The sequence below is a fragment of the Shewanella sp. S1-49-MNA-CIBAN-0167 genome, assembly GCF_040310145.1.
Lineage (GTDB): Bacteria > Pseudomonadota > Gammaproteobacteria > Enterobacterales > Shewanellaceae > Shewanella > Shewanella psychromarinicola.
In genome coordinates, this window is record NZ_JBEOPO010000010.1 from 1 (window position 1) to 115,343 (window position 115,343).

Below are 115,343 nucleotides of genomic sequence, written 5' to 3' on the forward strand. Positions count from 1 at the left end.
TTTCATAGCAAATCTCACTTCTAGTCTTGATTTATACTATAAGAATAGGCCAAAACTGACTCAGATGCATAGGCATGAAACCTAATGATGAAAGTAATACCATAGAAACAGAGCCAGAATGGCCAAATCCTTTTTTTCTATAATATGCATAACCACCAACAATAAAATTCCGGACATAAAACATTTTTAATTATCTCCAAGGTTTATAGCTTGAACGCCGATCACCTTTTGACATAATCCTATCATAAATACATGGCCATATATGGACGCTCCCGGTGAGTCAAGATAATACTTTGCTCACCGAAGGCTTTTTGGCCTTAGTTTTCTATACAACATTCTCACTCTTATCGTTGCTTTTGATGTGCTCATTTACCGCTAGAAGCGGTTGTACTGCCATATATACGGGCTTAACAGCCAAGCTGCGCCCCTAATGAAATCCGTACCACTGCGCCTGTCAATTGAAACACCCATGCGGATTAGGCTTTTCCTATCCTTGGCCTATTCGGGCTAGCACTGGTTGGACTGAGCCATTTCTTCATCGTTCACAACAACCCCGGTGAGTATTTAATGTGCTATCTTGCGGCTCTTATCACCCAGTCGGACTCGGAGTCCTTGGCCAGACCGAGCTCTGCAAGATAGCGACAACAGTGTTAACAAGTACCATGGTTTACACCTTGATTTGCTGCATATTGCGGAGCATAAGGCACTTGTTTTTGTAATAAAATCCATATCAGTCTGGCGAGTCTATGAGCCGTGGCAACCACCGTACTGCAGATGCTTTTTCGGCTTCTTAGCTGCGTTATCCAGAGGTTTAAATCATCTTGTTTTTTACTCGCATGGCTGACGACGGTTCTGGCTCCATGAATAAGCTGTTTGCGTAAATAGCCGTTGCCACGTTTGGTAATACTGCCATTAACACTTCGATGGCCTGAGGCAAATTGCTTGGGGGTTAACCCCAGCCACACACCCAGTTCTTTAGCAGTATTAAACGCCTGACCTTTGCCAATTGATGCAACAAACGCTGACGCGATAATGGGCCCTACACCAGGAATGCTTAATAAAATTTTGCCATTAGGGTCACGCTCGACAAGTTTTTTTATCAAGGTATTAATTCTGTCTAAATGAGTATTAACACTTTGATATTCATCCCAGAAATCATTAGCCATCAACTTAATGATAGGGCGTTGTGACGCATCGTTAATGATGTCCCACATAGCAACTTCAAATGTTTTATAGCCTTGGGCAAAGCAAATCCCAAAATCGACTAATACACCCCGAATTTGATTAGTGCAGGCCGTTTTCTCCTTCACTAAACGTTCTCTGACTCGGTGTAACATCAATATTTCTTGCTGCTCTTCGGTTTTCACTGGCACGAAACGAATGTTTGGCCTAAAGCTGGCTTCAAAAATCGCCATTGTGTCATTGTTGTCATTTTTACTGCCTCGCACGAACGGGGTGACATGTTGGGCAGGAATGAGCTTAACGTTATGCCCCATAACGAGAAACTTACGTCCCCAGTAATGGGATGAATAACAAGCCTCAAAGACCACATCGCAATGGGGTTGTTGCAACATAAACTCAATCAGTTGAGTGCGATTTAAACGTTTATTGAAGACTTGCTTTGCATGGCTATCCATTCCTAAAACTTGGAAAACATTTTTTGCCAAATCAATCGCAATAGTGGTAACTTTCATGGTGGACGCTCCTTAAGTAACTGTATGGTTCAACATCAGTTTGGCGCATTGACGCCGTATTAGGGAGCGTCCATCTCATCACCCAAAATACTGACTTTAAAACGGCTGATTCAACTCTGAACTTGAGGACGTTGAAGAAAATAGTGTGAGTCCTGACATGGATGTCAGGCTAGCTTTCGAGGTACAGGATGTACCATCGGAAGCGTTAGCATTTTCGAATAAGTCCGAAGCAGCATACAAATGAAGTCCAAAGCTGGATTAATCCCCATGGCGACCTTTTCGCTGTTTGAAAATGTTGCGGGGCGGCTGGGAGTTCCAAGAGGGAACAGCCGTTGGTTTCCTCTTGGTCTGGTGTGGGTGAAGCGCCACGACGTTAGTGGCCGCAGGCCATAGCTTAAAAATACTTTGGGCCACTAACGAATTTAGCATTAACGCTTCACTGTCACGTCTTCACGGATACACAGCAATAATAGCTAACGATTTTCGACCTCGATAATCGACTACTGCGAGTTAATTTTCCACTCGCGGCAAACACTGTTATGCCTTCATATCGGCATTGAGTTGCCGGACTAAGGCCGCTGATAAGTTATTGGCAATACATACTGGAGAGTAGTTGTCACTGCAGTGAGTCATTTTATGATGCGGCAGGTAAAACAGCCGGTTACTTTTGTGTGTTTATGGGCGTTGTTTTATCTATGTAACAAAAATTGTTAACTGCTTCCTGTTTCCTTATGGTCGATTGTTGTAAACTCCGCGCCAACAAAGGCTATGTTGGTAAGAGTAAATTTTACCAGACATGTGGATAACAAATTTGTTTACCACAATACTCGCAGGTCACTAACGCCATAAGCGCCAAGTGGATCTCTCACCTAAGTCTATCTCGATTGGGGCTCTACCTGCCATAGCTGTGTCGCCAATGAATGATCATTGGTTAACTCATATTTAAGAGATCAAAAGGTATAATATCTATGAAGTCTGAACAGACTCTCTCTAACTCGACTGCTGCTTCTGATCCATTTTTGGATAGCTATTTCAATATTTCTGCCCGTGGAAGTACCTTAAAACGTGAAGTCATTGCGGGCTTAACGACGTTTTTGGCTATGGTTTATTCGGTAATTGTAGTGCCTAACATGCTTGGCACTGCAGGGTTTGACCCTGCTGCGGTATTTATCGCGACTTGCTTAATTGCCGCTTTTGGTTCGTTACTCATGGGGCTATGGGCTAATTTGCCGATGGCCATAGGGTGTGCAATATCACTCACGGCCTTTACGGCATTTAGTATGGTGCTGGGCCAAGGCATATCCATTCCTGTCACCCTTGGCGCTATTTTTCTTATGGGTGTCGTATTTACCTTTGTGAGTGTCACGGGTATTCGTCAGTGGGTACTGACGAACTTGCCAACCGGTATCGCTCATGGTACGGGTATTGGTATTGGTTTGTTTTTACTGCTTATTGCGACCAATAGCGTGAAATTAATTGTCTCCAACGATGCCGGTTTACCCGTACAGCTTGGTGATATTAATAGCTTACCGGTTATCGCAACAATAATTGGCCTTGCTATGACGATTGGGCTTGAGCGCCGAGGCATGCCAGGTGGCATATTGCTGGTGATTGTCGGACTCTCTGTCTTTGGGTTAATATTTGATCCGAACGTGACATATCAAGGCTTATTTGCATTGCCTGACTTGATGTCGGAAACATCACTGATTGGCCAGCTCGATATTATGGGCGCACTGAATCCAGTGGTACTGCCGATTGTGTTGGCGTTGGTGATGACCGCAATATTTGATGCCACTGGCACGATTCGAGCGGTGGCAGGCCAAGCGGAACTTCTTGATGAAAATGACAATATTGTGGGTGGTGGTAAAGCACTGACATCAGATTCTGTCAGCAGTATTGTTGCTGGCCTAGTCGGCGGTGCCCCTGCGGCCGTTTATATTGAATCCGCTGCAGGAACCGCTGCAGGTGGCAAAACTGGCCTGACCGCTACCATAGTTGGCTTGCTGTTTTTGATGATGATGTTTTTAGCGCCGTTAAGCTATTTAGTGCCGGCTTATGCGACCGCGCCAGCGCTTATGTATGTTGGATTACTGATGCTAAGCAACGTCACTAAGCTTGATTTTGACGATAAAGTGGATGCGATGGCAGGCCTAACCTGCGCAGTATTTATCATTTTAAGCTGTAATATCGTCACTGGGATCATGCTTGGCTTTGTGACCTTAGTGATTGGCCGCATATGCAGCGGCGAGTGGCGTAAACTGCGACTTGGCGTCATCGCCATTACACTCGGTTTAGTCGCGTTCTATCTAGGTGGTTGGGCAATTTAACCCGATAATAGACTCAATAGTGAGGCCAGCCATAGAGGCTGGCCTTTTTATTAGCGGCTTTTTGTTAGCGGCGTAATACGGCTAAGGCCTAGAAAGACGAGGCACTTGTTAGTGGCCTACCATAGCGACTTTCATCTTCAGCAGGTGCTGGTGGTAGCTGGCCGCTAGCAATATGGGCGTTTAACCATAATAGCTGCAGGGGTTACGGAATTCATCGCGGCGCAGTGATACATCTAAGTCCACATCTAGGCCCACATCTAAGTCCACCTCTAGGCCCACATTTAAGCCCGCTTCACTTATCCATGTCAGGGCAATCCCCTTGCTTTTAAAGCGCCAGCATCACCTTGAATACACTATAGTGTTAGTTAGACAGCAAAATAGCTAGGCCCAAAAGCCTTCGGTAAGCAAACCCTTGTCTTGACCCATAGGAGGCATTCACCCTTTTCTAGCAATCATAAAACCAAAGATATATCTCAATAGCGTAGCCAGTAAAAATAGCTATCCGCATCACTCTTCGCAAAAATCTTGTGTCTCTAACAGTAATTTGGCATAAGGTTCCATCGGAATGTTCATTTCCTGTTGCAACCATTGACCTTTAGCCAGTAGATCTTGTTCTTTTAGCGCGGGAATGTCATTTTTGAATGCAAGAACAATCGTGTTTCCACTATCGACTTCGAAACTGAGTAGTTGGTTGTCAAATACGCCCGCGAGTAATTCATCTAACTCTTCTCGTAAGTTAACTGTCGTATGCCAGATATTGAGCACGAGGACACCTTGTTGGTTGAGTGCCTGTTTACAATCACGCAAGTAGGATTGTTGTACTTGCTTCGGTTCCATGCCCTTAGCGTTGTAGAGATCTGAAAAGATAATATCGCTTTTTATGTCGGTGTGTTTCATGTAGTTAACCGCATCATCTATATGAATACACAGGCGATCCGTGTCGGGTAAGTAAAAATATTCTGTTGCAGTATTGGCCACGGCTGCACGATATTCGACCGCATGGACCTGCAATTCGGAGAAACTACTGAGTAGATTTTTTGCCATTGAGCCGGCGCCCAGCCCCATAATCGTGGCCGTTTTTACTGTGGGGATAAACAATAAACCCGCCATCATGGCCTGAGTGTAGCCCAGAGCTAATCCATTAATGTCTTTTAGTTTCATACTACTTTGATAGATTTTCCCATCAAAGCTGAGGATCCGGCTGGTCCTTGTTTGGTAAACATAAATTGGGCCGTGCTCATCGTTTATTGATGAGATGCAGTTTCCTTTGATATCCATGATCTTTTTAATACCTTTTAAATACGGGTATATAACGGGTAGAGCATTATAACGAAAAAGAGGGCTAGGTGTTTCTCGATGATTTTTTCTGCTTTAATCAATAAAATCCTTTAGCGGACAGCCACTTTTATGTCTTGCGCTATCACGCGACAAAGGACGATGCTTGGATCGGAGATATCTTGTTAACCAAGCCAAGAGGGTCTAGGCCGCGATGAACATCGACCATATCGTCAAGTATCATAATGAGTGTCGGCTAAATCATTGATAACGGATGGCCAGTATTTAAGCTGAATGTGAATTTAAATCTAAATATGAACCGAATATAAAGATAGAAAAACCACTAAGATGCCCAAAATTGTCAGTTGAAATAGGCAAAAATTGATACCTTGGTAAGCGCTTGGATCACTAGACACGGCACATTTGCTACGGGTACTGGCTGCAGTTCAATGTCAAAAAACATGTTCGCGGATTTTGCTAGAACACGACACCTCAATGTCGTTGCCATCGAGTCATTTCCGTTAGAACGATATCGCCTAAAAAATCTTAGCGCCAGACACAGATAAAGTTCAGGATTTATACAAAAGTTTGTTATACTCCGCGGCCGCTTATCTATGGCACAAAATTGGCGCTTAATTCAGGCTTAACGTTTTTCAACTATCCTAAGATGTTAATCACGCTAAATTAAGCATAGAATCGACCATTAGATAAGGCTCTAAACCATAAAATTCCAGATTAATTTGCGAACACTTTTTGTTAACTGATGTTGACTGAATCGCATATCAATCGCTTTGTTTTGATGTACATACAGGAACTGCACCATGAAATTTGAATCTTTTAGCTTCGCCCCAGAATTACTACGCGCGATCGCTGAGTGCGGTTATCAAGCTATGACACCCGTTCAACAACAAGCGATCCCTGCGATCCGTCGTGGTGAAGATGTGTTAGCCAGCGCCCAAACCGGTACCGGTAAAACGGCGGCGTTTGCATTGCCTATTTTACAAAAAATGTGTGACACCCCCAAAGAGACGCTACCGTCTAACACTCGCACCTTAATTCTAACGCCAACCCGTGAGCTTGCTGCGCAGGTTGCCGACAATATTAGCGCCTACAGTAAATACCTTAACGTAACGGTATTAACCATTTACGGTGGCGTTAAAATGGACTCTCAATCACAGAAACTTAAACGTGGTGCCGACGTGATTGTGGCTACCCCAGGGCGTTTGCTTGAACACATTGTAGCCTGTAACTTAAGTTTATCTAACGTTGAATTTTTAGTCCTAGATGAAGCCGATCGCATGCTCGATATGGGCTTTAGTGCTGATATTAAAAAAATTATCCAAGCGGTAAACAAAAAGCGTCAAAACATGTTGTTTTCTGCGACCTTCTCTACTGAAGTGAAAAAGTTAGCCAATGAGATGCTTAATAAGCCTAAAATTATTGCCGCTGATAAGCAAAACACCACGGCGGACACCGTTAGCCAAGTGGTGTATCCGGTTGAGCAACGTCGTAAACATGAATTATTATCTGAGTTAATTGGCACTAAAAATTGGCAACGTGTCTTAGTGTTCACCGCGACGCGTGATGCGGCAGATAAATTAGTGAAAGAGCTAAACTTAGACGGGATTGTTTCTGGTGTGGTTCATGGCGAGAAAGCCCAAGGTAGCCGTCGTCGTGCACTGCGTGAATTTGTTGAAGGTAAAATTCGCGTATTAGTCGCCACCGAAGTGGCTGCTCGCGGACTCGATATCCAAAATCTAGAATATGTTGTTAACTACGATTTACCGTTTTTAGCCGAAGATTATGTCCACCGTATTGGCCGTACTGGTCGTGCGGGTAAAACCGGTGTTGCCATTTCATTTGTGAGCCGCGAAGAAGAACGCACCTTAGCGGACATTGAAAAATTAATCGGCCAGAAAATCCGCCGGGTCACAGTGCCAGGTTACGAAGTCGGCAGCCGTGAGGTATTGCTCAAGCAAATTGAACAACGCCGTAGCTTTGCTAAAAAGCAACAACGTAGCGATAACGTGGGCGAGCAGATGATTGCCGAGAAAAACATGGATGGACGTCGGGTTAAAGTCGGTAAAGCCAGTAGCACGGTAAAATACAAAAAGATTAAATAGCATCACACTATTTAATCAACTAGGCGCTTAGGCGCCTTTTTTGTGTTTGGATGAAATTATTGTGTTTATGCTATGGTCTATTGTTGTTGGGACATCACTTCACAAGGACTTACTATGCTAAAAACGCTACTTATCGCTACCGCACTGACCCTAACCAGTTTAGCCAGTATGGCTAAACCCATTGCCAGTGACGAAAATCATGTAATACCCCTGCTTAATGGTCATCAAATTCCGGCGATTACACTGCAAGATGTTGATGGCAAAGCGGTTGATCTGAGTCAATTGGTAGCCCAAAAACCCACGGTCTTTTTCTTTTATCGTGGCGGCTGGTGTCCATTTTGTAATTCGCAAATGGGCCAGCTCAAAGCCATTGAACCTAAACTCATTGAGCTAGGTTTTCAGTTAGTGGGGATTTCACCCGACACCCCAGAAAAAATGCGCGCCTCGATAACGACTAAAAAACTGGATTATTTACTGCTGTCCGATGCATCAATGGCCGCTTCACAAGCTTTTGGTTTGGCGTATTACACCAGTGAAAAAACCACCCAGACTTACCAAGCTAAGCTGAATGTCGACAATACCCTGTTTACCACGCCACAAGGTGATAAACGCTTGGTGTTGCCTGTGCCTGCGGTATACGTGGCAGACAAAACCGGCTTAATCCATTTTCAATATGTTAATCCCAACTATAAAGTTCGCCCGGCTCCTGAATTGATTTTAACTGCAGCAGAGCTGTTGGTTAACTAATCGCGCCCTGTGCAATCGATTCCAATGGCACAGCCAACATCAGCGATGTAGTCAATGATGTTGGCTTATTCAACTATTTTTTATCACATGCAGAGCATTTATTCTAAGCATACAAACACCTACTTATCGCCATAAAACACAATCATCGCTCACATTTTATCGCCTTATCCCCCTTGGTTTAGCTAAACAATGCTTTTTCTGTTGGATTTATAACACCATATCTCGTTACACTGTTCTTCATATAAAAATATATCCTATTTAGTAAGGCCGCACATGACCATAGCAACCCCAACGACTTTTGGCACAGCAAACACCCCAGGCACAATCAAAGCGATGTTGTTAGGCTGTGGCGAACTCGGTAAAGAAGTCGCCATAGAATTACAACGTTACGGCATTGAGGTGATTGGGGTCGACCGCTACCCGAATGCACCAGCCATGCAAATTGCTCATCGTTTTCATGTGATCAACATGCTCGATGCCGATGCACTCAAAACGGTTATTGAACTCGAGCAGCCTGACTTGGTGATCCCTGAAATCGAAGCGATTGCGACTAAAACGTTATTGGAACTGGAGCAACAAGGCTTGCGGGTGGTGCCGACAGCAAAGGCGACCCAACTAACCATGGATCGCGAAGGCATTCGACGCTTGGCGGCAGAAACATTAGCCGTGCCCACATCGGCTTACTTTTTTTGCGACAACCAAGATGAATTTGAACAAGCTGTTGCCACCATTGGAATGCCTTGTGTGGTTAAACCTGTGATGAGTTCATCGGGTAAAGGCCAAAGTGTGATTAAAACGGCAAAGCAAGTTCAACCGGCGTGGGCTTATGCTCAAGAAGGTGGCCGAGCAGGTCAAGGGCGGGTGATTGTTGAAGCCTTTATTCCTTTTGACTATGAAATCACCCTACTGACCATCAGTGCGGTCAATGGCATCCACTTTTGTGACCCGATTGGTCATCGACAAGAAGACGGTGATTACCGTGAATCTTGGCAACCACAAGCGATGCCCGCGAAGGTATTGCACAAAGCCCAAGCCATGAGTCAGCGAGTTGTTGAAGCCTTAGGGGGTTATGGACTGTTTGGTGTAGAGCTATTTATTAAAGGTGATGAGGTGTATTTTTCTGAAGTGTCACCCAGACCACATGATACCGGTTTAGTCACCTTAATCAGTCAGGATTTGTCAGAGTTTGCCTTACATGTGCGCGCCATTTTAGGCTTACCCATCAGCAATATTGTGCAACACGGTCCCAGCGCCTCTGCGGTTATTCTGGCTGAAGGCACATCAACCAATATCCGTTACCAAGGCATGGCTGAAGCACTCGCGCCTGTTGATACTCAACTGCGTTTATTTGGTAAACCAGACATTGATGGACGCCGTCGTTTAGGGGTAGCGTTAGCCAGAGACAACACGGTTGAAGAAGCCATCGAAAAAGCCAAAACGGTTGCCAGTAAGATTAAGGTATTGTTTTAAGCAAAGCTGAAGTGAACTGGATCAAACTAAAGTTAATTAACAACAAACTAAGCCGCAGATTATCTGCGGTTTAGTTTTTTGCAACTTAGCGTTAAGAATTAGGCTTTTGGTTTTGGCAGTGGTTTTGGCAGTGGTTTATTGGCTAAATGAAAGTGGACTAACATCAGTAAACGAAACAGTGCTTTAAGCTTACGATCTTGATCAAGCTTACCTGCGTTAATCAGTTTTTGCAGCAGCGTTATTTTCAGGTACAGATTTTTAACCAGCACATCACTTGGCTCACCTAAATACTTATCAAACTCTTTATAACCCTCAATGGTGCGCGACGCTAACTTACCCTGGCGAATATGTAATCCCGACAGCATCGCATGTTCAAACGCTTTGGTTTCTAGGCCGTTAATAATGTCTGCGGTGCTAACAGCTTGCGCTACGCCATCAACAAAAAAATGAATGTTGGCTTCAATTTCAAATTGCAGCGCATGGGTATCATGACGCACGTTATCAAACCTGGTGCGCTCTTTATCGACAAAATCAAACAGGACTTTCCATAGTGACATGTGCAGAGCTCCGTTCTAAATGAGAGTTTAAGCGATGGTGATTAGTGCTCGTTGCTAAGAATGCGAGTGGCTAAGAATGCGAGTGGCTAAGAATGCGAGTGCCTAAGAGCACTCATTGTTAGCGACTGATTTAGCCGTTGATTCTATTCAATATTTTACCTTGCTGGAAATGGCGCACATTCTCAATGGCAATATTGAGTAGATTTTGTCTGGCTTGTAATGTCGCCCATGCAATATGCGGCGTGATGCTAATATTGGCGGCACTGAGTAGCGGATTATTCGCACTCGGTGGCTCAGTCGATAATACGTCGACTCCGGCAAAGCCATTATGGTCATTTAACCATTGGGCCAAATCTGCTTCATTAATTAAATCACCACGGGCAGTATTAATCAGTAAACAACCGGATGGAAGTAAAGCTAAACTGGATTTATTCATCATGTGTTTGGTTAATGGATTAAGTGGGCAATGCAGTGACACAATATTGGCTTGGGTTAATAACGTCTCCAGTTCACACCAGTGAACGCCCTTGGGTAAAGCGGTTTTAGGTTTGGCACTGGTGATCAACACCTTCATGCCAAACGCCACGCCTAATGTTGCCACTTGTTGGCCAATATCGCCATAACCGACAACACCTAAGGTTAGGCCTTTTAGCGAGGTTAATGGGCTTAAGGTAAAACAAAAATCTCTATTAGCAGCCCACTCTCCAGCTTTAACAGCTTGATTGTGTAACGCCACCTGTTGATGATGATGCAAAATATGCGCAAATACCATTTGTGCCACAGCATCTGGACCATAGGCAGGAATATTGGTAACGCTAATACCCTGCTCTGTCGCCGCCTCAACATCGACCACATTGGTGCCGGTCGCGAGCACACCGATGTAGGTTAACCTGGGCAGTTGTTTTAAGGTCTCTGCGCTTAACAGGGTTTTGTTAGTCAGTACTATATCTGCTTCGTGACAGCGATTAACCACCTGATCGAGTGTTGTATGATCGTAAATATCACACTGGCCTAGCGCTTCAAGCGCCTGCCAACTCAAATCACCTGAGTTAAGTGTATAACCATCTAATACCACTATTTTCATCACGTACTTCAGTCCTTTGCTTGGTCTACTCTCAGTGTAAAATTAACGCATACCACGCGAGGTTTTTATGCGTTCATAAGCGACTTGAATATCTTGAGCTTTGGTTTTAGCCAACTCCATCATTTCAGCTGGTAACCCTTTTGCCACAAGCTTGTCAGGATGATGTTCATTCATCAATTTTCGGTAGGTTCGTTTAATATCTTGATCGCTAGCAGATTCTTTTACCCCGAGTAACAAATAGGCATCAATCAGCGAAATTTTATTACCTTGCGGCGCCTGATGATGGCTAAACTCTGCTTGCCAACGAGCCAGTAAGGCATCAAGTTGTGCACCAAGACCAAGTTTAGCGGCAATCACTGACAATATTTGTTTTTCATTTGCATGTAATTCACCATCAGTCAAAGCAGTTTGAATTTGGATTTCCAAAAACATCTGCGCCAACTCAACCCGGCCTTGTGTGGCTTGTCGAAACAGTTCTAGCTGCTTGAGTAAATCAAAATCCGCTTGGCGACCTTGACGAAAAGCGGTTTGCGCATCGACACGTGATTGCCCAGACAGCTTCATTTGATCCATTAACAGGGTTGCAATGCGAACATCAGTTTCGGTCACCCTCCCAGAGGCTTTGGCTACATGACCCATAACCGCAAAGGTGGAATTAAAAAACATCGCCTGACGTTCACTACCTTTACGAATTAACGACTTGAATCCTTGGCGTTTATCAAAAGCATGACCTAACCATAACCCTAATATTGCCCCGAAAAAACGCCCAAACATAAACCCAATGATAAACCCAAAAATTTTACCCCAAATTCGCATTTTTTCTTCCACTATATTTAAAATAATTACGCCACTGTGCGCCCATCATTTGACCTAACTTAAGGCAACAACAAAGAGACTAAACGTGTTTGTAACTGTTCAAGTCGCTCGAGTGTTCCTACGTCACACCAATAAGCATTAAAATATTCACCATAGATCCGCTGTTGGGTAATCGACTGTTTCAATAACGGTCCCAAAGCATGCTTACCTTGAGGCAATGCGCTAAATAATTGAGGATGATAAATCCCCAGTCCAGCAAATGTTAACCTTTGTTCATCCTGCAAGGTTAATTGCCCTTGCGCAGCAATCGAAAAATCGCCTACCGGATGGTGGTCTGGATTGTCGACTAACCATAAATAGCCCAAGGCATCACCTTGGCTCACTCGCTGATAAGCCGCGGTCATATCGGGCAAGTGATCGATAAAAATATCACCATTGATCACTAAAAAAGGCTCGTCACCCAACAAAGGTAATGCTTGCTTTATGCCACCGGCGGTTTCTAAAGCCGTGGTTTCTTCACTGTAGCTAATCTGCAGTCCCCAACGACTCCCATCGCCTAACATTTCAGGTAACTTATACCCTAACCAAGCTTGATTAATTACCACGTCGGTCACACCGATTAACGCCAATTTTTCTAAGTGATATTCAATTAAGGGTTTACCCGCAACACTCACTAACGGCTTAGGTAACGAGTCGGTTAATGGTCGTAAACGCTCCCCACGTCCCGCAGCTAAAATCATCGCTTTCATGCTTCGCTTACCGCCTCATTGATGATCTTATGGTTTACTAACGGTAAAATCACCTTTTTAATCCATACGCCAAAATCAGCAATTTGTGGGTATTGCATCCCAATATCAGCTATATACTGTAAGGTTAATGGAATATCAGCTAGATAACCGTCTTTGCCATCACGATGGTATAAACGCGCAAAAATACCTGCCGCTTTAATGTGGCGCTGTAAGCCCATTAAATCAAACCATTGTTTATAGGTTGAAAACTTAACCTCTTTAGCCATCAATTTATGATCTATTGCAAGTTGATAGTGATACCTCATCAAGTGATCAATAATATCGTCTGGCCAACGCACGTAACAATCGCGCAGCAATGATACCGCATCATAAGTCACCGGCCCATGCACCGCATCTTGAAAGTCGATAACCGCTAATGCATGATCATTTATCAGTAAATTACGGCTATGGTAGTCACGGTGCATCCCCACTTTGGGTTGTGCAAGCACATTTTGGGTCAACGCACTAAACGTTGACGTCACCATTTTTTGCTCATTGTCCGTCAATACGTAATCTAAATGTTTGTTTAATAGCCAATCAACAAAAATAGCTAACTCTCTCGCCACAAATGCACCATCGTAATCTGCTAACGGTCCATTTTCGGTATCGGTCACAGTCGCAATCACCGGGAGTAAATTTAATGCCTGCTGATAATAGTCGGCTACATTGTCTTTATTGAGCACCGACAATAGTTGTAACTCACCCACATCAGTTTGCAAAACAAAACCATACTCATCGCAGGTTGCAAGCACTTCGGGTACCAGTAGCCCAACGCGTTGGTAGGCCTTTGCTATTGCAACAAAAGGGGCGATGGGCACTAAATCGATGGGCGAATCAGAGACAATATAATGGTTATCTTGATGATGAATACGAAAATAGCGTCGAAAACTGGCATCACCACAGATCAAGTTAATGGCAACTCCATCGCCGAAATATTGGTTTAACCAGTCACTTAACGCGATAAATCTTGGATCAGATAAAATCATCTCAATGGCTCTTAACGAAAAATTGCTTTATTATAGCCAGCATAACATTTGGAAACAGCTAAAGAATGGAATGTTTCATTTAGCTGAGTATCTTTTCTCTCCAAAACTTTTCCAGCATCAGAATTCATAAATTATTGACAACAATGCAGATCCGTTATTTTCTGGCATTATGCCTACTCCCAAATATCGTGTTGGCTGATGAGCCAACAACGACACCAGCGCCTGCGTTGCAATGCGTTGTAGTTCCTCCGGTTTCTCGTTCATTCGAAGACCGCGCAGCATTAACTGGCATCTCAGACGATCAGATTGTTATCATTAGCGATCAATCCACCGTCGCTTACAATAACCAGGCAGAGTTTTCGGGTGATGTGAGTTTCAGCCAAGGAGGTCGTCATATTGCCGCTGACAATGCCGTGCTGGATCAAAAGCAGCAACGTTTAAATGCAAACGGTAACCTTATATTTAAAGATGAGTTATTTACCGTCACCGCTAATTCATTAGAAGCACAAATGAGCGCCAATAATGCCACTCTGAAAGGCGCTCAATATTGGTTACATGGACAACAAGTGCATGGTGACGCAGAAAAGCTTCAGATCACTTCAGACAATAATCTATTGCTGACAAAAACTAACTTCACTACCTGCCCTCCCGGTGATGAATCATGGTTACTCGAAGCTGAAATGATCAAAATTGATAGCGAAGAAGAATGGGGCGAAATTTGGAATGCCAAACTGCGTATTGCCAACATCCCAGTGTTATACATTCCGTATATGACGATCCCAGTATCAGATAAACGTAAATCAGGCTTTCTATTCCCAAGCTTTAGTACCAGTACCACTAACGGTGTAGAAGTTAGTACCCCGTATTATTGGAATATCGCGCCAGAATTTGATTTAACGTTTACGCCAGACTATATGTCATCTCGTGGTTTATACAGCAAAACTGAATTCAGATATTTGGCGGGTGAACGTCAGAATGGCCAAGTTAATTTTGAATATTTAGGCAGTGATAATAAGCTCACTAATAACGCAAATCGTTACCTTTACCACTGGAGCCATCAAGGTGCGGTGAATGACAATTGGCGGGTAAGAGCAAATTATACAGATGTATCAGATAATAATTATTTCAACGATTTAAATTCCGACGTCAATCAGTCAACCGACAACCAGTTATCACGCATTGGTGAAGCCAGTTATTTTGAACGTGACTGGGACTTCAACATGCGAGTACAAGACATTAAAGTACTTGGCGAGGATGAAAAACCGTATCAAGTGATGCCACAGTTAAACTTTAACTATCGTTCTGCGGACATTATTAATTCTATTGATTTCAGGTTTAATTCTGAACTGACCAATTTTCGCCATCAAGATAACGAGTACAATACAGCAACCCGCTTACACTTAGTGCCCAGCTTAATTTGGCCAATTCAAGGACCTGCAGGCTCGTTTACCAGTGAAGTTAAATTACTGCAAACTCAGTATTGGCAACAAAATATCGACGACGACTCAACATTAGACGACAGTATAAGCCGCACGATTCCACAAGCGCGTTTACATGGTCAGGTCAATTTTGAGCGGGCTACACAACTGTTTGACGAGCAATACCGGCAAACGCTTGAACCCCAGATCCAATATCTTTATGTCGGCTATGAAGATCAATCCAATATTGGTATTTATGACACCGCACAATTGCAAGAAGACTATTATGGTTTATTCCGCGATCGCCAATATTCAGGTTTAGACCGCGTGGCAGATGCCAACCAATTTACCTTAGGTTTCACCACTCGTTTGTTTGATCAAACTAACCGCGAAAAACTTAAGTTTAGCGTGGGTCAAATCATCTATTTAGAAAACTCAAAAGTCAGCATTGAAAATACCTACGAAGAAGCAACTCAGTCAACGTCGGTCTTAGCCGCTGAATTAGATGCCCAGTTATACAACGATTGGTTTGTCAGTGGTTCGGTTCAGCACGATACTGAAACGGGTAAAAATAAAAAGAATGAAGTCACCTTAGATTACCGTCCAAGTAATGACAGATTATTGCAACTAAGTTATCGTTATGTACCCGACTTGCTCAATACCAACACCAATGACCAAGTAGATATTTCGCAGGCTGGTGTGCGCACATCGTGGCCCATTAGTGACAACTTATATTTTGTGGGTAACTTCTATTACGACCTCAATGAATCTCGTAGTATTGAAACTTACACTGGCGTGCAATACGAATCATGTTGCTGGGCATTGCGTCTGAGTTATCATTATCGTATCAAAACCAACTACGATGATGATTTATCAGAAACCATTGACGGACGTGAAGAGTTTGAAAGCGGTGTTTACCTGAACTTTGTCATTAAAGGCTTAGGGGGATCGGGTCCGTTAGGGGTCGACGACATGTTAAATGAAGGCTTATTTAACTACCGTAAACCACTTTACTTGAGGAATTAGCATTCTTTTGTGATAGATTGCTGAACCTAGCGATAAACTCATAGTCCAATAACAACAAACACGCTGTTGTGTATGAAGTAGTAACCTTATTTTGGCGATGTATCGCCAGTTTATATTGAATCGAATGTGCCAAGGATTTTGTGGATGAAACACAGTAAAAAAATAATTTTTGCATTACTAGCACTGGCTGTGAGCCATACCAGTGTTGCAGCACCAATGCCATTAGATCGCGTATCAGTACAAATTAATGATGGTATCATTCTTGAAAGTGAAATAACCAACATGGTTACGACTGTTAAAGCCAATGCTAAAGCAGCGAAACAAACATTACCCTCTGATGATGCTTTACGCACTCAAGTTATTGAACGCCTTATTTTAACCCATTTGCAAATGCAAATGGCTGAACGTATCGGCTTACAAATTGGTGATTTGCAATTAGACCAAACCATTGCCAATATTGCTAAAGAACAAAAAATGACCGTTGCACAAATGCAACAATCGATTGAAAGTGAAGGCACCAGCTTTAGCCAATATCGCGAACAGTTACGTCAAGAAGTCACCCTAGGTGAAATTCAGCGCATCCAAGTGCAACGCCGTATTCAAGTGTCGCCACAAGAAATTAGCGGCTTAGTTAAATTAATTCAAGAACAAGGCTTAAAAGATGTTGAGTTCCAAATTGGTCACATTCTGATTGAAGTGCCAAGTAGCCCAACCAGTGAACAACTCGAAAGTGCTAGCAGTCGTGCAGATATCGTGCTTAAACGTTTAAATGGTGGAGAGGATTTCCGTAGCACAGCTATCGCGTCTTCATCAGGTCCTAAAGCATTAGAAGGCGGCATATGGGACTTTATGAACATTAACGAAATGCCGACCTTGTTTGCAGAAGTGATTAATACCGCAAAAAAAGGCGACATTATTGGTCCGATTAAATCGGGTTCCGGCTTTCATATTATTAAAGTAGTAGACACTCGTGGTTTGCAAACCCAAGAAGTTGAGGAAGTAAAATCACGCCACATTCTACTCAAGCCATCGCCAATCCTATCGGAAGATCGTGCTAAAGCAATGTTGGCCAACTTTTTAACTCAAGTTCGTTCTGGTGACGCTGATTTTGCTAAATTAGCCAGTCAGTATTCAGAAGATCCTGGTTCTGCTGCTAAAGGTGGCGAATTAGGTTGGGCAGACCCAAGCATGTATGTGCAAGAGTTCTCTCAAACCCTTTCGAGTCTTCAAGAAGGTCAATTCAGTGAGCCATTCCGTTCAACGCACGGCTGGCATATTGTTCAACTTGAATCGCGTCGTACAACCGATGCAACAGAGCAATTTAACAGCAACCGTGCTCATCAATTAATCTTCCGTCGTAAGTTTAATGAAGAGTTACAAACCTGGTTAGACGAAATGCGTTCTGAAGCGTATATCGAAATCGTTGAGCCAGCAAGCAAACGAGGCTAAGCAAAATTAATGACTAAACGTATTGCCATCACCCCAGGTGAACCAGCAAGTATTGGTCCCGACTTAGTCATCAAACTCGCTCAACAGGCCTGGCCTGTTGAGTTAGTTGTCTGTGCCGATCCCAATTTACTCATCACACGAGCTAAAATGCTTGGACTGCCTTTACAACTCAGGCCTTATCAACCATCGCAGCCACCGAAACCACAAACGGCAGGAACATTAACCATTGCTCCTTTTACATTAGCCGAAGAGGCTAAGTGTGGCGTGTTGAATGAAGCAAACAGTGCCTATGTAGTAGAAACCTTGCGTTATGCCGGTGAAAAAAATATGTCGAATGAATTCGACGCCGTCGTAACCGGTCCCGTACATAAAGGGATTATTAACCAAGCGGGTATCCCGTTTAGTGGTCATACTGAGTATTTTGCACTGCAAGCCAACTGTGCTGATGTGGTGATGATGTTGGCCGCGCCTGGTCTACAAGTGGCGCTAATGACCACTCATATTCCACTGGCCTACGTTGCAAAAGCGATTACTCGCGACCGATTGCATCATATTATTACTATTTTGCACCGCGAATTAGTCAGCAAATTTGGTTTAGGCTCACCTAAAATTTATGTCTGTGGGCTCAATCCACATGCAGGAGAAGACGGTCACTTAGGTCGTGAAGAAATTGATACCATCATACCGGCGCTCAATGAGTTACGAGAACAAGGCATGGATATTGTTGGCCCGTTGCCAGCAGATACCTTATTTCAACCTAAGTATCTTGAACAAGCTGACGTCGTATTGGCCATGTATCATGACCAAGGATTACCTGTGCTTAAATCATTAGGATTTGGCAAGTCGGTCAATATCACCTTAGGTTTACCTTATGTTCGCACCTCAGTCGATCATGGCACCGCGCTCGAGTTGGCTGGAAGTGGTAAAGCAGATTGCGGCAGTTTTACCTGTGCATTAAACAAAGCCATCGAATTGGCCTCAAAAAGTAAGTAACCCATTTTAATGAGTAATAAAGTACATTTAGGCCACACGGCCAGAAAGCGTTTTGGACAGAACTTCTTAACCGACCAAGGCGTGATTAGCAGTATCGTAGGCGCTATTGCTCCAGATAATAATCATGTTATGGTTGAAATTGGACCAGGCCTAGGCGCCTTAACTGAGCCTGTTGCAGATATGATTGATAACCTAACCGTGGTTGAATTAGATCGCGACTTAGTTAAACGCTTACAATATCATCCAATACTTAAAGACAAGCTAACCATTCACCAAGGTGATGCGTTACAGTTTGATTTTGGTCAGTTGCAACAAGCTGGCAAAAAAATGAAAGTGTTTGGCAATCTGCCTTACAATATTTCAACACCACTTATGTTTCATTTGTTTGAGTTTGCTGAACAAATAGAAACCATGCATTTTATGTTGCAAAAAGAAGTGGTCCTGCGCTTATCGGCGAGCCCAGGCACTAAAGCTTACGGCCGTTTAACCGTAATGGCACAATATTATTGCCAAGTGGTACCCGTATTAGAAGTGCCACCGGAAAGCTTTACCCCGGCGCCCAAAGTTGACTCTGCAGTGATTAGATTATTGCCTTTTGAAGTCAAACCTTGGCCGTGTAAAGATGTCCACGTATTAAGGCACTTAGTCACGACAGCATTTAATATGCGTCGAAAGACGTTGCGTAATAATTTGAAAACATTACTGTCAGACGAAGACTTTGTAACACTGCAAGTTGATTCGAGTTTGCGTCCAGAGCAAATTAGTGTCCCGCAATATGTGGCAATGGCTAATATGCTGTGTGACAAAAAAGATTAATCATAAGGGTATGCATAAAGAGCATGCCCTTTCGCTTTAGGATGTAATATGAGCCAAGTTAAATCGCCTATTAAAATTAAAATCGACACCCAATATTTAGAGCAACAATCAGATGTCGCTGATAATAAATATCTTTTTAGCTATACCATTACCATCATCAATCTAGGTGATAACAAAGTGACCCTTAAAGACCGTCATTGGATTATCACCAATGCTGACGGCAAACAGAATGAAGTAAAAGGCCCTGGTGTAGTCGGAGAAACACCCACTATTGCGCCTAATACTGCTTACCAATATACCAGTGGTACAGTGATGGAGACGCCAGTGGGCTTTATGCAAGGATTTTATGGTATGGAAGATCATAAAGGAGAGCGTTTTTTAGCGACCATCCCACCTTTTCGCCTTGCTGTCCCGGGGATACTTCAATAACTGATGGCCCATTATTTTGTTGGCGATGTTCAGGGCTGTAATTCCGAATTACAACTATTACTCCAAAAAGTAGCGTTTAATCCATCCAAAGATCAACTTTGGGCAGTGGGCGATCTTATTGCCAGAGGGACTGAATCGTTAGACACTCTGCGTTTTTTCCAGTCATTACAAGATTCTGCTAAAGTGGTGCTCGGTAATCATGATCTACATTTATTGGCTCTGCACGGAAAATTAAAGCGAGCTAATCCACAAGATCATCTTGAAGCGTTACTCAATGCACCCGATATTGATGGTTTGGTTAATTGGATCCGCCAACAACCGTTAGTCAGAACCTTGCCCGAACATAATATCATCATGACCCATGCCGGCGTGCCTCCTCAGTGGGATATAGCAACCCTTAAACATGAAGCAAAGCAAGTTAGCTTAGCATTGCAGCAAGACGATTATTTAACCGCATTAATTGCCCAAATGTATACCAACGATGCAGAACAGTGGTCGCCCACATTAACCGGTATCGACAGACTACGTTACGGTATTAATGCATTAACTCGGATGAGATTTTTGCACCTCGATGGTCATCTTGATTTTAAGTGTAAATCACCGCCAAGCGAACAACACTCAGCCCAATTACGTCCATGGTTTGAATTTCCATCAAAAACAGTACCACAATACACCTTAGTCTTCGGTCATTGGGCTGCATTAATGGGCCAGACTAATAATGCGCGCATTCTCGCATTAGATACGGGCTGCTGCTGGGGAGAACACTTAACCTTATGGCATCTTGAAAAGAATGAAAAAATCACTCAAAAAAAGTTAATTTAACGTTAAACTAAAGTAGCATTTAGCCGATAGTTAACTGTAGCGTTTATTACCTTACCATCGATACAACCACCCTTTAATAAATTCGATATTCTAATATACGATCGCACTTACAAGATAAAAATCAGCATCAAATAATAATAATAATAGCCGGAGTACTGTATGAAAATAAATGTAGCGACTAGAGTCATTGGCGGTTTTACTGTGGTGACGCTGTTACTGATGGTCCTCGGTGGTGTTAACATGCTGAGTAATAATAGTATTAAAGATGGCACGACGATTCTTAAGACTATCAGTTTACCTGCACTTGAAACGACGAGTATTTTAAGTGAGAACCTAAGCACCCAGCAAATTGAAGCACTATTCGCTTATTACAGTACTCATTCATCGAAAATTCCAGCGATAGAAAAAAAGCTAACCGACTTAGATAACACATTTGAATCCGATCTGACTCGTCTAAACACATTAGTTAAATCCCAGTCACAACTGACAACACCTCTGATAGGTCTCACTAAAAGCTACCGTGCTTATGAAAAAAGTGCCGTAACCATGCTCGCAGAGCGTGAAAGTGCGCTGAGTCAACAAGAGCAATTACTTAGTCTACGCAGCAATTTCGAAAATTCCGCTGACGATGCATCATCGATATTACTGGATATCATTGACCTTGAAACCAGTGAAAACGATACAGAAAAAAGCCTCGCTGCCACAGCAAGCGCCATTGACAGTACTTTTATCAATATGATCAGCACTATTTATGACCTTGTGGCCGCTACTGAACAAAGCAAATATGACCTGATCATCAAAGAATTGGATTACTTGACCAGTGAAGCTAAGGCTAAACTTGACTACATTAATCGTCAAGGTAACGGTATTGTAAGTAATTCAACCTTAGAAGATCTCACCACTGAATCAGCGAAAGTGCTTATATTACTGAATGGAGCAGATTCGATTCAGGCATTGAAACAAAAGCAACTAAATCATGACTTTGCTGCCGCCAAAATGCTTGCTGACACTAAAAGTGCAGCAAAAACCGTCAATAAAAGAATGACAGTGCTCGCTAAATCAATCGATAACTTTGCCATAGAGATCAGTAACGCAGCCATTGAAATTATCGATTCAGCAACCATTAAAACCTTATTAGTGGTATTAATCGCCATCATTGTCGCCATTATTGTCAGTATTGCAGTGGTAAAACCATTAACCCGCTCGTTAGAAAAAGTCAATAAAGCCCTGAATGTATTGGCATCAGGTGATTTAACCCATAAATTGGATGACACAGGTCACGATGAATTTGCAGAATTAGCCAAAAACTGCAACAGGTTAGTCGACAGTCTCCGCAGTCTTATTGTTGGAATTGTTGATCGCTCAAACCAATTAGCGGCTGCGGCTGAAGAAACCTCTGCAATTACCTCGCAGACAACCATTGGTATTCAAGAGCAAAAAAGCCAAGTTGATCAAGTCGCGGCGGCAACCACAGAACTGAGTTCAAGTGCACAACAGGTGTCAATGAGTGCAGACCAAGCACTCAATGAAATAAAACAAGCCGACCAGGAAGCTCAGCACATGCGTGTGCTTGCAGAAGAAAGCAAAAACACCATCCTCGCGCTTGCTGAAGAAGTCGCTAAAGCTGGTATTGTCATCAACAAAGTGCATTCCGATAGTGCTTCTATTGGTTCGATTTTAGATGTCATTCGTGGTATTGCTGACCAAACGAACTTACTTGCCCTGAATGCCGCGATTGAGGCCGCTAGGGCCGGCGAACAAGGGCGAGGTTTTGCTGTTGTTGCTGATGAAGTGCGTAACTTGGCGTCGCGTACCCAGCATTCAACCAGTGAAATTCAACAAATGATTGAAGTGTTGCAAGTCGGCACTCAAGAAGCTGTGGTAGTAATGGAACAGAGTCGAGGCCAAGCCAACAGCTGTGTTGAAAAGAACGAGCAATCTAATATTGCCTTGGAAACTATCAGTAAGTCTGTTCACAAAGCCTTTGATTCAGGTAACCATATTGCTCAAGCGGCACAAGAGCAAAATATTGTTAGCCAACAAGTTTCAGAAAAACTCGAGCACATTGCTGCTATTTCCGAAGAGACATCGACGGGAGCAGACCAAACAGCACAATCGAGTCACCAAGTTGCTGTGCTTGCTGAAGAGCTACAAGCCTCTGTACGCGAGTTTAAAGTGTAAAAGCAATCATGGTATTGCACGACAACAAAAAAGGCCTACAAGGCCTTTTTTGTTTAGTAGAATAACGTCATGAAGCACACGATATAATCTACACATATAATATGCGCTAAACAGATAATGCGATCTAAAATGATAATATGATCTAAAATGATAATATGATCTAAAATGATAATATGATCTAAACAGATAATATGCTCTAAACAGATAATGCGATCTAAATACCTAATATGATCTAATACCTATTACGATGTACGTATATTGTGCTGATAAATGCTTGCCGTAGAATAAAAAATGCCGACAAATAATGTCGGCATTTTTTTATATTATCGTACTCATTCGATGACTGATGATACATCATCAGAATCCATCAACGGGGCGGCTTAACCGCCTATACGTTCCTTGATCGCAGCACTAATGGCACTTGCACTATGGCCATTTTCTGCAGCCCAATCTAAAATGGTTTTACCATCAGCTTCAGGTGCAGCAAGATCAGATGTTGGCATCCGCTTCGCAATATATTCACCGGTATCATCAGCATTCGATTTGTAGGCAGTACGCAATAAACTGCTGCCATCACAAGAAATGCTTGAGTAAACATTACGTAATTTAACACGGTTCTCTTTCATTTTTTTACGTAAACGGTTTTTATCGTCTGATTGTACATAATTACAAATATTTGCAACTAATTGATCTGTATCGGCGATAACAGGGGCTGACACAGAAGATGCTGCAATCAGGGCTGCAATAGCCACAGGCAATAGACGCATCTGACACTCCTTTCTAATTATAGTTATTTAGCAATGAACTTAGCTTATTGTGTAAATAGCCAGTTCATCTAATTTCAGGGTTAAACGCTGCTAATTTAACACTTTTTGTGTAAAGTGTTAAAACTATATTGCAATCCTTTGTCGTTTGTTGCACTTTCTGAGTTCTGTAAAACCCAAGAACCATCATCCCAATCAGGAAAGACGGTGTCACCATCTACATCTACATCAATAAAAGTAAGATAAAGAACGTCGGCTTTAGGCAATATTTGTTGGTAAAGCTGACCGCCGCCAATCACCACGATTTCATCACAATCACCAGCAAGGGTAATAGCCTCATCAAAACTTGTCACGCAGGACACACCCTCAAAACTCAGCTGACTATCACGGCTAATCACAATATTATGCCGTCCAGGCAATGGCCGCCCGATTGACTCAAATGTTTTGCGGCCCATCACCACGGGTTTAGATAGCGTCATGGCCTTAAAGTGGCGTAAATCTTCGGGTAAATGCCAGGGCATTTTATTGTCTTTACCAATGACTCGATTGTTAGCCATAGCAGCTATCATCGCGATACGCATTATATCAAAATCCTTGTCGTTAAATAATCGGTCTGTTGCGATAGTAAAGTAAGCTAGGTAACGCTAACCCAACAGCAAGCGCACCTAGAATAAACACCGTTTTTAACCCGTTTACGATGACCTGAGCGCTGAGCTCTGGACTGACTTGGCTTTGTGCCGTTAATTGAATTAATGCGATGACAGTATTGAATGCGTAGGTACCTGGCACCATAGGAATAATAGCCGCCACGGCGTACATCAATGGTGGCGCAAGGTGACGTTTAGCGAACTGAATGGTGATCAAGCCAACAATCGCAGCTGCAACAAAGGTCGCCCATTCAATTGGCATTGAAAAATTTAATAAAAAAGTTCTTGAACTATGACCTATGGCACCCGCTATGGCGCAGTAGATTAAATAGCGCTTAGGGACATTAAACACCATCGCAAAACCGACTGCGGGTATCGCCGAAAAAAAAGCATCATGTAACAGTAAACTCAGCAGGGATAACATTAAAAAATGCCCCCCAGTTGCATTGCAATGGTAACAACCGATGCTAAGGATAGCATTAAAAAATGCCCCCCAGTTGCATTGCAATGGTAATACCAATAACCGATGCTAAGGTTAACAAGGTCGCATGGCCCCAACGAGAAATACCCACATTCATGTGGCCTTTAACCATATCAGAAATAGCATTAATCAGTGGGAATCCTGGGACAAGCATTAACACACTTGCCGCCATTGCCGCTTGAGGCGTTTCGGTAATAGAGGAAATGTAGCCAATTTGGGCAATGCCCGTGATCACAAACGCGGTCAGCGAGAAGTTAACTAATAAATTGAAATGCCGCGAGGCAAGAAATAACCGCACCATCATTCCAGTCGATGAGGCAAAAAATGTGATTAGGCACGCCATCAGATCACCATCAAATAAATGACAGAAGCTTGCACATGACAAACCAATCATAGGAATTACAGCAATAGCGGGGTACGATTTAGGAGTGATATGAGCGAGGCGTCTACGAACTTCATTAGCACCATAAATACCTTTTTCTGTCAGTATACAAATGCGTTGAAGTTCACAAATCACCATCATATTAATGCCATGAGCACGAATACGACGGGTCGTGGTAACGCATCGTCCTTGTACTAAGCTAGTTAATACTAATGCATTAGATGAAATCGATAACTCAATGCTAGCAAGACCTAGCGCTTTACCAAGGCGCTGGCTAATCTCTTCAACAAGATCAGACTCAGCACCATAGGCCAACAGTAGTTGCGCACAGCGCACTACAAGACGGGTAATTTCATTTTGGCTATCTTCGTACACGAAATCCTCAAATGAGCAATTTAGCGTTGGTAGATGACTTCTACATCATAATCATCATCATCAAAATCATCATCAAAGTCATCATCATAATCTTCATTGGTAATTTCTTCTTCACCACTATGATAATTATCCCATTTGAATTCGACGTCTGCATCAGGGATTATTTCTTCAACAATGGCCGGTAAACTTCTAATATAATCAAGCACTTTAATGCTTAACTCTTCAGTGCCAGTTCTGTTGAACGCTGACATGGTGTACACATCACCCTGCCAATCTAATTCATTAACGATTTGATCAATCTTTTGCTGAAGTTCATCTTCAGGTATCAAATCTATTTTGTTAAACACTAACCAACGCGGTTTTGCTGCTAGCTTTGGAGAATATTTTTCAAGCTCACCTACAATGGCACGAGCAGAATACACTGGATCGGTACCATCAATGGGTTCGATATCGATTATATGTAACAACATACGGCAACGTTCAAGATGCTTTAAGAAACGAATACCTAAGCCAGCACCTTCAGCAGCGCCTTCAATTAGACCTGGGATATCGGCAATAACAAAGCTTTGACCTGGACGCGGATTAACCACTCCAAGGTTGGGTACCAAAGTGGTAAACGGGTAGTCAGCGACTTTAGGCGTCGCACGTGATACCGAGCGGATAAAGGTTGATTTACCGGCATTTGGCATGCCTAACAAACCCACATCAGCAAGCAATAAAAGCTCGAGCTTCAATGAACGGACTTCACCTGGGGTACCTAAGCTCTTTTGACGCGGGGCACGGTTAGTACTGGTCTTAAAACGAGTATTACCTAAACCATGAAAACCACCCTTAGCCACAAGTAACTTTTGCCCATTAGCAGTTAAATCGCCCAGAGACTCACCAGTGTCTTGATCAATAGCACGAGTACCGACAGGTACTTGAAGAACTAAATCTTTACCACCATGGCCAGTACAATCACGACCACGGCCATTTGTGCCACGTTCAGCCATATGAAAACGAGTAAAGCGGTAATCAATCAGTGTATTGAGGTTTTCGTTAGCTTGCAGATATACACTGCCGCCATCACCACCATCACCACCGTCAGGGCCACCATCGGGAACATACTTTTCGCGTCTAAAACTCACGCAACCGCTTCCACCGTCACCGGCTTCTACGCGAATATTCGATTCATCAACAAACTTCATACTGACTCCTGACGCCACATAATCTGTAATTATAGCCCCAAATCAATGGGGTTTGCAGGAAAGCGCTGAAGATAGTATTCATCACGATATCGCCTACTGCATATAACAAAACCATCAAACTATCTATAATAGTTTAGTGATATAAAAAACACAAAAGCCCCACCATAGGCAGGGCTTTCGAGATCTAGCTTGTAAAGAGTTAAGCTTCGATGCTAATAAACTTACGGTTATTAGCGCCTTTAACTTCAAACTTTACTTTACCGTCTGTTAATGCAAACAAAGTATGGTCACGACCAATACCTACATTTACACCAGCGTGGAATTTAGTACCACGTTGACGAACGATAATGTTACCAGCTAGAACTGATTCACCACCAAAGCGCTTAACACCAAGACGCTTACTTTCTGAATCGCGGCCGTTACGAGTAGAACCGCCAGCTTTTTTATGTGCCATGAGTTAGACTCCTAAATTATGCGCTAATCGCAGTGATTTTAACTTCAGTGAACCACTGACGGTGGCCCATTTTCTTGTCGTGATGCTTACGACGACGGAACTTGATAATAGTTACCTTTTCGCCGCGACCGTGGCCAACTACTTCAGCTACGACTTTACCGCCAGCAACTAAAGGAGCACCAACATGCACTGTTTCACCATCAGCGATCAATAAAACTTGATCGAATTCTACGGTTTCACCAGTAGCAACTTCTAATTTTTCTAAACGAACTGTATGACCTTCAGCAACACGATGTTGCTTACCGCCACTTTGAAAAACAGCGTACATGGCTATTTTACTCCAAATGACTAACACACTAACTCATATTATTGACGAGACTAGGTGCTAAAAAACTTTTAATGACAATGGGCGCGGATTCTACGCGAAGAATTATCATCAGGCAAGTCATAATTCACTCTCAAATAAAAAAGACCTTATTACTGCACACTATTCATTAATAGCTAATGTGTCATCTTTAAAATTTAGTTAACATGGTTGTGTTCATTTAGATCTACGTTTTATAGGTGAATTGAGAGTAATCCAGCAAACTATCGCAAAATCAGGATTCTGTCGGCTCAATTGTGGAAATACATACTTTGAAAAATAGCACTGATATCCTGTAAGATATGCGCTCTAATTCGATATGATTAATTAAGGGTGCAAAGCCTGTCGCCCAACAACCAGAGACTATTATGGATTTAAACGCCATTCGTCAACTGGCTGACACTGATATGCAAGCAGTCAATCAGCTGATATACAAACAACTTGAATCTGATGTAGCCCTAATCAATCAATTAGGCTTTTACATTATCAATGGCGGTGGTAAACGTTTACGCCCGTTATTATCAGTATTAGCCGCCCGAACTGTTGACTACCAAGGCGAACATCACCTTAAGCTTGCGGCAATTATTGAATTTATTCATACAGCGTCTTTATTACATGACGATGTTGTTGATGAATCGACGCTGCGTCGGGGCCGTGAAACGGCCAATGCTTTATTTGGTAATAGCGCGAGCGTGCTCGTAGGTGACTTTTTATACACTCGCTCATTTCAAATGATGACCGAGATAGACAACATGAAAGTGCTTAAAGTCCTTGCCCATACGACTAACGTGCTCGCAGAAGGTGAAGTTTTACAGTTGATGAACTGTAATGACCCAGATACCACCGAAGCAAACTACATGCGTGTTATCTACTGTAAAACGGCAAAGTTATTTGAAGCGGCAACTCAATTAGCCGGCGTATTAGCTAAGGTTAGTCCAGAACAAGAGCAAGCATTGGCTGACTACGGTAAATACCTCGGCACGGCTTTTCAATTAACCGATGATTTACTCGATTATACGGCTAACGCCGACGAGCTAGGCAAAAACATTGGCGATGACCTTGCTGAAGGGAAACCAACATTACCGTTAATTTACGCAATGGAAAACGGCTCTGATCAAGCAAGAAAATTGATTAGAGACGCTATTAAGCATAGCGATGGAACCAAAGTAATTGATGACATTTTAGTCGCATTAGATGAGTCTGGAGCCTTGACTTATACTCAAGAAAAAGCTCAAGTCGAAGCACAAAAAGCCATTGATGCACTGAGTATTTTCCCAGAAAATGACTACAAACAAGCATTAATTTCATTAGCTCACTTGTCGGTTAATCGCAATAATTAGCAGTAGCTAAAAACTGAATGGTTCGCGATGACATTGATTTTCTGATAACGATGTATTGAAAAAAAGGTGTGAATATCATATTCACGCCTTCTTTTTTGTTATCAAACTTGCCAATTAATGGGTTTTTTACCCTGTTCAAATAATATTTTATTTACGCTTGAAAAATGACCGCAGCCAAAAAAACCACGGTAAGCAGATAATGGCGATGGATGTGGCCCCTGCAGCACATGATGAGGTGCGGTAATCAATCGACCTTTTTTAATCGCATGATTTCCCCAACACACAAATATAATGGGCGATGATTGCTGATTCAATCGACTCAATACATTATCAGTAAACACCTCCCAGCCTGATTTAGCATGTGAATGAGCTACCCCCTGCTCTACCGTCAGCACGGTATTTAATAATAATACTCCTTGCTTAGCCCATGGGGTCAAATCGCCGTGTTCGGGTATTACAAAGCCTTCAATATCATTACGTAATTCTTTATAGATATTCGCTAATGATGGCGGCGGTTTTATGCCTTTTTTAACCGAAAAAGACAACCCATGAGCTTGATTGGGCCCATGGTAAGGGTCTTGCCCCAATATCACCACTTTAACCTTTGACAGCGGTGTTAAATCAAAAGCCGCGAATACTTCATCATCAGGTGGATAAACGGTTTTATTATTGACCCTTTGTGAGGCTATAAAGCTTTGCAAATGTTGATAATATGCCTGAGATTGTTGTTGCTCAAACAGCTCTTGCCAATGAGAAGTCATTCAATGTATTCCTTAAAAGAAAACGACAAATTTGTGAACCACTTAGTCTTTGGTTTACTATTAACAGCTTAATCACCCTTATGAATAATATGATGCCATTACATAATAACAAAAGCACTGCTAATAACGGTTTTACCCTTATTGAACTTGTCGTGGTTATTATCATACTTGGGATCATCGCAATTATCGCTTTGCCTAGGTTCGTCGATTTAGGCCAAGACGCTAGAATAGCCAGTGTAAAAACCACTGGCGGGGCATTTTCTTCGGCAATAACCTTGGCCCATATAAAATGGGCCGCCATGGGGTATTCAGGCCCAGCAGATAATCTAGCTATTTTCAGTCAAGCTGGAACCGATGGCGAACTTGATATGAACCAATGGGGTTACCCTGCACAAAATTATCCACCTTACGAAGCTTCGCCAAGATTGAATAATGTTAATGACTGCCTTTCCGTCTGGCCTACTCTGTTGCAGGATGGTCCCAGCGTATCGAGCAGTGCTAATAAAGATACATCTGATTACCAAGCTCAATATATCAACCCAGACCAATGCCGTTATTACTTCAACTTACTACCGCTTATATCGATATATTATGATTCACGTAACGGCCAAGTGTTGGTAGATTCAGATCCCAATCGATAATTTTTTACCTGATATTTTCAATTAAAGACGTTACACTCAGTAGAAAATTAACTTACCAACAAAGTGGATCTAATGTCTGAAGCCAAAACAGAATTAACAATGTATCAAGTAGCTGACCAATTTATTGCCCTAGCCAATCAACTAAGCCAACAAGAAAATGATATTGGTAAAGTCGGTACAGCAATGAGATTTGCTTCTGCACGCTTTAATGCGTTCGAAGCCTCAATTAAATCAGCTGATCTTGCCGCTGAAAAAGATCATGCATTAGCTTGGTTTTCTGATGAATTTAAAGCCATGCTAAAAGAAAACTTAGAAGACCATATCGCTAACCCTCCTGTCGCTGCACCTGAACAAGAACAAAAAGGCGATGATAGCGTGCAACAGTTTAAAGGCGGCTAACATTCATTCTACGCACCACAGATGATTAGTTGTAACAATAATCCCTAGCAGATTACTGCTAGGGATTATTGTTAATGACCGCCTTGCTCATCACTGACCACGAACTGTTGCCAAATATAAGCGTCACATGTCATCGTCTCAATTCACTTTTCACTCTAACCATTGCATTTTATTGCCGCCAATATCATTTATTAGTCTAAGCACCTCAAACGCACGCGCTATAACAGAGTGTAGATAACCCTAATAGAAAGCAGGATCAATACAATTCCAGAAAGCCTGTCAATCAGCTTGGTCTTTTCACGTAACCTAGGTAATACAGCTGAATGTGATAACACGAATGCAATAATGGTATACCACAAGCCATCAATAATTAACGGCGTAAGCACAATCAAACCTTGACCGGTAACGGTCTGAGCCGCTAACACAAACTGACTGAACAAGGCTAAGAAAAACAGTAATATCTTTGGGTTAAATAACGAAATAACAATACCATCTCTTGCTGCAATCCACAGACCTGTAGGTTTGCCCGCAGCCAACTTTTGCTGCATACCGCCTTTAGACCCTAGAGCCTTAATCCCCATCCACGCTAAGTAAATCGCCCCGATGATGGCTATGGTATTAAAAATTAATGGGGATGCCTTTAATACTGCGGCCAGTCCTAGTAAAGTGACTAACGCATACACACCAATCCCTATCGAATGCGCCCAAGCACACACAACGCCATGTAATCTTCCGCCACTGAGCGTATGCCTCACTACCATAGCTAAACTAGGTCCTGGGGACATTGCTCCCAAACAACAAATAGCGAGGAGTCCCAGCCAAGTACTTAACGTCATAACACCTCTTATTTACAATGAACAATCATGAGTCTTTGTACAAAATACATTTTAACAACCAGTTAAGCCGACAATGCTAATGTACTGAAACTCCACGAGATGATAAAGCATTTACACAGGAAACCTATGGCGACATTAATGATGATATTACTTTTGGTTATGTTCAGCGCCGTAGTCATACTGATTTGGGCAAAAATAAAGGGCAAACCGATCCCGACCTTAGTGATCGTTATGCTCATTTTCATGGGGATCTGTTTTGCCGGTGTTATTGCCTTTATTAATAAAGGTGAAGACTATCAAGCCTACCAAACATTGAATTGGCAGCCACTTGAACCGCAAAAAATTGCTGACTATGTGGCACAAGGAAATATCGTGTTGGTTGATATTACCGCCGACTGGTGTGTGCCCTGCCAAACCAATAAAGCCAATGTGCTTCATCGCGAGCAAGTGGTCAATACATTAAACCAACGGCACATTATCTTAATGCAAGGTAACTGGACCCGAGCTGATACTGTTATTGAGCAGTATATGGGCCTGCAAGCGGTTGCTGGTACCCCATATAATAAAGTCTATGGCCCAGCCTATCCAAATGGTATTGAGCTGCCTAAAGCACTTATTATTGACGACCTTTACCATGCTTTATCGTTAGCCAACCCGAACGGTGCTTAAGTGGCAGTATGAAAATAAAAAAAGACTGCCGCAGCAGTCTTTTTGTCATTGAGCCAATAACGCTCATTGCCACTTCAATTAATTAGAAGCGATAGTTTACACGGCCATAGTAGAAGCCACCGTTGTAATCAAATGGACCACTTTCGTAGTACACCGCACCTAATGAACCTAAAGTGCCGTCTTTCAACTTCTGCGCTTCTTGATCAAAGATGTTATTAGCACCCACTGATACCGTTAGGTTATCAAGTACCGCATAACTGACTTCAAGGTCGATAGTCACAGCAGCATCAGCCATTTCAGACCCAGCAGCAGAGGTATCATCAGCATGGGTTGCATAGTACTCACCAAAGACATTACCACGAACTGACATGCTTAAATCATCCCAGCTTTGGCCCCAAGTAAGGGTGGCACGGTGTGCAGGAATACCATCTTCTAAACGACGAACCTTACCTGCATCCGTTGTTTCAGGATCAAATTTATCAACAATTGTATCTGTCCAACCATAGGCTAAACTAAATTTGGCATCACCTGACAGCATTTCTGTCATATAAGTACCTACAATATCAACACCTTGAGTCGTTGTATCAAAATCATTAGTGTAGAAAGTTACCGCCGAGATTAACTCAGGGAATTCAACACCGGCAGCTCTTAATGCATCATAGTCACTGGCTTCAACCGAAATTTGGCTTGACTGTGCAATGCGACCGGTTACTTCAATGTTGTAGTAATCAACCGTTAAGAACAAGTTCTCATATTGATATACAAAACCAGCTGCATAGCTAACAGACTCTTCTGGATTAAGTACTTCACCCCCATAAAAAGCAGATAAAGGATTGGTTGGCGGCGCAGTAAAGGTTTGGATCAAGTCACCGTTAACAATCGATGTTTGAGTGTTCACGACGTTTTCTTGACCCACAGTTGGTGCACGAAAACCGGTACTGTGTGAAGCGCGGAATGATAACTCATCGGTAGCAACATACTGCGCGGTTAACTTGTAGTTTAATGTGTCACCAAAAGTAGAGAAATTTTCATAACGAAGTGCAAAGCCTAATAATAAGTCTTCGGTTAAATACGCTTCAATGTCGGTATAAACACCAATGTTGCTTCGGTCATTTTTACCGGCTGATTCTGGACCAAAACCTTTAAAGCCGTGTGAGCCAATGTTGAAGCCTTGATCAGCATAAGGACCTGCAATCCATGAAGCTTCATCACCTTGACCAATCTCAAATGACTCTTCACGCCATTCAAAACCCGTAGCAAAGCTAATGTCTTCTAAGCTACCAATAGTAACGAATCGACTAAAATCAGCATTAAAAGTTGTTTCTACTTGCTCGTATGAACCTGTTTCAAAGTCAGTGGGTGTATCTAAACCCAGAGAGGGGTTTAATGAGTTCTTTAAACCAAAGCTGGCTTTGTTACTGCCCGTACCTGCGCTCACATCATACATCCACTCGCCAGACTCGCCTTTTACACCAGCGAAGAAAGACATATCTTCAATTTTACCGGTGAACTGAGGTGTATACCCGCCTGGACGAACTTGGTTCATTGCAAAACAGTTCGGATCGGCAACCATTGCTTGATAAGCGTCAGTACCCAACACGTTTCCATCTTGATCTGGAATACCATCACCATCGGTATCTATCTTAGGAATAGGAACATTCATGTTGTTACATGTTGCTACCCCATCGGTAGCCAAACCAACATCCCCGACTAATAAACTTTCACCATCATCTACTGAATAAACGTTACCGCGGTTATGTGGGTTACGATAGTAAAAACCACCAGTAGCTTTGCGCGATGACAGGTTACCGAACGCATACAAATGAGTATTGTCATTGATGTCAAAGCCAGAATTTACAAATATAGTGAAATCATCTTCAATTTCTGGGTTACCCCAAGTTTGGGCAGGGTCTTGAATGGCTGTATTACCCGCGGCTGCAATCGCGGCTGCATCTGGACGCTGTACGCTACGACTCGTTGCATCAGCGGTTTTATATTGCGCACTGAGGTTAATAAAACCATCATCAGTTAATGGTAAACCAATGTTACCGTCAATGGTGGTTGTTGCGCCGTCACCTTCGTAATATTCGCCCTGACTGACAGTGATTGAACCGCCTTCAGAAGCATCCTTTAATACGAAGTTCATTACACCCGCAATCGCATCCGACCCATACTGCGCCGCTGCGCCGTCACGTAAGACTTCAACTTGCTTTAATGCCACACCAGGGATCACTGAAATGTCCGGGCCTTGAGCACCATCGTTAATGCCACCACCTTGGAAAGCAATAACCGAAGCACGGTGACGGCGTTTGCCGTTAACCAAAATCAGCGTGCTGTCAGACGGTAGACCACGCAAGTTAACTGGACGAACCAGTGTCGCGGCATCACTAATAGGTTGAGCTCGTGAGTTAAAAGACGGTACTGAGGTCACCAACAAGTCAATCATGTCTGTTGAACCGTTTTTCTTTAGGTCATCACTACTGATAATGTCAATGGGTACCGGTGAATCACCAATTGAACGAGGTGCCGCACGTGAGCCTACTACGGCAATTTTTTCCACATTTTCTTCATCAGCTGCCAATACTTGAGTGCTAATCACAGATCCGGCAAGTGCAAATGAAATGGCTAAGCTCAAAGAGCTAATACCAAATTTAGCTTTTTTTGATTGCATCATTATTATGTTCTCAACTGCTTATTATTGTTGTTTGTCGACGATATTTTTCACCAAAATAAATGAAAAACAGGTCTCTCCCTATGGAAATACTCCCTATTCCGACTACATTTTTATAACAATTGAAACATAATTGCTAACACTTTTTGGGGTAAATAAGTGTATGCTAAAGAAATATTCACAAATTAATAACTTAAGCAATTGATTTTTAGTGACATACGTCACAAGAAAACAATCATTTCCAACCAGTAAACTTTTTCAACAACTCTACATAAAACTCAACTGTAACCATAAATTTACGCTTAGAGTCGCGTTTTTATAACTTCATTTCTATAATAGCTGTTTTAAATGAATAATCTAAAATCAACCATCCAAAATGATCGTTTCAAAATGAATAATCTAATTTTGACTCAATTTCAGTCAATCTTTGCCAATTAATATTGACCCGTGTAGGTTAGTAAAATAATCTAAACGGACGTTTGATTTATAATAATAACCAAAAATATCTAAGGTGGTATGCATGGCTTATGATGCAGATTCAGTACTTGATTTACACCAATACACATCCATAGTTGATTTGATCGAAAAAGCCTGCGACAAGTATGCAGATAACACGGCATATGCCTGTCTTGGAAAGGGCACTACGTTTGCTGAAATAGAACGAAATTCTCGCCATTTTGCCAGTTATTTACAGCATTGCACCTCGTTGCAACCGGGCGACAGAGTCGCAATCCAGCTGCCTAATATTACACAGTTTGTTATCGCGGCTTATGGCGCGATTCGTGCGGGAATGGTGTTAGTCAATACCAACCCTATGTACACCGAGCGCGAACTTATTCATCAATTTAACGACTCAGGTGCAAAAGCCTTAGTGGTGTTATCTGATTTACTGCCAACCTTACCCAACGTCATCAGCAAAACCGCAGTAGAGTTGCTTATTTCAACCCACGCAATGGATCTTATTCAGCCACAACCCCAGCCAGATACCTTATTCGATAAAGTAACCTTTATGGCCGTGTTAGCCGAAGGAGCCCAACATCAATACCAACCCGTAAAACCAACCCACGATGACTTAATTGCATTGCAATACACAGGTGGGACAACGGGTTTGTCAAAAGGCGCCATGCTCAATCATGGCAACCTTTTAGCCAATTCTGGCCAAGTAAAGTCACGAATTGCCAGTACCATGACCGAAGGACATGATGTCTTTGTCGCCCCATTACCGATTTATCATATCTATGCTTTTATGGTTAATTTAGTGTTGTATTTTGAATCCGGTGGTTGCTCAGTATTAATTCCAAACCCTCGTGATATTGCTGGGCTAATCAATACCATGAAAGCCTATCCATTTACCGGGTTTGCCGGCTTAAACACATTATTTGTCGGACTATGTCATCAACCAGAATTTAAAGCCTTAGATTTCAGTAAAATGAAAATAACAATTTCTGGTGGTACGGCATTAACCAGTGCAGCGGCTAATTTATGGCAGCAAACCACAGGTTGTATGATTTCAGAAGGCTATGGTTTGTCTGAAACGTCTCCGGTAGTCAGCATTAATGCCCCTGGATATCAACGCCTTGGCACTATTGGTAAACCTGTATTAGAGACTGAAGTTCGAGTACTGGATATAGATGATAATGAGGTCGCTGTCGGTCTAGCTGGCGAACTTGCCGTGCGTGGCCCGCAAGTGATGCAAGGGTATTGGAATAAGCCAGAAGAAACCGCTAACGTCATGACCGAAGACGGCTTTTTTAAGACTGGCGATATAGGCGTTGAGAGTGAAGAGGGTTATCACACCATTGTCGATCGGAAAAAGGATATGATTATTGTCTCTGGCTTTAACGTTTATCCTAATGAAATCGAAGACGTACTTTCAACCCATGAGTTAGTGCTCGAGTGTGCCGTGGTGGGGGTTGAAGATGAACGTTCTGGTGAAGCAGTAAAAGCCGTGATTGTTCTGAAACAACAATCGACGAATATTGATGAAACAAGACAAGTCATTAAAGATTATTGTCGCAGCCAACTTACTGCGTATAAAGTGCCACGAATTATTGAGTTTACCGAACAACTACCGAAAAGTGCTGTTGGCAAAATTTTGCGCCGGGAACTCCGTAAATAGAAAGCGAGTAAATAGAGATCGAGTAAGTAGAGCGTTATGTTAGTAAAGCGTCACGTGACTTGCCTCGACTCTGGATAATAAGCGCTTATCAAACTGGGGTTATCAAGTGAGGTTATCGAACTGTGATTAACGTCATTTAACACGGTTAATCGATTTGAATAAAAAAGATGCCTAGGCATCTTTTTTATTCGCCACCCACAAGCTCATACCTTAAAGCGATAACGATTATGACGGCTCGTTATCCATCAATAACTGTAAACTGGCAAATTCACGATATAGCTCATTGCTGGCCATTAATTCGCTGTGGGTGCCGCTGGCAACTAATTGCCCTTTATCTATCACAAAAATTCGGTCTGCATTGATCACGGTCGCCAATCGATGGGCAATAATCACCGTGGTGCGTTTAGCCATAAGAGAATCAAGCGCCTGCTTTACTTTGATTTCGCTTATAGCGTCTAACGCACTCGTCGCTTCATCAAGCAGTAATATTGGCCTGTCAGCAAGAATAGCTCTTGCAATAGCAATACGCTGCTTTTGCCCGCCAGACAGACGTACTCCACGTTCACCTAAGTAGGTCAAATAGCCTTGCGCAAACTCGCCAATAAACTCATCCGCTTTAGCGGCAATACAGGCCTGCTTAACCTCTTCATCACTGGCATCTAAGCGACCATAACGCACATTGTCGAGTACATTCATTGCAAAAATCACCGACTCTTGCGGCACAAGCGCATACTGCTGGCGTAAGTCAGCCAATGTCAGAGTCGAAATATCAGTACCATCTAATAAAATTCGCCCTTGTTTAGGCTGATAAAAACGCATCATTAGTTCAAATAAGGTGCTCTTCCCTGCTCCGCTAGGCCCCACTAACGCCACTCTTTCACCTGGGGCAATCTTCATCGACAACTGGCGGATCACGTCTTGTCCCAGATCAGACGGATAAGCAAAGCACACCTTATCAAAACTGAGCAAACCATTAACAGGCACGACTAATTGATTCGGTGCAACTTGCTCAGGTATATCAATAGGCGTGTTAACTAACTCAACTAACCGCTCTGCGGCGCCAGAGGCTCGTTGGATCTCGCTAAACACTTCACTGATGGTCGCCACCGCGCCTGCAACCATCACGGCATAAAACATAAACGCAGACAGCTCACCACCTGTGATACTGCCAGACATAACATCTTGTGCCCCAATCCAAGTCACAAAGGCTATCGCCACAATGCTTAAAAACATCACAGTTGAAATCAATAGGGCGCGGTATTTGATCCTACCTTTAGCCACATCCATTACTGCTTCAACTCGGCCGGCAAAGAGTTGGCGGTCTTTAGCTTCGTGGGTATACGCTTGAACAGTATGAATTTCATGTAATGTCTCATCGATATACGCACCAAGATCGCCGACCCTATCTTGGCTTTTACGCGACAAATTTCTGACTTTTCGTCCAAAAAAGCTTACTGGCACTAATACCAAAGGCACCGCTAACAAAACTAATGCCGTCAATTTAACACTGGTAAAAGCCATCATAACGATGCCACCAACCACAGTCACACTGGAGCGCAGCGCCATAGATAGACTCGACCCTACGACGCTTTGTAACAAGGTACTGTCTGCGGTAAATCGTGAAATTACCTCACCCGTTCGCTGAGTCGCAAAAAAAGCAGGCGATAACAATAATAAGTGATTATAAACCTGCAACCGGATATCAGCACTGACCCGCTCACCAAGCCAAGTCATAAGATAAAACCGGCAGAAAACCGCAGTGCCACTGATCGCGGTAATAGCAACTATAAACAACATAATTTCATTCAAGCGCCCAGCATTATCGGCAATAAAGCCTTCATCGACCATGAGTCGAACACCTTGCCCAAGCGATAGCCATGCTAGCGATCCAATAAACAAAAATACAATCGCAGCCACTACCTTGATCCGATAAGGGGATAAAAACTGTAGGATCCAAGGTAGAACAGGATGTCGTATGTGCGGGTTAGCAGAAGAGACAGCCGAGGTTGAAGTAGTCGTTGAATTCGTCACAGTATTAACCAGCGTATAAAACTAAGATGGACTGATAATAACAACAAAACACAATATTGTAGATGTCTTAACAACTAAGCATCTACCCCACTGGCTAACTAACCCAGCTCGGGATAATAAACGCTTACCAAACCGCTCTTTGTCCTGCTATCTGCGTTGCATTGATTTGCAATAGACTTGCAATAGACTCAGCGATGCAGTCTGCAGCTACATTAAGCTATTCAAAAGCCGCTATTGCAGGCGTTGAAAGACTGGCGACAACCACGCTTAATATTGATGGTGTCGATATTAAGCTGGTGTATGGTTATCCCAATGGTACCGCTGAGGGGATAACATGATTAATCAATCTGCCTGAAGGTGATTGTAACAAACTCCCTAATGTGTTCAGTGGAACATGAATATATTGGCATGGGGTTATCATTGAAGATGCAGGCACCGCAGCGTGTTATTGACGTTACCGTCAAGCAACATCAACCGCTGCTCGCCCTATTATTAATGTTGAAACGAGCGGCTGTTAACCGTCACAATACACAATTAAGACTCAGGAAACGCTGTTCAACCGCCGTCAAAGAACCTAGAAACAAGCCTATACCACGCTGAGCACCAAAATAACGATTAAATTAAATGCGTTCATGTAAGAAAAACGAAAATTAATCAAGCTTATTGCCCAAAATTAATGCCACTAACGAACCAAATGTCAGCAACCACCCGAGAATATTTCTGCCGTTATAAAACATCATTCCCACGCCAAACAGAAAGGGGATAATGACCACGCCACTGGTAAGCCCAAAGCCGCCTAGCTGATATAAATGGCTGCTAAAACCAAACGAGCTGGTCACTTTAATGGCAGTTAACAGCATATAAAAGCCACCACAGATCATCACTAAGCCAATAAAGAACTGACCCATTCCACCTGATGTCCCACCAGCACCTTTCATCATTATCCCTTGAAAACCATTATTTTACGTCAATATATTAATGTTGCTGAACCGTACCGTTAATAGCAATAATCTCTGTAGCATGACCATTCTCACCAGAGCACTCTTTATTCTCAACGCTAAAATACCTATATCATATTGTTTTATATCAAAATTAAACATGAAGTCTAAAAATAGTTATGGCGGAAGGAAAAGCAGGTAACCGATAAAATCGCGGCACTCGGCTAATTGTCCTTATTAACTTGTTTAAGCCTAAGCCTCGCGCTGCTAGGTGTTATCTGAGATAATATTTGGCTATTTTATTGATATTTTTTTTATTAGGTAACCCAGTCATGACAACCCAATTTGCTTGTTTCGGTATAGAGCTTGAGCTTTTTCGTTATCCAAGCCAACAAGCATCAAACTTACAAGCATGGGATGCGGCTGATGAACACCTAGTAAAATACCTAATCGACGCAGAACTAACGGCAACCACTACCGCCATCCTTAATGACAATTTTGGTGCGCTAACGTGTGCCTTAGTAACCCAAAACCCAAACAGTACATTGCTTGTTGAAACGGATGCAAAAACCAGTTTACTGGGCTGTCAGCAAAATTTATCACACAATAAACTGGCACCTAGCGACATACATTGGGTAAATAGCCGCGATACATTGCCGCAAAATATTCAGTTAGTGCTGATGAAGTTGCCGAAAAATCTACACTACTTTGGCCAGCAACTTGCGCGGTTATCAACAGTGCTACCTACGGGAACCCAAGTCCTTATTGGTGCTAAAGCTAAATCAATTAATCCAGCATTGCTGGCCAGTATTGAAAAAAACCTTGGCCCAGCCTCAGCCAGTTTAGCGTGGAAAAACACTCGGGTTATCAATTGTATTAGCGATGGCAAACAACGCCCATTGGCAAAAGCGGTGAGTTGGAATGTTGATGATCTCAAACTCACTATGAGTAATCTTGCCAATGTATTTGCCGCCAATAAACTCGATATCGGCGCAAGGATTATGCTCGACAACATGCCCAAAGGTGAATTTAATCACATTATAGACTTAGGCTGCGGTAACGGTATTTTAGGCTTACACGCGAAGCAATGTTATCCAGATGCGCAGATTCACTTTGTGGATGATTCTGATATGGCTATCGCTTCGGCAAAACACAATTGGCAAGCTAACGCTTTAGAGACTCACACCACAAACGCTCAGGCCCAAAACCCAGATGGTCAAAACCCAGCGGCGCCTCAAGCCTTTTTCCATTGGGACGATTGCCTGAGCAACTTGCCCGCAGGTGTTGAGCCAGACTTAGTGATATGCAATCCACCGTTTCATCAAGGTGAAGCCATCACCGACCATATCGCTTGGCAAATGTTTGTTGACGCCCATAAGCGTTTAAAGAAAGGTGGCTTATTACATATCGTCGGCAATCGGCACTTGGCCTATCACGTTAAAATAAACCGCATTTTTAAAAACTGCACCACGGTTGCATCCAATGGTAAGTTTGTAATTTTACAAGCCACGAAATAACCCCATTAACGACTGACAGTGAGCCCTTCAGTCGCTTGACCAAGAGTGGATAAAGCGCCAACCCGGTCTACGAATGACTTTTGCAGACCTTAGAGCGAATGTCCACTAAAGCATTTCCAACTTAACCTAATACGCAAATTAACCAATACAAAGTCGTCTTTAAAAAAATGTAAGCGTTATTTTTACGTTAAAAAGGAAGTTATAACCGTGAAAAGTATTTTTTTATTTGGTGAGTGTATGGTCGAATTACAACGTGTAACGGCCACCAGCTTACAGCAATCTTTTGCTGGTGATGTGTATAACACTGGGGTTTACCTTAAGCGCACCTTTAGCGATATTAGCACGCACCTAGTCACAGCCATTGGCCAAGACAGTTTTAGCCAGGCCATGTTGCAACGCTTTGAAGATGAAAAAATTAATACCGATATGGTCTTTAAAAGCACTGACAAAATTGCCGGCCTGTATGCAATACAAACTGACAGTAATGGCGAGCGCAGCTTTACTTATTGGCGCAGCGACTCAGCAGCACGGCAAATGATGCAATTTATTGACGAAGCAGCCATCAGTAAAATCTCTCAGGCGGATATGGTGTTTTTTTCAGGCATTTCTTTAGCGGTTATTAAAGAAGAAGATCGCGAAGCATTTTGGTTACTGATTAAACAATGTAAGCAAGCGGGTGTCAGTATTGTGTTTGACCCTAACTACCGCGCAAGAATGTGGCACAGTCCAGACCAAGCAAAGGCACAGTTTGATATTGCGTTTAGTGTGGCCGATGTCGTACTGCCAGGTGTTGATGACTTTAATCAACTTTACGGTATTCATTCTGTTGAAGACATCATTGCGTTCTGCCAGCCTTACGCCATTAACGAACTGGTGGTTAAAAGCGGTAAAAACAGCATTCACTATGTGATTAATGACCAGCAACAGCATTTTTCGATTACACCAGTAAAAAACGTTATCGACACCACATCAGCGGGCGACTCGTTCAACGGGGTGTATTTAGGCGCGCGCTTAACTGGCGTTGATATCAGCGCCGCCATTAAATTAGCCTCCCAAGCAGCGGGATTTGTGATTCAGCATAAAGGCGCCATTGCACCTAAAATTGAGTTTCATCAATTTATTGAACGTCAAAAATTAATCATGCAATAACAGCTAAAGAGTCATCTTTTGTCGCTTATTGAGTCATTCGTGTTTTAGCTTCAAACCAAGTAATATTATTGAGTCATTTGGACAATTTACCCTATAAAAGCAATAAGAAGACATTGAAAATGGACTATTTAGCCATCAATAAACACGCATGGAACCAGCGAACTCAAATCCACCTCGACTCAACATTTTACGACTTAGACGCATTTATCCAAGGTAAGTCATCATTAAACCCCATTGAACTTGAACAGGTCGGCGATGTACACCACAAAAGCCTGTTGCATCTACAATGTCACTTTGGCCAAGACAGCTTATCGTGGGCAAGACTTGGCGCCAATGTCACTGGCGTAGACTTATCCTGCGAGTCGATAGTAAAGGCTAAGCAACTAGCGGCCCAATTGCAATTATCGGCAAGATTCATTAACCAGGACATCTATCAATTTGGTGAAAACAATATCAAGCAATACGATATCGTGTTCACCTCATACGGAGTGTTATCTTGGTTACCAGACTTAACCCGCTGGGCGCAAACCATTGCTGGCGCATTACGTCCAGGCGGTGAATTTCATTTGGTTGAGTTCCACCCTTTTAATGATGTGTTGTGTGGTTATGGATACTTTCCCCAGACACAACCGGATATCGAAGATGAAGTCACCTACACCGAAAACCACAACGACCAAATTGAAACGGTAGTCACTTGGCCGCATCCGATAAGCGAAGTCATTAGCGCACTCATTAATGCGGGACTCAGTATCGAAGCGTTTAACGAGCATCCTTACAGTCCCTACAACTGCGTCGAAGGTTTGGAGTTTGTGGCAGGTAAAGGTTACCAGCTAAAACATCAAGGCCACCTCATGCCACTTATTTACTCTATCAAGGCAATAAAAGTAGTATAAAAGTAAACGCGTCGCCGCTTTAGGTTAGCTTAAAGTGGTATTCGTTCTTGGGGGGGGCTGTTGATGGGTTGCGGGCGGTGCAAATAATATTCGTAACCGCTGCCCTAGAGATAATTGCGCTTGGGTGACATCACGCCACATCTCGCGCCATTCACTAAATGTCACCACTATCGGGTTAAAACTGTTTACCGGTTTAGTAATACCGTATACCACGGTTTCAATCTCAGGCTCGAACGTACCAAAAATTTTGTCCCATATAATCAGCACCCCGGCATAATTTTTGTCGATATATTGCGGGTTACGCCCATGATGAACACGATGATGGGACGGCGTATTAAAAATCAACTCTAGCGGCCCTAACGACTTAATCGCTTGGGTGTGAACAAAAAACTGCAATCCAAGATTAAGTAACACCGCAAACACCACCCAATTAGGATCAAAGCCAATCACCACTAACGGTAACCAAAACAGCCACATTCCCGCCAGTGGATACATTAAGCTTTGTCTAAATGCAGTAGTGAAATTCATATTTTCAGAGCTGTGATGCACCACATGTGCCGCCCACATCCAACGAATACGATGGCTAGCGCGATGAAACCAGTAATAACAAAAGTCTTGAGCAATAAGCAATAAACCAAAAGTGAATAATGTCATTTCGATATCAAATAAGCGCCAGCCAAAAAAGTGTAAATAGATCTTCGCAATCAATAAGCCCGCGATAATATCCGCCACTTGATGCATGCCTGCCAATACAAAATTACACAACACTTCGCCGGGGCGATATTGAGCATTACTCGGCAATCGCTGGGCGCGAACACCAAACCACCACTCCAATAAAATGCAGCCGAAAAAAATCGGCGCTAACACCAGTAATAACCACTCTGGGTGAGCTATCAGTAAATCCATGTCCATATGTTATCCATTTCTATTTATTATTATTTTAACAACGTTTGTAATAACGCTTCGCTACTTCGCATTCCTAATCAAATCGCTCTTCCGGCACAACCCATTTTAGTAAACCGCTTTTAATAATCCGTTTTTAATAGGCCATAGACCATAGACTAAAAAATCACTTATCTAGTCGACACCGTTAGTCGTCATCACCATTTGGCAAAATGATCTTCTGTTAAGCCTAGCTGGTTTTTTAAGCGATATTGTTTGCCATTATTATCGCCAATCATCCCGCTAAAATAACCAATGTATTGTCTAAAATTGTTTTTTAACCAGATTAAATTCAGCTTTTCGCTACGTTGATTTAACGGCCTAAAATACAAATCAACTTGACCATCATTGGTGGTGATATGCCACAAATCTTGTTGTGAGTGTCGATTAAAATCAAACTGCGCGCAGCCCAACAAGTGACGCTCGCCATTTACCCACATGACATTTTCGGTCTGACCGGTTTCGTTAACCCCAGCCGCCAAATTCAACCCAATAACACCGTCTTCAGTTTGGGCATTGATTGAAGCCCAACGCCAACTGGTTTCACGGCGCATAAATCCGGCCGAAAAATCATAACCCGCCAGCGCATATTGTAAAGGCTGCGGTTCATGATGAATGGTTAATTGCCCCGTTACGGCTAAGCCATTATGCTTTTGAGTATAGGTCCAGCCGTTATAACCTGTTGGAGTACACAAGCTGATGGGTAAACTCAATGGCGCAGGTTGAATACGTAAATTGGCTTGTATGTCTGCAAGATTAATCTCGACTTGCCATTGTCCGTCGACAATATCAATAACAATACCTTTTTGTTTACGGCCAATCTCGGCGCGCCCACGTTTTGGAGAATCACTTAACTGGCACCCAAGCCCTAGCGGGGTTAACCATTGCGTTTGAGTAAGCTTGTTGGTGTTAATGTCATAAAGGTAACAAAAACCATTGGCGACATAGCGAATATCGGCAATCGCAACAGCAATAATATAATGAGGGGTAATAATGTTAACAAACTGGAACTGCTTAAAATCGAAATGCTTAGCCAATGTCGATGCGGGTTTGTCCATTACCGTCGAATAAACAAATTGATTAACATTGAGTGAATCAACAATCCCATCAAATAGGCCAAATACTGGCTGGCCATTAGTATTGATCAATTTATCTGGAGCCAATTGTGGTTGTTTATGTTGCATTACATTACCTACATCACATTGTTTATCTGACTTAAGTTGCATAACACTAACCTGAATTGATCAGTCATTAATGTCAACAACCGAGTAACATTGATGCCGTGTCTCTCAGTAAAAAGGGGGGGCAAACGGAATATTGATTATTAGTTACACCGGTATGCATAGTGACGCACATAACTTGAGTTATCTTTAATAACAACATAACCCTAGCGATACTGGAAACCCAGACAAATTCTGGTATGATTTATCTACCTATTGCTCGTTATTGTTGTCTCATGAAGTTATTAATCACTATTTTACTGCCTACATTATTGTTAACAGCTTGCGCCAGTCATGAACCGACTCATGTTGGTCTTAATCCCACTCTGGGTCGGATCCAGTTACAAACTGAAGCGGATTTCCCTGTGATGGTAGACACCATCGACACTCGCGAAGCAAGCTTTGTGGTGCGTTTTAATGAAGAAGGCAAAGCGCCTAGATTGGTGAGCGCCAGTGAGCCGATCCGTCAACAACTGGAAAAGCTGTTCCGTGATGGGATAAAAAAAGCGGGTTATGTCATAGATCCTGCCGCACGCAATTCAGTGCAGTTTCAGCTAAATTATTTGTTGGCTGATGTCACTGATACCACGTTCAGTTTTGAATCAAAAACACGCTTAGTGATCAACGTATTGGCTAAAAATTCACAGCAAGAATTCACTAAATCGTATAATGCTAACGGTTATTTAAAAGGCCCGTTAAGCCCTGATTTTGCAACGCTTGAATTAGATATCACCAAACTAGTTGATAAACTTACCACTGAAATACTTAACGATGAAGAATTACACCAGTTTATTCAACGTTAACCCAACTCGCGCCATCACGTATTGGCATCAAAGATGTCAATAAAAGGACTGAAGATTATGTTGAAATGGCTAGCCACATGTCTATTGCTATTAACCAGTTTACACACCCATGCCGCGGTTGATATTCAAAAAAACACCTTATATCCGCAAGTTGAGTTTGACACCTCAATGGGAAAAATTGTGGTTGAGTTAGATCGCACCCGTGCACCGCTTACCGTGGATAACTTTTTAACCTATGTGGTTAAAGGCGAATATGATAATACGATTTTTCATCGTGTCATTGCCGAATTTGTGGTTCAAGGCGGTGGGTTAACCACTAAACTAGAAGAACGCCCTTCACACGATCCCGTAGTGAATGAATCTGGCAATGGTTTATCAAATTCTCTTGGTTCAATTGCAATGGCTCGAGATAACAACCCCCATTCAGCAACACGGCAGTTTTACTTCAATCTGGCTGACAATACCAAATTAGACCCGTCTAAACGTCGCTGGGGCTATACTGTTTTTGGTGAAGTGACTCAAGGAATGGAGGTATTAGAAGCTATTTCATTGGTACCGACTGAAAATAACACTACGCTAAACTGGCCCGATTTTCCGGTAAATACTGTTATGCTAAAAAAGGCCACCTTACTGCCTCGCTAATCTCCTGCTATTCGTCTATACCTATCGACGGTAATGCGCGCATACCATCGTTATTCGCGCATTACCGTCGAGCACCTTTAACCAATACCAGCATCATTATCATTAATAAGGCTATCTTTAGCTCATATGATGATGCAATTACTTCTTACCCTGTATATTTTTACTAGCTTATAAATCAACTAATAGCACTATAGAATGACAAAATGACACTTTTTTTAAGGTTTTCACCTTCAACAACGTTATTAACGTCTATACTCTATTTTATTCACTCACTCAGTTAGCTGCGCAATTATTCGCAACCGCATTCCAAATACTCAAGGACGCACTTATGATGACGGCTAATGATTTTATTGAAACCAAAGCCCCACAGCTTGCCTATTACGGCAAAGCTTTTTTAGACAATCAGTTAGATTACAAAGAAATACAACTGTATATGTGGGATGTGTTGGAAGAATGGCAATTTATATCAAACCATCCCAATCAATTAACCGAGCAACCTAGCGATACCGAAAAAGTATTTTGGCACTTACTGTATTGTTTTGATCATTGGTCTGGTTGGACTATTAAAGGCAATCAGTATTTACGCCAGCAAGTTCATGAATGTTGCGACTACATCAATATTGGAGGTAATGTGCCACACCGCTGTATTGGTATCAGACCTTAAGGTTAATTAATCCAAACTGATAGAATAAACTCTTCGAATGGCTTGAACCTAAGCCCCTTGCAACATAAGCTAGAGCCATTCTCCTTCATCCAGTTGTCTTATGTCGGTTTTTTTGTCTCGTACCCGTGAAGCATTATCGGTTTATTACCATAAACGAGTATTGATATTACTCTTGATGGGCTTTTCTGCCGGCTTACCTTTAATGCTGGTTTTTTCGACCCTCAGTTTCTGGTTACGTGAAGCGGGTATCGATCGAGCCGCGATTGGTTACTTTAGCTGGATAGCGCTGACTTATGCTTTTAAATGGGCATGGTCTCCATTAGTCGACCGTATGTCGCTCCCCTTATTCACCCGCTTTTTAGGCCGACGACGTGGCTGGATGCTATTTGCACAACTGTGTTTAGTGGGTGCCATTCTCGGCATGTCGGTTAGCGATCCTGTGGTTAATCTTGACCGTCTGGCGTTATGTGCACTGCTGTTAGCCTTCGCCTCTGCCACTCAAGACATCGTAATCGACGCTTTTCGGATTGAATCCGCTCCAGAAAAAATGCAAGCAGCGCTAGCCGCTGCATACCAAGTGGGCTATCGCAGCGCGATGATCATTGCTACTGCTGGCGCGTTAACCATCGCGGCTTGGGTATCACCAGGTAATGATGCTTATAACCTACAAGCTTGGCAAACGGCGTACTTTGCTATGGCCATGTTAATGGGCATTGGCATTATTACCACCCTATGCAGTAAAGAACCTCAAGTTGATACTAAATACGCTGACGATAAAGAACGCCAATTAAGGGCGGAGTTTGCGGCCAAGTATCCGGCAAAAGTAGCCGGAGCATTAGCTTGGCTATACAGTGCCAGCGTATTGCCTTTTATTGACTTTTTTAAACGTCATGGCAAAAGCGCCATTCTGATTTTGTTGTTAATTTCATGCTATCGCATCTCAGATATTGTCATGGGCATTATGGCCAATGTGTTTTATGTCGATATCGGTTTTAGTAAAGAAGAAATCGCTTTTATCAGTAAAGTCTATGGTTTAATCATGACCTTAGTCGGTGCCGCTTTTGGTGGGGTATTAATCATGCGCTATGGCACCATGAAAATTCTGTTCTTGGGCGCCTTGCTAGTCGCGGTCACCAACCTGCTGTTTGCTTGGCAAGCGTATATTGGCTATAACGTACCATTTTTAACCTTGGCGATTTCGGTGGATAATTTTAGTGCCGGTATTGCGACGGCGGCGTTTATTGCCTATTTATCGAGTTTAACCAGCACGGGTTATAGCGCTACCCAATATGCATTATTGTCATCCATTATGTTGTTGTTTCCTAAGTTTATCGCTGGATTTTCGGGTTTGTATGTTGATGCGTTTGGTTATATCAATTTCTTTGTTGCAGCGAGTTTGATTGGTTTTCCGGTATTAATATTAGTGGTGTTGGTTAATCGATCGCAAAATCAGGTCGCTGCTGAGGCGGCATTATCAGATGGTTCGAGTGATGTGCTGATCGATGTGCCGATTGATGTGGATAAGCCACCACGTTAGTTGTCTAATGTCCAAACTTCGTTTGGACTAACATCGCAAGGCTCCAACCTGCACTAGCCAAAAGGGGATCAACAGCAATCCCCTCTTTACTTTTTATAAACGACTGGCCCTTGCCATTCCGGCAACATTTTCATAAGCACCAATAATAGCGAAAAGGTCGCGGCGGAAATGGATCCAGCTTTTAACGTCGTTTGTAGACTGCTTTGGGCCATCTTATTGTAAAGAGTGAAGTAGCTTAGATATGTCATTCACTATCAATGGCGCAATTCAAGTATTGCGAGATGGCCAAGTATCGCTATACCACATCAGTCTTTCAATCGATCCGAATGAGTTTTTATCAATGTTAAGTCAAGAGTTGATCTAATAACCTTTTTTATATCGCTGTGAGGCGCTTTGAGTAAGGTTTATCAGCTTTCCCAACGCTTTATCTTTAGTTCTCTTTTCCGCGAGTGTCGCGCCATTAAGTGCTTGCTCCCGGTGTAATTTTTGATAACTGAGCAGACGTCTTTCTGATAGCTGGCCAGCTTTGATAGCACGCTGAACAGCGCACCCGGGCTCTGACTTATGCGAACAATCAAAGAAACGACAACTTTGCGCAAGTTCTGTGATTTCGCCGAATGTTTCACTAACCCCTTGCTCACAACTGCCTAACTGTAGCTCTCGCATTCCGGGGGTATCCATTAACATCCCACCCATTGGCAATGCTTTCAAGGCTCGATGAGTCGTAGTATGACGCCCTTTGCTATCGCCTTGCCTTATCCCGGCTATCTGCTGAGATTCAAAGCCTAACAGGCCATTGACGAGTGTGGATTTACCCACACCCGATGAGCCTAAGAAAGCGATAGTTTTACTATTGGTACAGTGATTTTTAACTTGCTGAATATCTTGTTCATCCAGAGCATTAAGAGAGTAGACAATCAACATAGGATCAAGTTCTTCAACTTGATGTCGCTTAACATCTGCATTTTCACATAGGTCTGCTTTCGTCAATAGAATCACAGGTTCTACCATAGCTTCTCGCGCAATGGCTACATAACGCTCTATTCTGTTAAGGCTAAAGTCATGGTTGAGAGAACACACAATCATGACAGTATCAACATTCGCAGCAATTAGCTGAGTGGTTACTTTTGAACCTGGCGCTTTTCGTTCGAATAGGGATTGGCGCTCGAGACTTCTAGTCACTCTCAGAGTGTCATTAAATAGAACCCAATCACCCACACAGATTGTTTCATCGTAAGAGATAAGTGTTAGGTCTTGCTGGCCTTGTTCCGACATAACCACAATGCGGTCACGATGTTGTTCGATAACTCGACCCATCGTTAAATCGGTGAGCTCATCCAAACTGAGTTGTTGTTGAAAAAAAGGTTTCCATCCAAGTTGTTGAAGTGTCGGGATTGAATTACTCATACTTTGCTCTCACATCTCATTGTTTAGCACATAATAGAGCAACCTTGTGGGTGATGATTGAACATTTCCGACAATATCACTTAGGGCTAGAGTTCACACCACCATAAGCATCGATGGTCAATCCCCGTTCTTTTTCATAGGTTTTAGGTGTTAAACCTAGTTGCTTTTTTAGATGGCGGATCAGATGAGGCTGATCACTGAAGCCGAACTTAAAAGCCACCGCAACCCAATCGATTTCTTGAGAGTCACGTTGATATAGATACTCCAACATCGCCTCAAGCTTATTCATTGACTGGCATTGCTTTAACGTTAATCCCGTCACTCGTAGAAAGCTTCTCTCTAACGTGCGTTGCGAGCAAAAAAGTTGCTTACCCAACGCTGAAATTATGGCCGAGTCTAATACATGAAGCGCTTTTTGGGTGATCTTGCAGTGTTGATCTTCGGTAGCGTTGGCTAGCCACGGTAAGAGCAAACTATCCAATTGATCACAGCACTGATCAGCTTGATGTCGTGCTAGCTCAATTAACGTGTTTTCGTTAAGGGGTTGATCATCGAACTGCGCCGAGAGATTGATTGCTTTAACGTTGTCGAGCATTGGTTCTTTACCTGAAAAGCGACCCAGTGAATATAATGCTCCTACATGGAACTTTATTCCTAGATGAACAAAAGGCTTGGAATGATCTAATTGAAAGGTTTGCTTGTGTGGAAAGAGCCAATGACTTCCTTCACCACTTGCCAACCCCGGATTTAAATCATACTGGTAGGTCTGTTTTGAGGGCGAAATAATCAAATGGGCGCAAGGATCTGGATTGAGTTTAGGGTACTGATAACGGGTAGAGTCAGTCTCTTTTTCAATTAGCCAATAACATTCAACATACTTGGCAACGTCAGCGGATTTTGATGGCTGTAGCCAGTGGATCATAACAGCCTCCCTTTATTCTTAAGCATATGCCTATCACTATAAGCTAGATTTCAGTAATTAAAAACTAAGCCCCGGTCAAGTCTGACAAGGCTTAAAGAATTGGCTTATTCTCGGTCAAATTCAATTTGGATAATACGGTTTAGAGGTGCTAAACCTGCGCGTACAATCGTTTTTTGTGCACCTATATTACTACTTTCAGTTGAACAGATAGGGGTTAACCCACGTTCATTAGCTAAGCTAACCAAACGACTGAGTACTTGAGTGGCGATCCCTTGACCTCGCTCAGATTGAGCCACAATCATACCTAAATCTGCAAAGCCTTTCTGGTGCTCATCAAACAAACGGCACTCACCAGACGCTAGCAGTTTGCCTTCTTTCCAGTAGCCGAATAGTTCTTTACGCTTGATAAGGTTACCAAAGTAGCCTGATAACCATTGCTCCGGCGCACCAATATTGGTTGCGGCAAACTTAACAAAATCAGTCAGTTGATCTTGATCTGCGAGTTTCAGTTCTAGATCTGTTTTATTACCTGTTATCAAAGGATTCACTTGCTTATACATTAACGCATTCACTTTAAATGCTGATGAGTTATCTAAACAAAGTGATAAATACTGAGGTTCCGCTGTGCTAACAAATGCACCATTAACAGTACCAATAACTGAGCTGTTCTGTTCTACAATCAAGGTAAAAAGTTCTTTTCCCTGCGTTTTGGCTTCGTTAGCCAAATAGAATTGCAGCATATAGCCTTCGCCATTAATGCAGCAGTATCCGACTAATGTATCCTCTTCATAAAATCCAAAATGTACTGAAATAGGAACGAATCCAAAGAGCCACATCCCGTCAAGGGGGTCTGTCGATTGCGCAAAATACTGCTTTTTTAGTTCACTTAGTTTTTCTTTTTTTTCAACAGGTTTTATTTCTAACATAGCTGTTTCTCCTGAATAAAGATTTGGCAAAATGCTAAAGCAGGAACTGCATCAGAGATGATGTACCGCTTTGTGCCCCAAATAGTAGAAGATGCGCCGCATGAAATATTGAATAAAAACGACAGTTTCTAGGTTATTAATTTGCTTCAAAGGGGGTATTTAAGGTGGAAGTCGTAATTACATAGACAGGCAAGTATCAGGGAGGGTATTGCGCTGCGTCACAAAAAAATAGCGTTTTCTTTCATCACTTCCAAGGTCTCAGATATAAGGGTAACTATCACAAACTCAGTAGCTCGAACGACTACTAGTAATCATTTTAAGTTGTTTTGGTCGGATAATCGACACCTGTTGCCAGGTGCATCTCTCCTAAGTGCCGTACATGCAACTTTCACTGCATACGGCTCAAGCCCCCACTAAGGCCTATTATGGTTCACTCAAAGCAGTGAACAGCTCTTCATACGACTTCACGTCGCACGGGCAGAAATGAGTTAGTTATACTGACTTTAAAAGGGCTGATTCAACACTTAACTTGAGGACGTTGAAGACCCTTTACAAAAAGAATGCGTAAGCATACTTAAACCTACAGGATTCAATTACATTGAGGACGTTGAAGAAAATAGCGTGAGCCTGACAGGACGTCAGGCTAGCTTTCGTTGGCCTGGGCCTTTCCCGCACATCCATGTGCTATAAGGCATCCTGCCTATCGGAAGCGTTAGCATTTTCTCTCTTTACTGCAAGATAGGCCCAAGCAGGCTTCAAATGAAGTTAAAAGCTGGATCAATCCCCATGGCGACCTTTTCGCATCTGTTGTTTAAGTCAATAGGGGAAATATTGCGGGGCAGCTGGGCCAATTCTGTTATAAAAAGTAAGGAGGGAATAGCCGTTAATGTCCTCTTGGTCTGGTATGGGCGACACGCCACGACGTTAGTGGCCGCTGGCAATATCCTAAATAAACTTAATGAAATTGATTCAATCAATTCAACAAAAAAGCCGACAGGGTTTCCCGTATCGGCTTTGTTATCTCTATAGTACTTGTCAGTGCAGCATTAATCACTTCAGGATTAGTCTCTGAAGTTATCGAACTGAAAGGGTTGGCCGAGTTCTGCTTCTTTGGCTAAGCGCATGACGGCTTGCAGGTCATCGCGCTTTTTGCCAGTGATCCGTACTGAGTCGCCTTGGATGGCAGCTTGTACTTTAAGCTTGCTGTCTTTGATGGCTTTGACTAGTTTTTTGGCAATCAGTGATTCGATACCTTGTTTAAAGCTCACTTTTAAACTGAAGGTTTTGCCGCTGTGAACCGCTTTGTCGTCAACTTCCATTGAAGATGGATCAACGTTACGTTTACTGAGCTGAATGCGCAGAATATCGACTAGCTGCTTACAAATGAAATCGTCTTCTGATTTTAAGGTAACGACATTGTCTTTCAACTCAATTTCAATTTCTTTGCCCCGTAAATCAAATCGACCAGACACTTCACGGCGTGAGTTTTCTACCGCATTACGTAATTCTTCTTCGTCAACTTCCGACACAATATCCATAGATGGCATGTTGCTTTCCTCTTTGGTTCATCACAAATGTATATACGACTATTTTACACTAGGAGTCATTATCAGGATAGTAGAGTACAACCTGAGATCCATTAGCGAAGTTATTGAGCACTAACCCAGATTAATTAACAAAAAATCATTAACAAGCTATTTTCATTGATAATCTGGCTAAAACACCCATTGTGATTGAGTTTAACGGTTTAGCATTTATCATTTTCAAGCGTAAACATAGCCCTGATGGCACAATTATTACTTTCCAAAGAGGTTAATTAGTGACAATTTAAAACAGGTTTCTTATTATTAGCAATATTCTCGTTTCACAAGGCTGATGTTACGCTCGTGATCACTTATAAAAATATTTTTAAACTTGCGTTAGTTGTCGCTGTCATTGTGACTAGCTATCTTGTTTTTTCAAAACCAAATTACCCGCAGGCTTTTGCTAATATGGATAAAGTAGGCCATTTAGGCAGCTTTTTTGCCCTTGCATATCTTGCGCATTACGCTTTCAAACCCCGTTGGTATATTTTGTGTACCTCTTTGGCTACCTATGCTGTGTTAATTGAATTGATCCAATCTCGCTTACCTTACCGCAGTGCATCTGCTGCCGATGTCATTGCCGATTTTGTCGGCATTGCACTGTTTTACTTACTGCATTTTTCAGTAACACAATACCGTAAATTAAAAGCGAATCGTGCATAGACCATGGGAATAACATCAAGGTTGCCACCGTCATCCACACCCGACAATACTGCGCTTATTGCCGTATTGGGTGCGGGTGCGATTGGACAGCTGATGTATCACAAACTGAGTGTCAATACTCAAGCAGCTCAAGCAAACGATGTGGTGTTTATTGGTAGAGATAAGTTGACTCGTCAACAGCCGCTAAGTTTTATTGACCACACGCAGCACACTCATGAATCATTAGCGGCAATATTGGGAACTGATGATGACCGCTTAGTACGAATTGAATTACTGTTCGTGTGTGTTAAAGCCTATCAAGTAGAGCAAGCGCTTATCCCCTTATTAGCGAAACTGTCACCTCAATGCCATATTGTATTACTGCATAATGGTTTAGGCCCGCACTTACCTGTCGCTGCTGCGTTGGCAAAACACCAAGGCCAAGGATTAAGCTTAGGCACGACATCCCAAGCGGCGTTAAAACTAAGCCAGTGGCAGGTGAAACACAGCGGTTTTGGCGTGACACAACTCGGGTATTATTGTGGAGCGCTTATATCGGCCAAGCTAAAGGCGCGCTTAACTAATCTACACTGTGACAATCAACCTATTGAATGGCATCAGCCTGTGTTACCTGTGTTATGGCAAAAGCTGGCGATTAATGCGGTGATAAACCCTCTCACGGCACTCAACCATTGTGCCAATGGCCAATTAGCCAGCGCTGAATATCAACCACAGATCCGCGCCATTATCGATGAGCTAGTACAAGTGGCTAAATATGATGGCATCACGTTAGATAAGGCTGCCATCAGCGCACGGGTTTATCAGGTAATCGATTTAACAGCAGCAAACTTTTCATCGATGTATCAGGATATTGCCCACAACAGGGCAACTGAAATTAATGAGATTAATGGCTATATTTGCCAGCAAGCTAAGTTGGATCACCTTAACGTACCCATCAACCAATCTTTAGTCGACAAGGTTTTACAACTCAGTCAATCTTGAATGCAATTTGATAACGAATCTCGACTCGAGGTAATTAGCTCCACATCACTAAAATCGCGGCAATGGCGATTAACAATAACCCAGCCACAGCATTAATTTTAACCTTCTCTTTAAGCCAAAATGTCGCAATAATCAGGGTAAAAAACACCTCAACTTGGCCTAATGTTTTGACATAAGGTACCGCCTGTAATGACATAGCGCTAAACCAGCCGATAGAACCAATACAACTGGTGACACTAATGGATAAGGTTAATTTGGGTCGTTGCCACAACGCGGTTAAGGTCGATTTATCTTTAGCCAGTAAATAACCTATTAGCACTATGGTTTGTAAACCTATCACCCACAACAATACCCACGCAGCGCGATGCGTAAACGGGCCTTGTATGGTTAAGCTGGCTTCTCTTACCCATAATGATGTCAGCGCAAAAGCGCTGCCACACGCAAGGCCTAACAACACCGTTTTAAGCGACAAATGTTTAAAGCCTTGTTTGCTGCTAAGCAACATCACCGCAAGACCACCAACAATGACCCCCATCCAACCCAACGCCGAAAGTTGAGTACCAAAAAACAATACACCCAGTATTGCGGCTACTAAGGCTTCGCTTTTGGCAAGACCGGCACCTATGGCGAAGTTTTGCATTTTAAATAGCTTAACCATTAGCCCTGTTGCCAGTATTTGCATGGTTGATGCACCAATAACAAAGCCCCAAAAGCTGCCACTAAATTCTGGCATTGCTGTGGGTTGATATTGATGTAAAGCAAAAAGGTAACCAGCGGCAATTGGGCCCGCCCAAATAAACCGCGCTAATGTGACCCCAGCAATACTCACGTCTTTACTGAGTTTACTTTGAAATGCATTGCGCCACGCCTGCATAAACGCGGCGAGAAAGGTAAACATGATCCACATATTTATTGTTGCTCTTTACATAAAAAAGCCCTGAAACTTGGTAACAAGTCAGGGCTTATACAAGGGCAATTAGATTACTGTTTACGACCATTAAAAGACACTGATTAAATGTCTAATTGATTAAAAATCAACTCGCCGGTGTTTCAGTTATTCAATGCCATTGATGGTTTACTTGCTGGTATCAATAAACTCAAATGATTTAACCAAGTCATCAACTGCTTTCATCTGCGTGAGGTATTGCTCCAATAAATGCAGTGGCAACGCGCAAGGACCATCACATTTTGCATTGTCAGGATCTGGATGAGCCTCAATAAATAAGCCCGCTAAGCCTAATGCAATACCACTTCTTGCAAGTTCAGTTGCCTGTGCACGGCGTCCGCCCGCAGAATCGCTACGACCACCAGGGCGTTGCAGCGCATGGGTGGCATCAAAGATCACCGGGTAACCTGTTTGCTTCATTTCGTCCATGCCTAGCATATCGACAACGAGGTTATTGTAACCAAAGCTGCTGCCGCGTTCACATAAAATAATATTGTCATTACCGGCTTCGTTAAACTTAGTAATGATATGACGCATTTCATGTGGCGCTAAAAACTGCGGTTTTTTCACATTAATCACAGCGCCGGTTTTGGCCATCGCCACCACAAGATCGGTTTGACGGGCTAAGAATGCAGGTAACTGAATAATATCAACCACTTCAGCCACAGGTGCACACTGATGGATTTCGTGTACATCGGTGATAATTGGCACGTTAAACGTTGATTTTATTTCTTCAAAAATACGTAAGCCTTCTTCCATTCCTGGACCACGGTATGAGTTAACCGATGAACGATTGGCTTTATCAAAAGAGGCCTTAAACACATAGGGAATACCAAGCTTTTGGGTCACTTCGACATAATGTTCCGCTATCGACATGGCTAAGTCGCGCGACTCAAGTACGTTCATACCACCAAATAAAACGAACGGCTTATCGTTAGCGACTTCAACATTATTAGTTAACTGAATAATTTTTTGATCCATTTGATCCTCTTAGCGCATTACGCTGCGACAATTTGTAATAACTGACCACATAGCCAAGCCATGTAAGTACCTAATGCATATCCGAATACTGCCAACAGCACCCCAACAGGTGCTAATGCAGGGTGGAATGCCGCCGCTACCACTGGGGCGGATGCGGCTCCGCCAACGTTTGCCTGACTGCCCACGGCCATATAAAACAATGGTGCTTTAATCAGTTTAGCCACCAATAACATTAATCCTGCGTGAACTAACATCCACACTATGCCGACTAGAAAATAAATCGGCGTATCCATTATTTTAGACACGTCCATATGTAAACCAATGGTCGCGACTAAAATGTATAAAAATGCCGAGGCAATTTTAGAGGCACCAGAGGCTTCTAAATGACGAACCGGGCTAAATGAAAGGCCTAAACCAACGGTGGTCACTATCACCACTAACCAGAAAAATTTAGAGGTTAAACTGTAATCTTCGGTCCATGGATAGTTGGCTTCGAAGAACGGCCCCAAGAAATCGGCCGCAAAATGGGCGAAGCCCGTCACCCCAAACCCAACGGCCACAATCAACATGATGTCGCGAAGTGAAGGAATACGTGCGTTTTCTGCGTGGTACTTTTCGACTTTCAGTTTCAGTGCTTCAATTGCGCTAGTATCGGCGCCAGTTCTGGCATCAATTTCTTTGGCTTTCGACGCCATAAAGAGCAATACGGCCATCCAGATATTGGCCACGATGACATCTACCGTCACCATTACCGAGAATATCTCACCACCGACCGAATAAATCTCTTTCATCGCGGCTTGGTTTGCACCACCACCAATCCAGCTACCCGCTAAGGTCGTCATGCCGCGCCAAACGGCATCCGGACCATTACCACCCAGCAGTGATGGGTCGATCATTGACACACTCAATAATGCAATCGGTCCACCAATGACAATCCCAAGAGTACCGGTTAAAAACATAATAACTGCTTTAGGACCTAAACTCAGAATGGCTTTTAAATCGACACTTAAAATCAATAAAACCAAACAGGCTGGCAATAAATAGCGTGACGCAACAAAATACAGTTGTGATGTATGACCATCAATCACGCCAAATGTGTTTAATAATGAGGGTAAGAAATAGCACAGTAGTAATGCAGGTATGTATTTATAGAATTTTTGCCAAAAAGGATGAGTTGATGAACTAGTGTAAAAAACAAAACCTAGAATAACGGCGAGTATACCCAGTGCGGTGGCATCATTGCTCACCATTGCTGACGTTGTCATGCAGTGTTCTCCCTTACAAATACATTATATTTTTAGTTATTATTATTATTGCGAAATCAATTGTGATTCAATTCGCATGGTTTCACAGATAAGCGCTGCATAAACGAGCAACACCATCACTGCGAATAAAAACTGCTTTGAGTTAACCCAAAGCAGCCTAAGCAGCAAGTACTATCAAATGATTAATGATAAACCTGCGTATGTTGACTAAGTTCCTTTAATTGAATCTTAACCAATTCAATCACCGGATCATGCGGACTCAAATCAATGAAGTGCTGTAAATCAGACATGGCCACTTTAATACAACCTAATTGCTGGGCAATAAAAGCTCGCTCGCGATTAAGGTGCACATCGTCAGGGTGCCATTGTAATAATAAATTACAGCATTCCATTGCCTGTTCATATTTATGACTGACAATACAACCCGCTTTTAGCTCATGTAACATGCGACTAATTAGCCGTTTTAGTGTAGCTGTTTTTAGATGGCTGGGCTTTAATTTAGCTGCATTACCCAGCTCACCACGCACTAATGCATGCATCTGATGACGACTAAGCTCTTTACCTGTAAGTGGGTCATGGTATCTAACAACATCATTTATCTGGCTTTTTAGTACCGTATTACCGGGTAATAAAATCGCCTCGAGTGTTATGTCGAGTTGCTTGGCCAATAAAATTAACAATGTTGATAGCGTGGTGCTGTTACCTTGACGCTTTAACACGCAATAACTTAAATCTGCTGCCTCGACACTAAAATAGTCGTCTCGAACACAAAAACCGAGATCATTGTAAAACCAATTAAACAGACCATCAAGCCGTGCTTGCTGGTCAACAACATAGTGACTCAATACTGAACCGGCCATTTCATACCACGCCCACATAGCAGATTTGGATGTTGAAAAGCCAAGGTGTTCAGATAGTTCAAATGCAGTTTCGGGGATCGAAACTGCATCATTAAGAAGATATTTTGCCATTAAAACCAATTAACCCATTAAGACGACTTGTTTAAAATAAGCCAGTTTGGCCGCTAACACTACCCAACCAATTGCGCCGATAAAAGCAAAAAACTTAAACAGCTTATTACGGTTAGATTTTAGTGCCATGACACCTAAAGCAATGTATGCCACCACACAGATTATTTTTTCGGTCATCCATGGATCGACAAAAGGATACTGTTTGATCATAAAGCAAAGGGTAAAGCCTGACAGTAGTAAAAAAGTATCAACAACATGTGGCGCCACTTTCACAAACTTTTTGTCCATAATAGGAGACTGACGTAAATGTAAAACAAAACGCACGATAAAAAAGGTCACACTTGTGGCAACTAACAGCATGTGAGTATGCTTTACCGCTGGATATAAACTGTAAAATGTTTCCATTGATGAAGTCTCATTGAGAAGGTAAAAGTAAAAGGCGGCTAGTGTACGCTATCAATCAGCCGTGTACCAATATCACGATTGTTGATATTTATTTGTTGTTTATATCTTTAGAGGGGGAAACGCCTATTGATTGCAGGAATATTAATCACCCCATTGCCCTAGCGTGCAGCGATCATTACTGCCAAAGTCACGCACCGTAGCAACATTTTTATAGCCTAGTTCGATGAGCTTTTTACGCACTTTGATTGCTTGCTCATAACCATGTTCAAGCAATAAATAACCCCCGGGAAGTAAATGCTCACGCGCTTGAGCGGCAATGTAAAACAGATCAGCATAACCTTCATTTCCTGCGGTTAGCGCACTTTGTGGCTCAAAGCGAACATCCCCTAAATGAAGATGCTCATCGGCTTCATCGATATAAGGCGGGTTAGACACAATCAAATCAAAATCACGCTGCTCAACCGCAGAAAACCAGTCTGACTGGATAATTTCCACATCGAGTAAATTAAGATTGCCGCGATTAGCTTTGGCAAGCTCGACAGCGTCAAGAACATTATCAATAGCAGTAATGCGCCATTTAGGTCGCTCCGATGCTAAAGACAATGCTATAGCCCCTGTTCCTGTGCCTAAATCCAATACTTTAGCATTGTGACGCACTGATAAGTTCAGTGCTGTTTCAACTAAAATCTCGGTATCAGGTCTTGGAATAAGGGTCGAGTCATCAACAATAAAGGGTAATGACCAAAACTCTCGCTCACCAATGATATGCGCAACCGGCGTCCCCTTTTGACGCTTATCAATCATCTGGCTATAGGCTTTAAATTGATCACTAGTAAGCTGCCGCTCAGGCCAAGTATATAAAAAACTACGATTTTTATTCAAACAATGCAATAGCAGTGCTTCTGCATCTATATGGGCAGATTCAGAGGTTGCGGCTAATTGTGAATAAGCCCATTGTAGAACTTCTGCAATTGTTGAATACGAAGACTGAGTCAAGAGCACTCCTTAATCGTCAGCTAACGCTGCAAGCATATCTGCTTGATGTTCTTGCATAATAGGCTCTAGCAAGACATCTAAATCGCCTTCCATAACTTCATTCAAGCGATATAGCGTTAAGTTGATTCGATGATCACTTACGCGACCCTGTGGGTAATTATACGTTCTAATACGTTGAGAACGATCACCACTGGCCACTAAACTACGACGTGTTGTTTCTTCAGCGCTGCGTCTTTTTTCATCTTCAACAGCTTGAATACGCGCGGCCAATACACTCATCGCTTGGGCACGGTTTTTATGCTGTGAACGTTGATCCTGACACTCAACAATAATGCCAGATGGAATATGAGTAATACGAATAGCAGAATCGGTTTTGTTAACATGCTGACCACCCGCACCAGACGCGCGGAATGTATCGACTTTTAAATCAGCAGCATTAATCAACACAGCTTCGGCTTCGGGCACTTCATGCAATACCACTACAGTACAAGCAGAGGTATGCACACGACCTTGAGATTCGGTTTCTGGCACACGTTGAACACGGTGTCCACCGGACTCAAACTTTAGCTTACCGTAAGCACCGTCACCACTGACTTTAACAATAATTTCTTTGAAGCCGCCATGTTCACCTTCATTAACGCTCATGATTTCCATTTGCCAGCGGTTGGCTTCACAATAACGTGAATACATGCGGTACAAATCACCGGAAAAAATAGCCGCTTCATCACCACCTGCACCCGCGCGAATTTCAAGAAACGCATTGGTGTCATCGTTTGGATCGGTGGGCAAGAGTAATACTTGTAATTCATCTTCAAGCTTTTCTAACGCTTGCTTTGTTTGTTTATACTCATCTTGGCCCATTTCGCGCATTTCAGGATCGTCTTCTTCAAGCATCTCTTTGGCGTAGTCGAAATCTTTTTGGGCTTGTTGGAATGCAGTAAACTCTTTTACCACATCTTCAAGTTGAGCATATTCTTTGGATAATGCACGAAAGCGGTCTTGATCGGCTATCACGCTAGCATCACTGAGTAACGCCAATACTTCTTCATTACGCTCTAGCAAGCCTTCAAGCTTGCGGATAACGGATTCTTTCATTTAGCTCGCTAACCTTAGTTTTTATCTAAACCAAGCGCAGTTCTTAATTGGCCTAACGTATTCAAATCACCTTGACGGCTTGCTGATGTGAGCGCTTGTGTAGGTGAGTGTATCAAACGATTAGTTAGCCTATTAGCTAACTCTAGTATCACTTGTTCACTATCACTGCCTTGAGACAATTTATTCAGGGCACGCTCAACTAATTCATCTTTAATCGCCAAGCTCTGGCTGCGATATTCGCGAATACTGTTGACTGACTCTAAAGACTTAATCCACTCCATGAACAAGTGTGATTGATCTTCAGTAATTAATTCTGCTTGCTCGGCGGCTTCTTTACGTGAAGCCATGTTCTGTTCAATTATGCTATGCAGATCGTCTACAGTATAAAGGAATGCGTCGTCTAACTCACCGACTTCGGCTTCAATATCTCTTGGAACTGCAATATCCACCAACAACATAGGTTGATGACGACGCTGTTTTAGCGCTTTTTCGACCATGCCTTTACCTAAAATAGGCAAAGGACTGGCGGTAGAGGATATCACGATATCGGCTTTAGCGAGAAAGTCTGGAATTTGTTCTAAGGTAATTGCTGTTGCATTAAACTCTTCACACATGGCTTGGGCACGTTGGAGAGTGCGATTCGCCACCACCATAGAAGCGACACCGTTATCTTTAAGGTGCTTGGCAACTAACTCAATGGTTTCTCCTGCACCAATGAGTAACACCTTAGTGGTGCTCAATGATGAGAAAATATGTTTCGCCATGCTGACTGCCGCAAAAGCAACAGAGACGGCTGCGGCACCGATTTCAGTTTCAGTGCGCACTTTTTTAGCCACAGAAAAGGTATTTTGAAACAAACGGTCAATCGTTAACGCTATGGTGCCAGCTTCTTTAGCTTTCACAAACGCTTGTTTGACCTGTCCCAAAATTTGCGGTTCACCTAACACCAGAGAATCTAAACCCGATGCCACTCGCATTAAATGCTTGACGGCAACTTGTTCTTCATAGGCGTAGATACACGGCATTAAATCACTATGGTCTAAATTATGGTAATCCTCTAACCATTCAATAATGTCTTCCTTATTGGCATTATTGCAATACAGCTCAGTTCGGTTACAGGTAGACACAATAACGGCCTCACCCGTGCGGGTGCGACTGGCCAAGCTTTTCATTGCGTCATGAATGCGGTCTGGAGAGAAAGCGACTTTTTCACGCAAATCTACCGTGGCGGTTTTATGGTTTATCCCGATTATTACTAGGCTCATTTGACAGTATCAAGTTCTTTTCGGTGACGTTAATTAGTCTATTCTACTGAATTGAACCAACTAAAAACACAATTGGGTTAACAAAACCGAATAAATGTCTAAATTTTTATTTTTTATTCACCTAAGTATTATGTAAACCAGTACATTAATATCACATTAATTTTGTAAAAAGCATTTTTACATAATGGCTTAAGCCCAGTATCATAAGATAATCTTAAACCACTGTTAGGCAATCCATTGCGTTTATCTGCCTCTTTATTTCATATAGCTTTCATTACCGCGGTGCTTTTATTAGCCGGTTGTAGTGTCACCCCATCTGACGATTTTATCCCGATAACGGTGAAAAACGCAGCTCAAGCTAAAGCATGGGAACTTCAAGGTAAAATTGCCGTTAAGACATCTGAAGACAAATTCAGCACCAATATATACTGGTTACATCAACCGGCAGCCAATGATTTACGGTTAACAACTGTATTAGGCACAACGGTATTATCCCTTAAGACGGATCAGGGGATGGCGACACTTGAAGTTGACGGCAAAATATATCGTGACAGTAATGCACAAGATTTACTGAAAGCGATTAGCGGATGGTCAATCCCCCTAGAAAGCCTTCCGTTATGGATCACCGGCCAAATTGGCAATAATGATAACATTGTCAGCTATAATCCTGATGGCACAATTAAACAATTAATCAGTCACGATCCCCAAGCAAATTGGTCGGTCAGTTTTCTCAGTTGGCACCATCAAAGTGGCGCATTAGTGCCTAAGCTGTTAAAAATTGAACGTGAAAATGTACAAATTAAGATTCAAAGTAATCAATGGACAGCGGTAGCAGCCAGAACAAAATAAGCGTTTAATCCTTAATGTTACGCGGGTTATTAAACAAGGTAGTGAAACGAACATGACATCCACGAGCTCACACAAATCAGCATCAATAAGTTGGCCTGCTCCCGCAAAATTGAATTTATTTTTACATGTTACTGGCCAGCGAGCCGATGGCTATCACGAATTACAAACTCTGTTTCAATTTATTGACCATTGTGACTATCTTGATTTTCATATTACCGACACACCTGATTTGGTTCTACATTCAAATATTAGCGATTCTGTTGCTGACAGCGATAACTTAATTCTTAAAGCCGCAAAATCACTCCAGAGATACGCCCAATATGAAGGCGGCGCACATATCTGGTTAGACAAATTATTACCTATGGGTGGCGGTCTAGGGGGCGGTTCATCTGATGCTGCAACCACATTAGTGGCCCTAAATGCCTTATGGAAAACCAATTTATCACCCAGTAAACTGGCTGAAATAGGCTTAACGCTTGGTGCGGATGTCCCTGTTTTTATTAATGGTTTATCTGCGTTTGCCGAGGGCGTAGGAGAAAAGTTGATCACAGTAGAACCAACAGAGTCGTGGTACTTAGTCATTGTGCCGGATGTGCATGTGTCAACCAAGGATATCTTCCAAGATCCTGATTTGCCCCGCAACACCCCGAAAGTTGATATAAACACCTTAATGACTCGAAAATGGACCAATGACTGTCAGAAACTGGTCACAACTAGGCACCCTCAAGTTGCCAATGCCTTAAGCTGGCTGGTAGAATATGCGCCGTCGAGAATGACCGGAACAGGCGCATGCGTGTTCGGGGAATTTACACATTCGCAACAAGCCCTTGACGCTTTAGCCGAATTACCGGCTGATATGCGAGGGTTTGTCGCAAAAGGGATGAATAAGTCGCCATTACAAATACGGCTTGAGCAACTCTGAAAACATAATATCTTCTGGGTCAGTTTTGAGTGACAACACATAAAATTGATCTAGCCTTTAATTGTAAAGCAAACACCTGAGGTTCATAAAGTGCCCGACATCAAGCTCTTTGCTGGTAACGCTACCCCAAATCTAGCCGCTAAGATTGCCGACCGTTTATTTTGCAAACTTGGCGACGCCGTTGTAGGCCGTTTCAGCGACGGTGAAATCAGTGTTCAAATAAACGAGAATGTACGTGGTGCGGATGTGTTCATTATCCAATCTACTTGCGCACCCACGAACGATAATCTCATGGAGCTTATTGTCATGGTTGACGCATTACGTCGTGCATCAGCGGGTCGTATTACTGCCGTTATTCCTTACTTCGGATATGCTCGTCAAGACCGCCGTGTGCGCAGTGCACGTGTGCCTATTACAGCGAAAGTGGTTGCAGATTTCTTGTCAAGCGTGGGTGTTGACCGCGTATTGACTTGTGACTTACACGCTGAGCAAATTCAAGGTTTCTTTGATGTCCCTGTTGATAACGTATTCGGTAGCCCTGTGTTACTTGAAGACATGCTCGCCAGGAAATTTGAAAACCCTGTTGTTGTATCTCCTGATATTGGCGGTGTAGTTCGCGCTCGTGCAGTTGCTAAGCTATTAGATGATACTGATCTTGCAATTATCGATAAGCGTCGCCCACAGGCAAACGTGGCTCAGGTAATGCACATCATTGGTGATGTTCAAGGCCGTGATTGCATTATTGTTGATGACATGATCGACACTGGCGGCACCTTATGTAAGGCTGCAGAAGCATTAAAAGAACATGGCGCTAACCGCGTGTTCGCTTATGCTACTCACCCTGTATTCTCAGGTAATGCGGCTGAAAATATTACTAATTCTGTTATCGATGAAGTTATCGTCACAGACACTGTGCCATTAAGCCCTGAAATGATGAAAGTGGCTAAAGTGACTCAGCTGACCATGTCTGCAGTATTAGCCGAAGCGATCCGTCGTGTTAGTAACGAAGAGTCAATTTCTGCGATGTTTCGCCACTAATCTTTATTCGATTAGGCTTAACGCTGACATAAAAAACGCACTCAATTGAGTGCGTTTTTGTTTGTTGGTTGGTGCTCAACCGGCATTACGAGACATTAACCATTATTGAATGACTGATATCCGGCAATTACCCGTAAAACCATGCCGTAAGGTTCAAACGATCAATTCAACGTGCATTGATTGGCTTGTCATTAGGGCTTAGCCCTTTTAATCAATGCACCGTCCACGAGCTCTCTCATATCGGCCTTAGACCAACAATGAGTTCCATTAAGCGGTCATTTCTTGTCTGAAAGCAAACGACTGCCGTTTATCTAACTGATGCACTGAATGTGTTGCATAAAATGCTTGCTGAGTCTGTAAAAAGCATTGCCCGCAGCGATGCCAGTACCATAACCATGACGTAAATCGATATCTGTACTGGCTAACAATTTGCTTTAAAGATTGTCATCAGCAAAATTTGAATGACCTCGACATCTTCAGGTGGGTTAGCGATAAAAGCGAGCTCTTGTTCATGCGGAACCAAGTAATCAATTGTTTTGGGACAGTCCCCTGACACACCAATCCATGATTTGAGCTTATGTACCCAAGCAGATTGTGCATGAAAATGGGCATTAACCGTGCGAATAACCACAATTTTACGAGCGTCGCGGCGATACGCTTCTCTCACGGGTAATGGCGCAGCCAACCCACCATCAAGATAGAAGTCCCTTGAGGGTTCAAGAACAGTAAGTAAAATAGATAACGGATAGAATCAATCGTGTTGATAGGAAAATACTCTTGATAAATTTTACCTACTGTATTAATTATCGACTCATTTTGCGGGAGTTCACAGCAGGCTAAAGTTTGATTCTGCATTGATCTGCACCCAACTCTGAAGGCTTCAATTGGGGTTAACGTGATTGGTATCTAAAAAAATCCAACAAAAAGCCCGTCTTAATAGACGGGCTTTTCAGAATTTGGCTGGGGTACCAGGATTCGAACCTGGGAATGCTGAGATCAAAACCCAGTGCCTTACCGCTTGGCGATACCCCAATAACAACTATTTATTTTAAAGCAGAGAAACCATTTAATTTAACTAAAATTTGATGGTACGGAAAGAGAGACTTGAACTCTCACACCTCGCGGCACCAGAACCTAAATCTGGCGTGTCTACCAATTCCACCATTCCCGCATCAAATTTTAACTTACAGTATACTCTTTTTATTTCAGAGTAAACTTTGGCTTTACCAGCTAGCGCAAATAATACTCACTCTACCTAATAAATATGGTAGCAATGGCGGGACTTGAACCTGCGACCCCAGCATTATGAGTGCTGTGCTCTAACCAGCTGAGCTACATTGCCAAAGATGGCTGGGATACAAGGATTCGAACCTTGGAATGCTGAGATCAAAACCCAGTGCCTTACCGCTTGGCGATATCCCAATTAAGCTTTTTGAAACATTAGCCTGAGCCAACGTCTCGAATAAATGGTGCGGGAAGAGAGACTTGAACTCTCACACCTTGCGGCACCAGAACCTAAATCTGGCGTGTCTACCAATTTCACCATTCCCGCACAACACTCTAGTTTAACATCTTGAGTAGATGGGTAAGAAATAGATGGTAGCAATAGCGGGACTTGAACCTGCGACCCCAGCATTATGAGTGCTGTGCTCTAACCAGCTGAGCTATATTGCCACTATTTCTTGCAATCCCTCTTGGCGAGGAACGGGGCGTATTATGCTTATTCAGCTTATCTAGGTCAACTGGTTTTTTTCGCTATTTTCATCAATTCGTCTTGTTCGGCTATAACTTCACCAAACTGAATGCCGAATCGACAAAATAAACCCTATTAACTTAGCGTAAACACCTTTACGCCCCTTTTAAATTTCAAATTAACGTAAATGACGCTTATACGTTAAATAAGAAATGCATCACATCGCCATCTTTAACAATGTACGTTTTACCTTCTACACGTAATTTACCCGCATCTTTGGCGCCAGCTTCACCTTTGTAGGTAATAAAATCTTCATACGCCATAACCTGTGCACGAATAAAGCCACGTTCAAAATCGGTGTGGATTACGCCAGCAGCTTGTGGTGCTGATGCACCAATAGGTACTGTCCATGCACGCACTTCTTTAACACCGGCAGTAAAGTAAGTTTGCAGATTTAATAACTCATAACCAGCACGGATCACGCGATCTAAACCTGACTCTTCTAAACCTAAATCAGCCATGAACTCGTCACGGTCATCGGCTTCCATCTCAGCCAGTTCTGACTCAATCGCGGCACAAACAGGCACAACGATTGCATTTTCGGTTGCCGCAATGGCAAGCACAACATCAAGATGAGGGTTATTTTCAAATCCATCGTCAGCAACGTTAGCAATGTACATGGTTGGTTTTAGGGTTAAGAAGTTTAGATACGCTACTGCGGCTAATTCTTCTTTGGTTAACGCTAATGAACGTAACATTTTGGCTTCGTCTAATACTGGACGCATTTTTTCAAGCACACTGATTTCAAATTTTGCATCACCATCGCCGCCTTTAGCGCGTTTGGCTTGACGAAAAATAGCGCGCTCACATGCGTCTAAATCCGCTAGGGCTAGCTCAGTGTTAATCACTTCAATATCGCCAGCAGGATCAATTTTGTTCGCTACGTGGACAATATTCGGATCTTCAAAACAACGCACAACATGACCAATTGCGTCGGTTTCACGAATATTGGCTAAAAATTTATTGCCTAAACCTTCACCTTTCGATGCGCCAGCCACTAAACCAGCGATATCGACAAATTCCATAGTAGTCGGTAACACGCGTTGAGGTTTGACAATGGCTGCTAACGCATCAAGACGAGAGTCTGGTACAGGTACCACTCCGGTATTTGGCTCAATGGTACAAAACGGAAAGTTTGCCGCTTCAATACCTGCTTGTGTTAGCGCATTAAACAACGTTGACTTACCTACGTTTGGCAGACCAACAATGCCGCATTTAAAACCCATATGCTTACCTTTATATATGTAGAGTTATCCTATTGGATAATGATGTCGAAAGGGTGTTAAAACAAAACTCGCGTAGCTTATTCTGCTTTGAACGTATGTAATCTGTGCATGGCTTTCGCCATGTCTTGTTTAAATAAAATCTCGGTTGAACGAACCGCTTCATCGATCGCAGCGATTATCCGTTCTTGTTCTAACGCTGGGGCTCTTCCCAGTACGTAGCCGCTAACTTTATTTTTATCACCAGGATGGCCAATACCAATGCGCAAGCGATGAAAATTCTTGTCGTTGCCTAAGCTGGCGATAATGTCTTTTAGACCATTATGTCCCCCATGACCACCACCCAATTTAAATTTAGCCACGCCAGGGTCCATGTCAAGCTCATCATGGGCAACCAAGATTTCTTCAGGCAGGATCCGAAAAAAATTAGCTAAGGCAGCAACCGACTTACCGCTTAAATTCATGAAAGTTGTTGGGATCAGTAAACGCACATCTCTTCCATGCAATGTTACGCGGGCAGTGACGCCAAAATATTTACTGTCTACAACCAATGATACGTTGCATAGACGAGCCAGTTCTTGCACATACCATGCACCAGCATTATGGCGAGTTTGTGCGTATTCAGCACCGGGGTTTGCCAACCCAACAATCAGTTTAATGTTACTCATCCCAACCTAGTCAGTTTATCAGCGAACAATGTCGCTAAATGCCTTTCATGGCGTACATCAAAATACACATGATGCAAAACGCGGCATTTTATACCAATTTCACTCATAATGTAATCACTCAGAGCCACTCAAACTTTACCGTTCACCACGTCTTATTCAAGTAATGCTTATTCCATTACTTCAACGAGGCCACAAACCACACATTGAGCCGATAGAATATCTAATTAAGTCCAAGGGCGTACTTTAATACTTTACGCTTTAGCGGTGAGTCGATGTTTGCCAATTTTAATGCGCCATTGCGCAGTAATTTTAACGGCAGTAAATCGTTACTAAACCCCGCATAAAAGGCATCCATTGCGGTCATCATTAATTGATTATCGTAATAACGCGCTTGCTGATATCGCTTTAGCACGCGCCTGTCCCACCATGTTTCACCACTGCCAATGGCATTAGCGACTTGGGCCACCAGCACATCGACATCTTTAAAACCAATATTAACCCCTTGGCCAGCTAATGGATTAATCGTGTGGGCCGCGTCACCAACAATAACGAGATTATCTTGATAGTACTGCTGTGCGTGGCGGCGGGTTAACGGAAAGCTGCCACGATTATCAACCGTAAAATGAGGGTCTAATCGCGACGGAAAATGCTGGCGGATCTGCTCTGCCAGTTGCACATTATTCAGTTGAGATAATTGTTTAATTCGGTTGGCATCGTCATACCAGACTAATGAAGCGTGATTCCCCGGAAGCGGCAATAAGCTTCTTGGCCCGACAGGAGTAAACTGCTGCCAGGTGACGGATTGCTGAGGCGTTTGAGTGCTAATATTAATTAACATCGCCGATTGAGCATAATCCCAACCTGTCACACCAATACCGGCCCATTGGCGCACTTGCGAATGAGCCCCATCTGCGCCGATCAGTAATGTTGACGAGAGTGTAGCGCCATTATCAAGCTGAATACTCACTTGATGACGATCATTTGAGCGAGAGAATTGGGTCACGTTTCGCGGACACAACAAGGTGACATTGTCCATTTGCTCGATTTGTTGCCATAAACTCAGTTGGATCAATCGGTTTTCAAAAAAATAGCCTAAGTGCGATTGACCAACTTGCTCGGCGCTAAATGCAGTAAGGCAGCCATCTAGTTCCCATGTTTCTAAGCCAGTATAAGGTGCATGGCGCATGGTCAATAAGCTATCCATCACGCCCAAACGTGTTAATAACTGCTCAGACGCCACACTAATAGCCGATATACGAACATCCAAAGGTTGTTCTGGATCATAAGGTTGCGGTTGGCGAGACTCAATCACCGCGACACGAAGCCCTAACTGACCTAAGCCAATCGCGGCAGCCGCACCGACCATTCCGCCACCAACAACGACAACATCATAATCAATCGCGTTATCCGAGGTATTCGTTGAAGTGAGTGAAGCATCTTGCATTGTGTTTACATCCATAATCGTGAGATGACTTTAAGCCCAACAGGGCAATGAACGAGACGGCAACATGTGTATAGACATGCCTAGAATAGCAAAAGTGTGAATAAATGTTGCTATAACGCCGGTTCACTACATTCGCTTACATGTATAAAAATTAACCAGCAAACTATTCTCTATACTGAGACTGTCTCATTAATGGATCCACTTTATTTAACCAAGAGAGGACATCATGAACAGTCACCATCATCAACCTTTACACTACCTACCTGTACGCCATTACATTCGTTGTGGTGTGGTTGTTACAATACTAACTTGCACACTGGCATTATCCGCCCACGTGTCGGCCAATAGTCAAAAAAACCAACCAGTAATACCTGCAACCAATATGGCCGCGACCAATATCAGCCCTATTGAAACGATTACTGTGATATACCGTAGTATGTTTGATTATGCCCTATATGAACAAACCACGGAAATGTTGCTGAGTTTCAATCGTGACTTAAGCCAGAGTAACGCGGTCAATGCTCAACAGCAAAGTCGTCAAATGGCTGCTGAATTTGGTGTTTACTCGCCTCAATCAATCACGTTTAATTCAAACGATAAGTCATTACTATCTCCATGGCCATTACAAAGTTTTTATTCAAATGAGTGAAACTTGCACTAGTGCTGGCCAGACAGCCTGACAAAAGGTAAAATGTCGCGCTATTTTTTAACTTTGGTTTACCGGCGAGCACTGATGAGTAAAAAACTTCATATAAAAACCTGGGGCTGTCAGATGAATGAGTACGACTCATCAAAGATGGCTGATTTATTAGACGATTATCAAGGGTATACCTTGACAGACGACGCAAGCGAAGCAGATGTACTGCTGCTAAATACTTGCTCTATTCGTGAGAAAGCACAGGAGAAGGTGTTCCATCAGCTAGGGCGTTGGAAATCTTTAAAAGATAAAAATCCTAATTTAATTATTGGGGTCGGTGGTTGTGTTGCCTCACAAGAAGGTAAGGCAATTAAAGATCGCGCCCAATGTGTAGACATTATTTTTGGTCCGCAAACTCTGCATCGCTTACCTGAGATGATCGAACAAATTCAACGTGGCGAAAAAGCCGTGATTGATATCAGTTTCCCAGAAATTGAGAAGTTCGATCGTCTTCCCGAGCCTCGCGCTGATGGTCCAACGGCATTCGTATCCATTATGGAAGGTTGCAGTAAGTACTGCTCTTTCTGCGTGGTGCCTTATACCCGTGGTGAAGAAGTCAGCCGTCCATTGGATGACGTTATTCTCGAAGTGGCTCAATTAGCCGCCCAAGGCGTTCGTGAAGTCAACTTGCTTGGCCAAAACGTTAACGCGTATCGCGGGATAACCCACGATGATGAAATCTGCACCTTTGCGGAATTGTTGCGCTTAGTCGCCTCGATTGATGGTATAGACCGTCTGCGTTTTACCACCAGCCACCCAATTGAGTTTACCCAAGACATTATCGATGTGTATGAAGACACACCTGAATTGGTGAGCTTCCTGCATTTACCGGTGCAATCGGGTTCAGACCGTATTTTGACCCAAATGAAACGCGGTCACATGGCCATTGAATATAAGTCGATTATTCGTCGTCTGCGTAAAGCGCGTCCTGATATTCAAATCAGCTCAGACTTTATTATTGGTTTCCCAGGTGAATCTCAACAAGATTTCGCTGATACCATGAAACTGATTGAAGATGTCGCCTTTGACCACAGCTTTAGCTTTATCTACAGTGCACGTCCAGGAACACCTGCAGCAGATTTGCCTGACAATGTTAGCGATGAAGAAAAGAAGCAGCGTTTAGCGATTTTACAAGAACGTATTACCCAGCAAGCGATGCGTTATAGCCGTCATATGCTAGGCACTGTTCAACGTATTTTAGTCGAAGGTCCTTCGGTAAAGAATCCAATGGAGCTTCGTGGTCGTACTGAAAACAGTCGTGTGGTTAACTTTGAAGCTGCCCACACTCATATCGGCAGTTTTGTTGATGTGAAAATTGTTGATGTTTATACCAACTCATTGCGCGGAGAATTTGTCCGAGGTGAAGATGAGATGGATTTACGTCGCAGTTTACATCCGTCTGATATTATGGCTAAACACAAGCAAGATGACGCATTGGGTGTTGCTCACTTTAAGCCGTAATTGATGTTTGTTGCTTAAGCATTACTAAAGGCGGCTTGTCCGCCTTTAATTTTGCCTAAAATGAGTCATATTATGGTAATTCAATACAGAGACTCGTAAACTGTTATTATTGTAATATGGCATGTTTAAGCACTTATTCTTTGCCCTTGACCAAAATCTGGAGCCTTATTTGACCACTAAAGCCACCACCATGAACGTGTATCTAGAACCGTCAGACACTCGCCGTTTAGCCTCATTATGTGGCCCAGTTGATGACAACATCAAACAACTCGAACGCCGATTAGGTGTTGAGATTATCCATAAAAATAATCAATTCACTATTATTGGTCTGCCACGTAACGTGCTCAATGCCAATAACTTGTTGCGTCAGTTATACATTGAAACCCAAACCGTAAAAGGCAGCACGCCTGATTTAGAACCTGAAATCGTTCATCTCGCCATTCAAGAAGCCATTCACCTTGAAGCTGAACAAGACAATGACGACAGTAGCATCCATATAAAAACCAAACGTGGCGTGATTAAACCTCGTACACCCAATCAAAGTGTGTACATGCATAACATTACCCGTCACGACATCAGTTTTGGGATTGGCCCTGCCGGTACCGGTAAAACTTACCTTGCTGTAGCAGCAGCGGTTGATGCCTATGAACGTCAAGAAGTACGTCGTATTCTATTAACTCGCCCCGCGGTTGAAGCGGGTGAAAAGCTGGGTTTTTTACCGGGCGATTTAAGCCAAAAAGTCGACCCTTATTTACGCCCACTCTATGATGCCTTGTTTGAGATGATGGGGTTTGAAAAAGTCGAAAAACTGATTGAACGCGGGGTGATTGAAGTCGCACCACTGGCGTACATGCGCGGCCGTACACTCAATGACGCCTTTATTATTTTAGATGAAGCCCAAAACACCACCGTTGAGCAAATGAAAATGTTTTTAACCCGTATTGGGTTTAATTCTCGCGCGGTGATCACCGGGGATATTACCCAAATAGATTTGCCTCGTAGCCAAAAGTCAGGTCTGCGACACGCCATTGAAGTCCTCAGTGAAGTGTCCGAAATTAGCTTTAATTTCTTTATTGCCCAAGATGTGGTTCGCCATCCGGTAGTGGCTCGTATTGTTGAAGCCTATGAAGCTTTTGAGCAACAAGAACAAATTGAAAAAGCCGCAAAAGAACAAGCTTATCGCGAACGTGAGCAGAAACGTGTCCAACTGGAAAAAGAGGGACATACTCAATGAGCCAGCAAGGGATATCATTAGATCTCGACCTGCAAATTGCAGTTGATAACCCAAGGTTACCGACTCAAGCAGAGTTTGACACTTGGGTACGCACCGCGATGGGGCAAACGATGCCAGAAGTGGAACTCACCATTCGTATCGTTGAGGTTGCCGAGAGTCAGCAACTCAATTTAACCTATCGCGGTAAAGATAAGCCGACTAACGTGTTGTCATTTCCGTTTGAAGCGCCGCCTGAAGTTGAATTGCCGTTATTAGGTGACCTCGTTATCTGCGCGCAAGTGGTGGAACAAGAAGCAATTGAGCAAAATAAACCGCTAAACGCGCACTGGGCACACATGGTCATACACGGCTGCTTGCATTTGCTGGGTTATGACCATATTATCGACGAGGAAGCCGATGAGATGGAGTCATTAGAGACCCAACTTGTTGAAGGCTTAGGTTTTACAAATCCCTATAAGGAAGCATAAATAAACAAGCTATATCTGATAGATATCCCTGTTTAGGTAAATATTATGAGTGACGATATCCCCCCGAGTACAAACGCCCACAAGAGAAGCTGGTTCGATAAAATTAACCAATTATTTCAGGGCGAACCTCAAAATCGCGAAGATTTAGTTGACGTCATTGCAGGTGCAGAAATGCGTGACCTTATTACTGAAGATACTCGCGAAATGATTAAAGGTGTATTAGAGGTTTCCGACCTTCGTGTGCGCGACATCATGATCCCAAGAGCGCAAATTGTTACCATTCAAATAGACTCGACTGTCGATGAATTTTTAAAAATTGTCATCGATTCAGGCCACTCTCGCTTCCCTGTTGTTAATGAAGATAAAGATCATATTGAAGGCATTTTACTGGCTAAAGATTTGATCAAATACGGTTTTAAACAATCTGATGAATCTTTCACTCTTGCCCAGGTTATTCGACCTGCAGTGGTCGTTCCTGAAAGTAAAAGAGTCGATGTGCTACTCAAAGAATTCCGCTCACAACGTTATCACATGGCCATTGTTGTTGATGAATATGGCGGGGTATCAGGCTTAGTCACTATTGAAGATATTCTGGAAGAAATCGTCGGCGAAATTGAAGATGAATTCGACCACAATTCAGTTGAAGACACTGAAATTAAAAAGCTCAGTAATACTGTGTTTATGGTGAAAGCGCTCACTGAAATCGAAGACTTCAACGAAGCGTGTGGCACCGCGTTTAGTGATGAAGAGTTTGATACTGTGGGAGGTATGGTGTCCCATGCATTTGGTCACTTACCTGAACGTAATGAAAGCATTGTCATCAGCAATATTGAGTTCAAAGTCATTAATGCTGATAACCGCCGCTTGGTGCAACTTCGTGTTAAACTCCCAGACCCAAATATTAGTGAAGAACTCAACGACTAAATCGTGCTAAAAACTCAACCCTTATACTCTCCTTTGAGTATTGCCCGTCTGGTGATGGCATTTTTTGCTGGCGCCAGTACGGCATTATCGTTTGCGCCTTATGAAATGTGGGCCATATTTCCGTTGGCACTCAGTTTTGCCTTATGGCAAAGCCAAACCTTAACCGCTAAACAAAGTTTGTATTATTGGCTTAGTTTCGGTTTTGGCTGTTTTGCTATTGGTATTAGCTGGGTCCATGTCAGTATTGACACTTTTGGTGGCATGCCTATTGTTGTGTCGATAACTTTAATGGCTTTACTGGCACTTTATCTTGCCATTTATCCCGCCATTTGTGGATACTTGCTCAGTAAGTTATCCCGCACATCAAAACATACGTTAAACCCTTACATAACCTATCTTGGGCTATTCCCTGGATTATGGGTCCTCACCGAATGGTTACGAGGCTGGATACTCACGGGTTTTCCTTGGATTTGGGCTGGCTATAGCCAAACATTAGGACCTCTGAGCGAATTTGCCAGCTTTATTGGTGCGTTGGGACTGAGTTTTGTGGTGGCTTTAGTTGCTGGCTCACTGCTGCTATTAAGCCAAAAGCGGATAATACCGATACTGCTTATTTTACCTACGTTGGCACTGCTTGCATGGGTGGCACCACAAGTAAATCCAATTTCCACCTCTGGGAAATCAGTCAAAGTCGCCTTAGTGCAGGGTAATATTGCCCAAAGCATGAAGTGGGAACCCGATGCATTGTGGCCGACTATGCTTAAATACATGGATTTAACCCGTAGCCAGTTTGATGACGCCTCGAGTGTCGATATCATCATTTGGCCAGAAGCCGCTATTCCAGCGCCAGAAGCCATGGTGGAAGACTTTTTAATCAATGCCAATCAAGTCGCCAATATCAATAACACGGCGATAATTACCGGCATTATTAGCCACCAGCAAAAAGACTTTTATAACTCATTAATCGTTTTAGGTAATCATCATCTGAAGCAGCAGCAAAGTGCTGATTATGTCATTGATGGCAGCAATGAGTATAAAAAGCATCATTTATTGCCTATAGGTGAGTTTGTGCCGTTAGGTGATTTATTGCGCCCTATTGCACCGTTTTTTAATTTACCTATGTCATCATTCCAGCGAGGTGGCTACACTCAAGCTAATTTAACTGCGCTGGGTTACCATATTGCGCCTGCAATTTGCTACGAAATTGTCTTTCCAGAGCAAGTAAGAGCCAGTGTTACCGACGAAACCGATATGCTGCTCACGGTATCAAACGACGCTTGGTTTGGCGCCTCTAATGGGCCATTACAACACATGGAAATCGCCCAAATGCGCGCGATTGAAATGGGTAAACCGTTACTGAGGGCGACCAATAATGGCATTACTGCAGTGGTCGATCCGCACGGGCGAATTACCGATGCAATCCCTCAGTTTGAAACGGGTGTCTTAGTGACCAACGTTGCCCTTTATCAAGGTGAAACTTGGTTCAGAAAAATAGGTCAATTCCCCTTGCTGATACTGTGCAGCTTATTACTGTTATTGGGTGTAAGAAACTACTTACGTAAATAACGGGCAATTGATCCAACTCAAAAAAGACGCTTTCACAAGATTTAGCCTAATTGCATGGGGTGAGGTCATCATTGTCGTTATGTTAGCGATTGTCGCCGCGCCTACATTTATTAGGCTCAGTACCCATGCTCGACAAGGCAGATAATCTGGCGTGACGGCCAGTGTTAAAACCCGCAATTGTCTGCTATATGCCCGTTCAACATGACGCACTTACAAGTGCAAGGCAAACAAACCGCGATGAATTAATCGATATTGATATCGATATCGACAACGAGGGGGTACTTGAAACGCGGTTAAGACCGGGTGATGTAGATAACCCTGACATCGAACGATGGATTGTTGCTGAGAATAATTTTACCTTTCAATATCAATAAATTGCTGTTACTTGGATATAACCAAGATGATAATGTCCAAGTCAACAATGATAACGGCTACTTTTTATACCCTTGAGCCGCCAACGGTGCCACAACACCTCAATATCAAATTATATTAAGCTATTGCTAAAATAACGTCATTTTAAAGACCTTTTCTTGTTTAAAAATTGAACTACCTTTGAGTTTGCATCGTACTGCTTCTGATAAACAACTACAGGAGGTTATTATGCAATTATCTGAAATCAAGTTAGCCATATCCCAACAAGCTAAACACCCGACGATTATTAGCTATGCCGACTCCAATCATTACTTACTTGGTATTAAAGACGAAAATGGCAGTTTTCAAAGCGCCCGCAACAAAGCTGGCGTTTTACTCAGTCTTAACTCAATCAAACAAGCTGAAAACCTATTGAAACAACAAGGCATTAATTACGCCATAATAGAAATTCAAACGGCATATGATGAGATGGTAGGTATTAGTAGCGGTAGCCATTGCCGTTACCGAGTCGAATTTTAATCTCGAACCTCATTTGGGATAAGGGTATGGGAAAAAGTTAATCAAAAGCAGTCTGTTTCGAGTTAACTTTTTCCAGTCAAGCATATGAAAATTACGTATCACTGTGTATACAAGGCGAGTTTACCTAGCGATAGGGTGGATCTTGCAGGTTAAGCTACTTCGAGCTCGGGACAAAAGCGGTCCGATTACCGCTTTTTATCCAGAGTTGAGCTCAGTTACCCACTATGGCGTTAATGGCTCCCGTGAAAACTCATTATAATCACATTGTGGACAATCGGGGATGACCCCAGGGAAATCGATTTGCATTTGGTGACCACACTTATTACAGATCAATATACCTTGGTTAATGATTTCTCCAGACTTATAAACACCACGATGTTTAAAATCTTGTAATAGTTCATGCCATTCCACTTGACTACGATCGGTTATCTGGCTTAACCACTGCCATAATGTATTCTCAATCCCAATGACCATCGGGCTAAAACTCAAATTATCGGCATTTTCCTCATTTAAGAAGGCTGCAATGTCACGCTTTAAAAATTCTTCGACTAATTCTAACTCTTCTTCATCTGAATGAGATTTAAGTGCCAAGTACTCTTTCCCTTGGGTTACCGACTTAAACAAACTCTTAGCTGTCAATGAGTTATCTTGATCAAACGTGGCTTTCACCTGTTCGAATAGTGACTGATATAAGGCTAATAGTGCTGAACTTTTTCCACTCATAATTAATACTCCTTAATACGCACCTTTTTAATAGATCACTTCTGGTTTATTCTATGCAGTTATAAATCGCGCTGCTGAGCGTTAGATCAAACAATAGGCGGCATGGCCGGAAATAGATTGATGCAAGAACAATATAATCCCTCAGAAATTGAAGCCTTAGTGCAAAAGCACTGGCACGAACATAAAACCTTTGAAGTCACTGAAGATGAAAGCAAAGAGAAATTCTATTGTCTTTCAATGTTTCCGTATCCTTCAGGTCGTCTCCACATGGGCCACGTCCGTAACTACACCATAGGCGATGTTGTAGCACGATATCAACGTTTGCAAGGTAAAAATGTTTTGCAACCGATTGGTTGGGACTCATTTGGTCTGCCTGCAGAAAATGCCGCGATCAATAACAAGACCTCTCCTGCACCGTGGACATACGAAAATATCGACTATATGAAGAACCAACTTAAATTATTAGGTTTTGGTTATGATTGGAGTCGTGAAATCGCTACGTGTACCCCGGAGTACTATCGTTGGGAGCAATGGTTTTTCACTCAGTTGTTTGAAAAAGGCTTAGTGTATAAAAAAACCTCATCAGTAAACTGGTGTCCAAATGATGAAACCGTACTGGCAAATGAACAAGTGCAAGACGGTTGTTGTTGGCGTTGTGATACTGAAGTCATTCAGAAAGAAATTCCTCAGTGGTTTATTAAAATCACTGATTACGCTGAAGAACTGCTTAACGATCTCGACACGTTAGATGGCTGGCCTGAACAGGTTAAAGCCATGCAACGTAACTGGATTGGCCGCAGCGAAGGGATTGAAATGACCTTTGCCGTAGCTGACAGTAACGCCACCTTTGATATCTATACCACTCGTCCAGATACCTTAATGGGCGTGACCTACGTTGCTATTGCTGCGGGTCATCCGTTAGCGGAACAATCGGCGCTGAATAATCCTCAGTTAGCCGCATTTATAGAAGAATGCAAAAATGCTGATACCACTGAAGCGGCGATGGCTTCGATGGAGAAAAAAGGCGTAGCAACCGGTCTTCAGGCTATTCACCCTATTTCTGGTAAATTGGTCCCTATTTGGGTGGCTAACTTTGTATTAATGAATTATGGCACGGGCGCAGTAATGTCGGTCCCCGCTCATGATCAACGCGATTATGAATTTGCGCTTAAATACCAGCTCGCTATCGAAGCGGTGATCAAGCCTGTTGAAGGCGAATTGGACATCAGCAAAGAAGCCTATATTGAAAAAGGGGTGGTATTTAACTCAGGTGATGCTTTTCCTGAGCTAGACGGTTTAGATTTCAAAGCCGCCTTTGAAGCCATTGATACTAAATTAACCGCAGAAGGCAAAGGCAAACGTCAAGTCAACTACCGTTTACGCGATTGGGGTGTATCTCGTCAACGTTACTGGGGGGCACCGATCCCGATGGTGACCTTAGCAGACGGCACCGTTATCCCTACGCCAGAAGATCAACTACCGGTCATTCTGCCTGAAGATGTGGTGATGGACGGTATTCAAAGTCCGATCAAAGCTGATAAAGCTTGGGCAGAAACCACAGTCAATGGTCAGCCTGCAATGCGCGAAACAGATACCTTTGATACCTTTATGGAATCATCTTGGTATTACGCGCGTTACTGTAGTCCTCATGCCGATGAAATGTTAGATCCAGCCAAAGCTAACTACTGGTTACCGGTAGATCAATATATTGGTGGTATCGAACATGCTTGCATGCATTTATTGTATTTCCGCTTCTTCCATAAGTTGCTACGTGATGCTGGCTTAGTCAACAGTGATGAGCCCGCAAAACAATTACTGACTCAAGGCATGGTTTTAGCCGATGCTTACTACTACAACAACGAAAAAGGTGCCCGAGTGTGGGTATCACCTTTAGAAGTGACTGTGGTAGAAAAAGACGACAAAGGCCGCATTATCAAAGCTGTCGACAATCAAGGTCATGAACTGGTTTATACCGGCATGAGCAAGATGTCTAAGTCGAAGAATAACGGCATTGACCCACAAGTCATGGTCGAAAAATACGGTGCTGACACAGTCCGTTTATTCATGATGTTTGCCTCGCCACCAGAATTAACTCTAGAATGGCAAGAGTCTGGCGTTGAAGGCGCACATCGCTTCATCAAACGTTTCTGGAAATTGGCCAGCGATCATGTTGCCGCAGGTAAAACTGAAGCACTAGATGTCAGCAAATTAAATGCTAATCAAAAAGCATTGCGCCGTGAATTACATAAGACCATCGCCAAAGTCAGTGATGATATTGCGCGTCGTCAAATGTTTAACACTGCGGTTGCCTCGGTAATGGAGCTAATGAACCATTTACTCAAAGCATCGCAAGAAAGCGCTCAAGACCGTGCATTGCTTGCTGAAGCATTGTCTGCTGTAACGCGTTTGCTTTACCCTATCGTTCCGCATATGACGTTTACGTTATGGAATGAGTTAGGTAACGAAGGTGATATTGAAGACAGCCGTTGGCCAGAAGTCGATGAGTCAGCATTAGTCGAAGACAGCAAGCTCATTGTGGTTCAAGTTAACGGTAAAGTGCGTGCAAAAATTACTGTCGCTGCCGATGCATCGAAAGAAGATGTTGAAGCCTTAGGCATGAGTGATGAACATGTGCAAAAGCACACTGAAGGGTTAACGGTTCGTAAGGTAATTTACGTGCCTGGTAAACTATTAAGTATTGTGGCTAACTAGTGACAATATCAGCCCTGATATGAGGCGACAGAAACCTCCTATAGGGCTAAGTCATAACGCCTAGTATTGTCAGTGTCATAACTTACCGCGGGTGACACCGCGGTAAGTTATTTATGTAACCGATACCAATAAACAAGGATGCCTACCCTCACTATGCTAGCCAAAAAGATTTGCTTGGCAATAATGACATTGGTAATACTCACCAGTGCAGGTTGCGGCTTTACACTCCAACGCAGTTATTCTATACCTGCAGAATTAGCCGAATTGCATTTAAGCAGCAGCGATGAATACAGTGAGTTAACTCGCTTAGTTCGTGACAGATTACGGATCAACCGTATTAGCCTTGTTGATGCAGCAGAAAAAACGCCTACGTTGCGACTTATCAATGACTCACTCGAACGCGCCACATTGTCACTTTATCCCACCGGGAATGTCGCAGAATATGAACTCATCTACTTAGTGCATTACTCTGTCACCTTACCTGAACAAGAACCACAAGAATTTGATACAGAAATCCGCCGCGACTATCAAGACGATCCTCGAACCGCATTGGCAAAAAGCCGCGAAATGGAGTTGTTAGTTAAAGAGATGCGCGTACAAGCAGCCGATTATATTATCCAAACTCTGGCGTTAATCGGGGCAGAGTAATGCGGGTTTATCCTGATCAACTCAAGCAACATCTCAAACAGCTACCCCAGTGTTTTTTACTGTTTGGTGATGACCCATGGCTAATCGAAAACAGTAAACAACTTATTCTTAACGCCGCTAAAAAACAAGGTTTTGAAGAACGGGTGCAATTAAGCCAAGAAACCGGCTTTAATTGGGGCGATTTGATCCAAGAATGGCAAGCAATGAGTTTATTTGCTAGCCGACGGATTATTGAGTTAACCCTGCCACAAGGTAAGCCAGGCATCGAAGGCGCAGCGGCATTTAAAACGCTTTTACAACATTCTAACCCAGATATGTTGTTGATTGTACAAGGACCTAAAGCCAGTGCAGAACAAACCAACAGCAAATGGTTTAAATCACTCGATGCCAAAGGTATATACTTACCCTGCACCACACCTGAAGGTAAGCAGTTTGAACGCTGGTTAGACAGCCGTATTACTCATTATGCTCTCACGGTTCATCATGATGCAAAAGCCATGTTGTTTAGCTTATTTGAAGGTAATTTACTGGCAGCCGAGCAAGCGATGCAATTGTTGCAACTGCTCAGCCCTAAGCAAAATATTACCCCAGAACAATTGAGTGAATATTTCGAAGACCAATCTCGTTTTAGTGTGTTTCAACTCTGTGATGCCATTTTAGGTAATCATCAAAAAAATGCCCAACACATGTTGGCTCAATTGAAGGCTGAAGGCACCGCTATGCCCATTTTAATGTGGGCTTTATTCAAAGAAATTAACCTACTGCTCACCTTAAAACTGGCGGTTCAGAATGGCGAACAACTCAGTAAACTGTGGGGACAACACCGAATTTGGGATAAGCGAAAACCGCTCTATCAGGCTGCAATAACGCGATTGGATTTAGACCATATCGAACATATGCTCGCTTTTGCCTCTACAATAGAATTAAATCTTAAACAAAAAGGGCTTGAAGATTGGATTGGTCTTAGCCATTTATGCATTTTATTCGATCCACGAGCACATAATCGTTTAGCCCATATTAAATTAACGGACTGAGATAAAAGGTAAGGACAGCGAATGCGTATCGGTATTTTGGGCGGCACGTTCGACCCCATCCATTTAGGACATATCAATCCTGCACTAGATGTTAAACAGCAACTTAATTTAGACCAGATTTGGTTAATGCCCAATCATATTTCACCCCTCAAAAATACCACCGTGGTGAGTAGTCATCATCGGCTTGAAATGGTGAAGTTAATTTGCCAGCAGTACCCTGAATTTGAACTATGCGATATCGAAATCAATCGCAATACACCGTCTTATAGTGCCACAACGCTCTCATTACTCAGGCAACAGCACCCCAAAGATGAATTCTTTTTCATTATGGGAATGGATTCATTCATTCAATTGCCACTGTGGTATCAATGGCAATCATTGTTTACCCTGTGCCATATTGCGCTGTGTCAACGCCCGGGTTGGGCAATGGACACTCAGAGCGAAATGACCAAACAATTATTATTAAGGCAGGCAGCGGCCAACTACCTCGACTCACCTTCCCATGCTACACATGGAAAAATATTTTGCATCAACAGCCAGTTAGTCGATATTTCCTCGACTGAAATACGCCAGCGGTTAGCTGAAAATATTGACATCAGCGCGGTATTACTGCAAACAACGACCGATTATATTCGTCAACATAAACTCTATCGTTAACACTACGATTAGCACTATTATTGATTCAACTGCTGACACTGTCGGTTAAATCATCCGCTAGCACAAAATTAATTCTATCTTTGTTTCGCTGCGCTTAATTGCGCATCAACAATGAATTTGAGTATAATACTCCGTTAATTTTTACTTATGAGGTACTTCGAGTGCAAGGCACCGAACTAAAAGATTTCGTTATCGACAAAATCGATGATTTAAAAGCAAAAAATATTACTGTTTTAGATGTATCTAAACGGTCAACCATCACCGACACCATGATTATCTGTACTGGTACGTCAAAAACACACGTTCGATCTATTGGTGAGCACGTTATCGTGTCAGCCAAAGACGCTGGCGTGCAACCTCTTGGGGTTGAAGGACGTGACAGCAGTGAATGGGTATTAGTTGATTTGGGCTCAGTTATTCTGCACGTGATGCAGGAACAAACTCGTGATTATTACGAGCTTGAAAAACTTTGGTCTGAACACAGCGCCTAATGAAGTTACAGCTTATTGCCGTTGGTAACAAAATGCCCGATTGGGTAACCCGAGGCTTCGAAGAATACCAACGCCGTTTCCCTAGAGATATGGCTTTGGAACTCATCGAAATCCCTGCGGGGAAGCGCGGAAAAAATGCCGATATCGCCCGAATTTTACATAAGGAAGGCGAATTAATGCTAGCGGCAGTAGCCAAAGGTAACCACATTGTCAGCTTAGATTTACCCGGTAAAAACTGGATAACACCAGAACTTGCCGAGCAAATGACAAAGTGGCAATTAGATGGTAGAGATGTCAGCTTACTTATTGGTGGTCCAGAAGGACTTTCACCTGCTTGCAAAGAGGTGGCCCACCAAAGCTGGTGTTTGTCTGCCCTAACCTTACCTCATCCTTTGGTTAGGGTTATTGTGGCAGAAAGCCTATACCGAGCTTGGAGCATCAATAACAATCATCCCTATCACAGAGAATAAATTCAGTCGCATGAATAACTAAGCTTATCGATAATGATTATCATGCAACTCTTTGTTTCATATTCATCAGCTGATACAGTGATCTTTTATCATCCATTCTTTCATTTGGTAACGACGGGGATAGCATAAGTGTCGCCAAAAAAGCGCATTACCATGCATGATCACGCCGCAGAGGCTGCGCTATTTAAACGCCGTGCATTATTTACTTTCATTTGCGTGTTATTGCTACTCTGTATACTATTTTCAAACCTTTATCAGCTTCAAATTGTCTCTTACAAAGACTATGAAACTCGTTCAAATGATAACCGTATCCGTGTGGTTCCGACCCCGCCTAGCCGAGGGTTAATTTATGACCGTAATGGCGTACTATTAGCGGAAAATCAACCTTACTATTCTTTAGAGCTTATTCCCGAAAAAGTCAGTGATATCACGGCAACCTTAGATGAGCTTAATAGCCTGATTGGACTCTCAGATGATGAGCGCGAAAACATCACTGAAACCCTAAAGTTTCATCGTCGTTTTAAGCCGTTAACCATCAAAAACAAATTAACTGACGAACAAGTAGCCATATTTAGTGTTAATCAATTTAAATTCCCCGGTATTTATGTTGAAGCAGGCTTAAAACGTCACTATCCCTATAATGAGTTAATGACTCATGTGTTGGGTTATGTCGGCAAAATTAATAGCCGAAATAAGTCGCAGCTTGAAAAAAGCGACCAATGGAAAAACTATGCGGCAACTAAAGACATTGGTAAGATCGGCATTGAAAAATTTTATGAAAGTTTACTTCACGGCATGCCAGGTCACCTCGAAGAAGAGGTTAATAATCGTGGCAGGGTGATCCGCACGCTCAACGTCACCCCCCCGACACCGGGGCAAGATATCTATCTCACACTAGACCTCAAACTACAGCAAAAAGCCATGGAGTTGTTAGCCGGTCGTAAAGGGTCCATTGTTGCAATAGACCCTAGGAATGGCGATATTTTAGCCATGTTCTCAAGTCCATCATATGACCCTAACCCATTTGTACATGGCATTACCTCTAAAGATTATAATGGGCTATTAAATGATAAATCACGTCCATTAATTAATCGTTCAACTCAGGGACAATATTCCCCAGCATCAACCATCAAGCCGCATGTGGCGTTACTCGGTTTAGAAGAGAAAATCATTAACGAACGCACTCGAATTTGGGACCCTGGCTATTGGCAAATGCCAGGTGTGGAGCGCAAATGGGGGGATTGGAAAAAATGGGGTCATGGCTGGGTAGATACCTACCATGCCATTGTCGACTCCTGTGATGTTTTCTTTTATGAGCTCGTCTATAAGGTTGGCATTGATAGAATGGCTATCTTTATGGACCGTTTTGGCTTTGGCAGAAGTACTGGTATTGATATTTTCGAAGAATCAAATGGCGTTATGCCCTCTCGAGACTGGAAAAGAATGCGTTACAATCAACCTTGGTATAACGGTGATACTATTTCGGTCGGTATTGGCCAAGGATATTGGACCACAACACCATTACAGCTTGCTAATGCCGTCACGATCATGGCAAATAAAGGCAAGCGATTTACGCCTCATCTATTAAAGTCATTTAAAAATAGTACCGTTAAAATGGATTCGCCCATTGATGAACAGCCGCCAATTGAGCTTAAAGATCCGCATAATTGGGACATTATTAATGAGGCGATGCGCCAAACTGCCGATAAATCTCGCTTTACTGATGCGAGCTATACCGCCGCAATGAAAACCGGTACCGCACAGGTGTTTAGTGTTGGCGAAGATGAAAAATATAATGCCGACACCATCGCCGAACACTTGCGCGACAATGCATTGGTTGTTGCTTATGCACCTTATGAAAATCCTCGTATTGTTTTGGCAGTCGTACTTGAACATGCTGGCTGGGGGGGGTCTAACGCTGGGCCGGTCGCAAGAGCACTGCTCGATGAGTATATTTTACGAGACGAATGGGCGGCAAAACCGTGAATAATCATCCATATCAAAAATCATTTTGGCAGAAGATACACATAGATGTGCCATTACTCACCGGCCTGTTAATACTAATGGGGGTTGGTCTCTTTATTATCTATTCAGCCAGCGGTGAAGATCCTGCGATGATGGAACGCCAGCTGGTCCGTATAACATTGTCACTGGGGGTCATGTTTTGTTTTGCACAAATCAACCCTGAAATACTCAGACGTTGGGCATTGCCGATTTATATCGCTGGAATACTGTTGTTACTGGGCGTCGACTGGTTTGGCACCATTAATAAAGGCGCACAACGTTGGTTGAATCTTGGGTTTATGGAGTTTCAGCCATCGGAACTGATAAAACTGGCCTTCCCGATCACCATGGCATGGTACATCAGTAAGTTTCCGCTACCGCCGAAAAAGCGCTATCTGGCGGGTGGTGTCATTATTTTGCTGATCCCAACACTCTTAATCGCTAAACAACCTGATTTAGGGACGTCTATTTTAGTGGCGGCCTCTGGGGTGTTTGTGTTGTTTTTATCCGGTATGAGCTGGTTGATTGTTGGCGGATTTATTACCGCCATTTTAATCTTTTTACCTATCATGTGGTTTTTCTTGATGCACGATTATCAGCGCACTCGAGTATTAACCTTATTTAACCCTGAACAAGATCCTCTCGGCGCGGGTTATCATATTATCCAATCCAAAATTGCCATTGGTTCTGGTGGATTGTGGGGTAAAGGTTGGCTTGATGGGACTCAATCACAATTAGAGTTTTTACCAGAGCGCCACACTGACTTTATCTTTGCGGTAATAGGAGAAGAGTTTGGACTCATTGGCAGTTTACTCTTATTGGCAATGTATTTATTTGTGATTGCCAGGGGCCTTGTTATCGCGTCACGAGCACAGACCAGCTTTGCCCGCTTATTGGCGGGCAGTATCACCCTAACATTCTTCGTCTACGTTTTTGTCAACATAGGCATGGTATCAGGAATTTTACCCGTAGTAGGTGTTCCTTTACCACTGATAAGCTATGGGGGAACCTCGATGCTGACCTTAATGACAGGCTTTGGTATTCTAATGAGCATTCACACCCACAGACGATTTGTCGACCGATAGGATTAACCGCAACTATGACAAAAATAACCGTTCAAATCGCCAGCCTAGCATTACTTAGCAGCGTCATGTTCAATCTCAATGCTGCAACTGAAAATGATCCCCAAGCATTACAAAATGCATTTGTAAAAGAGCAGGTAAAAAAAGGCGCTAGCAAGGCTGAGGTGGAACAATTTTTATCCACTTCCACCTTCGACCAGAACATCATTGATGCCATGACTAAACCATGGGAAGCCAAGCCTTGGCACCAGTATTATCCTATTTTCTTGACCGACAAACGCCTAGAAAAAGGCTTAGCTTTTTGGCAAGAAAACCATGCTGTGATTAGCCAAGCTGCTGAAAAATTTAACGTCGACCCCCAAATTATTGTCGCCATAATTGGTATTGAAACCTTTTATGGTGGCTACATGGGTAATTATCGTGTGCAAGACGCGTTGTACACCTTGGGCTTTTATTACCCACCACGCGCCACGTTCTTTCGCAGTGAATATGCCAATTTAATGTCGTTGATTAAAGAAGAAAAACTCGATAATGACACCTTAAAAGGTTCATATGCTGGCGCGATGGGCTATGGACAATTCATTCCTTCAAGCTACCGTCATTACGCGGTCGACTTTGATGGCGACGGTCGACGTGATTTGTTAACCAGTAAAGCCGATGCTATTGGCAGTGTCGCAAATTATTTTCATCAACATGGATGGCAACAAGGCCAACCCGTGGCATTATTGTTAAACCACACATCTAGCACAGCCCCTAAAGCAAAAGTATGGACCAAAGAAAAACTGCATTACAAGGTATCAGATATTCTTAGCCCAACACTGAGCTTAGCCAATAACCAAGATTTGGATGCTTCTCAAAAAGCCTTATTAGTCAAATTAGACCAAGCAGAGAATGTAGAGTATTGGTTAGGACTGAAAAACTTTTATGTCATCACTCGATATAACAGAAGCCCATTATATGCAATGGCGGTATATCAATTTAGCCAACAACTTAACGCTCATTATTTATCGGTAAATCAAAATGGCCATTAATTACCGTTTCATTCTATTGATCATTTTAAGCAGTTTATTACTCATAAGTTGTTCGTCAAATGAGGGTAAAAAATCCTCTCCACAACAAAAAAGCCGCTATCAAATGGCTAATGACCGTTATCCAGATGACGCACCAGACGTAAGCTTGGTTAAAAATGCCCAGCCTAAATACGAACCTTATAGCAGGCAAGGCAATCGTGATTACACGGTTTTAGGCAAAAGTTACCAAGTACTCGACAGTGGAAAGGGATTCAAAGAACAAGGTCATGCCTCATGGTACGGCTCAAAGTTTCATGGTCATTTAACCTCAAATGGTGAAACTTATGATATGTATACTATGTCAGCAGCACATAAAAACTTGCCTTTACCCAGTTATGTCAAAGTGACCAATTTAGAAAACAATAAGCAAATCATCGTCCGTGTAAATGACCGTGGACCGTTTCATCATGGTCGAGTCATTGATCTTTCTTATGCGGCGGCTTATCACTTAGGTATGCTGGCAAGAGGCACGACAAAAGTAGCACTGGAAACCGTTTACATTCCCTCACCAGAAGAGCGAGCCATTAGCGATTTAAACGATGCCGACAATCACTTTATTCAAGTTGTGGCCTCCCAAGATAAATTACGCATCAATATGTTGGCAAAGCAATTAGAAACCAAATACGCGGTTACCTCACGCGTATCCTCCACAAAGGGTATTCACAGATTACAATTGGGTCCGATCCGACAAATTCACCTCACCAATAAGTTGCTCGATCGTTTGCAAGCTGATGGCTATCCGCAAAGCTTTATCGTACCGTAAGCCATAATACTGGCGATAAGAGTCTCATTAAGGTTCATTTATATCGGATGAATGAACCTTAATGCGAAATGATGGCCTACTAATGTATAATCAATAAAATTATACCAATTGATTTTTGTCTTTTCTTCGACTAACTAGAGACGTGCTAACTTCATGATAACTTCCAAAACTGCTCAATTAACAACTATGCTCTTTGCATCAGTTGTGTGTTTTTCTTCACTCGCAGCAACGCCACAACCAGATGCACGTCCAACGCCTAATCGCGTACCTATGGTGACACCTGATGCACCCAGTGTTGCAGCCAAAGCTTATGTGCTAATGGATTATAATTCTGGCAGAGTCATTGCAGAAGAAAATGCCTACGAAAGTTTAAATCCAGCAAGCCTTACCAAGATGATGACCAGTTATGTGATTGGTCATGAAATCCGTGTCGGTAATATTTCATTAGATGATGATGTCACCATTAGCAAAAATGCTTGGGCAAAGAATTTCCCTGATTCATCAAAAATGTTCATTGAAGTGGGTAAAACCGTCAAAGTACACGACTTGAATCGCGGTATTATCATTCAATCGGGGAATGATGCCTGTGTTGCGATGGCAGAGCATATTGCCGGAACAGAAGGTGCATTCGTTGATCTAATGAATTCATGGTCCAAGCAATTGGGCATGAAAGACAGTTACTTTGAAAACTCTCATGGCTTAGATTCTGAAAATCACAAAACAACAGCTTATGATATGGCTATTTTAGGCGCTGCGCTGATCCGTGATGTGCCTGATGAATATCGTGTTTATGCCGAAAAATCATTTACCTATAACGGAATTAAGCAATATAACCGTAATGGCTTATTATGGGATAAAAGCTTAAACGTAGATGGTATTAAGACGGGCCATACATCAGGTGCTGGCTACAACTTAGTATCATCAGGCACCAGCGAAGGCATGCGTCTTATCACAGTCGTGATGGGTACCGCGAGTGAGTCTGCACGTAAGGCTGAGAGTAAAAAACTACTCAACTATGGTTTCCGTTTCTTTGAAACCATCACACCTTACAAAGCTGGCGATACCTTTGTGACTCAAAAGATTTGGTATGGCGATAGAGAAACGGTTGATCTTGGTGTCATGACCAATACTCCGATTACCATTAGCCGTGGTCAGGCAAAAGATCTACAAGCTAACTTTGAATTAACCAAACCATTAACGGCCCCGCTGGCAAAAGGCGAAACCGTAGGGCGTGTGTTTTTCCAGCTTGATGGAAAAGACATTGCTCAGTTTCCGCTAGTGACATTGAATGAAGTCCAAGAAGGCGGCTGGTTTAGCAAATTAATGGATTACTTTAAGCAAATGTTCGCCAGTCTGTTTGAGTAATTAAATTGATGTAGATTATTTATTAATGAATCTATTAGTGAATCAACTAATTAAAGCCGCCTGATCAGCGGCTTTAATATTTCAGATCTATCAGGCTTGAATCGGGTATAATTATCACCATATAAGTAATACCAAAACAGAATCGAGTAAGCTAATGTTAAATACAACGTTTGACCAAGTAATGGAATTTCCTAATTCGTGCCCTTTCAAAGTGATTGGTGAAGCAGATGATACCTTAGCCGATCGTGTTGTTGCCGTGGCGCAACAACTTGCGCCAGATGATTATGTTCCAAGCGTTAAAGCATCGAGCAAAGGCAGTTACTATTCAGTGACCATTCGGATTACGGTAACCAGCAAAGCGCATATTGAAAAAGCGTATATGGATCTTGCCGCAATTGAAGGCGTAAAAAGAGTATTGTAAACGCCAAAAAGTCATCATTACCTATATACTTGAGTATAATACTCAACAATTAATCCATTCATTCGATGGATACACCCAATTTATCTGGGGGAGATGTTACCCTTGCAAACACTGCACATTCGCCACCTTGGCATGCAAGACTATGAATCAACATGGCATGCCATGCAGGACTATACTGACACTCGTGATAGCGACAGCCAAGATGAACTTTGGATTGTTGAGCACCAGCCAGTATTTACCCAGGGTCAAGCAGGTAAAAGCGAGCATATACTCAACCCTGGTAACATTCCGGTTATTCAAGTAGACCGAGGTGGTCAAGTCACTTATCACGGACCTGGACAACTAGTGGTTTATCCACTTATCGATATCAAACGTTATAAAATAGGCGTTCGTCAGTTAGTGAACAATATAGAGCAAAGTATTGTGGATATGCTGACTTATTACGATATCAATGCGTACGCAAAAGCAGACGCACCGGGTGTTTATGTAGCAGAACGAAAAGTGGCCTCTTTAGGATTACGCATTCGTAAAGGTTGCTCTTTTCATGGCTTAGCATTAAATGTCGACATGGATTTAGCCCCGTTCCAGCGCATCAACCCTTGCGGATATGCCGGTTTAGAAATGGTGCAATGTAAAGCATTGGGGGGTCCACAGACCGTGCTTGAAGCTGGCGATAAATTAATCCAAACCTTTAGCCAAATTATGGGCTATCAACAACTTTTACATCATCAAGGATTAGCAGAATAATGAATAGGCCTGAAAGATTACAGCCAGGTGTCAAATTACGTGATGCCGAAAAAGTCGCTCGAATTCCTGTAAAAGTAGTGCCATCAGAGCGCGAAACTATGCTGCGTAAGCCAGATTGGTTGAGAGTCAAATTACCCGTATCAAATCAACGCATTCTCGACATAAAAGCGGCATTACGTAAAAATGGATTACACTCAGTGTGTGAAGAAGCCTCTTGCCCTAACTTAGCAGAATGCTTTAACCACGGTACGGCAACCTTTATGATTTTAGGGGCGATTTGTACCCGTCGTTGCCCATTTTGTGATGTAGCCCATGGTCGCCCGCTCAAAGCCGATGCTAACGAGCCTAAAAAGCTAGCGCAAACCATTCAAGACATGAAGCTGAAATATGTGGTGATTACCTCTGTAGATCGTGATGATTTACGTGATGGTGGCGCGCAACATTTCGCTGATTGTATTCGCGAAATTCGTTTGTTAAACCCTGAAATCAAGATTGAAACTCTGGTTCCTGATTTCCGAGGCCGTATTGATGCTGCTTTAGATATTTTAGCGACAGAGCCACCTGATGTCTTTAATCACAATTTAGAAACGGCTCCAGCGCATTATCGTAAAGCGCGTCCAGGCGCTAACTATCAGTGGTCATTAGATCTGCTTAAGCGCTTTAAAGAACGTCATCCAACTATTCCGACAAAGTCTGGTTTAATGATGGGTCTAGGCGAAACAAACGAAGAGATTGCCCAAGTATTACGTGATTTACGTGCCCATAACGTTGAAATGTTGACCCTTGGTCAATATTTACAACCGTCTAAATTCCACCTGCCCGTTGAACGTTATGTTCCACCAGCGGAATTTGATCAATTGAAAATACTAGCCGATGAGCTTGGTTTTACCCATGCAGCCTGCGGCCCATTGGTTCGTTCAAGCTACCATGCTGATTTACAAGCACAGGGTAAAGAAGTGAAGTAACCTTTTCCTTGAATAAAAAAACAGCGCTAAATTAGCGCTGTTTTTTTTCAATGAGTTCGAAACAAGCCTGATGCTTTACTCAAAAATCAATCCAATGATAAATCCATTAAAATTGCGTCTTCATAGCCATCATGGGTAGGGTAATAATTTTTACGCCGTCCAGCCTCAATAAAACCAACTTTATCATATAAGTATTTTGCTGCCTTATTTGACTGGCGTACTTCCAACATCAACACCACGGCGCCGGCATTTTTTGCATCATCAATGAGCTGCTGCATTAATGCCGCCCCCAAACCTGAACCTTGTTTTTCAGGTGCCACACAAATATCAAGTAAGGTCGCCTCATCAATAATCTGCTGTACTATCGCAAAACCACACAAATCATCTTGGCGCTTAATGCCCACTACTCGATATAAAGGCCCAAAACACTCTTTTAAGCTCATTTCAGACCAAGGATGTGTATGCGCTAGCTTTTCAATCTTCGCCATTACAACAGCATGCTCAACCCTAAGAGGCACAATTACCTCAGCATCAATGTTGTTCATTGGGCTCGCCTTTGCTCAATGGTTGAGTTTTATCTAAATACTGGGATATTTGCTGCCACAGTTGACGTTTTTCGTCTGCCTGAGCATGGAGTTCTGTTAATGGGGCGCTTACAATCCAAGCGACACGGGGACGGGTTTTTATCTTACGCATATCCCATATCACCTGTGGCCCTTTGACCATTTCACAATCAAATTCACACTGATCAATTTCAACGTCCAATAAACCGAGTACATCATTAATGAATGTTTGATCAGACAAATCGGCATCAAGATCATGTAACACTAAGTAAGGCTTTAACGGTTTATCGGCACTAAGCCAGCGAGTAATATTCATCGCATCTAAATAAGCAAATTTATCCATCGGACTCTCAAAACAAGGATACTGTGTTAAGCATAACAGCTAAGTAAACGAGGTTGTATGGTAATTTAACATCAAGCTTTGTTGGTATACGGTTTAATTAATAGCAATCAAATTCAGGTTGGTATTAGCATAAAACCGCACGTAAAAACCTCTCTCAGCACTCAGGTTGCTTCTATGTTGGCCCATAGATGAGTCGCAAGTTGAATCGAAAATACACGACTCTCGTGCTACGTCTGTTAGTCTTGGCATCGCTACCGAGTTTTCAAGCACCTCAAACACACCTATAAATCGATTGAATAATATCAATACCTTTGGCTTCACACTGATCTAAACGTGATAAATAGCTTATGTCTTGTCAGTCTCTTGGGGTAACCATTGGCCTTGGTAATAACGTTCTATCAAGCCTTCATCTGACCAGCGCAGCAGATACAACCATTGGTTATCTATCAGCCAACGAACATTGTCATGTTTTGCGGTGATTTGTTCGATAGGTTGCCGCGGTGCGGCTAAATAAACGGCTAAACGCTGTGGCTGGTGCATCCATTTTTCACCATCATGCAACGACTGCATCGACAAGCCAATGCGTAAATCGCCCCCATTACCTTCAAACACCCCAATATGACCTGCTACTGCGTTATGTAATAACTTATTGCCACAACCATATTTCAAATTATCGCTGACCGATGCGTTATATTGCATATTAATCCAATTGGTTACGACCATGGGCGCCGTCATAATTAATTCTAATACCGCAAAGCCATCATCATTTTGCCACTGATAGTCATGTAAAAAACTACGACCTTGTAGATTGATATTTCTGGTCCAACACCGAGGTGCAACAATAAAGGCGGCATTGTTTGCCAGTCCCCACTCGGGACGCACTTGAGACCAGTCATGACTGCGTTGAGTATAAAATCGGTCCAGCACAGCTGCACTGCTGTTAGCCAAACTCGGGGCGATTTGCACGATACGTTCTCGTTGTGCTGTTTCGGTAGCCGCTTGTAGCCATGACGCGACGGTCTGATCGAGTTTGGTATCAAAACAATCAATATGATCCGTGGTGGTGTTATGCAGTGCAGCCACAAACCGTGTCGCCGCGGGGATCGTAATACCTAATTCTGTCAATACCTTACGTACCTCTTGATCATTGAGCAATTGGGCTAAAACACGCACATTCACTTCACCAGATTGCCCACCACAGGCACCACAATCTAAACCTGCTGCATGCAAATTGTTGCTTGTATGGCTGCCATGCCCAACCAGCAGCACGGTAGCGGCAAACTGGTCTAGTCCCATCGCATGTAGAATGCCTTTTGCCAGTTCGGCTTTATCGGTTACTGATAGTACCTGAGCATTTTTTCGCAGCAGCCAGCTTTTTTGATGGGTCAGCGCATTAACAGGATGATCAGTTTGTGTAGCAAAAAATGACCTTTTTAGCATCTTAAAGGCATAAAGCCATCCCATGGATTCCACCATAGAAAATGCCGAAGGGGCAGCTTGTGACCATGTTTGCCACCGCGCCTTTATATTGAGCGTATCGACTTGCGTTTGGGTATCACGCCATTCAGACACTTGTATAACCGGCTTTAACAATCCCGGTAACTGAGGTCGAGACAGTTCACTATCGTGCGGTTGATACTCTAAAGGTAAACCAAAGAAACCGGCAAACCCTATTGTTTGAATGTCATCACTTTGATTTTCTAACGCTCGACGTATCACCTCTGAACGCACATCAATGCAAAATGCCGCTTGTAGCCTTGATGTTGTCATCAGCTGTTTTTTAGCATTGATTAACTGAGTGTTAAGCCAAGCTTGATAACTCAACTCAGCGGCCTTTGCCCACACCCAAAGGGGTTTCTGTACTTGCTCATGTTGCTCAACTAAAAGCGCTAATTGGTCTTTTTCACCTAACCAAAGTGCAGCTAATTGAGCGAAACTATCTGTTTGTTGTGCCTTTAAATAGCGCCAAATGACCAATTCCCAAGCCATACGGATCGCGAGTAGTTGCAACATTTCATCGCAGGGTTTTGCATGTAAGTCACCTTGCCAGCGCAAATAAGCAACCCAAGACGCCCAACCATTAATATCGAGTAGCAATGCATGGGCATAATCTTCTATCACAGTGTCATCAACACCCAGTTCATCAACCGCCTCAGCGAGCAAAGTCTCAGCATCTGGTGGCAATTGCTGAAAATACTGCTGCAAACCGGGTTCATCCATAATAATACTGATCCCTCGGTCACGACGTGTCATATCGAGCCAGTGACGATATAAATCTGCCGGAGCTGAAATATCGCTAGCAGGAAAAATAGGGCGCAATTGTTGATAGTATGCAGCGCAAAACTGACTAATTTGATGAATAATTTCATCACGCCATGCCATCTTGTGCTGGTCACGTTGGTTATCCAATAAATCGGCAATATTATGCCAGTGAGCAAGATCATCTTCTTGGTTAAGAAAGATCGCGAGTTGCTCGACGGACATCGCGATGCCTTGTTGCTCAGCCGCTAATTGCAACGCATCTTGGCTGATTTCGCCTTGTGCATATAAATGGCGATAATGAGCTTTTGGCATTAAACACTCAACCCGATCAAGTGCAGAGACTCGCGCTGAGACCTGTTCGATTGGCTGGTCACGCATTTGCCAAAAGGGATTAACCGCAATCATTTGATCGAGCGGCCATGTGGGTGCTATTTTCTGACCCGCAGTGGTCAATAGTGCCTTTTGGATTTCAGTCAGCTGCCCCACCGAGGTTGATTTAATCGCGACATTCATGCTTATAACTCCTCAATTTTAGTGGCTTTGGTGCTGTCTAAAACCTTAATATTGGTGCGCACAGGCAACCGCACAGGCCACACTTTTAACGTCAGTCGTGTCAGCCACTCATCTAAATATAAACCGGCAAACAAATCGATATACAAGTGCTGCAGTGCCGGTTTATGTAGCTGATATCGCAGCATCCAACTCAGAGCAAACAAGCTGACAAATAACAGTATCGCGACAATATCAACCACACTAAAAGCCTCAACCTGCAATGCTGGCGAGGTGGTAATAATTTCGCCAAACACCCACTTAAACCCGCTGTAACTGAGCACCAATAAGATGGTTAATAGCAAGACGGGCATAATGCTGCTGCGTAAACGCTCACTATGGCGTTGGGCAATTAACATCGTCAGGGCCAAAACCAACAACAGCCAAACACTCCATACACCTTGATAGTCCAATGCCATTACTGCCACCGATACAATGAGGGTAGAAAAGACTGCTGCCACTATCCAATCTATCAGGTTAGGATTGGCCGCTGGCGCAAGACGACGTTGCATGTCTTGATACACTGCGCTCCCAGAGTTCAAAAATGCATACGCTTTATAGACTGAATGAGTGAGTAAATGCACTAATGCTAATTCAAATAAACCCAATGCACATTCAACTAACATCAAGCCCATTTGCGCACTCGTTGACCAAGCTAAGCGTACCTTTACACTAATTCGAGTGGCCATGATCAATGCGGCGATAACCGTGGTGAATCCAGCAACAATAATCACTAACCACTGGGCAACGGCAGATTGAATAAACAAAGGGCTAAATAAAATCAGCAAAAATCCACCTAAGTTAATGACCCCAGCGTGCAGTAATGCACTGACAGGTGTTGGCGCTTCTACAACCTGCATTAACCAGCCGTGAACGGGTAATTGCGCGCATTTAATCAAGGCCGTTACCGCGATGAGTACTGCAGCAATATGATCAACGGTGGTAAGTTGCACACTATTGTCTATAGCAACGGCATTAAAGTGAGCCACTAAGTCACTTATCAATAACGTACCATGCTGCTGATACAACAAAATAATCGCAGCCATTAACGACATTTCTGCGGTTCGTGCTAATAAGAATTTTTTATGGGCAGCAAGCGCTGCACGAGGACGTTCAGGATAAAAAGTTAACAGCTTATGCAAAGCTAAGCTAATCGATACCCAACCCAACCAGAACAATAGCAAGTGGTTGCTAATAACCACCAACGAAACAGCGGCAAGGGTATTAAGTAGCCAGTGCCAATAAGTACCGCCACGGGGTTCGCCCGCCATGTAATTGCGAGAAAATGCAATTAAGATGACACTCATAAATACCACCAGCCCCATCATCACTAAGCTTAGCTTTGATTGGCTAATGTATTGCGCATCAGCGTCTAGACTAGGTAAGCCCAGTATCGCAGCTAATGCAGCCATAAAGAGCAACACAATAAGGCCACTTACGTTAACTAACCATGTCGCTTTATTTTTTAAACTAGCACGACCACTCCACCCGCTAGCAAAAATTAACGTGATTGGAATACTTAACAAAAAAACGGATGATAACGCTATATTCATAAACAGCCTCTTCTTTTAGTCGTAAGAGTATGTCAGAGCTATATCTTTAATAAAAACATATATAAACTAATAAAACGTTCTGTTTTGGTTAACTATTAATGAGCCGTCTTAATTATCACCATCTTTACTATTTTTGGCGCGTAGCGGTTGTGGGTAACCTGACCCACGTCGCCAAAGACCTGCATATTTCACAGTCCGCATTGTCGGCCCAAATTAAGCAATTTGAACACAACATGAATGTTAACTTGTTTGAGCGAAGAGGTCGGCGCCTGATCCTAACCGCTCATGGCCATCGTGTGTTGGCATATGCTAACGATATATTTAGCAAAGGCGAAGAGCTTGAGTCATTTTTACGTAAAGGCAGCATCAGTGAAAAGCAGCATTTATCTATCGGAGTATTAACCACGTTATCACGAAATTTTGTAGAGAGTTTTATCAGCCCGTTACTTGCTAATGCGGATGTGAGTTTTTCTTTAACAGCTAAAGGAATGAGTAATCTCTTAAACGGACTCGCTAATCATGAACTTGATTTGGTGCTAACCAATCGACCGATCAGTGTCGATAAAAAAGATCCATTATGGCAAACCCAACTAGTCTCCCGTCAGCCCCTGGCGATTGTTGGCCCAAAAGGCAAGGTGATTAACGACAGTTTTCCTAATGGTTATCAGGACATGCGTTGGGTATTGCCCGGTAAGAACAGTGAAATTAGGGCTGCATTTAACTCCTTTTGTGCAACCTGGCAATATCAACCAGATGTGCAAGCAGAAGCCGATGACATGGCAATGCTTCGCCTTTTAGCCCGAGACAGTGGCGCATTGGTAGTGCTACCGCCTGTCGTCGTTAAAGATGAAATTGAACAGGGTATTTTAGAAGTGTATCAACGCTTACCCAATGTGTACGAGAATTTCTATGCCATTACGACCCAACGAAAGTTTGTCCCAGAGGTGTTATTAGCACTGTTAAAACAACATATAGACACTGAAGTCAGCAATTAACGGATAGCAATACAAACGCCCGGTATATGACGACCACCGCGGCCAATAAGATTGCCATCAAGCATTGATAAATGACGATCGTCAATCCAGCGCACCTAACGATATTGGCACGCTTACTTAACTTTATCGGCAAACATAACATCCGTTTAGGCGCTGGCGCTTAACTAACATTTTGTTGGCTCGTAGCCCTTGGCTCATAGTCGATAGTCGATAGTCGATAGTCGATAGTCGATAGTGATAAGGTCATCCCCGTGGGCTAATGATGCAACTTTTTATGCAATATTCCGTATTTGTGCGTTTTGGTTGATGGTCGAGGATAGATGTCATCATCTGGTATTGTTAACGTTACATCCCCCTGTTGAATTGAATTATCATGGTTGTGGATCCGCCATAAAATGAGATAGTCAGCGGGAGCAAGTTTGGGGATCTCAAAAGAAAATGCCTTATGTTCACCCTTAGGGACTTGAACACCTAAGTTAATCAGGTAACCGTCGTTATCCTTAATAGTCATTGACGTTAAGATAACGGCCTCATCGAATGAAATCTTCATTATACTCGCAGGAGCCATAATGAACTCTACGGCTACACTACGATCAGTTACGGTGCGATCATTTGGGCTTAGCTCATTGGCAGAAACGCGGTTAGTGGCCAACATCGTCAATAAAAATAGTCCGAAACAGTTATAAAATGTCATTTGTAACGCCTTATCATTTAGCTAAATAATGATAATCAGACTGTAAAACCCGTTGCATACTAGCTTCGAAATTCCAACAGGCTACGGCAGTAGCCTCTAACTCATATAACAACTGACTGTCTGCTAACATAAAGTACCGCTATGTACGATTGGCGTGATCCAGTAACGACAAGGATTGTTTTTACACACAACAGCGAGGGCGCTCAATAATGCCTGTTGCTGCTCAAGCGGATGCATAATTTCAAATTTACAAAACTCCCGGTAACCTTCAACTTGCTCCTTAATATTAAAGTGGCTGTGCTCGCGACTAAAACCACAGATATTACCTAGGCTAAAACCTGACAAGAAATCAAGCTCAATTAAGGTATCGACGATATCATCCTTGATATCATTTTGGGCGATCAGCACTAACAGTTGCTCGGTGATCATCGACGTTTCTCCAGCCAGTAATAAAGGATGGGCAATAAATAAAGTGTTGTGATGGTTGATGTTAACAAACCACCTATGACCACAATGGCTAAAGGTTTTTGGATTTCAGCACCCGGTCCAGAAGCAAATACCAGCGGCATTAACCCAAACATCGCTGTGGTGGCCGTCATCAAGATTGGCCGTAAACGCCTGGCAGCGCCCTGCTCTACTCGTGCCAATAAACCACTGAATAGATGTTTGGTCTGCTCATAATAACTCACCATCACCACGCCATTGAGTACCGCCACGCCAAGCAGTGCAATAAAACCGACAGATGCTGGTACAGATAGATATTCACCGGAAAAATATAAGCTCACAATACCACCCATCATGGCAAACGGCACGTTAGCGAGGATCAAACCGGCTTTAGCCAGTGAGCCAAAAGTGGTGAACAAGATTAGCGTAATTAATGCAATCGCTATTGGGATAACCAGCAGTAAATTATTGGTCGCACGTTGTTGGTTTTCAAACTCGCCACCAAAGCTGACACTGTATCCGCTAGGAAACTTGATCTCGGCGGTAATTTTAGCGTTGAGCTCTTCTACAAAACTGACGATATCGCGTCCCTGCACGTTAGTAGTGATAACCGAGAAACGATCGCCTTGCTCTCGTTCAATTAAAATCGGTCCTTCTTTGTAGCTTAACTTGGCCACATCGGTAATGCGCTTCAGTGAATGATCCGGCATCACCAGCAACTGATTTTGCAGTTCATGAATGCTACTTAAGCCACTTTGATTATTGGCTATCAATACTGGCGTGCGCTTCTTACCTTGTAGCACTTCGGTGACAACCACCCCTTCGAGTTGACTCTTGAGGTAACGAGCAAACTCCATGGTACTCATGCCAAAACCGCGAGCCAATTCGTTATCTAAGGTTAAATTGATAAAAGGACTGCCTTCAATCATCGACATTTTGACATCAATACTGCCGCTCGTGGCACTGACCAACTGCTCTATCTGAGCGGTTAATTGCCCAAGAGTATCAATATCGGTGCCAAATACCTTAATGGCCACATCACCAATACTGCCGGTAAGCATTTCCGAGACGCGCATCTGGATAGGCTGGGTAAAGTTAAAATTCACCCCAGGAAAATTAAGCAGCTCGCTGCGAATCGCCTCAATTAATTGCTCTTTATGATCAAATCGCCATTCATCCCGTGGAGCAAGCTCCAGAAATACATCGGTCTCATTAAGGCCCATAGGATCTAAACCAATTTCATCGGCTCCGGTGCGAGCAACCATCTGCTTAATCTCAGGAACTGCAGCAAGCAAGGTCTGCTGAATTTGCTTATCAATCGCAATAGAGGCCTCAAGCGAGATAGAAGGCGATTTTTCTAGCTGTAAAATGATGTCACCTTCATCTAAGGTGGGCATAAAGGTTTTACCCACTAAGCTAAACAAGCCTAAGCTGACAATGAGTAAGACGAACGCGATGATCATAAAAGGCTTTTTATGATTAAAGGTACTTTTAAGGCTGCTGAGGTAGGCGGCTTTGAGTTTTTCAATGGCCTTGGGTTCTTGGGCGGCCTTTTCATTAACAAGATAAGAGGCAACTACCGGAATGACGGTGAGCGATAACACCAATGCCGACAACATGGCGAACACGATTGTCACCGCAACAGGAGTAAACAATTTGCCCTCAAGCCCTGTTAACGTCAGTAACGGCGAGAACACTATCATTACAATCACAGTGCCAGACACCACAGGAATGGCGACATCTTTAGTGGCACGATAAATAAGATGTAAGCGCGGTAAACGTTGCTTAGTCGCAATCAGGTTGACCATGTTTTCAACCACCACCACTGAAGAATCAACCAACATACCAATGGCAATCACTAATCCCCCCAAGCTCATCAGATTGGCAGAAAGATTGAATAGATCCATCATCAAAAAAGTCATCAATGCAGCGAGAGGCAAAGACAATGACACCACCAAAGCGGCGCGGACATTACCTAAAAACAGAGCCAATAGCACAATGACTAACAGCACAGCTTCAAACAATGCACTTGAAATAGTATTGATGGCGGTATTAATTAGATTAGCGCGATCATAAAAGGTATTAATCACACTGCCTTCAGGTAACGTTACGCTTATCTGTTCAAGCTTGTCTTTAATGCTGCTGACCACTTGGGCAGTATTGGCATCTTTAAGGGCAATAATTAATGCCTCAGCAGCCTCTTCACCGTCTTTGGTCACGGCGCCATAACGAGCCAGATGGCCAATTTGAATGTCAGCCAAGTCCCTAAGGCGATACACCTTGGCGTCATCGGCCTTAATCACCAATTGCTTAAGTTCATCAATATCATCAATGCGCCCTTCAGCGCGGACGATAATAGTATCGGTGCCAATAGTGAGCTTGCCGGCGCCTTCATTATGGTTATTATCAATAATCGCTTGTTGTAATGAGGCAAAACTCACCCCGGCGGCGGCCATCGCTGAAGGATTGGGATTAATGCTAAAGCTCTTAGCATAACCGCCCAAAATATTGACATCGGCGACCCCAGCAACGGTGCGCAGCAGTGGGCGAACTTCCCATTCCAGTAACTGCCTGCGTTCCATTAAAGATAAATTAGGGTTTTCCAGAGTGAACATAAAAATCTCACTCAATGGCGTACTCATAGGTGCAACACCACCCGATACGCCCTCTGGAAAACTGTCCCACACCGCGGCTAGTCGCTCGCTCACCTGCTGTCTTGCCCAATAGATATCAGTCCCTTCGATAAAATCCAAGGTAATGTCGCTGATGGCGTACTTGGTCGTTGAGCGTAAAATAGCCTGATTCGGTATACCTAATAACTCAGTTTCGATAGGCACGGTAATTTGAGCTTCAATTTCTTCAGGGGTCATGCCCGGTGCTTTTAGGATGATTTTCACTTGGGTCGGTGAAATATCAGGAAACGCATCCAGCGGAATAAAAAACCAAGCGCGAGCGCCAGCTAACATTAATATCAGCGCCACAATAAGCACGAACAGGCGCTGAGTGAGCGAAAAACGGATCACGGAAGCGAGCATATTATTCGCCTCCTAAGCCAAGTAATATTCCTTTAACAGCAGCAACAGATTGAGATAACACTTGTATTTGGCTTAAGTCTTGATCACTAGCAACAATATATTCATCAGGGGTAGAGCCTAAAATATCGATACTGAGCGCGGACAATGTTTGCGTTGTTTGTATAAAGATTTGGCTCTCTTGTTGCCAACTAAATACGCTATTTTTGGGTAACAGATACACGGCTTTTTGATACTCAGGTATCGCGGTGATTTGCTGCCCTAACAGTAGGTTACACTCTTGAGGTACCGGCATTGACCATGCAGTTAAAAACACACCATCCGCAATGGCCGATACTTCATCTATCGCAATATGACACTGATTAATGTTAACCGCCGATAATGAGGTTGATTGACTCATGGGCACATTCACCTTAACCCTAATACTGTCGGTGGGTACCAGCGAAAATAACTGGGCGCCGGCGGTATAAGGGCTATTGAGATGATTAAGATTGACTATGCCTGCAACGGGTGCCATCACCACTAACGATTCTGTATCAGCATCGATGCTTTGCACCATCTCCATAAAATGTTGCATATGCTCGTATTCAAGGTGAGTACTGAAATAGTCTTGACTGATCTCGCGCCACTTATCCGTGCTAATACTGCCATTGTTTAATAGCGGCTTGTTGCGGTCATAACGCTGTTTAGCAAGTTGATAAAGACTTTTAGCCGCCTCTATTTGAGCCAGAAAATGAAACACTTCAGGCCCGGTCAATCTTACAATCGCCCGGCCTTTGGTGACAATTTGCCCCTGGCCCACTAAAAACGTCACTTGTTGGATATTTTCAGGTGTACTGACCCAATAATCATTACCGGGTAAGCGCTCTATTTGTGCTGGCAGAGAGCTACCTTCATAACTGGCCACTTTTCGAGGCTGAATATAGCTCAGTTCTAAGCTACCCAATTCGGCAAGTGATATCGACTCCGCGGACGCGAAACTGGCTGAGAAACAGATTGATATACATAAAAAGCTGGCACCAAACTTGGCCATCATAATGAAATTCCTAAGGCTTGCAGTTGCTGAGAGTGAAGTTGTTGCTGAGAGACTTGGTTAAGCGCTAATTGCGATTCGGTATCAAGCGCATCCATATAGCGGCGCAGCCAGATTTCATAGCCAATTTGATTTTGATCTTTCACTTTTGCTAAATGTTCAGTAATGGTTCGGCTTAGCGTCAGCCCGCGCTGCAACAACTGCTGCTGTTGGCGGAGACTTTGCTGTTGCATTGCAAGCTTTTCTGTTTGAGTTTTTAATTCAAGGTAGATGCGTTCACTGTTTAGACTTTGTTCTTGATGGTCTTTTTGCCAAATGGACAGCTCACTTTGTGATAACGCCGAGCCAAAGCCCAGTGGCACGCTAATTCCGAGCCCTAAATGTTGGTCATTAAATTGATCGCCAGCGGTTTCTTTTGCGGTCAATGACAGTGTCCAGGGATCTTGCTCTCCTGCTTGCTGACTTTTAATCATTAACAACTGTTGTTGCTGTTGCAAAGATTGCAATTGCCACAATGGATGCTGCATTAACGCCACGTGAATCGCATCAAAGTTATTGGTTTCAAGTTGAGAGATTTCATGGCCGTCTTCTTCTATTTTCTGGGGCATTTCGTTAAGGCCAGTTAACGAACGAAAAAGAGAAAGCGCCTCAGCTTGTTGCTGCTTAAGATCAATCTGGGCTAAATCAATATCAACGCGCTCACGCTCGAGCAGTAATAAATTCACCACAGGTAACTCTCCAACATCGGAAAGTTGCTTTTGCTGAGCATATAATTTTTCGAGTAAACTGGCTTTACGATTCAGCTGACTAAGCTTGACCGATGCAATGCGATGGTCCCACATGCTTTGTCTGAGCAATCCAGATAAGTACAATTTTTGTAACGCTACTTGTTGGCCTTGCAAAGCTTGCGTCAACTGTCTTAGCTGTTTATCGCTGCTGTGCAAACTCAATGATTTCATCGGTAGATTGAGCGATACCTCTTGCTCGTAAATGTTATTATTATCAAGGTCGCTAAGGTAACTTAAACTAATAATGGGTAAGCCTGACAACCAAGTCGAACTGCTCAACTCTACACCACGACCATCATTGAGTGGCGTGCCATTGAGTTGTGTCGCTTTTAACCTAGCTTGGCTTATTTGCACAAGTTGTGGCAGTTCATTGCTAAAAGCGACATGGCTAAAAATACCGCTAGCTAAAGTAATTAAAAGACATATTTTGAAACTAAACTTAACCGCAGACATAAGTAATTTCTTTTACCCCAAATGTATACAGATTGTAACGGTTACCCCCCTAGAATACATGGGGAATATGTATCATAATGATGGGTATAGTACATATGTACCATAAATTAGATAACTGATTTTATTGAATTAAATTAATAAGCATCATTTTTAGTTAATTTGTATTACTTATTCGTTTCAGGATCTCTGCCATGAAAAAAGATGTAGCCATTATTGTATTATTACTGCTGATAACGCTGTTTAAGCTGTTTGACATCATCGCTGACTTGCAGCTCGAGATCCCTGCTTGGCATATAGCGCAAGAGAGTATTTTGGTATTGCTTACCATAGTGGGGAGTATCTATTTAGGTTACGACCTCATACGCAGTTCTCGCCAAGTAAAAGCGCTGGGGTTCAAACTCGCAAACGCTGACAAACAGATCAATAACATGTCGAGCAAAATGCGCGCAGCCAGACAAGAATATAGTCAAACGATTGCCATTCAATTTGATACTTGGGGTTTTACAAAAAGTGAGCAGCAGGTTGCCCTTTTATTGTTAAAAGGGCTCAGTTTTAAAGAGATTGCCGAAGTGCGACTAACAAAAGAAAAAACGGTTCGTCAACAAGCCTCAACGATTTATAGTAAAGCTGAAGTCGATGGCCGCCACACTTTCAGTGCTTGGTTTATGGAAGATTTTATTCAAGACTAAAGACTTAAGATCTGGACTCGGTGTAAGACGTAACGTCTACCTGTGTGCTCACTGCTACATTTTATTATTGGCTCAACGGATAACGTAGACATAGCGATAGATCAGTTTTTACTGAGAAAGAGAAAGAGAAAGCGGGATTCCCAGAGACTGTCATTTTTCAACGAATGTGTCTAGTATTCCTAGGCCTTACCAGTCTGTAGGTGTTAATTAAACGTCAAATTCTCCCCCCCATCATTTGAGCTTAAAAATTGGCATTTTCACCCACATTCTCACCGACATAGTAAGCAATGATTTTCTTTCTCTGTTTATCAAGACGTAATAGCCCCAATCCATAATCGGTTGTGCGGTCATTATTGGACACTAAGGTCATATTTTCAGTGCCGATGGTTTGAACTCTTTGATAATATTTTCAGGAATACCACATAATCCAAGACCCCCCGTAATGATGGTTATACCAACTTAACGTACTGCTAATGCTGCGGCGTAGCTGTCAACGACCTTATTAAATCCACACATAAAGCGCTCTATTTTGAAGATTAACCAGCAAATCGTACTAATTAACCACAAGGTTGGTTAAGCGGTCGGATAAGTAAGCCAAAATCAAAATAGTTGACCTATTCCATATCAAACTTGTTATTTGTTTTACTAGCAAGGCGCATTGGCGTGTCAATAACAAGCCTATTGCAAGTTAATGCAACACAGTTAGCGGGATAAAAGACTGTTTGATGACCCTTTTATTATCCCGATCTGAGGTTAATAACAATTACCGAAAAATGTAACCGTTCCTATGGTACTAAGGTGCCAAATAAATAGTCCTGTAATTGCTTTACTCTGAGGTACTAAATCTGAAAGTACTAAACCTGAAAGTACTAAACCTGAGAGTACTAAACCGGATTGTAGTGAATACAATTTCGCTATGAAACATTAACTGTGGGTGATCACATATGCTGTCATTGCCGCTATAGAATTGAGGAACGGATACTATGTCGACGTTACAAACAGGACTAAAAGGGAAAGTGGCGCTTATTACTGGCTCAACTAGCGGTATTGGTCTGGCGACTGCCCACGTGCTTGCAGAGCAGGGTTGTCATATCGTGTTACATGGGCTGATGGACCAAGATGATGGACTCTCTTTAGCCTCTGAATTTGCAGCTCAGTACCAAATAAACACTTTTTTTAGCAATGCGGACTTAAGAGATGCTAACTGCATACATGAGTTTATCAATAATGCGGTTAATGCCTTAGGGAGTATCGATATTTTGGTCAACAATGCTGGAATTCAACATACACAAGATGTCACTAATTTTCCGATAGAAAAATGGAATGACATCATCGCGATTAACTTATCCTCCGCTTTTCATACCATTCAAAAAGTCGTGCCTTTAATGGCTAAAAAAAAGTGGGGACGGATCATCAATATTGCCTCAGTCCATGGTTTAGTCGCCTCAGCGAATAAAGTGGCCTATTGCGCAGCAAAGCATGGGATTATTGGATTAACAAAAGTGGTCGCGATTGAATGTGCAGAGCAAGGTATTACCGTTAACGCAATTTGTCCTGGATGGGTTGATACGCCGCTTATCAGTAAGCAAATTGACACCATCGCAACGGATAAAAGCTTGAGTTATGAAGATGCAAAATACCAGCTGGTGACCTCCAAGCAGCCATTACCAGAAATGTTAATCCCCAGAGAAATAGGTGAGTTCGTGTTATTCCTTTGTGGCAATGCAGCAAGAGGCATTACAGGTTCAGCACTTCCGATGGACGGCGCTTGGACGGCACAATAAGCTTAGCTAACCTTATGTTTAAACGTTAGTATTTAGCAAAAAATTCAACCCGTATTCGCTGTGTGCGAATACGGGTTGTTTTATTTGCCGAGACACAGACCTTGCCAATCGATGTACTAGCCAAGATGATAGTGTTGCTTAAAATATGAGTTAGGCCTTGGCCATAAACTCAGCGATGCGCTGATAGGTTGTCATGCACTCTTGTTTAACCAAATCGTGCAGTAACATATAGGCATGGATCATGCCGTCAAACGAATAATGCTCAACATCCACACCTGCCGCGCTCAGAGCCTTCGCATAGGCTATGCCCTCATCTCTGAGCGGATCACAACCTGCAGTAAAAATGAGTGTCTTAGGTAAGTTAGCGTTAATGGTGCCAAGTAAAGGTGAAGCCTGTTTGATTTGATCAGAGCGTTGATCGGACTGCTTGAAATACTGCTCAAAATACCATTTGATGCGGCTAGTCTCGAGTAAAAATCCACAGCCATTACTATCAAGTGATGGGCTAGTTAATGTGTAATCGACACTGGGGTAAATCAGAATTTGTTGGTCTATATGAATCCGTTTATCGGTTAAGCTTTTCATGCTTAAACTGGTGCAAATAGCACCACCCGCACTGTCACCAATAATGGTGACTGAGTCTTGATGGTTAACATCATTGAGTAACTGCGCGTAATGTATTAATGCATATTCACAATCTTCAACCCCAGCAGGATAAGGATATTCAGGTGCAAGTCGATACTCGACAGATATCACCACGCACTGCGCAATACTGGCAAGGTGACGGCAAATAGGATCGTACAGCGCCACACTGCCACACATATGGCCACCACCATGAAAATGCACTAACACAGGCAAAGGCAGCTCTGGTGCAGGACTATAAACTCTAACCGGAATGGTACGATCGGTTAACGTAAGCGCTTCGTCGGCAATATAGCTCACCGATGGCGAGTCACTCATTAACGCGCCAAGTTTGTTTAAGTTTTCACGTAATATTGTCGGCGTAAATTGCACATTATTTTGCTTAGCCAAGGCGATATTACTGTTCGCTAAGGCTAGAAAATCAGTGAGTTTGGGGGATACTATTCCTCGCATAATATTAACTCCTTTGGTTTTCCGGTTTCTGGTAGAAAATAACTGCCTACAAACACAGTGCCACTGAGTAAGGTGATCATCACAAATGAGCTAAAATAGCTACCATCGCTTAAATCAACAAGCTTACCAAATACCCACAACACGATAGTAGAAACAAGATAACTGATTGACCAAAATAGGCTAAAAACCACAGTAATTTTTTGGCCTGTCATCTTAGGGAGCTCGTGAGGAATGGACACTAATGCAGTCACCGGGAAAAAGATAAAAAAGCCCAACACTATTGCACATAACGTTTGCAACCAAGACTCGGGACTAAAAGATAAACCGAAAACGGTGATAACAATAATCAACCCACTCCAGCGAAGAATAGGCAAGCGTAACGGGTTTTTGCGACTATAAAACATTCCTGCAATAGTGCCGACAATACCAAAACCAATCACCCATTTGCTTTGACTTATTCCCGCTTGAGGATAGAAAGTAAATAAACAAATGTAAAAAGAAAGCAGTCCTGAATAGGTAAAAGCATAAGCCCAATTAAATTTATCTTTTAACCCTTCTAGATAACCATATATTGCCGGCTCTGAACCAGATACATGGTTAGCGGGCGATGGCGTTTCAAACTTAACCAGTAGCCACAGCATTGCAAGTACCAAGCTAGCGGCAGAAAACAACACCAAGCTGTTTTGCCAACTGCCAGTGAGAGAGTTAATACTGGTCATTCCCCATAAAATAATTGCAGTACCTACGTTAAATGCCACCGCATTGAGACCATTAATAACCGGGCGATCTTCAGGCGAAAACCACAGCATCACTATTGGGTTGAAGTACACAATCATGAAGGCCCCACCTAAGCCCATTAGAAAACGGCTGGCCAGAAGTAATTCATAATTAGTCGCAAAAGGTGTCACTATTCCGATAACAATTAATAGCGCCGCGAGTAAAAATGCATACTTTATCCCGCACTTCACCGCCACATAAGCGGCGCCAAATGTGCCCACTATCTTAGCCAGAGTGACAGCACCACTGATAAAGCTTGCTGAAGCTAAGCTATCAATTTGCATCGATGCCATGATGCTGTTCATGCTGGCAGTGCCTCCTACCCATGCCATGGCAAAGAGAACATAACTCGTAAAAACCAGGCCTTCTACCAAATATCTATGGGTTATTTTCATAGGCGTAATGTGTACCTTAAATGACACTAATGTAGTTTAATCATGTTATCTGATGGGTATGGATAAATAAGTACTACCTTAGTGCACCGCGATATTAAAAATCTTTATCAAACAGGATGTCTAGTGTAGTTTCGCAAGGATATAAAATAAAAATCATTGGGGAATATCTTGCAGGCTTGGTTATCTATTGATACTTGGTTGATCAGTTCAATTTCGATTGCTTATCTTGCGATGCTATTTGTGGTCGCACAGTGGGGGCAAAGTCGCGCTATAAAAAAGTTAAGCCAAAAGCCATGGGTCTATAGCTTATCCTTAGGTGTATGCTGCACTTCGTGGGCATTTTATGGCACTGTCGGGCAAGCTGCCACAACAGGGGCATGGCTTGCTCCCATTTACATAGGTTCGATCATTTGTTTAGTACTTGCTTGGCCAATGCTAATGCGGACGTTACAAATAATCAAAAGCCAGAACCTCACCTCTATTGCCGACTTTATTGCCTGTCGCTTTGACCGCTCGCCTAAAATTGCCGCCAGCGTCGCCATTGTGTCACTGCTTGGGACCATTCCTTATATTGCATTGCAGTTAAGAGCTATCAGTACCAGTTTCGATCTACTTACTGGCACGTTTCAGTCTGGGATTAGCACGGCATTTGTGGTCACTATTGTATTAATTATCTTTAGTATCTTATTCGGCACACGCCAACTCTCCGCCAGTAAGCACAATCAAGGCTTAGTACTTGCCATCGCGTTTAGTTCTATCGTGAAATTATTTGCCCTTACCGCCGTGGGCATATTTGCCACGTTTTATGTTTTCGATGGTTTTGGCGACTTGCTAACTCAAAGTCAAAACATCAAAGAAACCACCCAATCAGACTCCACTTATCTTGTGGTATCACAGGTTATTTTGGGCGCGATTACTATCTATGCGTTGCCGCAAGAGTTTCACATGATGATGATTGAAAATAATCATGACAACGAACTTAAATCGGCTCGCTGGATGGTGCCGTTATATCTATTACTGATCAATATTTTTGTATTACCTATCGCATTAGCCGGACAACTTAGCTTCCCCGGTGGCAGCGTGGGTGCAGATACTTATGTACTGACGTTACCGCTATTTTATCAGCAAGCTTGGTTGGGAATATTGGTTTACATCGGTGGACTGGCTGCAGCCACTGCAATGGTTATTGTGGCAGCTATTGTGCTTAGCACCATGATTTCGACAGAAATTTTAACCCCATTACTGTTACGTCTACCAAAATTTAACTCTCAACAAACCCCGCAATTATCAGGAATCTTATTAAATTTACGCCGTATATCTATCGCCGTAATCTTACTATCGGCCTTTGCATTTGAACGTTTTATCAATCAGCAAAATCATTTAGCCAGTATTGGCTTACTATCATTTGTGCTGTTATCTCAATTTGCGCCAGCCGCTGTAGGCGCCTTATATTGGCGAAATGCAACAACCCAAGGGGCATTCATTGGTTTAATGATGGGAAGTATTGTCTGGCTTTATACCCTACTTTTGCCCGTTACATTTCCTGATGCACTATGGGTTAACTTTGGTTTATTTGATATAACTTGGTTAACGCCAACTGCATTGTTTGGATTAACCCATTTGGACAATATCAGCCACGGTGTATTTTACAGTTTAGCGGCTAACATCGGCTGCTTTGTGGTCATTTCACTGTTTAAAGAGCAAAGCGTTGGCGAGGTTTTACAAGCCGATTTATTTGTTAACAGAAAACAAGTTCAGTCAGAACGTCACTTATCTATAGATGATTTAGCCAGTTTATTAAATCGTTTTATTAATAAAGATGAAGCCGATACCCTGCTAGCAGAATCCAAAAAGCTCAGCGGTAAAGATCAGCAGCAACAACTTGTTGATTACACTCGCCTAAAACTATCAGGCGTACTCGGTTCTGCATCGACTAGAATGGTGATGAGCGCTGCTTCTCGCAGCCAATACGTGCCACTAGAAGATGTGGTTAGCATTGTCGATGAAGCGAGCCAAATCTTTGAATTTAACCGCGAACTGCTGCAATCGGGCGTTGAAAATATTGAGCAAGGCATTAGCGTTGTAGACGCCGATATGCGTTTAGTCGCTTGGAATCAGCGCTATATTGAACTGCTCGATTACCCAAAAGATTTTGTAAAAGCGGGACTACACATTGAGCAACTGATTAGATTTAACATCGACAGGGGGATCATTGTCGGCGACGCTGCCCACGAGCTAGTTGAAAAGCGCTTAGATCATATGCGCAGTGGCAGTCCACATCATTTTCAACGCATCATGCTTGACGGAAAAGTGCTAGAAATTCGCGGCCAAGCAATGCCCGGCGGTGGGTTTGTCAGTACGTTTTCTGATATTACTGCCCATATTGAAGCAGAAAAAGCCTTACAACTTGCTAATGATACACTCGAAAAACGGGTAGAAAGCCGCACCAAAGAACTTGAAAAAGCAAAAGCAGAAGCAGAAGCGGCCAATAGCAGTAAAACACGATTTTTGGCCGCTGCAAGTCATGATTTAATGCAACCCTTTAATGCGTTAACATTATTTACTGAGATGCTGAAGCAAAGAGTCAAATCAACCGAACTTCAGGATTTAGCCACTCATATCGAAGACTCATTAAACGTAGTAGAAAGTTTGCTATCAGACCTTGTTGAAATATCTCGCTTAGACAGTAACTCGTTAAAAACCGAAAAAAGTCAATTTGCAATTGATGATATACTCTCAACATTGGTCAATGAATTTAAGGCGTTATCGGTTCAACAAGGCATTGATTTTAATTACCAGGTCTCTTCCTGTTTCGTCCACAGCGATCAAAGGCTATTACGCCGAATTATTCAAAACTTTTTGTCTAATGCGTTTCATTATTCCCCTTCAGGTAACACCAAGCACCAACCAGCGCTTCAAGATACTAAGTCAGGCAATAAGGCAAAAGAGGCCATTGAGAACGCCGATTTTGTCCCTAAGGTTTTATTAGGTGTCAGGCGACTTGAGAACGCTTTGTTAATACAAGTTTGGGACAATGGACCTGGAATTCCTGTTGATAAACGACAGGCAATTTTTTGCGAGTTTGAACGCTTAGAACTCACACGTGAAATTCCAGGTTTAGGTCTGGGCTTGGCGATATGCGATCGTATAGCAAACTTATTGGATATTAAAATATCACTGCATTCTGAAGTCGGTAAAGGAACTTGCTTCAGTGTTGAAATACCCCGTGTCTCACAACAAAAAAAGTCTGTTAATTTACTAAACATCCCCGTCGAAGATGAGATCAATAGCGACAGCTTTAATATTATTGTGCTCGTTATCGACAATGATGATCTCATGCTAAAGGCAATCTCGTCATTATTGAGTGGTTGGGGATGTCATGTGATTACAGCCAAAGATCAATCTAGCGCAATACAGCAACTGGCGGATAATCCACAACCAAGATTAATCATTGCAGACTACCATTTAGAAGATGATAAAAATGGTGTCGATTTAGTACAATATTTATTGGCGAACCACAGTGAAATGACCAATAAGCAAACCACATGTGTTATTTGCTCCGCAGATCCCTCAGAAACGGTTCGACAACATACGAGCAGTGCTCAATTTAGTTTTGTACGTAAACCGCTCAAGGCAATTGCCTTGAAACGGATCATTAAACAACTGACACCATAATAACGAGTACATTTTTAGACGCTGCTTGTTGTAGACATCGCTTAGACAAAAAGGCCTCACGTTGCGGCATTTTATTTAACGGTTTTCAATCTAAATC

Annotated in this window: 105 protein-coding genes, 6 tRNA genes and 2 pseudogenes; 56 read left to right on the forward strand and 57 right to left on the reverse strand. The window is 42.8% G+C overall.

Translation table 11 applies throughout. The features are described from left to right. Positions 1–650 precede the first annotated feature (650 nt). On the reverse strand, positions 651–1,694 hold the full coding sequence (locus AAEZ00_RS06250) for an IS110 family RNA-guided transposase (RefSeq protein WP_124012322.1): 1,044 nt from the start codon (positions 1,692–1,694) through the stop codon (positions 651–653). Positions 1,695–2,662: 968 nt separating this feature from the next. On the opposite strand from AAEZ00_RS06250, the gene AAEZ00_RS06255 reads away from it, so the two are divergent. Continuing rightward, a complete protein-coding gene (locus tag AAEZ00_RS06255; protein WP_124012323.1) occupies positions 2,663–4,021 on the forward strand; it encodes an NCS2 family permease in 1,359 nt (452 codons plus the stop codon). Between the two features lie 507 nt (positions 4,022–4,528). Here AAEZ00_RS06255 and AAEZ00_RS06260 read toward each other — a convergent pair. Next, positions 4,529–5,299: a spermidine synthase gene (locus AAEZ00_RS06260; RefSeq protein ID WP_124012325.1), complete on the reverse strand. Its 771-nt coding sequence runs from the start codon at positions 5,297–5,299 to the stop codon at positions 4,529–4,531. Positions 5,300–6,117: 818 nt separating this feature from the next. Here AAEZ00_RS06260 and AAEZ00_RS06265 point away from each other — a divergent pair. The 3 genes from AAEZ00_RS06265 (at position 6,118) to purT (ending at position 9,636) form a co-directional block, all read left to right on the forward strand. Continuing rightward, positions 6,118–7,419 carry a DEAD/DEAH box helicase gene (locus AAEZ00_RS06265; protein WP_101034414.1) on the forward strand — a complete coding sequence of 434 codons (1,302 nt, stop codon included), beginning with the start codon at positions 6,118–6,120 and terminating at the stop codon, positions 7,417–7,419. A 114-nt stretch (positions 7,420–7,533) separates the two neighbouring features. Beyond that, on the forward strand, positions 7,534–8,166 hold the full coding sequence (locus AAEZ00_RS06270; protein WP_351088453.1) for a peroxiredoxin-like family protein: 633 nt from the start codon (positions 7,534–7,536) through the stop codon (positions 8,164–8,166). Positions 8,167–8,439: 273 nt separating this feature from the next. Next, complete coding sequence (gene purT, locus AAEZ00_RS06275; RefSeq protein ID WP_124012327.1) at positions 8,440–9,636, forward strand: formate-dependent phosphoribosylglycinamide formyltransferase; 1,197 nt, start codon at positions 8,440–8,442, stop codon at positions 9,634–9,636. Between the two features lie 98 nt (positions 9,637–9,734). Here the strand turns inward: purT and AAEZ00_RS06280 are convergent, their stop codons facing one another. The 5 genes from AAEZ00_RS06280 to AAEZ00_RS06300 all read right to left on the reverse strand — a co-directional run bounded on the left by AAEZ00_RS06280 (position 9,735) and on the right by AAEZ00_RS06300 (position 13,867). Then, on the reverse strand, positions 9,735–10,193 hold the full coding sequence (locus AAEZ00_RS06280) for a hypothetical protein (protein ID WP_124012328.1): 459 nt from the start codon (positions 10,191–10,193) through the stop codon (positions 9,735–9,737). Between the two features lie 130 nt (positions 10,194–10,323). Then, positions 10,324–11,277 carry a D-2-hydroxyacid dehydrogenase gene (locus AAEZ00_RS06285; protein ID WP_351088471.1) on the reverse strand — a complete coding sequence of 318 codons (954 nt, stop codon included), beginning with the start codon at positions 11,275–11,277 and terminating at the stop codon, positions 10,324–10,326. 42 nt (positions 11,278–11,319) lie between these two features. After that, entirely contained in the window at positions 11,320–12,093 is a 774-nt protein-coding gene (gene djlA / locus AAEZ00_RS06290) for a co-chaperone DjlA (protein ID WP_101034409.1), read from the reverse strand. Between the two features lie 59 nt (positions 12,094–12,152). Then, entirely contained in the window at positions 12,153–12,842 is a 690-nt protein-coding gene (gene murU / locus AAEZ00_RS06295) for an N-acetylmuramate alpha-1-phosphate uridylyltransferase MurU (protein WP_101034408.1), read from the reverse strand. Beyond that, a complete protein-coding gene (locus AAEZ00_RS06300) occupies positions 12,839–13,867 on the reverse strand; it encodes an aminoglycoside phosphotransferase family protein (RefSeq protein WP_101034407.1) in 1,029 nt (342 codons plus the stop codon). Before AAEZ00_RS06300 ends, murU begins: the two co-directional genes overlap by 4 nt. A 143-nt stretch (positions 13,868–14,010) precedes the next feature. Here AAEZ00_RS06300 and lptD point away from each other — a divergent pair, with 143 nt between their 5' ends. The 7 genes from lptD to AAEZ00_RS06335 all read left to right on the forward strand — a co-directional run bounded on the left by lptD (position 14,011) and on the right by AAEZ00_RS06335 (position 23,001). Then, positions 14,011–16,311, forward strand: a complete 2,301-nt coding sequence (lptD, locus tag AAEZ00_RS06305; RefSeq protein ID WP_351088454.1) for an LPS assembly protein LptD — start codon at positions 14,011–14,013, stop codon at positions 16,309–16,311. Between the two features lie 144 nt (positions 16,312–16,455). Beyond that, positions 16,456–17,760, forward strand: coding sequence for a peptidylprolyl isomerase SurA (gene surA / locus AAEZ00_RS06310; protein ID WP_124012330.1), 1,305 nt, complete (start codon positions 16,456–16,458; stop codon positions 17,758–17,760). Between the two features lie 9 nt (positions 17,761–17,769). Then, positions 17,770–18,753: a 4-hydroxythreonine-4-phosphate dehydrogenase PdxA gene (gene pdxA, locus AAEZ00_RS06315; RefSeq protein ID WP_101034404.1), complete on the forward strand. Its 984-nt coding sequence runs from the start codon at positions 17,770–17,772 to the stop codon at positions 18,751–18,753. Between the two features lie 9 nt (positions 18,754–18,762). Then, entirely contained in the window at positions 18,763–19,569 is an 807-nt protein-coding gene (gene rsmA, locus AAEZ00_RS06320) for a 16S rRNA (adenine(1518)-N(6)/adenine(1519)-N(6))-dimethyltransferase RsmA (RefSeq protein WP_101034403.1), read from the forward strand. 48 nt (positions 19,570–19,617) lie between these two features. Then, entirely contained in the window at positions 19,618–19,998 is a 381-nt protein-coding gene (gene apaG / locus AAEZ00_RS06325) for a Co2+/Mg2+ efflux facilitator ApaG/CorD (RefSeq protein ID WP_101034402.1), read from the forward strand. Between the two features lie 3 nt (positions 19,999–20,001). Next, positions 20,002–20,820: a symmetrical bis(5'-nucleosyl)-tetraphosphatase gene (locus AAEZ00_RS06330; RefSeq protein WP_124012331.1), complete on the forward strand. Its 819-nt coding sequence runs from the start codon at positions 20,002–20,004 to the stop codon at positions 20,818–20,820. Between the two features lie 159 nt (positions 20,821–20,979). Then, positions 20,980–23,001: a methyl-accepting chemotaxis protein gene (locus AAEZ00_RS06335; RefSeq protein WP_351088455.1), complete on the forward strand. Its 2,022-nt coding sequence runs from the start codon at positions 20,980–20,982 to the stop codon at positions 22,999–23,001. Between the two features lie 380 nt (positions 23,002–23,381). Here the strand turns inward: AAEZ00_RS06335 and AAEZ00_RS06340 are convergent, their stop codons facing one another. The 7 genes from AAEZ00_RS06340 to rplU form a co-directional block, all read right to left on the reverse strand. After that, positions 23,382–23,768 carry a DUF3718 domain-containing protein gene (locus AAEZ00_RS06340; protein ID WP_101034399.1) on the reverse strand — a complete coding sequence of 129 codons (387 nt, stop codon included), beginning with the start codon at positions 23,766–23,768 and terminating at the stop codon, positions 23,382–23,384. Between the two features lie 95 nt (positions 23,769–23,863). Further along, positions 23,864–24,346: a type 3 dihydrofolate reductase gene (gene folA, locus AAEZ00_RS06345; RefSeq protein ID WP_124012333.1), complete on the reverse strand. Its 483-nt coding sequence runs from the start codon at positions 24,344–24,346 to the stop codon at positions 23,864–23,866. A 19-nt stretch (positions 24,347–24,365) separates the two neighbouring features. Further along, positions 24,366–24,836 carry a threonine/serine exporter family protein gene (locus AAEZ00_RS06350; RefSeq protein WP_101034397.1) on the reverse strand — a complete coding sequence of 157 codons (471 nt, stop codon included), beginning with the start codon at positions 24,834–24,836 and terminating at the stop codon, positions 24,366–24,368. 55 nt (positions 24,837–24,891) lie between these two features. Beyond that, positions 24,892–25,650, reverse strand: a complete 759-nt coding sequence (locus AAEZ00_RS06355) for a threonine/serine exporter family protein (protein ID WP_101034396.1) — start codon at positions 25,648–25,650, stop codon at positions 24,892–24,894. A gap of 20 nt (positions 25,651–25,670) precedes the next feature. Further along, complete coding sequence (gene cgtA, locus AAEZ00_RS06360) at positions 25,671–26,837, reverse strand: Obg family GTPase CgtA (protein WP_351076743.1); 1,167 nt, start codon at positions 26,835–26,837, stop codon at positions 25,671–25,673. 199 nt (positions 26,838–27,036) lie between these two features. Then, entirely contained in the window at positions 27,037–27,291 is a 255-nt protein-coding gene (rpmA, locus tag AAEZ00_RS06365; RefSeq protein ID WP_006080527.1) for a 50S ribosomal protein L27, read from the reverse strand. A 16-nt stretch (positions 27,292–27,307) separates the two neighbouring features. After that, complete coding sequence (rplU, locus tag AAEZ00_RS06370) at positions 27,308–27,619, reverse strand: 50S ribosomal protein L21 (RefSeq protein WP_011638532.1); 312 nt, start codon at positions 27,617–27,619, stop codon at positions 27,308–27,310. A 404-nt stretch (positions 27,620–28,023) separates the two neighbouring features. On the opposite strand from rplU, the gene ispB reads away from it, so the two are divergent. Next, positions 28,024–28,995 (forward strand): octaprenyl diphosphate synthase, encoded by a 972-nt coding sequence (gene ispB / locus AAEZ00_RS06375; RefSeq protein WP_351076750.1) that lies wholly within the window; start codon positions 28,024–28,026, stop codon positions 28,993–28,995. Positions 28,996–29,096: 101 nt separating this feature from the next. Here ispB and ung read toward each other — a convergent pair whose 3' ends face one another. Continuing rightward, positions 29,097–29,756 carry a uracil-DNA glycosylase gene (gene ung, locus AAEZ00_RS06380; protein ID WP_124012335.1) on the reverse strand — a complete coding sequence of 220 codons (660 nt, stop codon included), beginning with the start codon at positions 29,754–29,756 and terminating at the stop codon, positions 29,097–29,099. 89 nt (positions 29,757–29,845) lie between these two features. Here ung and AAEZ00_RS06385 point away from each other — a divergent pair, with 89 nt between their 5' ends. Together AAEZ00_RS06385 and AAEZ00_RS06390 are read left to right on the forward strand one after the other, a co-directional pair. Then, the gene (locus AAEZ00_RS06385; protein ID WP_372491490.1) at positions 29,846–30,397 is read left to right on the forward strand and encodes a prepilin-type N-terminal cleavage/methylation domain-containing protein; all 552 of its coding nucleotides are present in this window, start codon (positions 29,846–29,848) and stop codon (positions 30,395–30,397) included. Positions 30,398–30,469: 72 nt separating this feature from the next. Then, entirely contained in the window at positions 30,470–30,796 is a 327-nt protein-coding gene (locus AAEZ00_RS06390; RefSeq protein WP_101034392.1) for a DUF3144 domain-containing protein, read from the forward strand. Positions 30,797–31,014: 218 nt separating this feature from the next. Here the strand turns inward: AAEZ00_RS06390 and AAEZ00_RS06395 are convergent, their stop codons facing one another. Continuing rightward, positions 31,015–31,632: a LysE family translocator gene (locus AAEZ00_RS06395; RefSeq protein ID WP_351076756.1), complete on the reverse strand. Its 618-nt coding sequence runs from the start codon at positions 31,630–31,632 to the stop codon at positions 31,015–31,017. Between the two features lie 138 nt (positions 31,633–31,770). Here AAEZ00_RS06395 and AAEZ00_RS06400 point away from each other — a divergent pair, with 138 nt between their 5' ends. After that, on the forward strand, positions 31,771–32,301 hold the full coding sequence (locus tag AAEZ00_RS06400; RefSeq protein WP_372491488.1) for a thioredoxin family protein: 531 nt from the start codon (positions 31,771–31,773) through the stop codon (positions 32,299–32,301). A gap of 82 nt (positions 32,302–32,383) precedes the next feature. Here the strand turns inward: AAEZ00_RS06400 and AAEZ00_RS06405 are convergent, their stop codons facing one another. Next, a complete protein-coding gene (locus tag AAEZ00_RS06405) occupies positions 32,384–34,975 on the reverse strand; it encodes a TonB-dependent receptor plug domain-containing protein (protein WP_351088456.1) in 2,592 nt (863 codons plus the stop codon). A 517-nt stretch (positions 34,976–35,492) separates the two neighbouring features. On the opposite strand from AAEZ00_RS06405, the gene AAEZ00_RS06410 reads away from it, so the two are divergent. Then, positions 35,493–37,091, forward strand: a complete 1,599-nt coding sequence (locus AAEZ00_RS06410) for an AMP-binding protein (RefSeq protein WP_351088457.1) — start codon at positions 35,493–35,495, stop codon at positions 37,089–37,091. Between the two features lie 225 nt (positions 37,092–37,316). Here AAEZ00_RS06410 and AAEZ00_RS06415 read toward each other — a convergent pair whose 3' ends face one another. Then, positions 37,317–39,122 carry an ABC transporter transmembrane domain-containing protein gene (locus AAEZ00_RS06415; RefSeq protein ID WP_502959319.1) on the reverse strand — a complete coding sequence of 602 codons (1,806 nt, stop codon included), beginning with the start codon at positions 39,120–39,122 and terminating at the stop codon, positions 37,317–37,319. A 194-nt stretch (positions 39,123–39,316) separates the two neighbouring features. On the opposite strand from AAEZ00_RS06415, the gene AAEZ00_RS06420 reads away from it, so the two are divergent. Beyond that, positions 39,317–39,460 (forward strand): hypothetical protein, encoded by a 144-nt coding sequence (locus AAEZ00_RS06420; protein WP_351088458.1) that lies wholly within the window; start codon positions 39,317–39,319, stop codon positions 39,458–39,460. A gap of 183 nt (positions 39,461–39,643) precedes the next feature. On the opposite strand, the pseudogene AAEZ00_RS06425 reads toward AAEZ00_RS06420, so the two are convergent. Continuing rightward, positions 39,644–40,060, reverse strand: a pseudogene (locus AAEZ00_RS06425) (hypothetical protein). Between the two features lie 332 nt (positions 40,061–40,392). Between AAEZ00_RS06425 and AAEZ00_RS06430 the strand changes: the two are divergent. The 3 genes from AAEZ00_RS06430 (at position 40,393) to AAEZ00_RS06440 (ending at position 43,619) form a co-directional block, all read left to right on the forward strand. Further along, positions 40,393–41,577 (forward strand): methyltransferase, encoded by a 1,185-nt coding sequence (locus AAEZ00_RS06430; protein WP_351088459.1) that lies wholly within the window; start codon positions 40,393–40,395, stop codon positions 41,575–41,577. Positions 41,578–41,784: 207 nt separating this feature from the next. Then, a complete protein-coding gene (locus AAEZ00_RS06435) occupies positions 41,785–42,726 on the forward strand; it encodes a sugar kinase (RefSeq protein ID WP_124012343.1) in 942 nt (313 codons plus the stop codon). Between the two features lie 119 nt (positions 42,727–42,845). Further along, on the forward strand, positions 42,846–43,619 hold the full coding sequence (locus tag AAEZ00_RS06440; protein ID WP_124012344.1) for a class I SAM-dependent methyltransferase: 774 nt from the start codon (positions 42,846–42,848) through the stop codon (positions 43,617–43,619). A gap of 24 nt (positions 43,620–43,643) precedes the next feature. On the opposite strand, the gene AAEZ00_RS06445 is transcribed toward AAEZ00_RS06440, so the two are convergent. Both AAEZ00_RS06445 and AAEZ00_RS06450 read right to left on the reverse strand, forming a co-directional pair. Further along, entirely contained in the window at positions 43,644–44,531 is an 888-nt protein-coding gene (locus AAEZ00_RS06445; RefSeq protein WP_124012345.1) for a sterol desaturase family protein, read from the reverse strand. A 188-nt stretch (positions 44,532–44,719) separates the two neighbouring features. After that, complete coding sequence (locus AAEZ00_RS06450; protein ID WP_351076770.1) at positions 44,720–45,787, reverse strand: DUF2804 domain-containing protein; 1,068 nt, start codon at positions 45,785–45,787, stop codon at positions 44,720–44,722. Between the two features lie 230 nt (positions 45,788–46,017). On the opposite strand from AAEZ00_RS06450, the gene AAEZ00_RS06455 reads away from it, so the two are divergent. From AAEZ00_RS06455 to AAEZ00_RS06475, 5 genes are all read left to right on the forward strand, one after another. Further along, entirely contained in the window at positions 46,018–46,584 is a 567-nt protein-coding gene (locus AAEZ00_RS06455; protein WP_124012347.1) for a YajG family lipoprotein, read from the forward strand. Positions 46,585–46,641: 57 nt separating this feature from the next. Then, positions 46,642–47,226 carry a peptidylprolyl isomerase gene (locus AAEZ00_RS06460; protein ID WP_351088460.1) on the forward strand — a complete coding sequence of 195 codons (585 nt, stop codon included), beginning with the start codon at positions 46,642–46,644 and terminating at the stop codon, positions 47,224–47,226. A 331-nt stretch (positions 47,227–47,557) separates the two neighbouring features. Then, positions 47,558–47,890, forward strand: coding sequence for a hypothetical protein (locus AAEZ00_RS06465; RefSeq protein ID WP_101034822.1), 333 nt, complete (start codon positions 47,558–47,560; stop codon positions 47,888–47,890). Between the two features lie 100 nt (positions 47,891–47,990). Further along, positions 47,991–49,427, forward strand: a complete 1,437-nt coding sequence (locus AAEZ00_RS06470; protein ID WP_124012349.1) for an AmpG family muropeptide MFS transporter — start codon at positions 47,991–47,993, stop codon at positions 49,425–49,427. 241 nt (positions 49,428–49,668) lie between these two features. Continuing rightward, positions 49,669–49,791: a hypothetical protein gene (locus AAEZ00_RS06475; protein WP_267898636.1), complete on the forward strand. Its 123-nt coding sequence runs from the start codon at positions 49,669–49,671 to the stop codon at positions 49,789–49,791. Here the strand turns inward: AAEZ00_RS06475 and rsgA are convergent. The 4 genes from rsgA to AAEZ00_RS06495 all read right to left on the reverse strand — a co-directional run bounded on the left by rsgA (position 49,788) and on the right by AAEZ00_RS06495 (position 54,229). After that, entirely contained in the window at positions 49,788–50,834 is a 1,047-nt protein-coding gene (rsgA, locus tag AAEZ00_RS06480) for a ribosome small subunit-dependent GTPase A (RefSeq protein ID WP_351076775.1), read from the reverse strand. The genes AAEZ00_RS06475 and rsgA overlap by 4 nt on opposite strands. Before the next feature lie 76 nt (positions 50,835–50,910). Continuing rightward, positions 50,911–51,756 (reverse strand): AraC family transcriptional regulator, encoded by an 846-nt coding sequence (locus tag AAEZ00_RS06485; RefSeq protein WP_124012350.1) that lies wholly within the window; start codon positions 51,754–51,756, stop codon positions 50,911–50,913. Between the two features lie 104 nt (positions 51,757–51,860). Beyond that, positions 51,861–52,682 carry a GNAT family N-acetyltransferase gene (locus AAEZ00_RS06490; RefSeq protein WP_124012351.1) on the reverse strand — a complete coding sequence of 274 codons (822 nt, stop codon included), beginning with the start codon at positions 52,680–52,682 and terminating at the stop codon, positions 51,861–51,863. A 1,061-nt stretch (positions 52,683–53,743) separates the two neighbouring features. Next, positions 53,744–54,229 (reverse strand): YajQ family cyclic di-GMP-binding protein, encoded by a 486-nt coding sequence (locus AAEZ00_RS06495; RefSeq protein ID WP_101034375.1) that lies wholly within the window; start codon positions 54,227–54,229, stop codon positions 53,744–53,746. A gap of 339 nt (positions 54,230–54,568) precedes the next feature. Between AAEZ00_RS06495 and AAEZ00_RS06500 the strand changes: the two genes are divergently transcribed. Continuing rightward, the gene (locus AAEZ00_RS06500; RefSeq protein WP_351088461.1) at positions 54,569–54,928 is read left to right on the forward strand and encodes a VanZ family protein; all 360 of its coding nucleotides are present in this window, start codon (positions 54,569–54,571) and stop codon (positions 54,926–54,928) included. A 3-nt stretch (positions 54,929–54,931) separates the two neighbouring features. Beyond that, positions 54,932–55,909, forward strand: a complete 978-nt coding sequence (locus tag AAEZ00_RS06505; RefSeq protein WP_351076783.1) for a ketopantoate reductase family protein — start codon at positions 54,932–54,934, stop codon at positions 55,907–55,909. Between the two features lie 34 nt (positions 55,910–55,943). Here the strand turns inward: AAEZ00_RS06505 and AAEZ00_RS06510 are convergent, their stop codons facing one another. The 8 genes from AAEZ00_RS06510 to hemA all read right to left on the reverse strand — a co-directional run bounded on the left by AAEZ00_RS06510 (position 55,944) and on the right by hemA (position 63,833). Next, a complete protein-coding gene (locus tag AAEZ00_RS06510) occupies positions 55,944–56,816 on the reverse strand; it encodes a DMT family transporter (protein WP_351088462.1) in 873 nt (290 codons plus the stop codon). 168 nt (positions 56,817–56,984) lie between these two features. Then, entirely contained in the window at positions 56,985–57,836 is an 852-nt protein-coding gene (kdsA, locus tag AAEZ00_RS06515) for a 3-deoxy-8-phosphooctulonate synthase (RefSeq protein ID WP_351076788.1), read from the reverse strand. A gap of 17 nt (positions 57,837–57,853) precedes the next feature. Continuing rightward, positions 57,854–59,101 (reverse strand): DUF819 family protein, encoded by a 1,248-nt coding sequence (locus tag AAEZ00_RS06520; RefSeq protein ID WP_351076790.1) that lies wholly within the window; start codon positions 59,099–59,101, stop codon positions 57,854–57,856. A 182-nt stretch (positions 59,102–59,283) separates the two neighbouring features. Next, the gene (locus AAEZ00_RS06525) at positions 59,284–60,072 is read right to left on the reverse strand and encodes a tetratricopeptide repeat protein (RefSeq protein WP_124012353.1); all 789 of its coding nucleotides are present in this window, start codon (positions 60,070–60,072) and stop codon (positions 59,284–59,286) included. Positions 60,073–60,081: 9 nt separating this feature from the next. Then, positions 60,082–60,477: a SirB2 family protein gene (locus tag AAEZ00_RS06530; RefSeq protein ID WP_124012354.1), complete on the reverse strand. Its 396-nt coding sequence runs from the start codon at positions 60,475–60,477 to the stop codon at positions 60,082–60,084. 141 nt (positions 60,478–60,618) lie between these two features. After that, entirely contained in the window at positions 60,619–61,473 is an 855-nt protein-coding gene (gene prmC, locus AAEZ00_RS06535) for a peptide chain release factor N(5)-glutamine methyltransferase (protein WP_124012355.1), read from the reverse strand. Between the two features lie 9 nt (positions 61,474–61,482). After that, positions 61,483–62,568: a peptide chain release factor 1 gene (gene prfA / locus AAEZ00_RS06540; protein WP_124012356.1), complete on the reverse strand. Its 1,086-nt coding sequence runs from the start codon at positions 62,566–62,568 to the stop codon at positions 61,483–61,485. A gap of 14 nt (positions 62,569–62,582) precedes the next feature. After that, the gene (gene hemA / locus AAEZ00_RS06545) at positions 62,583–63,833 is read right to left on the reverse strand and encodes a glutamyl-tRNA reductase (protein ID WP_101034365.1); all 1,251 of its coding nucleotides are present in this window, start codon (positions 63,831–63,833) and stop codon (positions 62,583–62,585) included. A 237-nt stretch (positions 63,834–64,070) separates the two neighbouring features. Between hemA and lolB the strand changes: the two genes are divergently transcribed. The 3 genes from lolB (at position 64,071) to AAEZ00_RS06560 (ending at position 66,642) form a co-directional block, all read left to right on the forward strand. Further along, entirely contained in the window at positions 64,071–64,682 is a 612-nt protein-coding gene (gene lolB / locus AAEZ00_RS06550; RefSeq protein ID WP_101034364.1) for a lipoprotein insertase outer membrane protein LolB, read from the forward strand. Between the two features lie 52 nt (positions 64,683–64,734). Continuing rightward, positions 64,735–65,604, forward strand: coding sequence for a 4-(cytidine 5'-diphospho)-2-C-methyl-D-erythritol kinase (gene ispE, locus AAEZ00_RS06555; RefSeq protein WP_124012357.1), 870 nt, complete (start codon positions 64,735–64,737; stop codon positions 65,602–65,604). 90 nt (positions 65,605–65,694) lie between these two features. After that, entirely contained in the window at positions 65,695–66,642 is a 948-nt protein-coding gene (locus AAEZ00_RS06560) for a ribose-phosphate pyrophosphokinase (protein WP_101034362.1), read from the forward strand. Between the two features lie 311 nt (positions 66,643–66,953). On the opposite strand, the pseudogene AAEZ00_RS06565 reads toward AAEZ00_RS06560, so the two are convergent. The 11 genes and pseudogenes from AAEZ00_RS06565 to AAEZ00_RS06615 all read right to left on the reverse strand — a co-directional run. Continuing rightward, positions 66,954–67,354 (reverse strand): annotated as a pseudogene (locus AAEZ00_RS06565) (DUF6363 domain-containing protein); the annotation flags it as partial. Next, on the reverse strand, positions 67,306–67,497 hold the full coding sequence (locus AAEZ00_RS06570; RefSeq protein WP_124693470.1) for a hypothetical protein: 192 nt from the start codon (positions 67,495–67,497) through the stop codon (positions 67,306–67,308). The pseudogene AAEZ00_RS06565 and the gene AAEZ00_RS06570, both read right to left, overlap by 49 nt. Positions 67,498–67,599: 102 nt before the next feature. Next, positions 67,600–67,674 (reverse strand) — tRNA-Gln (locus tag AAEZ00_RS06575). A gap of 54 nt (positions 67,675–67,728) precedes the next feature. Next, positions 67,729–67,813: transfer RNA gene (locus tag AAEZ00_RS06580), tRNA-Leu, on the reverse strand. A gap of 94 nt (positions 67,814–67,907) precedes the next feature. Beyond that, a tRNA-Met gene (locus AAEZ00_RS06585) sits at positions 67,908–67,984 on the reverse strand. Between the two features lie 5 nt (positions 67,985–67,989). Continuing rightward, positions 67,990–68,064, reverse strand: a tRNA-Gln gene (locus AAEZ00_RS06590). A gap of 45 nt (positions 68,065–68,109) precedes the next feature. Beyond that, positions 68,110–68,194 (reverse strand) — tRNA-Leu (locus tag AAEZ00_RS06595). A 45-nt stretch (positions 68,195–68,239) separates the two neighbouring features. Next, positions 68,240–68,316 (reverse strand) — tRNA-Met (locus AAEZ00_RS06600). 213 nt (positions 68,317–68,529) lie between these two features. After that, positions 68,530–69,621: a redox-regulated ATPase YchF gene (gene ychF, locus AAEZ00_RS06605; RefSeq protein WP_124012358.1), complete on the reverse strand. Its 1,092-nt coding sequence runs from the start codon at positions 69,619–69,621 to the stop codon at positions 68,530–68,532. Between the two features lie 77 nt (positions 69,622–69,698). Next, positions 69,699–70,286 carry an aminoacyl-tRNA hydrolase gene (pth, locus tag AAEZ00_RS06610; RefSeq protein WP_101034358.1) on the reverse strand — a complete coding sequence of 196 codons (588 nt, stop codon included), beginning with the start codon at positions 70,284–70,286 and terminating at the stop codon, positions 69,699–69,701. Between the two features lie 220 nt (positions 70,287–70,506). Continuing rightward, a complete protein-coding gene (locus AAEZ00_RS06615) occupies positions 70,507–71,730 on the reverse strand; it encodes an FAD-dependent monooxygenase (RefSeq protein ID WP_351088463.1) in 1,224 nt (407 codons plus the stop codon). Positions 71,731–71,956: 226 nt separating this feature from the next. Here AAEZ00_RS06615 and AAEZ00_RS06620 point away from each other — a divergent pair, with 226 nt between their 5' ends. The 8 genes from AAEZ00_RS06620 to AAEZ00_RS06655 all read left to right on the forward strand — a co-directional run bounded on the left by AAEZ00_RS06620 (position 71,957) and on the right by AAEZ00_RS06655 (position 78,970). Continuing rightward, the gene (locus AAEZ00_RS06620; RefSeq protein WP_351076802.1) at positions 71,957–72,379 is read left to right on the forward strand and encodes a hypothetical protein; all 423 of its coding nucleotides are present in this window, start codon (positions 71,957–71,959) and stop codon (positions 72,377–72,379) included. A gap of 84 nt (positions 72,380–72,463) precedes the next feature. Then, the gene (gene miaB / locus AAEZ00_RS06625) at positions 72,464–73,888 is read left to right on the forward strand and encodes a tRNA (N6-isopentenyl adenosine(37)-C2)-methylthiotransferase MiaB (RefSeq protein ID WP_124012361.1); all 1,425 of its coding nucleotides are present in this window, start codon (positions 72,464–72,466) and stop codon (positions 73,886–73,888) included. A gap of 169 nt (positions 73,889–74,057) precedes the next feature. Beyond that, positions 74,058–75,122, forward strand: coding sequence for a PhoH family protein (locus AAEZ00_RS06630; protein ID WP_124012676.1), 1,065 nt, complete (start codon positions 74,058–74,060; stop codon positions 75,120–75,122). Continuing rightward, positions 75,119–75,589, forward strand: coding sequence for an rRNA maturation RNase YbeY (gene ybeY, locus AAEZ00_RS06635; RefSeq protein ID WP_124012362.1), 471 nt, complete (start codon positions 75,119–75,121; stop codon positions 75,587–75,589). Before AAEZ00_RS06630 ends, ybeY begins: the two co-directional genes overlap by 4 nt. 45 nt (positions 75,590–75,634) lie before the next feature. Further along, on the forward strand, positions 75,635–76,513 hold the full coding sequence (gene corC, locus AAEZ00_RS06640) for a CNNM family magnesium/cobalt transport protein CorC (protein ID WP_101034354.1): 879 nt from the start codon (positions 75,635–75,637) through the stop codon (positions 76,511–76,513). Positions 76,514–76,567: 54 nt separating this feature from the next. Then, on the forward strand, positions 76,568–78,079 hold the full coding sequence (gene lnt / locus AAEZ00_RS06645) for an apolipoprotein N-acyltransferase (protein WP_233768653.1): 1,512 nt from the start codon (positions 76,568–76,570) through the stop codon (positions 78,077–78,079). A gap of 188 nt (positions 78,080–78,267) precedes the next feature. After that, entirely contained in the window at positions 78,268–78,453 is a 186-nt protein-coding gene (locus AAEZ00_RS06650) for a hypothetical protein (protein WP_124012364.1), read from the forward strand. A 226-nt stretch (positions 78,454–78,679) separates the two neighbouring features. Next, positions 78,680–78,970, forward strand: a complete 291-nt coding sequence (locus AAEZ00_RS06655) for a DUF6482 family protein (protein ID WP_335688076.1) — start codon at positions 78,680–78,682, stop codon at positions 78,968–78,970. Positions 78,971–79,192: 222 nt separating this feature from the next. On the opposite strand, the gene AAEZ00_RS06660 is transcribed toward AAEZ00_RS06655, so the two are convergent. Next, positions 79,193–79,693 (reverse strand): zinc ribbon-containing protein, encoded by a 501-nt coding sequence (locus AAEZ00_RS06660; RefSeq protein ID WP_124012366.1) that lies wholly within the window; start codon positions 79,691–79,693, stop codon positions 79,193–79,195. A gap of 120 nt (positions 79,694–79,813) precedes the next feature. On the opposite strand from AAEZ00_RS06660, the gene leuS reads away from it, so the two are divergent. From leuS to lipA, 14 genes are all read left to right on the forward strand, one after another. Next, entirely contained in the window at positions 79,814–82,405 is a 2,592-nt protein-coding gene (gene leuS, locus AAEZ00_RS06665; RefSeq protein WP_124012677.1) for a leucine--tRNA ligase, read from the forward strand. A gap of 153 nt (positions 82,406–82,558) precedes the next feature. After that, positions 82,559–83,053, forward strand: a complete 495-nt coding sequence (locus AAEZ00_RS06670) for an LPS-assembly lipoprotein LptE (protein WP_101034348.1) — start codon at positions 82,559–82,561, stop codon at positions 83,051–83,053. Beyond that, entirely contained in the window at positions 83,053–84,087 is a 1,035-nt protein-coding gene (gene holA, locus AAEZ00_RS06675) for a DNA polymerase III subunit delta (RefSeq protein WP_124012367.1), read from the forward strand. The genes AAEZ00_RS06670 and holA overlap by 1 nt, the downstream gene beginning before the upstream one ends. 21 nt (positions 84,088–84,108) lie before the next feature. Next, a complete protein-coding gene (gene nadD / locus AAEZ00_RS06680) occupies positions 84,109–84,744 on the forward strand; it encodes a nicotinate-nucleotide adenylyltransferase (RefSeq protein WP_351088464.1) in 636 nt (211 codons plus the stop codon). A 161-nt stretch (positions 84,745–84,905) separates the two neighbouring features. After that, complete coding sequence (gene rsfS, locus AAEZ00_RS06685; protein WP_101034345.1) at positions 84,906–85,235, forward strand: ribosome silencing factor; 330 nt, start codon at positions 84,906–84,908, stop codon at positions 85,233–85,235. Further along, positions 85,235–85,705 carry a 23S rRNA (pseudouridine(1915)-N(3))-methyltransferase RlmH gene (gene rlmH, locus AAEZ00_RS06690; RefSeq protein WP_124012369.1) on the forward strand — a complete coding sequence of 157 codons (471 nt, stop codon included), beginning with the start codon at positions 85,235–85,237 and terminating at the stop codon, positions 85,703–85,705. Before rsfS ends, rlmH begins: the two co-directional genes overlap by 1 nt. A 129-nt stretch (positions 85,706–85,834) precedes the next feature. Next, a complete protein-coding gene (mrdA, locus tag AAEZ00_RS06695; RefSeq protein ID WP_124012370.1) occupies positions 85,835–87,691 on the forward strand; it encodes a penicillin-binding protein 2 in 1,857 nt (618 codons plus the stop codon). Then, positions 87,673–88,794, forward strand: a complete 1,122-nt coding sequence (rodA, locus tag AAEZ00_RS06700) for a rod shape-determining protein RodA (protein ID WP_283107445.1) — start codon at positions 87,673–87,675, stop codon at positions 88,792–88,794. Before mrdA ends, rodA begins: the two co-directional genes overlap by 19 nt. A gap of 65 nt (positions 88,795–88,859) precedes the next feature. Continuing rightward, on the forward strand, positions 88,860–89,822 hold the full coding sequence (mltB, locus tag AAEZ00_RS06705; RefSeq protein WP_233768652.1) for a lytic murein transglycosylase B: 963 nt from the start codon (positions 88,860–88,862) through the stop codon (positions 89,820–89,822). After that, positions 89,812–90,624, forward strand: coding sequence for a septal ring lytic transglycosylase RlpA family protein (locus tag AAEZ00_RS06710; RefSeq protein WP_124012372.1), 813 nt, complete (start codon positions 89,812–89,814; stop codon positions 90,622–90,624). Before mltB ends, AAEZ00_RS06710 begins: the two co-directional genes overlap by 11 nt. A gap of 153 nt (positions 90,625–90,777) precedes the next feature. After that, on the forward strand, positions 90,778–91,989 hold the full coding sequence (locus AAEZ00_RS06715; RefSeq protein WP_101034340.1) for a serine hydrolase: 1,212 nt from the start codon (positions 90,778–90,780) through the stop codon (positions 91,987–91,989). A gap of 154 nt (positions 91,990–92,143) precedes the next feature. After that, positions 92,144–92,410, forward strand: coding sequence for a DUF493 family protein YbeD (gene ybeD / locus AAEZ00_RS06720; RefSeq protein WP_101034339.1), 267 nt, complete (start codon positions 92,144–92,146; stop codon positions 92,408–92,410). 93 nt (positions 92,411–92,503) lie between these two features. Next, a complete protein-coding gene (gene lipB, locus AAEZ00_RS06725) occupies positions 92,504–93,157 on the forward strand; it encodes a lipoyl(octanoyl) transferase LipB (protein WP_124012373.1) in 654 nt (217 codons plus the stop codon). Then, entirely contained in the window at positions 93,157–94,122 is a 966-nt protein-coding gene (lipA, locus tag AAEZ00_RS06730; RefSeq protein ID WP_124012374.1) for a lipoyl synthase, read from the forward strand. Before lipB ends, lipA begins: the two co-directional genes overlap by 1 nt. A gap of 86 nt (positions 94,123–94,208) precedes the next feature. Here lipA and rimI read toward each other — a convergent pair whose 3' ends face one another. The 4 genes from rimI to AAEZ00_RS06750 all read right to left on the reverse strand — a co-directional run bounded on the left by rimI (position 94,209) and on the right by AAEZ00_RS06750 (position 99,392). Continuing rightward, positions 94,209–94,667, reverse strand: coding sequence for a ribosomal protein S18-alanine N-acetyltransferase (gene rimI, locus AAEZ00_RS06735; protein ID WP_124012375.1), 459 nt, complete (start codon positions 94,665–94,667; stop codon positions 94,209–94,211). Next, positions 94,654–95,028 (reverse strand): DNA polymerase III subunit psi, encoded by a 375-nt coding sequence (locus AAEZ00_RS06740; protein WP_124012376.1) that lies wholly within the window; start codon positions 95,026–95,028, stop codon positions 94,654–94,656. Before AAEZ00_RS06740 ends, rimI begins: the two co-directional genes overlap by 14 nt. A gap of 345 nt (positions 95,029–95,373) precedes the next feature. Beyond that, the gene (locus tag AAEZ00_RS06745; protein WP_351088465.1) at positions 95,374–97,803 is read right to left on the reverse strand and encodes a YbcC family protein; all 2,430 of its coding nucleotides are present in this window, start codon (positions 97,801–97,803) and stop codon (positions 95,374–95,376) included. Between the two features lie 2 nt (positions 97,804–97,805). Further along, positions 97,806–99,392: an NADH-quinone oxidoreductase subunit L gene (locus AAEZ00_RS06750; protein WP_351088466.1), complete on the reverse strand. Its 1,587-nt coding sequence runs from the start codon at positions 99,390–99,392 to the stop codon at positions 97,806–97,808. Between the two features lie 98 nt (positions 99,393–99,490). On the opposite strand from AAEZ00_RS06750, the gene AAEZ00_RS06755 reads away from it, so the two are divergent. Next, complete coding sequence (locus tag AAEZ00_RS06755; RefSeq protein WP_101034333.1) at positions 99,491–100,387, forward strand: LysR family transcriptional regulator; 897 nt, start codon at positions 99,491–99,493, stop codon at positions 100,385–100,387. A 256-nt stretch (positions 100,388–100,643) separates the two neighbouring features. On the opposite strand, the gene AAEZ00_RS06760 is transcribed toward AAEZ00_RS06755, so the two are convergent. From AAEZ00_RS06760 to AAEZ00_RS06780, 5 genes are all read right to left on the reverse strand, one after another. Then, on the reverse strand, positions 100,644–101,081 hold the full coding sequence (locus tag AAEZ00_RS06760) for a copper resistance protein CopC (protein ID WP_124012378.1): 438 nt from the start codon (positions 101,079–101,081) through the stop codon (positions 100,644–100,646). Positions 101,082–101,204: 123 nt separating this feature from the next. Further along, a complete protein-coding gene (locus AAEZ00_RS06765; protein ID WP_101034331.1) occupies positions 101,205–101,510 on the reverse strand; it encodes a DUF3240 family protein in 306 nt (101 codons plus the stop codon). Beyond that, a complete protein-coding gene (locus tag AAEZ00_RS06770; protein WP_351088467.1) occupies positions 101,507–104,560 on the reverse strand; it encodes an efflux RND transporter permease subunit in 3,054 nt (1,017 codons plus the stop codon). The genes AAEZ00_RS06765 and AAEZ00_RS06770 overlap by 4 nt, the downstream gene beginning before the upstream one ends. Before the next feature lies 1 nt (position 104,561). Continuing rightward, positions 104,562–105,593 carry an efflux RND transporter periplasmic adaptor subunit gene (locus AAEZ00_RS06775; protein WP_124012380.1) on the reverse strand — a complete coding sequence of 344 codons (1,032 nt, stop codon included), beginning with the start codon at positions 105,591–105,593 and terminating at the stop codon, positions 104,562–104,564. After that, positions 105,590–106,831 carry a metal transporter gene (locus tag AAEZ00_RS06780; protein ID WP_124012381.1) on the reverse strand — a complete coding sequence of 414 codons (1,242 nt, stop codon included), beginning with the start codon at positions 106,829–106,831 and terminating at the stop codon, positions 105,590–105,592. Before AAEZ00_RS06780 ends, AAEZ00_RS06775 begins: the two co-directional genes overlap by 4 nt. Before the next feature lie 191 nt (positions 106,832–107,022). On the opposite strand from AAEZ00_RS06780, the gene AAEZ00_RS06785 reads away from it, so the two are divergent. Then, positions 107,023–107,520, forward strand: a complete 498-nt coding sequence (locus tag AAEZ00_RS06785; protein WP_101034327.1) for a helix-turn-helix transcriptional regulator — start codon at positions 107,023–107,025, stop codon at positions 107,518–107,520. Between the two features lie 241 nt (positions 107,521–107,761). Here the strand turns inward: AAEZ00_RS06785 and AAEZ00_RS06790 are convergent, their stop codons facing one another. Beyond that, positions 107,762–107,890 (reverse strand): hypothetical protein, encoded by a 129-nt coding sequence (locus AAEZ00_RS06790; RefSeq protein WP_267898635.1) that lies wholly within the window; start codon positions 107,888–107,890, stop codon positions 107,762–107,764. Positions 107,891–108,503: 613 nt separating this feature from the next. Between AAEZ00_RS06790 and AAEZ00_RS06795 the strand changes: the two genes are divergently transcribed. After that, positions 108,504–109,304 (forward strand): 3-hydroxybutyrate dehydrogenase, encoded by an 801-nt coding sequence (locus AAEZ00_RS06795; RefSeq protein WP_124012382.1) that lies wholly within the window; start codon positions 108,504–108,506, stop codon positions 109,302–109,304. Positions 109,305–109,454: 150 nt separating this feature from the next. Here AAEZ00_RS06795 and AAEZ00_RS06800 read toward each other — a convergent pair whose 3' ends face one another. Together AAEZ00_RS06800 and AAEZ00_RS06805 are read right to left on the reverse strand one after the other, a co-directional pair. Next, positions 109,455–110,399, reverse strand: coding sequence for an alpha/beta hydrolase (locus tag AAEZ00_RS06800; RefSeq protein WP_124012383.1), 945 nt, complete (start codon positions 110,397–110,399; stop codon positions 109,455–109,457). Then, positions 110,387–111,571 carry an MFS transporter gene (locus AAEZ00_RS06805; protein WP_124012384.1) on the reverse strand — a complete coding sequence of 395 codons (1,185 nt, stop codon included), beginning with the start codon at positions 111,569–111,571 and terminating at the stop codon, positions 110,387–110,389. The genes AAEZ00_RS06800 and AAEZ00_RS06805 overlap by 13 nt, the downstream gene beginning before the upstream one ends. Positions 111,572–111,739: 168 nt before the next feature. On the opposite strand from AAEZ00_RS06805, the gene AAEZ00_RS06810 reads away from it, so the two are divergent. Further along, positions 111,740–115,246 carry a hybrid sensor histidine kinase/response regulator gene (locus AAEZ00_RS06810; protein ID WP_351079006.1) on the forward strand — a complete coding sequence of 1,169 codons (3,507 nt, stop codon included), beginning with the start codon at positions 111,740–111,742 and terminating at the stop codon, positions 115,244–115,246. The last annotated feature ends 97 nt before the right edge of the window (positions 115,247–115,343 follow it).

What these genes read in the sequence shown, in the direction of transcription:
- AAEZ00_RS06250 (WP_124012322.1), bottom strand. Translation starts at nt 1,694, where the DNA reads ATGAAAGTTACCACTATTGCGATTGATTTGGCAAAAAATGTTTTCCAA.
- AAEZ00_RS06255 (WP_124012323.1), top strand. Translation starts at nt 2,663, where the DNA reads ATGAAGTCTGAACAGACTCTCTCTAACTCGACTGCTGCTTCTGATCCA.
- AAEZ00_RS06260 (WP_124012325.1), bottom strand. Translation starts at nt 5,299, where the DNA reads ATGGATATCAAAGGAAACTGCATCTCATCAATAAACGATGAGCACGGC.
- AAEZ00_RS06265 (WP_101034414.1), top strand. Translation starts at nt 6,118, where the DNA reads ATGAAATTTGAATCTTTTAGCTTCGCCCCAGAATTACTACGCGCGATC.
- AAEZ00_RS06270 (WP_351088453.1), top strand. Translation starts at nt 7,534, where the DNA reads ATGCTAAAAACGCTACTTATCGCTACCGCACTGACCCTAACCAGTTTA.
- purT (WP_124012327.1), top strand. Translation starts at nt 8,440, where the DNA reads ATGACCATAGCAACCCCAACGACTTTTGGCACAGCAAACACCCCAGGC.
- AAEZ00_RS06280 (WP_124012328.1), bottom strand. Translation starts at nt 10,193, where the DNA reads ATGTCACTATGGAAAGTCCTGTTTGATTTTGTCGATAAAGAGCGCACC.
- AAEZ00_RS06285 (WP_351088471.1), bottom strand. Translation starts at nt 11,277, where the DNA reads ATGAAAATAGTGGTATTAGATGGTTATACACTTAACTCAGGTGATTTG.
- djlA (WP_101034409.1), bottom strand. Translation starts at nt 12,093, where the DNA reads ATGCGAATTTGGGGTAAAATTTTTGGGTTTATCATTGGGTTTATGTTT.
- murU (WP_101034408.1), bottom strand. Translation starts at nt 12,842, where the DNA reads ATGAAAGCGATGATTTTAGCTGCGGGACGTGGGGAGCGTTTACGACCA.
- AAEZ00_RS06300 (WP_101034407.1), bottom strand. Translation starts at nt 13,867, where the DNA reads ATGATTTTATCTGATCCAAGATTTATCGCGTTAAGTGACTGGTTAAAC.
- lptD (WP_351088454.1), top strand. Translation starts at nt 14,011, where the DNA reads ATGCAGATCCGTTATTTTCTGGCATTATGCCTACTCCCAAATATCGTG.
- surA (WP_124012330.1), top strand. Translation starts at nt 16,456, where the DNA reads ATGAAACACAGTAAAAAAATAATTTTTGCATTACTAGCACTGGCTGTG.
- pdxA (WP_101034404.1), top strand. Translation starts at nt 17,770, where the DNA reads ATGACTAAACGTATTGCCATCACCCCAGGTGAACCAGCAAGTATTGGT.
- rsmA (WP_101034403.1), top strand. Translation starts at nt 18,763, where the DNA reads ATGAGTAATAAAGTACATTTAGGCCACACGGCCAGAAAGCGTTTTGGA.
- apaG (WP_101034402.1), top strand. Translation starts at nt 19,618, where the DNA reads ATGAGCCAAGTTAAATCGCCTATTAAAATTAAAATCGACACCCAATAT.
- AAEZ00_RS06330 (WP_124012331.1), top strand. Translation starts at nt 20,002, where the DNA reads ATGGCCCATTATTTTGTTGGCGATGTTCAGGGCTGTAATTCCGAATTA.
- AAEZ00_RS06335 (WP_351088455.1), top strand. Translation starts at nt 20,980, where the DNA reads ATGAAAATAAATGTAGCGACTAGAGTCATTGGCGGTTTTACTGTGGTG.
- AAEZ00_RS06340 (WP_101034399.1), bottom strand. Translation starts at nt 23,768, where the DNA reads ATGCGTCTATTGCCTGTGGCTATTGCAGCCCTGATTGCAGCATCTTCT.
- folA (WP_124012333.1), bottom strand. Translation starts at nt 24,346, where the DNA reads ATGCGTATCGCGATGATAGCTGCTATGGCTAACAATCGAGTCATTGGT.
- AAEZ00_RS06350 (WP_101034397.1), bottom strand. Translation starts at nt 24,836, where the DNA reads ATGTTATCCCTGCTGAGTTTACTGTTACATGATGCTTTTTTTTCGGCG.
- cgtA (WP_351076743.1), bottom strand. Translation starts at nt 26,837, where the DNA reads ATGAAGTTTGTTGATGAATCGAATATTCGCGTAGAAGCCGGTGACGGT.
- rpmA (WP_006080527.1), bottom strand. Translation starts at nt 27,291, where the DNA reads ATGGCACATAAAAAAGCTGGCGGTTCTACTCGTAACGGCCGCGATTCA.
- rplU (WP_011638532.1), bottom strand. Translation starts at nt 27,619, where the DNA reads ATGTACGCTGTTTTTCAAAGTGGCGGTAAGCAACATCGTGTTGCTGAA.
- ispB (WP_351076750.1), top strand. Translation starts at nt 28,024, where the DNA reads ATGGATTTAAACGCCATTCGTCAACTGGCTGACACTGATATGCAAGCA.
- ung (WP_124012335.1), bottom strand. Translation starts at nt 29,756, where the DNA reads ATGACTTCTCATTGGCAAGAGCTGTTTGAGCAACAACAATCTCAGGCA.
- AAEZ00_RS06385 (WP_372491490.1), top strand. Translation starts at nt 29,846, where the DNA reads ATGATGCCATTACATAATAACAAAAGCACTGCTAATAACGGTTTTACC.
- AAEZ00_RS06390 (WP_101034392.1), top strand. Translation starts at nt 30,470, where the DNA reads ATGTCTGAAGCCAAAACAGAATTAACAATGTATCAAGTAGCTGACCAA.
- AAEZ00_RS06395 (WP_351076756.1), bottom strand. Translation starts at nt 31,632, where the DNA reads ATGACGTTAAGTACTTGGCTGGGACTCCTCGCTATTTGTTGTTTGGGA.
- AAEZ00_RS06400 (WP_372491488.1), top strand. Translation starts at nt 31,771, where the DNA reads ATGATGATATTACTTTTGGTTATGTTCAGCGCCGTAGTCATACTGATT.
- AAEZ00_RS06405 (WP_351088456.1), bottom strand. Translation starts at nt 34,975, where the DNA reads ATGATGCAATCAAAAAAAGCTAAATTTGGTATTAGCTCTTTGAGCTTA.
- AAEZ00_RS06410 (WP_351088457.1), top strand. Translation starts at nt 35,493, where the DNA reads ATGGCTTATGATGCAGATTCAGTACTTGATTTACACCAATACACATCC.
- AAEZ00_RS06420 (WP_351088458.1), top strand. Translation starts at nt 39,317, where the DNA reads ATGCAGTCTGCAGCTACATTAAGCTATTCAAAAGCCGCTATTGCAGGC.
- AAEZ00_RS06430 (WP_351088459.1), top strand. Translation starts at nt 40,393, where the DNA reads ATGACAACCCAATTTGCTTGTTTCGGTATAGAGCTTGAGCTTTTTCGT.
- AAEZ00_RS06440 (WP_124012344.1), top strand. Translation starts at nt 42,846, where the DNA reads ATGGACTATTTAGCCATCAATAAACACGCATGGAACCAGCGAACTCAA.
- AAEZ00_RS06445 (WP_124012345.1), bottom strand. Translation starts at nt 44,531, where the DNA reads ATGGACATGGATTTACTGATAGCTCACCCAGAGTGGTTATTACTGGTG.
- AAEZ00_RS06450 (WP_351076770.1), bottom strand. Translation starts at nt 45,787, where the DNA reads ATGCAACTTAAGTCAGATAAACAATGTGATGTAGGTAATGTAATGCAA.
- AAEZ00_RS06455 (WP_124012347.1), top strand. Translation starts at nt 46,018, where the DNA reads ATGAAGTTATTAATCACTATTTTACTGCCTACATTATTGTTAACAGCT.
- AAEZ00_RS06460 (WP_351088460.1), top strand. Translation starts at nt 46,642, where the DNA reads ATGTTGAAATGGCTAGCCACATGTCTATTGCTATTAACCAGTTTACAC.
- AAEZ00_RS06465 (WP_101034822.1), top strand. Translation starts at nt 47,558, where the DNA reads ATGACGGCTAATGATTTTATTGAAACCAAAGCCCCACAGCTTGCCTAT.
- AAEZ00_RS06470 (WP_124012349.1), top strand. Translation starts at nt 47,991, where the DNA reads ATGTCGGTTTTTTTGTCTCGTACCCGTGAAGCATTATCGGTTTATTAC.
- AAEZ00_RS06475 (WP_267898636.1), top strand. Translation starts at nt 49,669, where the DNA reads ATGTCATTCACTATCAATGGCGCAATTCAAGTATTGCGAGATGGCCAA.
- rsgA (WP_351076775.1), bottom strand. Translation starts at nt 50,834, where the DNA reads ATGAGTAATTCAATCCCGACACTTCAACAACTTGGATGGAAACCTTTT.
- AAEZ00_RS06485 (WP_124012350.1), bottom strand. Translation starts at nt 51,756, where the DNA reads ATGATCCACTGGCTACAGCCATCAAAATCCGCTGACGTTGCCAAGTAT.
- AAEZ00_RS06490 (WP_124012351.1), bottom strand. Translation starts at nt 52,682, where the DNA reads ATGTTAGAAATAAAACCTGTTGAAAAAAAAGAAAAACTAAGTGAACTA.
- AAEZ00_RS06495 (WP_101034375.1), bottom strand. Translation starts at nt 54,229, where the DNA reads ATGCCATCTATGGATATTGTGTCGGAAGTTGACGAAGAAGAATTACGT.
- AAEZ00_RS06505 (WP_351076783.1), top strand. Translation starts at nt 54,932, where the DNA reads ATGGGAATAACATCAAGGTTGCCACCGTCATCCACACCCGACAATACT.
- AAEZ00_RS06510 (WP_351088462.1), bottom strand. Translation starts at nt 56,816, where the DNA reads ATGTGGATCATGTTTACCTTTCTCGCCGCGTTTATGCAGGCGTGGCGC.
- kdsA (WP_351076788.1), bottom strand. Translation starts at nt 57,836, where the DNA reads ATGGATCAAAAAATTATTCAGTTAACTAATAATGTTGAAGTCGCTAAC.
- AAEZ00_RS06520 (WP_351076790.1), bottom strand. Translation starts at nt 59,101, where the DNA reads ATGACAACGTCAGCAATGGTGAGCAATGATGCCACCGCACTGGGTATA.
- AAEZ00_RS06525 (WP_124012353.1), bottom strand. Translation starts at nt 60,072, where the DNA reads ATGGCAAAATATCTTCTTAATGATGCAGTTTCGATCCCCGAAACTGCA.
- AAEZ00_RS06530 (WP_124012354.1), bottom strand. Translation starts at nt 60,477, where the DNA reads ATGGAAACATTTTACAGTTTATATCCAGCGGTAAAGCATACTCACATG.
- prfA (WP_124012356.1), bottom strand. Translation starts at nt 62,568, where the DNA reads ATGAAAGAATCCGTTATCCGCAAGCTTGAAGGCTTGCTAGAGCGTAAT.
- hemA (WP_101034365.1), bottom strand. Translation starts at nt 63,833, where the DNA reads ATGAGCCTAGTAATAATCGGGATAAACCATAAAACCGCCACGGTAGAT.
- ispE (WP_124012357.1), top strand. Translation starts at nt 64,735, where the DNA reads ATGACATCCACGAGCTCACACAAATCAGCATCAATAAGTTGGCCTGCT.
- AAEZ00_RS06570 (WP_124693470.1), bottom strand. Translation starts at nt 67,497, where the DNA reads ATGCAGAATCAAACTTTAGCCTGCTGTGAACTCCCGCAAAATGAGTCG.
- ychF (WP_124012358.1), bottom strand. Translation starts at nt 69,621, where the DNA reads ATGGGTTTTAAATGCGGCATTGTTGGTCTGCCAAACGTAGGTAAGTCA.
- pth (WP_101034358.1), bottom strand. Translation starts at nt 70,286, where the DNA reads ATGAGTAACATTAAACTGATTGTTGGGTTGGCAAACCCCGGTGCTGAA.
- AAEZ00_RS06615 (WP_351088463.1), bottom strand. Translation starts at nt 71,730, where the DNA reads ATGCAAGATGCTTCACTCACTTCAACGAATACCTCGGATAACGCGATT.
- AAEZ00_RS06620 (WP_351076802.1), top strand. Translation starts at nt 71,957, where the DNA reads ATGAACAGTCACCATCATCAACCTTTACACTACCTACCTGTACGCCAT.
- miaB (WP_124012361.1), top strand. Translation starts at nt 72,464, where the DNA reads ATGAGTAAAAAACTTCATATAAAAACCTGGGGCTGTCAGATGAATGAG.
- ybeY (WP_124012362.1), top strand. Translation starts at nt 75,119, where the DNA reads ATGAGCCAGCAAGGGATATCATTAGATCTCGACCTGCAAATTGCAGTT.
- corC (WP_101034354.1), top strand. Translation starts at nt 75,635, where the DNA reads ATGAGTGACGATATCCCCCCGAGTACAAACGCCCACAAGAGAAGCTGG.
- lnt (WP_233768653.1), top strand. Translation starts at nt 76,568, where the DNA reads ATGGCATTTTTTGCTGGCGCCAGTACGGCATTATCGTTTGCGCCTTAT.
- AAEZ00_RS06650 (WP_124012364.1), top strand. Translation starts at nt 78,268, where the DNA reads ATGCCCGTTCAACATGACGCACTTACAAGTGCAAGGCAAACAAACCGC.
- AAEZ00_RS06655 (WP_335688076.1), top strand. Translation starts at nt 78,680, where the DNA reads ATGCAATTATCTGAAATCAAGTTAGCCATATCCCAACAAGCTAAACAC.
- AAEZ00_RS06660 (WP_124012366.1), bottom strand. Translation starts at nt 79,693, where the DNA reads ATGAGTGGAAAAAGTTCAGCACTATTAGCCTTATATCAGTCACTATTC.
- leuS (WP_124012677.1), top strand. Translation starts at nt 79,814, where the DNA reads ATGCAAGAACAATATAATCCCTCAGAAATTGAAGCCTTAGTGCAAAAG.
- AAEZ00_RS06670 (WP_101034348.1), top strand. Translation starts at nt 82,559, where the DNA reads ATGCTAGCCAAAAAGATTTGCTTGGCAATAATGACATTGGTAATACTC.
- holA (WP_124012367.1), top strand. Translation starts at nt 83,053, where the DNA reads ATGCGGGTTTATCCTGATCAACTCAAGCAACATCTCAAACAGCTACCC.
- nadD (WP_351088464.1), top strand. Translation starts at nt 84,109, where the DNA reads ATGCGTATCGGTATTTTGGGCGGCACGTTCGACCCCATCCATTTAGGA.
- rlmH (WP_124012369.1), top strand. Translation starts at nt 85,235, where the DNA reads ATGAAGTTACAGCTTATTGCCGTTGGTAACAAAATGCCCGATTGGGTA.
- rodA (WP_283107445.1), top strand. Translation starts at nt 87,673, where the DNA reads ATGGGCGGCAAAACCGTGAATAATCATCCATATCAAAAATCATTTTGG.
- mltB (WP_233768652.1), top strand. Translation starts at nt 88,860, where the DNA reads ATGTTCAATCTCAATGCTGCAACTGAAAATGATCCCCAAGCATTACAA.
- AAEZ00_RS06710 (WP_124012372.1), top strand. Translation starts at nt 89,812, where the DNA reads ATGGCCATTAATTACCGTTTCATTCTATTGATCATTTTAAGCAGTTTA.
- AAEZ00_RS06715 (WP_101034340.1), top strand. Translation starts at nt 90,778, where the DNA reads ATGATAACTTCCAAAACTGCTCAATTAACAACTATGCTCTTTGCATCA.
- ybeD (WP_101034339.1), top strand. Translation starts at nt 92,144, where the DNA reads ATGTTAAATACAACGTTTGACCAAGTAATGGAATTTCCTAATTCGTGC.
- lipB (WP_124012373.1), top strand. Translation starts at nt 92,504, where the DNA reads ATGTTACCCTTGCAAACACTGCACATTCGCCACCTTGGCATGCAAGAC.
- lipA (WP_124012374.1), top strand. Translation starts at nt 93,157, where the DNA reads ATGAATAGGCCTGAAAGATTACAGCCAGGTGTCAAATTACGTGATGCC.
- rimI (WP_124012375.1), bottom strand. Translation starts at nt 94,667, where the DNA reads ATGAACAACATTGATGCTGAGGTAATTGTGCCTCTTAGGGTTGAGCAT.
- AAEZ00_RS06740 (WP_124012376.1), bottom strand. Translation starts at nt 95,028, where the DNA reads ATGGATAAATTTGCTTATTTAGATGCGATGAATATTACTCGCTGGCTT.
- AAEZ00_RS06745 (WP_351088465.1), bottom strand. Translation starts at nt 97,803, where the DNA reads ATGAATGTCGCGATTAAATCAACCTCGGTGGGGCAGCTGACTGAAATC.
- AAEZ00_RS06750 (WP_351088466.1), bottom strand. Translation starts at nt 99,392, where the DNA reads ATGAATATAGCGTTATCATCCGTTTTTTTGTTAAGTATTCCAATCACG.
- AAEZ00_RS06755 (WP_101034333.1), top strand. Translation starts at nt 99,491, where the DNA reads ATGAGCCGTCTTAATTATCACCATCTTTACTATTTTTGGCGCGTAGCG.
- AAEZ00_RS06760 (WP_124012378.1), bottom strand. Translation starts at nt 101,081, where the DNA reads ATGACATTTTATAACTGTTTCGGACTATTTTTATTGACGATGTTGGCC.
- AAEZ00_RS06765 (WP_101034331.1), bottom strand. Translation starts at nt 101,510, where the DNA reads ATGATCACCGAGCAACTGTTAGTGCTGATCGCCCAAAATGATATCAAG.
- AAEZ00_RS06770 (WP_351088467.1), bottom strand. Translation starts at nt 104,560, where the DNA reads ATGCTCGCTTCCGTGATCCGTTTTTCGCTCACTCAGCGCCTGTTCGTG.
- AAEZ00_RS06775 (WP_124012380.1), bottom strand. Translation starts at nt 105,593, where the DNA reads ATGATGGCCAAGTTTGGTGCCAGCTTTTTATGTATATCAATCTGTTTC.
- AAEZ00_RS06780 (WP_124012381.1), bottom strand. Translation starts at nt 106,831, where the DNA reads ATGTCTGCGGTTAAGTTTAGTTTCAAAATATGTCTTTTAATTACTTTA.
- AAEZ00_RS06785 (WP_101034327.1), top strand. Translation starts at nt 107,023, where the DNA reads ATGAAAAAAGATGTAGCCATTATTGTATTATTACTGCTGATAACGCTG.
- AAEZ00_RS06790 (WP_267898635.1), bottom strand. Translation starts at nt 107,890, where the DNA reads ATGACCTTAGTGTCCAATAATGACCGCACAACCGATTATGGATTGGGG.
- AAEZ00_RS06795 (WP_124012382.1), top strand. Translation starts at nt 108,504, where the DNA reads ATGTCGACGTTACAAACAGGACTAAAAGGGAAAGTGGCGCTTATTACT.
- AAEZ00_RS06800 (WP_124012383.1), bottom strand. Translation starts at nt 110,399, where the DNA reads ATGCGAGGAATAGTATCCCCCAAACTCACTGATTTTCTAGCCTTAGCG.
- AAEZ00_RS06805 (WP_124012384.1), bottom strand. Translation starts at nt 111,571, where the DNA reads ATGAAAATAACCCATAGATATTTGGTAGAAGGCCTGGTTTTTACGAGT.